The 115,343-nt window shown below is 44.3% G+C and carries 92 protein-coding genes, 1 tRNA gene and 1 riboswitch (2 of these 94 cut by a window edge); of the genes, 36 read left to right on the forward strand and 57 right to left on the reverse strand.

Annotated features, from left to right (window positions below; translation table 11 throughout):
* The 3 genes from RH86_RS12765 to RH86_RS20565 all read left to right on the forward strand — a co-directional run.
* Positions 1 to 747, forward strand: partial view of a VWA domain-containing protein gene (locus RH86_RS12765; protein ID WP_009386483.1) — the end only. 1,284 nt of this gene lie to the left of the window's left edge; the window shows 747 of its 2,031 coding nt (coding positions 1,285-2,031); its start codon lies beyond the left edge, outside the window; it ends in the stop codon at positions 745 to 747.
* Between the two features lie 32 nt (positions 748 to 779).
* Positions 780 to 2,414 (forward strand): BatD family protein, encoded by a 1,635-nt coding sequence (locus RH86_RS12770; RefSeq protein ID WP_223296351.1) that lies wholly within the window; start codon positions 780 to 782, stop codon positions 2,412 to 2,414.
* A gap of 129 nt (positions 2,415 to 2,543) precedes the next feature.
* Complete coding sequence (locus RH86_RS20565) at positions 2,544 to 2,711, forward strand: hypothetical protein (RefSeq protein ID WP_005596353.1); 168 nt, start codon at positions 2,544 to 2,546, stop codon at positions 2,709 to 2,711.
* Positions 2,712 to 2,738: 27 nt separating this feature from the next.
* On the opposite strand, the gene RH86_RS12775 is transcribed toward RH86_RS20565, so the two are convergent.
* A complete protein-coding gene (locus tag RH86_RS12775) occupies positions 2,739 to 4,862 on the reverse strand; it encodes a GGDEF domain-containing protein (RefSeq protein ID WP_009386488.1) in 2,124 nt (707 codons plus the stop codon).
* Positions 4,863 to 5,218: 356 nt separating this feature from the next.
* Here RH86_RS12775 and RH86_RS12780 point away from each other — a divergent pair, with 356 nt between their 5' ends.
* On the forward strand, positions 5,219 to 5,764 hold the full coding sequence (locus RH86_RS12780) for a murein L,D-transpeptidase family protein (protein WP_009386490.1): 546 nt from the start codon (positions 5,219 to 5,221) through the stop codon (positions 5,762 to 5,764).
* Positions 5,765 to 5,882: 118 nt separating this feature from the next.
* Here RH86_RS12780 and RH86_RS12785 read toward each other — a convergent pair whose 3' ends face one another.
* The 5 genes from RH86_RS12785 to RH86_RS12805 all read right to left on the reverse strand — a co-directional run bounded on the left by RH86_RS12785 (position 5,883) and on the right by RH86_RS12805 (position 9,391).
* Complete coding sequence (locus RH86_RS12785) at positions 5,883 to 6,281, reverse strand: OsmC family protein (protein WP_009386492.1); 399 nt, start codon at positions 6,279 to 6,281, stop codon at positions 5,883 to 5,885.
* 12 nt (positions 6,282 to 6,293) lie between these two features.
* Positions 6,294 to 7,274 (reverse strand): Gfo/Idh/MocA family protein, encoded by a 981-nt coding sequence (locus RH86_RS12790; protein ID WP_009386494.1) that lies wholly within the window; start codon positions 7,272 to 7,274, stop codon positions 6,294 to 6,296.
* Between the two features lie 47 nt (positions 7,275 to 7,321).
* Entirely contained in the window at positions 7,322 to 7,939 is a 618-nt protein-coding gene (locus RH86_RS12795) for a LysE family translocator (RefSeq protein ID WP_009386496.1), read from the reverse strand.
* An 89-nt stretch (positions 7,940 to 8,028) separates the two neighbouring features.
* A complete protein-coding gene (locus RH86_RS12800) occupies positions 8,029 to 8,949 on the reverse strand; it encodes a LysR family transcriptional regulator (protein ID WP_009386497.1) in 921 nt (306 codons plus the stop codon).
* Positions 8,942 to 9,391 carry an Lrp/AsnC family transcriptional regulator gene (locus RH86_RS12805; RefSeq protein ID WP_009386499.1) on the reverse strand — a complete coding sequence of 150 codons (450 nt, stop codon included), beginning with the start codon at positions 9,389 to 9,391 and terminating at the stop codon, positions 8,942 to 8,944. Before RH86_RS12805 ends, RH86_RS12800 begins: the two co-directional genes overlap by 8 nt.
* A gap of 251 nt (positions 9,392 to 9,642) precedes the next feature.
* Here RH86_RS12805 and yjeH point away from each other — a divergent pair, with 251 nt between their 5' ends.
* Positions 9,643 to 10,908, forward strand: coding sequence for an L-methionine/branched-chain amino acid transporter (yjeH, locus tag RH86_RS12810; RefSeq protein WP_009386501.1), 1,266 nt, complete (start codon positions 9,643 to 9,645; stop codon positions 10,906 to 10,908).
* Between the two features lie 3 nt (positions 10,909 to 10,911).
* Here yjeH and RH86_RS12815 read toward each other — a convergent pair whose 3' ends face one another.
* The gene (locus tag RH86_RS12815) at positions 10,912 to 11,922 is read right to left on the reverse strand and encodes an AraC family transcriptional regulator (RefSeq protein WP_009386503.1); all 1,011 of its coding nucleotides are present in this window, start codon (positions 11,920 to 11,922) and stop codon (positions 10,912 to 10,914) included.
* 107 nt (positions 11,923 to 12,029) lie between these two features.
* On the opposite strand from RH86_RS12815, the gene RH86_RS12820 reads away from it, so the two are divergent.
* Both RH86_RS12820 and RH86_RS12825 read left to right on the forward strand, forming a co-directional pair.
* On the forward strand, positions 12,030 to 12,359 hold the full coding sequence (locus RH86_RS12820) for a hypothetical protein (protein WP_009386505.1): 330 nt from the start codon (positions 12,030 to 12,032) through the stop codon (positions 12,357 to 12,359).
* Complete coding sequence (locus RH86_RS12825; RefSeq protein WP_009386507.1) at positions 12,353 to 13,576, forward strand: HlyD family secretion protein; 1,224 nt, start codon at positions 12,353 to 12,355, stop codon at positions 13,574 to 13,576. Before RH86_RS12820 ends, RH86_RS12825 begins: the two co-directional genes overlap by 7 nt.
* Before the next feature lie 318 nt (positions 13,577 to 13,894).
* Here the strand turns inward: RH86_RS12825 and RH86_RS12830 are convergent, their stop codons facing one another.
* Both RH86_RS12830 and RH86_RS12835 read right to left on the reverse strand, forming a co-directional pair.
* Positions 13,895 to 14,299 carry an NUDIX hydrolase gene (locus RH86_RS12830; protein WP_009386509.1) on the reverse strand — a complete coding sequence of 135 codons (405 nt, stop codon included), beginning with the start codon at positions 14,297 to 14,299 and terminating at the stop codon, positions 13,895 to 13,897.
* A 272-nt stretch (positions 14,300 to 14,571) separates the two neighbouring features.
* The gene (locus RH86_RS12835; protein WP_009386511.1) at positions 14,572 to 16,041 is read right to left on the reverse strand and encodes an NAD-dependent succinate-semialdehyde dehydrogenase; all 1,470 of its coding nucleotides are present in this window, start codon (positions 16,039 to 16,041) and stop codon (positions 14,572 to 14,574) included.
* A 344-nt stretch (positions 16,042 to 16,385) separates the two neighbouring features.
* On the opposite strand from RH86_RS12835, the gene yddG reads away from it, so the two are divergent.
* The 5 genes from yddG to RH86_RS12860 all read left to right on the forward strand — a co-directional run bounded on the left by yddG (position 16,386) and on the right by RH86_RS12860 (position 26,521).
* Positions 16,386 to 17,297 (forward strand): aromatic amino acid DMT transporter YddG, encoded by a 912-nt coding sequence (gene yddG / locus RH86_RS12840; RefSeq protein WP_009386513.1) that lies wholly within the window; start codon positions 16,386 to 16,388, stop codon positions 17,295 to 17,297.
* A gap of 313 nt (positions 17,298 to 17,610) precedes the next feature.
* Positions 17,611 to 22,734: a diguanylate cyclase gene (locus RH86_RS12845; RefSeq protein WP_009386515.1), complete on the forward strand. Its 5,124-nt coding sequence runs from the start codon at positions 17,611 to 17,613 to the stop codon at positions 22,732 to 22,734.
* A gap of 23 nt (positions 22,735 to 22,757) precedes the next feature.
* A complete protein-coding gene (locus RH86_RS12850) occupies positions 22,758 to 24,965 on the forward strand; it encodes a nucleoside hydrolase (RefSeq protein WP_009386516.1) in 2,208 nt (735 codons plus the stop codon).
* A 1-nt stretch (position 24,966) separates the two neighbouring features.
* Positions 24,967 to 25,434: a DUF3574 domain-containing protein gene (locus tag RH86_RS12855; protein ID WP_009386518.1), complete on the forward strand. Its 468-nt coding sequence runs from the start codon at positions 24,967 to 24,969 to the stop codon at positions 25,432 to 25,434.
* Positions 25,435 to 25,732: 298 nt separating this feature from the next.
* Positions 25,733 to 26,521, forward strand: a complete 789-nt coding sequence (locus RH86_RS12860) for a glycosyl transferase family 90 (RefSeq protein ID WP_009386519.1) — start codon at positions 25,733 to 25,735, stop codon at positions 26,519 to 26,521.
* 177 nt (positions 26,522 to 26,698) lie between these two features.
* Here RH86_RS12860 and RH86_RS12865 read toward each other — a convergent pair whose 3' ends face one another.
* Positions 26,699 to 27,559 (reverse strand): LysR family transcriptional regulator, encoded by an 861-nt coding sequence (locus RH86_RS12865; RefSeq protein WP_009386521.1) that lies wholly within the window; start codon positions 27,557 to 27,559, stop codon positions 26,699 to 26,701.
* Positions 27,560 to 27,658: 99 nt separating this feature from the next.
* Here RH86_RS12865 and RH86_RS12870 point away from each other — a divergent pair, with 99 nt between their 5' ends.
* On the forward strand, positions 27,659 to 28,723 hold the full coding sequence (locus tag RH86_RS12870; protein ID WP_009386523.1) for an HlyD family secretion protein: 1,065 nt from the start codon (positions 27,659 to 27,661) through the stop codon (positions 28,721 to 28,723).
* A gap of 18 nt (positions 28,724 to 28,741) precedes the next feature.
* A complete protein-coding gene (locus RH86_RS12875) occupies positions 28,742 to 29,749 on the forward strand; it encodes a DUF2955 domain-containing protein (RefSeq protein WP_009386525.1) in 1,008 nt (335 codons plus the stop codon).
* An 89-nt stretch (positions 29,750 to 29,838) separates the two neighbouring features.
* On the opposite strand, the gene RH86_RS12880 is transcribed toward RH86_RS12875, so the two are convergent.
* The 5 genes from RH86_RS12880 to RH86_RS12900 form a co-directional block, all read right to left on the reverse strand.
* Complete coding sequence (locus RH86_RS12880; RefSeq protein WP_009386527.1) at positions 29,839 to 30,618, reverse strand: hypothetical protein; 780 nt, start codon at positions 30,616 to 30,618, stop codon at positions 29,839 to 29,841.
* Positions 30,619 to 30,852: 234 nt separating this feature from the next.
* Positions 30,853 to 31,800 (reverse strand): AraC family transcriptional regulator, encoded by a 948-nt coding sequence (locus RH86_RS12885; protein ID WP_009386529.1) that lies wholly within the window; start codon positions 31,798 to 31,800, stop codon positions 30,853 to 30,855.
* Between the two features lie 27 nt (positions 31,801 to 31,827).
* A complete protein-coding gene (locus RH86_RS12890; RefSeq protein ID WP_009386531.1) occupies positions 31,828 to 32,436 on the reverse strand; it encodes a hypothetical protein in 609 nt (202 codons plus the stop codon).
* Between the two features lie 13 nt (positions 32,437 to 32,449).
* Positions 32,450 to 33,172, reverse strand: a complete 723-nt coding sequence (locus RH86_RS12895) for an SDR family NAD(P)-dependent oxidoreductase (RefSeq protein WP_009386532.1) — start codon at positions 33,170 to 33,172, stop codon at positions 32,450 to 32,452.
* Positions 33,165 to 33,797: a hypothetical protein gene (locus RH86_RS12900; RefSeq protein WP_009386533.1), complete on the reverse strand. Its 633-nt coding sequence runs from the start codon at positions 33,795 to 33,797 to the stop codon at positions 33,165 to 33,167. The genes RH86_RS12895 and RH86_RS12900 overlap by 8 nt, the downstream gene beginning before the upstream one ends.
* Before the next feature lie 359 nt (positions 33,798 to 34,156).
* Positions 34,157 to 34,329: riboswitch (Lysine riboswitch) on the forward strand.
* Between the two features lie 87 nt (positions 34,330 to 34,416).
* Between RH86_RS12900 and RH86_RS12905 the strand changes: the two genes are divergently transcribed.
* Complete coding sequence (locus RH86_RS12905) at positions 34,417 to 35,997, forward strand: Na+/H+ antiporter NhaC family protein (protein ID WP_009386535.1); 1,581 nt, start codon at positions 34,417 to 34,419, stop codon at positions 35,995 to 35,997.
* A 133-nt stretch (positions 35,998 to 36,130) separates the two neighbouring features.
* On the opposite strand, the gene RH86_RS12910 is transcribed toward RH86_RS12905, so the two are convergent.
* From RH86_RS12910 to RH86_RS12920, 3 genes are read right to left on the reverse strand one after another with little or no spacing between them, the layout of a single operon-like run.
* Positions 36,131 to 37,132, reverse strand: coding sequence for a toxin-antitoxin system YwqK family antitoxin (locus tag RH86_RS12910; protein ID WP_223296346.1), 1,002 nt, complete (start codon positions 37,130 to 37,132; stop codon positions 36,131 to 36,133).
* Positions 37,133 to 37,134: 2 nt separating this feature from the next.
* On the reverse strand, positions 37,135 to 38,523 hold the full coding sequence (locus tag RH86_RS12915; RefSeq protein ID WP_009386539.1) for a toxin-antitoxin system YwqK family antitoxin: 1,389 nt from the start codon (positions 38,521 to 38,523) through the stop codon (positions 37,135 to 37,137).
* On the reverse strand, positions 38,523 to 39,710 hold the full coding sequence (locus RH86_RS12920) for a tetratricopeptide repeat protein (RefSeq protein WP_009386540.1): 1,188 nt from the start codon (positions 39,708 to 39,710) through the stop codon (positions 38,523 to 38,525). Before RH86_RS12920 ends, RH86_RS12915 begins: the two co-directional genes overlap by 1 nt.
* 543 nt (positions 39,711 to 40,253) lie before the next feature.
* Between RH86_RS12920 and RH86_RS12925 the strand changes: the two genes are divergently transcribed.
* From RH86_RS12925 to RH86_RS12940, 4 genes are all read left to right on the forward strand, one after another.
* Entirely contained in the window at positions 40,254 to 40,793 is a 540-nt protein-coding gene (locus tag RH86_RS12925) for an NUDIX domain-containing protein (RefSeq protein ID WP_009386542.1), read from the forward strand.
* A gap of 150 nt (positions 40,794 to 40,943) precedes the next feature.
* Positions 40,944 to 41,972: a metal-dependent hydrolase gene (locus RH86_RS12930; RefSeq protein ID WP_009386544.1), complete on the forward strand. Its 1,029-nt coding sequence runs from the start codon at positions 40,944 to 40,946 to the stop codon at positions 41,970 to 41,972.
* 265 nt (positions 41,973 to 42,237) lie between these two features.
* Positions 42,238 to 42,792: a hypothetical protein gene (locus RH86_RS12935; RefSeq protein WP_009386546.1), complete on the forward strand. Its 555-nt coding sequence runs from the start codon at positions 42,238 to 42,240 to the stop codon at positions 42,790 to 42,792.
* Positions 42,789 to 43,139: a hypothetical protein gene (locus tag RH86_RS12940; RefSeq protein WP_009386548.1), complete on the forward strand. Its 351-nt coding sequence runs from the start codon at positions 42,789 to 42,791 to the stop codon at positions 43,137 to 43,139. Before RH86_RS12935 ends, RH86_RS12940 begins: the two co-directional genes overlap by 4 nt.
* Before the next feature lie 316 nt (positions 43,140 to 43,455).
* Here the strand turns inward: RH86_RS12940 and RH86_RS12945 are convergent.
* Positions 43,456 to 43,546: transfer RNA gene (locus RH86_RS12945), tRNA-Ser, on the reverse strand.
* A gap of 334 nt (positions 43,547 to 43,880) precedes the next feature.
* Here RH86_RS12945 and RH86_RS12950 point away from each other — a divergent pair.
* The 3 genes from RH86_RS12950 to RH86_RS12960 all read left to right on the forward strand — a co-directional run bounded on the left by RH86_RS12950 (position 43,881) and on the right by RH86_RS12960 (position 47,629).
* Complete coding sequence (locus RH86_RS12950; RefSeq protein ID WP_009386550.1) at positions 43,881 to 44,558, forward strand: MaoC family dehydratase; 678 nt, start codon at positions 43,881 to 43,883, stop codon at positions 44,556 to 44,558.
* A gap of 362 nt (positions 44,559 to 44,920) precedes the next feature.
* The gene (locus RH86_RS12955) at positions 44,921 to 46,006 is read left to right on the forward strand and encodes an anaerobic sulfatase maturase (RefSeq protein WP_009386552.1); all 1,086 of its coding nucleotides are present in this window, start codon (positions 44,921 to 44,923) and stop codon (positions 46,004 to 46,006) included.
* A 123-nt stretch (positions 46,007 to 46,129) separates the two neighbouring features.
* The gene (locus RH86_RS12960) at positions 46,130 to 47,629 is read left to right on the forward strand and encodes a sulfatase (RefSeq protein WP_009386554.1); all 1,500 of its coding nucleotides are present in this window, start codon (positions 46,130 to 46,132) and stop codon (positions 47,627 to 47,629) included.
* A 77-nt stretch (positions 47,630 to 47,706) separates the two neighbouring features.
* Here RH86_RS12960 and RH86_RS12965 read toward each other — a convergent pair whose 3' ends face one another.
* Entirely contained in the window at positions 47,707 to 48,522 is an 816-nt protein-coding gene (locus RH86_RS12965; RefSeq protein ID WP_009386555.1) for a phosphate ABC transporter substrate-binding protein, read from the reverse strand.
* A 233-nt stretch (positions 48,523 to 48,755) separates the two neighbouring features.
* Here RH86_RS12965 and RH86_RS12970 point away from each other — a divergent pair, with 233 nt between their 5' ends.
* Entirely contained in the window at positions 48,756 to 49,103 is a 348-nt protein-coding gene (locus RH86_RS12970; RefSeq protein WP_009386557.1) for a DUF3024 domain-containing protein, read from the forward strand.
* Positions 49,104 to 49,152: 49 nt separating this feature from the next.
* On the opposite strand, the gene RH86_RS12975 is transcribed toward RH86_RS12970, so the two are convergent.
* Positions 49,153 to 49,794: a TetR/AcrR family transcriptional regulator gene (locus tag RH86_RS12975; protein ID WP_038219693.1), complete on the reverse strand. Its 642-nt coding sequence runs from the start codon at positions 49,792 to 49,794 to the stop codon at positions 49,153 to 49,155.
* Positions 49,795 to 49,968: 174 nt separating this feature from the next.
* Positions 49,969 to 63,360: a retention module-containing protein gene (locus RH86_RS12980; RefSeq protein ID WP_009386561.1), complete on the reverse strand. Its 13,392-nt coding sequence runs from the start codon at positions 63,358 to 63,360 to the stop codon at positions 49,969 to 49,971.
* A gap of 366 nt (positions 63,361 to 63,726) precedes the next feature.
* Between RH86_RS12980 and RH86_RS12985 the strand changes: the two genes are divergently transcribed.
* Positions 63,727 to 65,319 (forward strand): EAL domain-containing protein, encoded by a 1,593-nt coding sequence (locus RH86_RS12985; RefSeq protein WP_009386563.1) that lies wholly within the window; start codon positions 63,727 to 63,729, stop codon positions 65,317 to 65,319.
* A gap of 66 nt (positions 65,320 to 65,385) precedes the next feature.
* On the opposite strand, the gene RH86_RS12990 is transcribed toward RH86_RS12985, so the two are convergent.
* The 7 genes from RH86_RS12990 to RH86_RS13020 form a co-directional block, all read right to left on the reverse strand.
* Positions 65,386 to 66,294 (reverse strand): aldo/keto reductase family oxidoreductase, encoded by a 909-nt coding sequence (locus RH86_RS12990; protein ID WP_009386565.1) that lies wholly within the window; start codon positions 66,292 to 66,294, stop codon positions 65,386 to 65,388.
* Positions 66,295 to 66,591: 297 nt separating this feature from the next.
* Positions 66,592 to 67,644 carry a 3-deoxy-7-phosphoheptulonate synthase AroG gene (gene aroG, locus RH86_RS12995; RefSeq protein WP_009386567.1) on the reverse strand — a complete coding sequence of 351 codons (1,053 nt, stop codon included), beginning with the start codon at positions 67,642 to 67,644 and terminating at the stop codon, positions 66,592 to 66,594.
* A gap of 393 nt (positions 67,645 to 68,037) precedes the next feature.
* A complete protein-coding gene (locus RH86_RS13000) occupies positions 68,038 to 68,439 on the reverse strand; it encodes a VanZ family protein (protein WP_009386569.1) in 402 nt (133 codons plus the stop codon).
* A gap of 113 nt (positions 68,440 to 68,552) precedes the next feature.
* The gene (gene cyoE, locus RH86_RS13005; RefSeq protein ID WP_009386571.1) at positions 68,553 to 69,449 is read right to left on the reverse strand and encodes a heme o synthase; all 897 of its coding nucleotides are present in this window, start codon (positions 69,447 to 69,449) and stop codon (positions 68,553 to 68,555) included.
* Positions 69,442 to 70,536: a COX15/CtaA family protein gene (locus RH86_RS13010; protein WP_009386625.1), complete on the reverse strand. Its 1,095-nt coding sequence runs from the start codon at positions 70,534 to 70,536 to the stop codon at positions 69,442 to 69,444. The genes cyoE and RH86_RS13010 overlap by 8 nt, the downstream gene beginning before the upstream one ends.
* Before the next feature lie 9 nt (positions 70,537 to 70,545).
* Entirely contained in the window at positions 70,546 to 71,094 is a 549-nt protein-coding gene (locus RH86_RS13015) for a hypothetical protein (RefSeq protein WP_009386626.1), read from the reverse strand.
* 24 nt (positions 71,095 to 71,118) lie between these two features.
* Positions 71,119 to 71,886, reverse strand: coding sequence for an SURF1 family protein (locus tag RH86_RS13020; RefSeq protein WP_009386628.1), 768 nt, complete (start codon positions 71,884 to 71,886; stop codon positions 71,119 to 71,121).
* Between RH86_RS13020 and RH86_RS13025 the strand changes: the two genes are divergently transcribed.
* Entirely contained in the window at positions 71,876 to 72,112 is a 237-nt protein-coding gene (locus RH86_RS13025) for a DUF2909 domain-containing protein (protein ID WP_009386630.1), read from the forward strand. The two genes, RH86_RS13020 and RH86_RS13025, sit on opposite strands and share 11 nt — an antisense overlap.
* Positions 72,113 to 72,191: 79 nt before the next feature.
* On the opposite strand, the gene RH86_RS13030 is transcribed toward RH86_RS13025, so the two are convergent.
* From RH86_RS13030 to coxB, 4 genes are all read right to left on the reverse strand, one after another.
* Complete coding sequence (locus RH86_RS13030) at positions 72,192 to 73,076, reverse strand: cytochrome c oxidase subunit 3 (protein WP_009386631.1); 885 nt, start codon at positions 73,074 to 73,076, stop codon at positions 72,192 to 72,194.
* A gap of 65 nt (positions 73,077 to 73,141) precedes the next feature.
* On the reverse strand, positions 73,142 to 73,783 hold the full coding sequence (locus tag RH86_RS13035; RefSeq protein ID WP_009386632.1) for a cytochrome c oxidase assembly protein: 642 nt from the start codon (positions 73,781 to 73,783) through the stop codon (positions 73,142 to 73,144).
* A 10-nt stretch (positions 73,784 to 73,793) separates the two neighbouring features.
* A complete protein-coding gene (gene ctaD / locus RH86_RS13040) occupies positions 73,794 to 75,434 on the reverse strand; it encodes a cytochrome c oxidase subunit I (RefSeq protein WP_009386633.1) in 1,641 nt (546 codons plus the stop codon).
* On the reverse strand, positions 75,431 to 76,594 hold the full coding sequence (gene coxB / locus RH86_RS13045) for a cytochrome c oxidase subunit II (protein ID WP_083823373.1): 1,164 nt from the start codon (positions 76,592 to 76,594) through the stop codon (positions 75,431 to 75,433). The genes ctaD and coxB overlap by 4 nt, the downstream gene beginning before the upstream one ends.
* 337 nt (positions 76,595 to 76,931) lie before the next feature.
* On the opposite strand from coxB, the gene RH86_RS13050 reads away from it, so the two are divergent.
* Positions 76,932 to 78,635 carry a phospho-sugar mutase gene (locus RH86_RS13050; protein WP_009386637.1) on the forward strand — a complete coding sequence of 568 codons (1,704 nt, stop codon included), beginning with the start codon at positions 76,932 to 76,934 and terminating at the stop codon, positions 78,633 to 78,635.
* An 89-nt stretch (positions 78,636 to 78,724) separates the two neighbouring features.
* Here RH86_RS13050 and RH86_RS13055 read toward each other — a convergent pair whose 3' ends face one another.
* Together RH86_RS13055 and RH86_RS13060 are read right to left on the reverse strand one after the other, a co-directional pair.
* Positions 78,725 to 79,144: a GNAT family N-acetyltransferase gene (locus RH86_RS13055; RefSeq protein WP_009386639.1), complete on the reverse strand. Its 420-nt coding sequence runs from the start codon at positions 79,142 to 79,144 to the stop codon at positions 78,725 to 78,727.
* A 180-nt stretch (positions 79,145 to 79,324) separates the two neighbouring features.
* Complete coding sequence (locus tag RH86_RS13060; RefSeq protein ID WP_009386640.1) at positions 79,325 to 79,960, reverse strand: LysE family translocator; 636 nt, start codon at positions 79,958 to 79,960, stop codon at positions 79,325 to 79,327.
* Positions 79,961 to 80,235: 275 nt separating this feature from the next.
* Between RH86_RS13060 and RH86_RS13065 the strand changes: the two genes are divergently transcribed.
* The 3 genes from RH86_RS13065 to RH86_RS13075 all read left to right on the forward strand — a co-directional run bounded on the left by RH86_RS13065 (position 80,236) and on the right by RH86_RS13075 (position 82,245).
* Positions 80,236 to 81,063, forward strand: a complete 828-nt coding sequence (locus RH86_RS13065; RefSeq protein WP_009386641.1) for an AraC family transcriptional regulator — start codon at positions 80,236 to 80,238, stop codon at positions 81,061 to 81,063.
* Between the two features lie 73 nt (positions 81,064 to 81,136).
* Positions 81,137 to 81,934: an AzlC family ABC transporter permease gene (locus RH86_RS13070; protein ID WP_009386642.1), complete on the forward strand. Its 798-nt coding sequence runs from the start codon at positions 81,137 to 81,139 to the stop codon at positions 81,932 to 81,934.
* The gene (locus RH86_RS13075; RefSeq protein WP_009386643.1) at positions 81,931 to 82,245 is read left to right on the forward strand and encodes an AzlD domain-containing protein; all 315 of its coding nucleotides are present in this window, start codon (positions 81,931 to 81,933) and stop codon (positions 82,243 to 82,245) included. Before RH86_RS13070 ends, RH86_RS13075 begins: the two co-directional genes overlap by 4 nt.
* 98 nt (positions 82,246 to 82,343) lie before the next feature.
* Here RH86_RS13075 and RH86_RS13080 read toward each other — a convergent pair whose 3' ends face one another.
* The 3 genes from RH86_RS13080 to RH86_RS13090 form a co-directional block, all read right to left on the reverse strand.
* Entirely contained in the window at positions 82,344 to 82,958 is a 615-nt protein-coding gene (locus RH86_RS13080) for a fumarylacetoacetate hydrolase family protein (RefSeq protein WP_009386644.1), read from the reverse strand.
* Between the two features lie 152 nt (positions 82,959 to 83,110).
* On the reverse strand, positions 83,111 to 84,115 hold the full coding sequence (locus RH86_RS13085) for a porin (protein ID WP_009386645.1): 1,005 nt from the start codon (positions 84,113 to 84,115) through the stop codon (positions 83,111 to 83,113).
* Between the two features lie 486 nt (positions 84,116 to 84,601).
* Positions 84,602 to 85,261, reverse strand: coding sequence for a pyridoxamine 5'-phosphate oxidase family protein (locus tag RH86_RS13090; RefSeq protein WP_009386646.1), 660 nt, complete (start codon positions 85,259 to 85,261; stop codon positions 84,602 to 84,604).
* A gap of 111 nt (positions 85,262 to 85,372) precedes the next feature.
* On the opposite strand from RH86_RS13090, the gene RH86_RS13095 reads away from it, so the two are divergent.
* Together RH86_RS13095 and RH86_RS13100 are read left to right on the forward strand one after the other, a co-directional pair.
* Entirely contained in the window at positions 85,373 to 86,815 is a 1,443-nt protein-coding gene (locus RH86_RS13095; protein WP_009386647.1) for a PLP-dependent aminotransferase family protein, read from the forward strand.
* A gap of 258 nt (positions 86,816 to 87,073) precedes the next feature.
* The gene (locus RH86_RS13100; protein WP_005598240.1) at positions 87,074 to 87,286 is read left to right on the forward strand and encodes a cold-shock protein; all 213 of its coding nucleotides are present in this window, start codon (positions 87,074 to 87,076) and stop codon (positions 87,284 to 87,286) included.
* 64 nt (positions 87,287 to 87,350) lie between these two features.
* Here the strand turns inward: RH86_RS13100 and RH86_RS13105 are convergent, their stop codons facing one another.
* From RH86_RS13105 to RH86_RS13140, 8 genes are all read right to left on the reverse strand, one after another.
* The gene (locus RH86_RS13105) at positions 87,351 to 87,986 is read right to left on the reverse strand and encodes a DsbA family protein (RefSeq protein ID WP_009386648.1); all 636 of its coding nucleotides are present in this window, start codon (positions 87,984 to 87,986) and stop codon (positions 87,351 to 87,353) included.
* A gap of 27 nt (positions 87,987 to 88,013) precedes the next feature.
* Positions 88,014 to 88,883 carry a patatin family protein gene (locus RH86_RS13110; RefSeq protein WP_009386649.1) on the reverse strand — a complete coding sequence of 290 codons (870 nt, stop codon included), beginning with the start codon at positions 88,881 to 88,883 and terminating at the stop codon, positions 88,014 to 88,016.
* Positions 88,884 to 89,059: 176 nt separating this feature from the next.
* Positions 89,060 to 89,698, reverse strand: a complete 639-nt coding sequence (gene pcp / locus RH86_RS13115; RefSeq protein WP_009386650.1) for a pyroglutamyl-peptidase I — start codon at positions 89,696 to 89,698, stop codon at positions 89,060 to 89,062.
* 8 nt (positions 89,699 to 89,706) lie between these two features.
* Positions 89,707 to 90,612 carry a DUF979 domain-containing protein gene (locus RH86_RS13120; RefSeq protein ID WP_009386651.1) on the reverse strand — a complete coding sequence of 302 codons (906 nt, stop codon included), beginning with the start codon at positions 90,610 to 90,612 and terminating at the stop codon, positions 89,707 to 89,709.
* A gap of 2 nt (positions 90,613 to 90,614) precedes the next feature.
* Complete coding sequence (locus tag RH86_RS13125) at positions 90,615 to 91,337, reverse strand: DUF969 domain-containing protein (RefSeq protein WP_009386652.1); 723 nt, start codon at positions 91,335 to 91,337, stop codon at positions 90,615 to 90,617.
* A 595-nt stretch (positions 91,338 to 91,932) separates the two neighbouring features.
* Positions 91,933 to 93,030: a methyl-accepting chemotaxis protein gene (locus RH86_RS13130; protein WP_009386653.1), complete on the reverse strand. Its 1,098-nt coding sequence runs from the start codon at positions 93,028 to 93,030 to the stop codon at positions 91,933 to 91,935.
* Positions 93,031 to 93,373: 343 nt separating this feature from the next.
* Positions 93,374 to 94,216 (reverse strand): hypothetical protein, encoded by an 843-nt coding sequence (locus RH86_RS13135; protein WP_009386654.1) that lies wholly within the window; start codon positions 94,214 to 94,216, stop codon positions 93,374 to 93,376.
* 383 nt (positions 94,217 to 94,599) lie between these two features.
* Positions 94,600 to 95,490, reverse strand: coding sequence for a LysR family transcriptional regulator (locus RH86_RS13140; RefSeq protein ID WP_005595309.1), 891 nt, complete (start codon positions 95,488 to 95,490; stop codon positions 94,600 to 94,602).
* Positions 95,491 to 95,606: 116 nt separating this feature from the next.
* Between RH86_RS13140 and RH86_RS13145 the strand changes: the two genes are divergently transcribed.
* Positions 95,607 to 97,640, forward strand: a complete 2,034-nt coding sequence (locus tag RH86_RS13145; protein ID WP_009386655.1) for an alkyl/aryl-sulfatase — start codon at positions 95,607 to 95,609, stop codon at positions 97,638 to 97,640.
* A gap of 168 nt (positions 97,641 to 97,808) precedes the next feature.
* Here the strand turns inward: RH86_RS13145 and RH86_RS13150 are convergent, their stop codons facing one another.
* On the reverse strand, positions 97,809 to 98,930 hold the full coding sequence (locus RH86_RS13150; RefSeq protein ID WP_009386656.1) for a multidrug effflux MFS transporter: 1,122 nt from the start codon (positions 98,928 to 98,930) through the stop codon (positions 97,809 to 97,811).
* A gap of 99 nt (positions 98,931 to 99,029) precedes the next feature.
* Here RH86_RS13150 and RH86_RS13155 point away from each other — a divergent pair, with 99 nt between their 5' ends.
* A complete protein-coding gene (locus RH86_RS13155) occupies positions 99,030 to 99,827 on the forward strand; it encodes an AraC family transcriptional regulator (protein WP_009386657.1) in 798 nt (265 codons plus the stop codon).
* Positions 99,828 to 99,976: 149 nt separating this feature from the next.
* Here the strand turns inward: RH86_RS13155 and RH86_RS13160 are convergent, their stop codons facing one another.
* From RH86_RS13160 to RH86_RS13205, 10 genes are all read right to left on the reverse strand, one after another.
* The gene (locus RH86_RS13160) at positions 99,977 to 100,993 is read right to left on the reverse strand and encodes a CNNM domain-containing protein (RefSeq protein WP_005595306.1); all 1,017 of its coding nucleotides are present in this window, start codon (positions 100,991 to 100,993) and stop codon (positions 99,977 to 99,979) included.
* The gene (locus RH86_RS13165) at positions 100,990 to 102,366 is read right to left on the reverse strand and encodes a hemolysin family protein (protein ID WP_009386658.1); all 1,377 of its coding nucleotides are present in this window, start codon (positions 102,364 to 102,366) and stop codon (positions 100,990 to 100,992) included. The genes RH86_RS13160 and RH86_RS13165 overlap by 4 nt, the downstream gene beginning before the upstream one ends.
* A 337-nt stretch (positions 102,367 to 102,703) precedes the next feature.
* Positions 102,704 to 102,973, reverse strand: a complete 270-nt coding sequence (locus RH86_RS13170) for a DksA/TraR family C4-type zinc finger protein (RefSeq protein WP_005595302.1) — start codon at positions 102,971 to 102,973, stop codon at positions 102,704 to 102,706.
* 372 nt (positions 102,974 to 103,345) lie between these two features.
* Positions 103,346 to 104,488, reverse strand: coding sequence for a mandelate racemase/muconate lactonizing enzyme family protein (locus RH86_RS13175; RefSeq protein ID WP_005595300.1), 1,143 nt, complete (start codon positions 104,486 to 104,488; stop codon positions 103,346 to 103,348).
* A 110-nt stretch (positions 104,489 to 104,598) separates the two neighbouring features.
* Entirely contained in the window at positions 104,599 to 105,570 is a 972-nt protein-coding gene (locus RH86_RS13180; RefSeq protein WP_009386659.1) for a DMT family transporter, read from the reverse strand.
* A gap of 113 nt (positions 105,571 to 105,683) precedes the next feature.
* Positions 105,684 to 106,859, reverse strand: a complete 1,176-nt coding sequence (locus RH86_RS13185) for a UxaA family hydrolase (RefSeq protein ID WP_009386660.1) — start codon at positions 106,857 to 106,859, stop codon at positions 105,684 to 105,686.
* Entirely contained in the window at positions 106,859 to 107,188 is a 330-nt protein-coding gene (locus tag RH86_RS13190; RefSeq protein ID WP_009386661.1) for a UxaA family hydrolase, read from the reverse strand. The genes RH86_RS13185 and RH86_RS13190 overlap by 1 nt, the downstream gene beginning before the upstream one ends.
* Before the next feature lie 691 nt (positions 107,189 to 107,879).
* Positions 107,880 to 109,130, reverse strand: coding sequence for a BspA family leucine-rich repeat surface protein (locus RH86_RS13195; protein ID WP_009386662.1), 1,251 nt, complete (start codon positions 109,128 to 109,130; stop codon positions 107,880 to 107,882).
* A 209-nt stretch (positions 109,131 to 109,339) separates the two neighbouring features.
* Complete coding sequence (guaD, locus tag RH86_RS13200; RefSeq protein WP_009386663.1) at positions 109,340 to 110,719, reverse strand: guanine deaminase; 1,380 nt, start codon at positions 110,717 to 110,719, stop codon at positions 109,340 to 109,342.
* A 2-nt stretch (positions 110,720 to 110,721) separates the two neighbouring features.
* Positions 110,722 to 112,053, reverse strand: a complete 1,332-nt coding sequence (locus tag RH86_RS13205) for a solute carrier family 23 protein (protein WP_009386664.1) — start codon at positions 112,051 to 112,053, stop codon at positions 110,722 to 110,724.
* Between the two features lie 474 nt (positions 112,054 to 112,527).
* On the opposite strand from RH86_RS13205, the gene RH86_RS13210 reads away from it, so the two are divergent.
* The 3 genes in view from RH86_RS13210 to RH86_RS13220 are tightly spaced (at most 2 nt apart) and all read left to right on the forward strand, a layout consistent with a single transcriptional unit that may run on beyond the window.
* Positions 112,528 to 113,784: a tetratricopeptide repeat protein gene (locus RH86_RS13210; RefSeq protein WP_009386665.1), complete on the forward strand. Its 1,257-nt coding sequence runs from the start codon at positions 112,528 to 112,530 to the stop codon at positions 113,782 to 113,784.
* Positions 113,781 to 115,130 carry a toxin-antitoxin system YwqK family antitoxin gene (locus RH86_RS13215; RefSeq protein ID WP_009386666.1) on the forward strand — a complete coding sequence of 450 codons (1,350 nt, stop codon included), beginning with the start codon at positions 113,781 to 113,783 and terminating at the stop codon, positions 115,128 to 115,130. The genes RH86_RS13210 and RH86_RS13215 overlap by 4 nt, the downstream gene beginning before the upstream one ends.
* Before the next feature lie 2 nt (positions 115,131 to 115,132).
* Positions 115,133 to 115,343 carry the 5' portion of a toxin-antitoxin system YwqK family antitoxin gene (locus RH86_RS13220; protein WP_009386667.1) on the forward strand. Its footprint extends 785 nt past the window's final position, so 211 of the gene's 996 nt are visible here — the first part of the coding sequence; its start codon is at positions 115,133 to 115,135; its stop codon lies beyond the right edge, outside the window.

The raw sequence follows: 115,343 nt of genomic DNA on the forward strand, positions 1-115,343 counted from the left end.
AATCAAGACGCATTACGCAACTTAGAGACAGTGAAAAAAGTGCTCGAACAGCAACAGCAACAGCAACAGCAACAGCAACAGCAACAGCAACAGCAACAGCAACAGCAACAGCAACAGCAACAGCAACAGCAACAGCAACAGCAACAGCAACAGCAACAGCAACAGCAACAGCAACAGCAACAGCAACAGCAACAGCAACAGCAACAGCAACAGCAACAGCAACAGCAACAAAATGGTCAAGAATCACAACCATCGAGTCAAGAACAATCAGAGAATGAGCAGTCTCAGCAGTCTCAGCAGTCTCAGCAGTCTCAGCAGTCTCAGCAGTCTCAGCAGTCTCAGCAGTCTCAGCAGTCTCAGCAGTCTCAGCAGTCTCAGCAGTCTCAGCAGTCTCAGCAGTCTCAGCAGTCTCAGCAAGCCGAGAATGGCGATCAAACTCAGGGCAAGCAAGCGGAAAAACAATCTAAACCAAAGGCATCGCACTCCCAAGACAATGCCAATAACAGTAATGAAAAAGATCCGCAGCTTAATTCGGAAAACGATTTGCTAAAGCAAAAGCAGAATGAAAGTGAAGGCATGGCACAAGCCCATTCATCAACACCAAATCAGAGCCCTCGCGAAGACGCCGCCTTTCGGAAACTGGAACAAGTAGAAGCCGCTAGAGATCCTAGCCAACTGATTCGTGCTCAGCTTCAGCTACAAGCACAACAAAAACAACCACCTAAAGAGTCGAACAAACAATGGTAATATTCAAACATCGCACTCTCTTGGCATTGATGATGACTCTCGTGAGTCTCCTAGCCTTTACCAGTAACGCTTTTGCTGCAAACCTTTGGGCGGTGGTTAAAAGCAATCAAGTGACTCAAGCCGAAGTCTTTCAGTTGCGCCTTATTTTTGATGAGAAAGTAGATGCTGACGCTATTGATTTCAAACCACTAGAAGCGAATTTTTTTCTTGGGCAACCAAGCTTTGCAAGCTCATTGAACTTTACTAACGGCAAACGCAGTAGTTCAAGCGAATGGACGATCGCCCTAAAGGCCAAATCGCTCGGTCAATTGACGATTCCAGCCTTCGAAATAGAGGGTAGCTATTCACAGCCGATAGAGATGACGGTAAATGCTGATACGGACTTGCCAAAGCAAAATGATCTCGTTGAGATTCAAAGCCAGTTATCTCGCTCAACGCTTTATCCTGATCAAAGCGCAGAGTTGACCACTCGCCTAATCTTTAAAGCTGACCTACGTCGATTACAAAATCCAAACTTTATCGCCCCCGCTGCGCTCAATAACAGCCCGGGCCTATCTGTTACTGAACAGGGAAAAGCCAAGCAGACAACACAAGTTATTAACGGTGTTGAAGTGACGGTCTTTGAACAACGATTTTTGATCACAGCCGAACAAGCTGGTCACTACACTTTAAATAGCCTTGGTTTTTCAGCCACTCTGGTACACGGCAGTAACCGTACTGGCAGTACCAAACTCATTCCTATCAACATTGCACCAGAAGCCTTCCCATTGGAGGTCAAAGCAAAACCTCAAGGTTTTGGTAAACAGTGGATCCCGACCCCGTCGCTTGATTTAACACAACGTTGGTTAGATGCCGATGGCAATGTGCTCTCGACAGTCTCAAAAGATAAAAGCAACAGCGAACTCAAGGTTACAGTGGGTGACTCGATTACTCGCGAATTGACTTTGACTGTAGAGGGTTTAGCGCCAGAACGATTCCCACAATTTATCGTCAATTACCCTAGTGCAATTCGTCAATACGCTGAAAAGCCTCAGTATACTCAACTCTCTGATGGCAATATTAAGATGACGGTAAAACAAGTATTGATTGCCCAAAAAACTGGCCAGTATGTCTTACCAAACATTGATCTTGAATGGTGGAATACCGCAAGTGACCGTAAAGTCGTCACTTCGCTTAATGCACTATCCCTGACAATAGAACCGAATGAGTTAAGCGCGGCTCCTGCCGTGGTCACCCCTCCTTCTCTGCCTACGCACAGCGTCGTGGTTGAGTATAATCGCGGTTATTGGCCTTACCTAACTGCGCTCTTTGCCCTTTTATGGATAAGTACTCTTGCTTGGCATATCAAAACGCGATTAGGCCGACACAGCGAGGCACCCCACCTTTCGAGTGTCGAGCACGACACAACTAAAGCCATACTCATTGCCATTGAGCAACAAGATGCGCCTCGTATTCAGCACCTAATTGGAGTCTGGCTAACGGAGCAAGAATGTCAGGACTCCCCTCTCATCGACAAAATAAAAACGGAGCTTGAAGCGATGAACAACCATATCTATGGGGGAGGCGATTCGGTGTGGGGCCATACTCAACTCATCAAACTGATCAAACAATTGGCGAAACAAACATCAATGAAAAAGCGGCAACCGCCTCAATTGGCCAAACTTTAGACAAACAAAAGCTCTGCAACAGATTGATTATTGCATCATCTTTCAGACCAGTATAGTTTTGCCGCTTATCGCAGTATCCATCTACACTATAGGGGATTAGTATTAGGCGGTAATTCAATGAGGGGTAGTATGTCTGCAGTAAAAAAAGAGTATTTAAGCCAGCAATATCGAATTCTCTATTTTGATGGCGACAAAATAGCGGAATTATTAGTTTCTGCTGAAAATAGAGATGAAGCGATCGCCGTACTGAAACAGAATGGATTTGCACCAAGCGATATCTTTTCAATCATTCCATAAAAAAGCAGCCATACGGCTGCTTTTTTATTATTCAACGACTTCTAATGCCATTTTGTAACCTCGAATGATGTTACGTCCACTGCCTTTGGCTTGATAAAGCGCTTGGTCAGCCTGCCCATAGAGTGCATCAAAGTTAAACTCATCACCCGCCACACTTGTGACGGTGTAACCAACAGAGACTGTTAACACGCTGCGTCCCTCGTTATCAGCATGAGGTATAGCTTCTTCTTCTATGCTGGCACGAATTCGTTCTGCCAGTGCAACAACCTGCTGTTCATTCTGATTAACGACTAATAATGCAAACTCTTCGCCACCAATGCGACAAAACACTTCATTGGAGAGTTGTGCGTGGTACTGCAAAATACTACCAACGCGCATTAGAGCGATATCACCCTGCATATGACCATAATAATTGTTGTACAAACCGAAATGATCAATATCCACTAGAATTAGGCCATAAGTTGCACCACGACCTTTATCATCAACACAGATATCCTCTAGCAATGATTCAAGCATACGACGATTACCAAGGCGAGTAAGAGGATCCATCTTCGCCATCAGTTCAAGTTGCTCATTGGCTTTTTGTAGTTCTTTCGTCCGTTCTTTAACCTCTTGCTCCAATGTTTCATTGAGCACATGCACCGCTTCTTGAGCGCGAGTTCGTGACAATACTTCAGTCAGATTCGAGGCAAACATCCGTATCATTTCACGTTGCTGATGGGTCAAAGGAATACGTCGGATCAAGTTATCAGCGGCAATAAAAGCAACTGGCTCACCGCTGCTACTAGTCAACATCGTCATTGCCGTCCAGCCGAAACCAACGATGTGATAATCATGATAAATCGGCACCGACTCTTCAAACACGACTTCATTCGGATTCGACCGCGCATTGTTCACGATAGAACGATCAACTAATTCAGAGCGGTAATAAGATTCATCGACCACGTTACCTTGGATGTCTGTTCCCCAAGTACCTTGCATGTAAGAACAATTTTCATCGGTCAAGAAGACCGCTAGGCGATCGATGCCTAAACGATTAATACCAAATGTTACCGCAGATTTACAGACATCACGCACCGTCATGCAACGTGAAAGCTCAACCATACTAGCGTGCAACATTCTCACATTCTGTTCCTGACGCTTGCGAATGTAGATTTGCGCTAACAGCGAGCCAAATGACTCCAGCATCTGTTTTTGGTAGGAGGTAATAGGCGAACGATTAATGTAGTTATCAAGAGCAACCCAGCCGATGATGTCATCGCCATCGCGTAAGATCAGCATACCGTTCCAACCTTGGCCAATCACTGCACCATCGTTGTAAAGAGGAGCATCTTCAAGCACAACTAACCCATCTTGCCCTTCAAAGAGTGCATTGATATAAGCTTCTTCTAGCTGATGAAGATCATATTGGGTATGTTGTAATTCAACTGTTTTTCCATTCTCATCCGTACCAAAAGTACCACTAAAACAGCGCTTCTTAATATCAAGTAGCATAAATGCTGCACGGTCAAAACCCAATTGTTCGCGAATCGCCTCAACCGCAATACGGTGCAAATCATCAATGGTTTCTGGGTTGGATATCTCAACCGAAATGCGCTGTACTAACTTCATATCTTCAATGAATTTTTCGCGCTGCTGAATCACATCGAGATACTTGGCTTCTTTAATGTCCCGCTGCTTGTATTCACTCGCGGCTTCTAATTCGGCACGGACACATTGCCAACGAGATGCAATGACTTGTAATAAATCAAGTGAGTTTTCCAGACTGGCTTGCTGCATTTTATCTGCTTCGACATTTTCCAAAATCAGATAGGTGCGCGCTTCTGAGAAATTGTCGATCATGAAAATGTAGCTATCATGATTGATGATACTATTTCCTTCCCACTGGCAGGTTGCCATCGCTAAAGGAATAAGACCATCAGAGGTATCAAATTGAGCGACCCAAGACCAAAAAGTATCAGGATAGTTATTAAGTGTAGTGGGATCACCTTGCTCGTATAAACTTTGCGGTTGCTCGCTCGAATGGGGTTCAGAAACAATACTAGCCGACTGCGGTTCGAGCAGCTCATCAATATACTGAAACAGTGAATGCGCAAGAAAGCGATGATTTCTTGCTGACATGATGTTTTTTAGCAATGCGCGCGCAAACATTGAGATCCTTTCTTTCGCTTGAATGGTAATTTCGCATTACAAAATTAGCACTGACCTCACGATGATCAAATAGAATTCGAGACGTCGTGTTAACTACCTCGCACTTAGTTGCGTATAAATATCATATACATGATTCTAATTGCATTTTTTTGATCTTCTGTCCATTTTTTACATTAGTTTCATGCTTCGTCTAAAACTCGTGCGGGAACATTAAGCTGCTATTTCATTCTTAATGCTTAGAAAAGGATAGCGATAAAAACCACTCTTTCACCCATCCCTCGACCAAGATATTGTAGACAGTGAACCTATAACGGCTAAACTCCATGTATTGACCTCAACTGGAATTATGCTTTTCAATGAAACGATGGATTCTCTTACTCGCTTTCGTTGCTTCAACGCCATCACTAGCACAACTTACGCTCATCATTGATGCGCCGGCAAATGAACTGACGGCCGATCAAGTCGCTGCCGATAATGTCAGTGTCGATAAAGTCAGCGTTGATAAATCAAAACGTCGCTTATACCTATTCAAAGATGGCGAAGTTATCCGCGAATTTCGTATCGCACTCGGAAAACAGCCAATTGGTCATAAAAGAGAAGAAGGCGACCAACGTACACCTGAAGGCAACTATAGCCTTGGCCATGTGATGGAGAACTCGCAGTTTTACCGTTCAATACACATCGACTACCCAAATCTAAACGATATGGCTGTCGCCAATAGCCTGAGTCTTAATCCCGGCGGTGACATTAAAATTCACGGTCAAAAGAATGGTGAGGCCCGCTCGAGTGCATTTGTGCAGAGCTTTGATTGGACAGATGGTTGCATTGCACTAACTAATGAAGAAATGGATGAATTACTACGACTGGTAAAACAAGGTACCCCAATAGAAATTTTGCCGTGAGTTTAGCGACAACTCATTGCCGTATCCAATTAGCCAGTCATGCTTTAGTAAAATCACTAAACAAGATAAAGAGCCGAGCGTAGTACTCGACTCAATGATAATCGGTAAAAGAAATGGGTTAGATAATTTCCCAGCTATGGCTCATTTCAACCCCTTTACCTAGCATCAGACAAACCGAGCAATATTTCTCTAGTGAGTCGGCGGCAACTTTAGCGGCAATCTGAGGGTCGATGTTATCGCCTGAAATTTCGAAATGTATATTAACCTGTATAAATATACGCGGTGCCGTTTCACGACGTTCTGTTGTTAATTTTGCAGTGCATGCCGTCACCTTTTGGCCTGCTTCTTTTAAACCATCGACAACATCGACTGAACTACAGCCACCAGCAGCCATCAATACCATTTCCATTGGGCTTGGCGCTGTCGCACCACCATTACCATCCATAACGACCGAGTGGCCTGACTGCGATTGACCTAGGAACTTAAAATCTTCAACCCACTTTACTTCAGCTTGCATTTCTATCTCTCATCAATCTTGGGGAAAAACCACCCCGGTTTGGCGACGAATTTCCGTTAATAACTTAGCAACCACCAGCGAGCGTTGTTTCGCCTCTGGGTCGATGTGATTATTGACGATCTTCTCAGCAAAATCGAGCGCTTCATAGATCATCGGGTTACTATGTTGCTCTACAGAAAGGTCTTCTATTGCTTGGCCACGAAGCGTTTTGGTGATTTGTTTGCCAACCGATATCATCGACATGTGCAACACGCCATCTTCGCCTTGGAATTCGCTCGGCAATAGCGAGTCACTGGTTTTCGAATGCTGTAGCACCACTTCAAACCCATCATAAGCCAAAATAACACTACCGCTGCCATCCACTCCGGAAGGTAGCAATTGCGCTTGAGCACTCACTTGGCGCGGTTCACCAAATAGCGTGACCGCCGAAGCAAGACAATAAAATCCAATATCAACCATCGAGCCATTTGCGAAAGCGGGATTAAAGGTATTGGGATTCTCACCGGCTAGATATTTCGGATAACGTGACGAGTATTGGCAATAACTAATAAACGCCTTGGTTAATCGACCTATGCGAGGTAACTCGGCCTCTAGTGTTTTAAAGTTTGGCGTGTGAGGGGACATAAACGCTTCACACAAGACAACTTGGTTCTGTTCGGCAGTCTCAAACATACGTTGTGCCAGTGCATAGTTCGCCGCTAATGGCTTTTCACAAATCACATGCTTGCCCGAATGCAACAATTGAATCGCTTGCTCGGCATGAAACGAGTTAGGGCTGGCGATATAGACCGCATCGATTGAAGAACTCGCAGCAAGAGCAGACAAATCATCAAACAGTAAGGGGGCAGCTGTTGGAAACTGTTGCGCGAAAGAGCGCGCCGAATCCATAGAACGTGAGTAAATCGCGCTTAATTGATACTTCTCAGTAAACAGTGCTGCTTCGATAAATTGTTTGGTAATCCAATTGGTACCTATAACGGCAAGTCTAATCATAATAAGCCTAATTTCGTGCTTAATCTTTATCGCGAGGTAATATGTCTTTAGTTAAGGGTAAAGACCACTCGCACGGCTAACAAAATCAGGATGATGCCAGAAAGACGATCGATCAACTGTGCCTTAGTCCTTATTTTGTCAATAAAGCGAGAGCTAGAGAGCAAACACGTCACTAGGGTGTACCACAAACCATCCACGACGAGAGGGGTAATCACAATCACGGCTTTACTGGTAAGATCACTGCCAACCGCGATAAATTGGCTAAATAGAGCAATGAAGAACAGCGAAATCTTAGGGCTTAAGATGGAAATCAAGAAACCCTCTTTCGCCGATTGCCATAAGCTTGTTTGCTCACCTGACTGCAGTTTAGCAGCAACACCGCCTTTAGAACGAAGCGCATTGACGCCTAAATAGGCTAAGTAAGCCGCTCCCGCATAACTAATGGTTTTGAACAGCAGTGGGGATTGTTGCAATACTACTGCCAAGCCAATCAAGGTAATAAACGCATAAATACCAATACCAAACGCATGCGCCCATGCGGTGGCAAGGCCGTTACTACGGCCTCCAGCAAGGCTATGTTTTGCGACCATCGCTAAACTTGGCCCTGGTGACATGGCTCCTAATAGGCAGACAGTAAAAAGCGAAAGCCAGATTGTTAATGTCATCGAATTATCTTAGATAAGTTTAAAGTTCAGCTACACTACGCCCAATTCATCATGCAATGAAATCAAACTTTATCATATTCAATATGATTTCAGATCATACCTATCGAAAACGGCGAATGCTGCATCACTTGCAATACATTATTACGCATCCACGTATGGGCTTTATCCTGATCAAACTTAGGATGCCACATTAGCCAATAAAGATGAGCTATCGTTTCAAAAGGTAAAGAGCGGTAAGACAATGGAGCTTGCTTAGCCAGATTAATCGCAATGTGCTCAGGCACAATCATCAATAGATCGCTACTTTGCAGTGCATTAACCGCCGCGGAGAAAAAAGGCACTTTCACGGCGATACGACGTTTAAGCCCCAATGCAGATAAAGCGAAATCGGCGTGGCTATCTTTATCCCCTCCCCCAGTGACCTTGAGATGGGGAAAGCCAACAATATCGTCGCTGCACCAAAGCGATTTTGCCATTAAAGGGTGATGCTCGCGCATTAAGCAAACTGAGTTGTCCTGACCAATCAGGATACTTGAAAGCTGTTCCGGTGGTTGTGCTAGCATCGTCGATGCCAGATCAATGCCCGTCGATTGTATTTGTGTCAGATAATCAGGCTGCCATAGTCGATAAGTCAAATCGACAAGCGGGGCTTGTTGGCTCAGCAAGGAAACCACTTCAGGGACGATAAACTGCGCCACATAATCACTAGAGGAAAACACAAACTCTTGCTGCCAAATATCAGGTACAAACGGTATGTCACTAAACAACTCATCCGCCTGCGTTAATAGTGAATTAACGCGACTCAATAATACTTGAGCTCTTGGTGTCGCAACCAATACATTACCATTTCGGACCAATAGAGGATCATCACATAAGGTGCGTAATTGAGCGAGCTGCCGACTGACTGCCGATTGAGTGATATTAAGTCGCTGCGCAGCGCGACTAACATGACACTCTTCAAGTAGGACTTGCAATGAGCGCAGCAGGTTTAAGTTAATATGATTAATCATGGCGTAAAGTATTGAAGAACTCGGTTAATACAGTGTGAGTCGTCAAATGACGTAATTCAGGAATGGCGTGCAGTTGATTGCGAATATTGTTTAGACTTTCCATCGTTTCGGTTTCAACATAAAGCATCATATCCGTCTCCCCACTGATCGCGTGGCTCCATTTTATCCCATCAATCTGATAAAACTGCGCCGCGTAAGATTCACAGTGTTTGGTCGAACTCGACGTGTCAAACTTCAATGCCAAATAGGCTTTAATCTTCGGCTGATTATCCACCTTTCTAATATTGGCATGGTAACCCAATATCATACCGTCCTTTTCGAGCTTTTGGATTCTCGCCGTCACCGCCGAACGCGACAGGTTCACTTGTCTCGCCAGTTCACTAATCGGTGAACGTGCATTCGATTTCAGCAGGGTAAGAATTTTTTCGTCAAACTGATCCATATGATTCCTAGTAATAGCCCAACTAATCCGTGTTGAATTCAAATGATAATACCCGATCTTTCTGTGTAATCTAACGGTCATTGTGGCTTTTTTTATCGAAAAATACGTCAAAGTGACACCAAAGACGAACAGTTTGCGCAGTGATCTTAGTGGTAATACCGCGTAAGCTATTTCATCATCTTCAAATAACCTTTCTATCCCAAGATTATCTGTTTCTGCTTTGCCCACGACAAGGAGTCAATGAACAAGCGATGGCACAATTGAAAAAGGAAATAACCCTTATCTCCGGCATAGGGCAGTTATCAACCACATTACTTGGCACAGGTCTTTTCATGGTGCCAGCGCTGGCTGCAGGGATCGCAGGCTCACTATCATTGTGGTCATGGCTACTCTTACTGATTGGTATCTGCCCCATCGCCCTCACCTTTGCTCAATTAGGTAAGCGATATCCCAGCGCAGGAGGTACTGCTTTTTTCGTCCGTCAGGCGTTTAATCGCCGCCTAGAAAAAAGCATTGCTTGGTTGTTTCTGAGTGTTATTCCGGTCGGTGTCCCAGCGGCGATTGCACTGGCCGCAGGTTTTCTACAACCATTGTTACCCACACAACTCAATAGCCCCCTTTTGGCTCAAACCTTCACCGTGTTCTTACTCGTCGTCGTCAATTTGTCCGGCGCAAAGTCTTCAGGCCAACTACAAACTCTCATTGCTCTGGGTATTTTTATGCTTGTCGCCACATTATGGTGGTTTGGCACTATTTCCCCACAAGATCTTGTTATGCCAACAATCTCGCCGTCAGACTTGCCAATGATTGGTAGTGCGCTAGCGGTGATGTTTTGGTGTTTTGTTGGGATTGAAGCATTTGCTCATATGGGAGAAGAATTTAAAAACCCTCAGCGTGACTTTCCAATCGCTATCTTGGTCGGTTGTGGCATCGCAGGTGCTGCTTATTGGGCTTGTTCTGTGGTCGTTATAAAATACCATGCTTACGGCAGTAACGAGTTTGATACGGGGTCAATTCCCTACCTTGCACAACTGCTGTTTAATGACACATTCAAACCGTGGATCAGTGCATTAGGTTTTGTCGCGTGCTTTGCCAGCATCAACTTATACACGCAAAGTCTCGCCCGTATGGTTTGGGCGCAAGCGCGAGAGTACACACCAAGTAGTCGTCTTGCCAATCTGTCGACTAAAGGCGTACCGGCTAATGCAACGTTCGCGGTCGGAGGTGTACTACTGCTCTCATGCATCGTTGGTGAACTAACCCAATTAGACTTAGAGTTTTTTGTTAAGCTCGCCAATGGTGTGTTTATTCTGGTCTATCTCATGGCGATGCTCGCCGCGGTAAAACTGCTGCAAGGGTTCGCGCGATTACTGGCGATAATTGCCCTAATTACGTGTGCCATCATGCTCGCGTTATTAGGTTGGTCAATGTTGTATGCGGTTGGCTTATTTGCGCTATTGATGTACAAAATCAATCCCAACGAAATATCCCAACCCGAGCCTATTGCCAATAAGTAATGTTTAGTTTAGCTCTTGTAAACGTTGAATAAACTGCTTAGGGGTTAATGCTCGCTGCTTTTTGAACATACGATTAAAGCTCGCGACATTTAGGTATCCAAGACGTGCGGCAACCTCATCAACTGTCGCACCTTTCACCATCATATCAACCGCAATGTTGCTCATCACATAGCCCATCACATTGGTAAAGTTCATTCCCAATGCATGCAAGCGTCGTTGGAACTGCTGTGATGACAAACCAACTAATTTTGATACCTTCTCTACGGTTGGAAAACCGTAATGGCAGCTATAATTAATCACCTCATAGATAACCTTTATCTCATCATCCGGTTCTGGCATGTTTAGAAATTCATCGAGGTCGGTAAAATTCATCGCTAACGATTGATTGCTGCGATATGGGCGCATCGATTGCGTAGCCATACGCAGATCGGAATGAAACCACACTTCTGTTTTTGAGTGATTCCAACCAATATCACAGCCAAAATATTGCTTATATTTAGCGTCATTTTGTCGTATGCCTGGCATCATGATTCGCATTGGCGAAAACTGCTCTCCGACATAATGACGAATTAATTTAGTCATAAATATCGCAGCTCGCATACCATCATGAACTTTATTATGAGGATCAATAAACGGATTTTGATAAACCCATTTAATAATGTGGCCGCTTTGCGTACCGGAAAGGAAAGCCCCTGATTGCAGACTACCGATGCCGTAATTTAAACGACGAATAGCGGAAGCAAGATCGATTCCTGATAGAAGCCAACGAGAAACCGCACCCAGCTCATCAGGTTTAATATCACTTGCCACTTCGAGTACGATATCGACGTTACCCGTTACTTTCTCTAACGCTTGATACCATAAATTAACTTCAGATATTGGGATCAGTGTCATTGGGTTATTGAGCGCCGATTCTGGAATTGCCAGAGCATTAGGCTCTAGCCCATAACGTCGTCGCACTTGATTATGCACACTTTTCAAGCCGAGTGCGCGTATGAACCTTACTTTATTCATCTCAGATTTAGTCAATAACCAACGACAATTGATTAAATCTGTCACATTTTAAGGAATTAATCAAATATAGATCACAATCCTTTCTGAGAAATAACAGAGAGGTAAAAATGAGTTTATTAAGTGTGCCATTTGTTGGCTCCGGCGCTGATACTGCATTGCATGTTGTCGCTACCATTGTACTTGTCGGCACCGTTGCCGCCGCCGCTTATGGTTTTTGGCGCTTTCATGAACTCCCAATAAGCAAAGCTCACAGTAAAGAACATCATCAAATTGGCTTAATTACTGCACTCACGTGGATTGGGTTTATTTGGCATTGGGTATGGGTCGTTGCGGTCATTTTAGCATTTGTCGATATGGAAAAAGCGATCATCAATTTGCGCGATACATGGCGTCATGCACCATCACATACAACCAATAATGAGGATAAAACATGCTAGAAGGTTTAGCTGTCTGGGCTCTTTTCATCTATTTATTGCGTTTTATCGGCATGCCTTGGAACACCTACACCAAATCTTTTGCTTATTTAGGTGGTGGTGGGTGGCTGATGTTCGTTTGGGTTGGGCTGATTAACTACGCACCGATGGACCTTTCCGGAGGTTCGCTGGTGCAGTCACCACACATCCAATTGCGTCCTGACTCCCCGAATGTCAAAGGCAAAGTCACTCAAATTTATATTCAACCTAATCAAACCATTGAAAAAGGACAGTTGATCTATGAAATTGATGATACCCAATACCAAATCGCCTACAGCCAAGCGCAAGTCGCTGAACAAGCAGCCCAAGTAGCTCTCAACGTGGCTAAGCAAGACGTTAAAACAGCGCAAGCAAGCTATCAGTCGATTAAACAAGATCTACACACCAGTGAAGCCCAACTGGCAACGGCAAGAGCAGATTACCAACTGCAAAAAAATACTCTCTCTCGTTACCAGAAACAAAATAGCGTTGTGCAGAACACCATTACCGAGAGTGATATCGATAAGCAAAACACTGCGGTAATCAAAGCGGGTCATTATATTGAAACCATTAAGTCACAAATATTGACCAAACAGGTCGAACTAGAAAAAGCACAAGTCGCCATCGTCAAAAGTGAGTTATCGATTGAAAGCCGCACTGCTGATTGGCACTCAGCACAACAGAATGTCGCGAAAGCCAAATGGGATTTAGATAGTACCAAAGTGCATGCTCCGACGGATGGATTTGTCACTAACTTCATTTTACGCGAAGGTCAGCGAGTCTCGATGGTGCCCCGTCTACAAATGTACACGAACGAAAAATACGTACTCATGCGTGTTAATCATCAAGCGATTCGTAACATTAAACCAGGCCAAGCAGCGGAGTATTCCTCATCTGTTTACCCAGGCAAAATCTTTTCCGCGCATGTTGAAGGTATCGTTGAAGCAACTGGTGAAGCACAAAGTAATCTACTCGGGCTGGACCAATCGGTTCGTGCAACGACAGGTAATAATCTGCAAAACAAGCATCACTTTGTTCGTTTAAAAATTGAAGAACCGCAAGATTATGATATTCCTGTCGGTTCTGTTGGATTAGCATGGGTCAGTGCTGATAAACCAATCGGTTTTCTTAACTTTCTCGATGCAATACGTGGCATCATTATCCGTATGAAGTCCCAATTGTATTTTTTCTACTCAATTTAGTTCGATGAAAGACCAGTTAATATCTGGATTATCAATAGCATTTTTGCTTAATTAGCAAAATGCATTTGCAATATGCAAAAATAGCAATGGTAATTGATGGAAAAACGCGAGCATATGAACAAAAAGGCACATTAAAAAGTGGCACGCATCATGCATTAATAAAAATGACCCTTTTTAAGCCGAGGGTCACCTAGCCAACTGACGTTGTTAGTGAACCTAATTTGTTCACACTAAATTTAGCCAATCACACCTATTGTGATTGGCTTTTTTCTTTTCAAGGCCTCTCAAAAACACTGACCCACGAAGCAATAATCACATTTAGACTAATGTTGGCGACAACGCATATTGCTTGAGCTGTGACGTGATAAACTCAACATCGGCTTGATAGAAATCATCCAACGGGATTTTGGCCGGTTCAAACCACATGAATTGTTGTTGACGAGCAGGCTCGATAACTTGGGGCTCATCATTTGGATTAGCACGAAATACCACGAAGTAGATACGACCACCATAATCATTGACTTTGGTGTAAGTGGCGGCATGCTTGAGATCCGACAATCCGGTTTCTTCGGCAAGTTCTCGCGCTGCAGCATTAGTGCCACTTTCCTCTTCCCCAACTTCTCCGCCTGGAAATTCCAACACCATACCTTTTTCAACGCGGTAGCGTTTTTGCACCAAGACTTTCCCTTGTTTGACGACAACCGCCATTGCCAAATGTTTCATGTCCATATCCTTGTAATGCTGCTTAATCGCAATTCCATTGGTCAGTATTTATATTTTACTTACGAATAAGCACAAGCACTGAATATGGCGAAACGTATTGTTGTATTCGACCAATTCAATGCTTGAAACCCAAAAGATCATTGCATCAACGATGCCTCACCTAGCCATAGTAGGTAATGGTGTTTTATTTTACTCGTGCACTGCTAACAATTTCACCAATTTGCTAAACAAATAAACAACAAATCATCACTATAGTAAATAAGCTGGGCATATCATTGATGGAGCCCACCCATTAAGCGGTACTTCATTTCCAAAAACTCTTCCATGCCATGACGAGAACCTTCTCGACCCAAGCCCGACTCTTTCACTCCACCAAAAGGGGCGGCAGCTGTTGAGATCAATCCTTCATTAATCCCAACCATTCCAACCTCTAGCGCATCCGAGACTCGCCATGAGCGACCTAATGATTGTGTATATACGTAAGCAGCAAGACCTGATTCCGTTTGATTAGCACGATTTATGACTTCAGCCTCATCAGTAAAGCGAAACAGTGGGGCTAGTGGGCCAAATGTTTCTTCGCTCGCGACCAACATTGCATCAGACACATCGCTTAAAACAAAAGGCTCAACCAACAAAGAATCGTCTGCAGGCAACCGACCACAAAGCAATTTTGCACCTAACCCGAGCGCATTATCGACATGGCGTTTAACCTTCTCCACGGCTGCTGCATTTATCAACGGACCAATAGAGACGTTTTCACCAAAACCATCTCCGACTTTCAATGTTTGTACTCTTTCGACCAGTTTTGCTGCCAACTGATCATAGACCGAATCTTGCACAAAAATGCGGTTAGCGCACACACAAGTTTGCCCCGCATTGCGGAATTTCGCCACCATGATACCGTCAACGGCCGCATCAAGATCAGCATCATCGAATACGATGAATGGCGCATTACCACCAAGCTCAAGCGCCATCTTTTTGATCGTCGAGGCCGATTGATTCATCAAAATTTTACCGACGTGAGTTGATCCAGTAAACGATACCTTACGCACACGCTTATCGCTGGTTAATACCGAGCCAATCGCGATTGCATCACCGGTAATGACATTCAACAATCCAGCTGGGAATCCAGCTTCCTCGGCAAGCTTCGCCAATGCCAACGCCGTAAATGGCGTTTCTGGTGCAGGCTTCAACACAACCGAGCAACCCGCGGCAAATGCGGGTGCGCATTTACGCGTGATCATTGCGGCTGGAAAATTCCATGGTGTAATCGCCGCGACCACACCTATCGGTTCTTTGGTTACAATGATTTTTCCATCACTGCGATGACTTGGGATCACTTCACCATAAGCACGGCGAGCTTCTTCGCTATACCAAAGCACAAAGCTGGCCGCATAAGCGATCTCTCCTTGAGCCTCTGTGTAAGGTTTGCCTTGCTCAAGGGTTAAAATCATCGCCAATGCATTGCTGTGTTTGATAATCAAGTCATACCAATGGCGTAATAACAGCGCGCGCTGATCAGCCGTGGTCAGTTTCCATTGGCTAAACGCCTGCTGGGCTGCATCAATACACTGCTTGGCGTACTTTTCACCCAAATTAGGAACATGACCTATCACTTGCCCTGACGATGGGTTCAATACCGCACAATCTCCATCATCGCTCTCTACCCACTGACCATTGATGTAACACTTTTGTTCAAATAGATGATGTGGAAAATCTGCAGGTAATTGAGTTGATTGCATACTAGGCCTATCTTTTCACTGTTATGAAGGTTGCCGCGTTCAGCTTGTGACAAACAAGCATCAAACGTTCACTATAAAACGTTCACTATAAATCGTTTAACCACCCCATTGTGATGCGGTTATCCTGTTTAATATATTAGCTCAACGACAAAAGCTTAGTTTAGCGACATTCCATACCCGATGTCGGCTGGATTCTTATATTTCATTCAAGCTCGTTATTGACGCCACTCCATAAACACCAGTCAAGAGGATATTGTCTTGATGAATGCAATTTATATTGAGCCTCTCAAATTTTACGTTACTCTATGCGCTATCCAACGATTACTCGCTATTAGGCTCTAACATTGAAGGCTTCATCTCAAATCCGTTTCACCATCTACGGCTGTCTTGCCATTTTATTTTGGAGCTGCTTACTTGCCAGTACGCGACTTGTCACGGAAAGCTTCGGCCCAATTGGTGGCAGTGCACTACTTTACTCTCTTAGTTCGCTATTTCTGCTCTGCGTAGTGGGAATTCCAAAACTCTCGTACTTTTCCACTCGCTATCTACTGATGGGCGGCGCACTTTTTGTCTGCTATGAAATATTCCTAGCACTGTCACTGGGTTATTCAAACTCTCGAGCCCAAGCAATCGAAGTTTCCATCGTCAACTATCTATGGCCTGCTTTAACGGTATTATTTGCAGTTCTAGGGAGCAACAAAAAACCAAACTGGCTACTTTATCCAGCCATTACCCTCGCCTTTATTGGCGTGGCTTGGACCGTCAGTGGTGATAATGGTTTATCGCTTAAGCAGCTTAGTGCCAATATCGGTACTAACCCATTGGTCTACCTAATGGCCTTTAGCGGCGCCATTATTTGGGCCTGCTATTGCAACCTAACCAAAAGACAGCAATCAAAACACAATGCCATTACGGTGTTTTTTATTGCGACGGCGCTATCGCTATGGGTGAAGTATGCAGCCAGTGATGAGCCCGCAATCAGCTTTTCTTGGCAAGGCCTTAGCTATCTTGCCTCAGCGGCCTTTCTTATGGCCGGCGGATACGGGTTGTGGAATATTGCCATCGTGGGTGGGAACATGGTCTTTCTCGCAACCCTCTCTTACTTCACCCCTATTTTTTCAGCTCTGTTTTCATCCATATTGCTCGGTGTCGCTTTAAGCCAAAGCTTTTGGCAAGGTGTGGCTATGGTCACTCTCGGCTCACTGCTTTGTTGGTGGGTAACAAGAGAAAGATCACCAAAAAACATGCATAATTAGGCTGCAAAAATAACACCAATAGTCTAAATATTTCCTCTATTTGCAGTGAGCATCTCATTAGCTTGCGTTCACTGCAAATGCCCGCGATTTATCCCACGCATAACAGATTTTCTTCTCGAACTGACAAGCCGTCATTCCTAAGCAGCGACAAATAATAAATCACAAAAATGCGATCGATTAGATAAATACTTGTTAATGGAATGTCGATTATTGATGATATTAAACATATCGATTAAGGTGGTAGATCAAAATAATAACAAACAAAATTTATCGGTCTTTGGAATTAGAAGCAAACTGTCAAGGATGAGAAAGCATGCTGTTAGAGGGATTCTCACAGATAGAGCTCGTTTATCGAGGTCATCAAAATTACGTCTACTGGGCGAAAAGAACGGCAGATCAGGTTGGCGTTGCGCTTAAAACACCCGCCAGTGCCTTTCCAACCCCCCATCAACTCGCGGCATTAAAGCGCGAATACCTGATTCTCTCGGCACTCGACGGTAATGGATTACCATTGGCACTCGACTATATTGAAGCTAAAAATAGCGCTTTTCTGGTCAGAGAATGGGTCGAAGGAGAATCTTTACGTGATTATATTAAGCACAACACCATCTCTTTCTCGGCCGCGCTCAAAATCAGCACCAAAGTCACCAAACTGATTGCCTTATTACATCAACAAGGCTTTTGCCATCGGGATATTTCAGCAGGCAATGTGCTCATTAACCGTGATAGCGGTAATGTCACCCTCATCGATTTTTGCTCTTCACTTGAGTTTCCAAATAGGTCTCGAACTGTAATCAACCCTAAGTTCATCGAAGGTTCAAGAGCTTACATGTCTCCTGAACAAACAGGACGCATGAATCGCGGGCTTGATTTTCGCACCGATTTTTATTCATTAGGCGTCTTACTGTATGAACTCTTTACCGGACGTTTACCGTTTGAGACAAAAGATAACAATGAACTTATTCATAGTCATATTGCTTTAGAACCGACACCCATTTATCAAGTTCAACCAAGCGTTCCCCGCGTTGTGTCAAAAATAGTCAATAAACTGATGAAGAAATCTCCCGATGCTCGCTACCAAAGCGCCAAAGGGGTTGATGCAGATTTAGAGCGTTGCTTGAATAATTGGATGCAAGGCGGCGACATTGATGATTTTGAACTCGCTAGCCAAGAACAACATGACTGGTTCTTAATTCCAGAAAAGCTATATGGGCGAGAAAAAGAAACCAAACAGCTTCTCGATGCATTCCACCAAACTAGCCTTGGTAATGGACAACTCTTATTTGTTTCCGGTCATTCCGGCATTGGCAAAACCTCACTAATTCGTGAACTCTACCGTCCACTCTCCGCACAAGGCGGCTATATCACCAGCGGAAAATATGACCAAGTTCTACGTCACCAACCCTACTCTGCAATCTTGCAAGCGCTGTCAGGTTTTATCAAACAAGTCATGGCGGAAGATGGCGAAACCGTGCAATTTTGGAGGCAAAAGATCCTTAGTGGTATAGGGGCCAACGCACAAGTCGTGATCGATGCTCTGCCTGAGCTAGCTTGGTTAATTGGAGAACAGCCATCCCCGCAAGAACTCTCTATGGAAGCTGCATCGATTCGCTTCAATACTGCCTTTCAAAATCTACTGACCAGTCTTGGAGCGGCTGGTAAACCTATCGTCCTGTTTATTGATGATCTGCAATGGATTGATCCTCCAAGCCTTACACTGCTAGAAGCAATGGCACCGACACTCAGCCACTCTTCCCTGATGATTATCGGCGCGTATCGCAACAATGAAGTTGCAGAGACTCATCCTCTCGCAATCGCAATGCCGGGGATCAAAGCAAGTTGTCCGAACATAAGCAGTATTGAATTGTCTGCACTTTCTGCATCGACTCTGCACAACATACTCAATGATGCGGTCGAGTTACCCCCATCAGATGCAAAGCAACTCAACCAGATGTTATTTGAACGAACCAATGGTAATCCATTGATTTTTAAAACCATGCTGTCAACTATTCATCATAAGGGGCACTTGTATTTTGACTACAAGCAGAAGAGCTGGAACTGGCATAAAGAGCAAGTTGCCAAATTAGCTAAGGCGGAAAACTCCGTTTCGATGCTACAAAGTTATATGAACAAATTGGAGATGAGCACGTTTGAACTGCTGCAACTAGCCAGTTGTATCGGCAATACTTTTAGCCTCAAACTATTGGCGAATTTAGCCCAATTGCCAACAAATTCGGTCGCGACGGCTCTATTACCAATCGTAACTCAAGGGCTATTGCTGCCTTTAGACGATGATTTTGAGCTCCATACCATTGCAACAAACGGTCAATTACCCGATATCACACTTCGCTTCGCTCACGACCGAATTCAACAAGCCGCCTACACCAGCGTTTCTGACCAACAACAAGTCAATTTGCACTGGAAAATCGGTCAATGTTTACTTAGCCAAATTGAACAGCAACACTGTGACTATAAACTGTTTGATGCTGTTGAACATCTCAATCAAGGATGCAGTAATGCTAATAGTGAGCAACAATTAACACTGATAAAACTGAATCTAAGAGCGGGCAAAAAAGCCAATCAGTCAGCGGCGTATAGCGTGGCATACTCCTGTTTAGATAATGCATATCAATTAGTCGCGATTAACCGCGAAAACGTCGCTGATGACATTTCTGTTGAAGTGAATTTAGCTTATGCCCAAGCGTGTTATTTAGTGGCGAAATTTGAGAAAGCTGAAACGTTGTACATGCAGCTTAGAGAGACGTTAAAAAACAAAAGAGATAAACTGCGCCTCGCGACAATTCAAGCAAAACAGTACCATCACCAAGGCTTATATCAAAAATCTGTCGAGTTTGAATGCGAAGCTCTTTCACTGCTTGGCATTCATTTACCAGACAATGATGAAGCGCTACTGGCACTGTTTGCAAGTGAAAAACAGCAAATAGAAGCTCAACTCCTACAAACCGAACTAGACACGCTATTTATACAGCCCGAAATCGATGACGCAGAATTCATGCTCACTCAAGAATTGCTGTTTGACCTATTCGGTGACGCCTATCTACTTGGGAAAGGACCACTCATTGCCGTTGCGGCTGCCATTAGCGCTCGGATTTCAATTGAACGAGGAAACTGCCCTATTACATCTGTTGGTTACATCAACTACGCGACCGTTTTATGCTCTAGTGGTGAGTATCAACAAGGCCACGCGATTGGCAGCTTAGCGATAAAATTAGCAGATAAGTATCAAAATCCAGCATTCAAAAACTACACTTATCATGTCTTTTCGTTGGGAATTAATCACTGGTTGGCGCCACTAAATTCGAGCTATCACTATTGGTTTGAAGCGTCAAAATTGTCACAGGAATCGGGTTCTCCCTATGCTGGCTGGGTGTTTCTACAACTTCCTCACTTATTATTGGCATCAGGCGCGCACTTAAAGGCTGTCGAATCACAAGCTGAAGATAGTTTAAGCTACCTTTCTTCAAACCGATTGAATGACATGGCTGATTTACTCAACATCATTGTCAATCAGCCTCTACGCCATCTAAAAGGAGAAACCCACCGATTCTCCTCTCTTGACGATGACCAGTTTTCGACCTCTGACACCTTGGCTGCTTTTAAAGACGCCCCTTTCTTTTTTGGTCACACTGTCTACTCGGTTTTACGAGCCACACTACTTGCTCGGGAAATTCAACCAACAAGTCAGTTGCTTGAATGGCTTCCCGTCATAGAGAATACCGTACAAGCACAGATTATTTTGGTCGATAGTTATCTCTATACTGGGCTACACCTGACTGCCAATTGCAGTTCGTTAATCGGTCAAGAACGGGAAGATTTGCTAACGTCGATAAGAGGCATTTTAGCTAGATTTGAACTTTGGGCCGATCTCTGCCCTACTAACTATCGACACAAGTACCTATTGTTAAAAGCTGAAATCGCAAGGCTTAATAATCAGCCGATGTTAGCCATTGACTACTTTGAACAGGCAAGAGATAACGCCCTCGAATCACGATTTCTTCTCGATGCGGCTTTAGCCGACGAACTCACGGGACTATTTTGGCAACAGCAGAACAAAACGTATCAAGCCAATACCTATTTTAGCCGCGCCTTAGCAGGCTACGAGCAATGGGGAGCGACCGGTAAAGTTAATTCACTCATTGAGCACTATCCTGATCTTCAATCTGCAAGAGATAAGCAACCCCAACCACTAAGTACCGCGATTAGTTCAACATTAGGGACAGAAGACTTCTCAGCCACTCTTGATATGGCTTCCGTCGTGAAAGCTTCACAAGCCGTTTCGCAACATATCCATATTGAGAAACTCGCGGAAGAACTGCTTAGTTTAGCGGTTGAAAATGCAGGAGCAACGCGTGGGTTACTGCTTTTGGAGAAAAACGGCGAGTTTCTTGTGACCCATCAAATTGAATCCTCATACGACTATGACGAATTGATCGTAGAAGACTTAACCTTTGGGAATAACGTCGGTAGCAGAGTAAGTTGCTCTGAAGATTCGCCTCTGCACTCAAATTCAAATTCAAATTCTCCCTCACCAGGTATTACGGATGTCATATTTTCACATGCCGTCATTCGTTATGTGGTAAATATTGGTGAAGCCGTGGTTTACACCCCAACCAATCACGACGAACAATTTGACCGCTGCCCATACTTAGCAGCAAAAGAAGGTATTTCGGTATTATGCGTACCGATTCTACGCGGCAAAAAAATGTCGGGCATGCTCTATCTGGAGAATCATCACATGGCCGATGCTTTCCACGCCGACAGAGTACAGACATTGAAAATCATCGCCTCTCAAGCGGCCATCTCGCTCGAAAATGCCACTATTTATCAAGATCTTGCCCGTTTAAACCAAAATCTAGAAGCCATTGTTCAAGAGCGTACTCAAGCGCTGCATGACGCAAACGACACATTAACAGAGCAAAATGCTTCTCTCTACAAGCTTTCCACGACAGACCAACTTACCGGCCTTTATAACCGACGCTATGTGGAAGAACATATAGATCAAGCTATCGATTCTCTGACAGAAAGCAGCCAGACCATTTGCGTTCTGATGTTGGATGTCGACCACTTTAAAGCCATTAATGACACCTATGGTCATAACATGGGCGACAAGGTACTTGTTAATGTTGCCGATACCATCATTAATTCAACCCAACCGGGTGATATCCAAGGACGCTGGGGAGGTGAAGAGTTCATCGTTCTGTGCTCAACCAATATTGAACTCGCCGCCGAGCGCGCTGAACGAATCCGACGCAATATGGCAAAAATTGACTTATTGGAAGCAGGTAACGTCAGCGTGAGTGTAGGGGTGACATCTTGTCAGCTTAAAGACTCTATAGACACGGTTTTAAATCGGGTCGATCAGGCGTTATATGAAGCCAAACACAATGGACGAAACCAAGTCATCATTAAAATATAATAAGCATTAAAGGAAGTATCCCAATGTATTCTACTCAAGGAGTGAGTAATAACCGTCACGCAAAAAAAGCGCTATTAATTGTCACAAGCCACACTGAACTGGGTGATACAGGAAAGAAAACTGGATTTTGGTTTGATGAGCTCGCCACCCCTTTTTGGGGGTTTTATGATGCCGGCTACGAGATAACTATTGCCTCAATTCAAGGTGGTGGTGCCCTTCCCGATCCACTGAGTAAACAAGGTGAATTTGTTAGCCCAGAGGTGGCTCGATTCATTCAATCCAAGGTTGCAATGAGTCTGCTGGAAAATACCCCTTGCGTTGAAACCATTCGCACTGGTGGATATACCACTCTATTTCTGTGTGGTGGTCACGGAACACTATGGGATTTTAAGGAGAGTAAAGGACTGGCGAGAATCGTCAGTGAGTTTTATGCCGACAACAAACTGATTGGTTCAGTTTGCCATGGCCCAACGGGTTTACTTTCAGCGAAAAAGCCAAATGGTTCACCACTCGTTGAGGGACTCAAATTAACCTCATTTACCGATGCAGAAGAGCAACTCACCCCGCCACAATATATCCAAGCACTTCCTTACCATATCGAAGATGAATTGGTAAAAAGTGGCGCTCGATTCGATGCTGAGCAACCAAATGCGTCTTTTGTGGTCTGTGAAAAGGGACTTATCACTGGACAAAACCCAGCGTCAGTTAAGCTAGTAACAAAAACGATCCTCGATGCTCTAGACAAGAAACGCGTTTGGATTGATACCGATATCTCGATTGGTCTTGCCTCTGAAACGGGTACACCTTGTGATGTTGACGATGCTTACGCCATGCTCAGTCTGTTTAATGCGCCAAATTTAAAAGTGGTTGGGGTCAGTAGCGTGTTCGGTAACACCGATACCGATAGCGCATTCAAATTAGCCAAAATCGTCTCCAATCGATTTGGTCCAATCGCTCTCCCTGTGACCAAAGGCGCACATCAGCCTCTTAATATCAATGACGTACAACCCAACGAGGCGACCAACGCACTCGCCAAAGCTCTACAAACAGGCTCTGTAACGATCGCGGCAATTGGCCCTGCCACTAACATTGCTTCTTTTGTTTTGCTGCATCCTGAGCTCATCGAACGTATTGAACAAGTCGTGCTGGTTGCTAGTCGCAGTAGTGCCAACTGTCACTTTATAGCTGGGTCAAAACAAACCACTCCATTTCGCGACCTTAACTTCGAGCTGGACCCAGATGCGCTTCGTATTCTGTTAGAAAATGATATTCCACTTGTCTTCATTCCTTTTGAGCTAGCCAATAAATTTTGGTTAACGGGCAAGGATCTCGATGCACTGAAGGCGAATCCGAATGTGGGGCGCTATCTAAACCAACATAGCCAACCGTGGTTAAACATGTGGTGCGAGGATTTTGGTGCGCAGGGATTTAACCCATTCGATGCGCTTGCAGCTAGCTATATTATTAACCCAAATCAATTCCAATCTCAGCAAGTCAGCGTAGAAATTACCATTGCTGAAGATGATACGAAATCACACCAATTTGGACAGAGCAATAGTTACAAGCCCTATTTAATCGCCAGTGACAATGTAGAAAGCCGCTTTACCGCTATGGTGTGCACCGACCTTGTAGAGGAGGCTAAACAGAGTTTTTCACAATCGCTGATCAATAATATCATTAGCCCAAATGACCCCTCCAAGTACGTCACGTCGGTCTCCCATCTTAATATTGTGGTTGATGATGTCGAAAAGGCGACCGCGTTTTACAAACGAACACTCGGCTTCGAACAAGCTTTCGACTCTGATGGCACCATCATGGACTACCCTCACCTCACACTCGCCTCATTTGCTAAAGACGCCGGCTTTTTGGATGGCAAAGTCGAGGTGGATATTCGCTTCCTACACCACCCAAACGCAGGCTTGTATTTAGAGTTAATGTGTTACCACACTCCAAAAGGTGAACAATCAATAACGATCAAAAACACCAACGATATGGGAGGTATCCGTCATACCGCACTCGAAGTGAGCGATATTATGGCTGCGTTCAATTATTTAAAAGACCAACCTGGTGTTGAAATTGTGCGCTACCCAGACGGACATAGCGATGATGAAACAACACCACCTATGCTTCTGTCACCATTTCCGATGTCATTCTTCTATTGGCGCGATCAATACGGCGTGCAATGGGAAATGGAATGTGGACGTCAACGTGGCAATTTGAGGGGTATCTAGCTTGAGCCTGCAACTCAAAAACTCACTAAAACGAATCGAAAGCACTGCGTTTCCTATTGAGAAGCAAGCGTCTACAACACGAAAAGGGCTGAATCGCTTATGGTATAAACTGGCGAACCTTGTTGTAGAGAGTCGGCAGAAAACACAGATATTCCATGCTCAACTCTTCTTTGGCATGTCGATCCCCAGTGGCCACGCTATTTCATTAAGTGAATGGAACAACTTTATAGATAATCACATCACGCCCCGTTTTGATGGTTATAATATCGCCGATTCAATGGGATTTTGGCAGGGGCAACCAGAGCGTGCCAAGATCGTTACCATTGTATTATCCGAGCAACAAATCACAGACGTTGAAGCCATCGCTTCCGACTATGCCACTCTATTCCATCAAGACTCCGTGATGCTTATCTTACGCCCCGTAGCAAAATGGGAATTTGTGCCCGGTGAGAATGCATCAAAACTCTAGTAAAATTACCCAAAATAAGTTCACACTTTCAGAATGATAAATTACGAGATAATTCGACAAACCTGTAGTACACTTGCGCTAATTTCTGTGATCAACCACACATTATGGGTTTAGCTAATTAGCTTAAGTATTTATGGTATTTTCATCTTCATACTCTAGTTCTTCAAAACACATTTTCTATATACAAGCCATTTTAAGGGAGTTAATACCATCTTATTTTTTCACGAAAAGGAAGGAGAACATACTTAAGTCTATTGATGAATCACTCATTAGAAAAAGAGTCGATTATTACTTCAATATGAATCACGAATTCTCTGTCGAAAAGAATGCAAAGAAAATTGGAGAATTTAAGAATGAAAAACCTAGTGCTTATTACTACGATCTAAAACAGTATCTCAAATACTTCCCTTCGCACTTCAAGTTTAATCACCGTTTTGGTGACGAAACTTATTTAGAACCTTATCCATATTTTGTTAAGGCTCGCCCTATCGAAGGTGATAATCGCAATGCTGTTCTTATAAACCTAGATAAAAATCGACACTTCAATTTTATAAACGATCCCTACACATATCGCCAAAAGAAAGATTTACTTGTTTGGCGAGGGGCTGCTTATCAAGAGCATCGCAAGCGTTTTATTCAAGAGTACTATCTAAATTCTCTATGTAATGTTGGGCAGACTAACAAGCCTATTGAAAACGTACCATGGCAAAAAGGCAAATTGTCGATTGAGGAGCAATTGCAATATAAATTCATTTTGTCAATTGAAGGCAATGATGTAGCAACAAGTTTAAAATGGACATTATCATCTAATTCGCTTTGCTTTATGGTCAAACCAAAATTTGAAACTTGGTTCATGGAAGGTACGTTAATACCCGGCATTCACTATGTTGAACTAAAAGAAGACTACTCGGATCTTGAAGAAAAAATACAACATTATTTGAAAAATCCTCAAGAAGCAGAATCAATCATTCAAAATGCACATAAGTATATTGATCAATTTAAAAACCCATTAGTTGAAGATGCTATTTCAATTTCCGTCATGCAACGTTACTTTGAGTTGTCTAACCAAATTTCTTCATCTAAATAACCACACTAGACAATCATTAGAGACCTTTCTATTTATTCGATGAAGGTCTCTAAACTCTGAAATGTAGTCTCACTACAGACTGGGAATATCAACGGTAGTCAGTTATATGATTTAGTTGTCAAACAAAACCAATCATATATAAGCTACCGTTTTCATTTAGAATCACATACTATCAAATCACCCAAACTTCTCCCGAAAAAGCTCAATCAGAACTTTGACCTTGTTGGGTAAGAACATCGCTGAAGGGTAAATCAAGGTTAAGTGCTGTTGTGGATGACGGTAACTAGGCAGAACTTCCATCAGCAGCCCTTCAGCTAAGGCTGGCTTGGCGTGTACATGGGGAAGAAAAGCGATGCCGTTACCTGCTATCGCCATCGAACGCAATAAATTGAGATCATCAGAACGCAATGCGATGGGTAGCGACGGATCGAGTAAATCGGCGTTATATCGATTGGTCAGTAAACGATGGCCGGCTAAGTCCTCGATCGAGTTAATCGCAGGGTGATGATCAAAATAGCTTTTAGCCACAACAAAGTGGCTTCGATAAGGCAGTAAGCTGAACTGTACATAGCTATCATCATTGACCTTCACCATGCTTGGTAATAGCTGAATATCAAACGCCTGCCGCTTTAAATCGACACTTTCTTGATGGCTTTCAATTTCAACACTGATATCAGGAAAACTTGACGTATATTCATCGATGATCGCGGTAAGCGTTGGTGATGCCATCAATGCCGCAGGAATCGCCAAGCGTACCTTACCGCCCAACTTATGTTGATATTGGCTCATCAAGCGAACCCCTTGCTGAATATGCTCAATTGGCTGCGCCATCAGTTCGAACAACCGCTTACCATGTTCGGTTAATTCAATGGTACGAGTGGTCCGAATCAACAACTGACATCCCATTGCTTTTTCCAATTCTTGTAAGCGTCGGCTCACTTTTGAGCGCTGTAGCTGATTTTTTTCAGCAGCCGCGCTGATCCCACCATGGAAAACCGTTTGGGTAAATAGGTAGATATCATCAATACTGGCTTTCATTGTCCTACTTTTAGCTCACTCATGTGGTATTTATGATTCTACCGAAATGTGACGCCGATCTCTATAATTCCACCCCACCTCCCTAAACACTGAAATATCATGACGGCTGATCAGAAATTCAAGCATTGGATGCGCACACTAATTGTCCTATTTATTGTTCTATTTTTATACATCATCGCTGCTGATCGGTATGTCCCACTCACTACAGAAGCACGCGTACAAGGCTACGTTGTTCAGATTGCACCAGAAGTATCAGGGAAAGTCACCTCAGTAACGGTCACCAACAACCAAATGGTTATGAAAGGTGAAACGCTGTTTACCATCGATCCTCGCAAATATGAAATTGCACTCGAGCGAGCTCAGTTATCCCTACAATCTGCTTATGAAAAAGAAGCCAGTTTGTATTCTCAACGTGATGCGGCACTGGCCAATATTGCTCGCGCCAGCGCAACCTTTAATAACGCTCATCATGAGTACTTACGCTTACAAACTCTATCGAAGAAAAACATCATCTCACAATCCAGTCTCGATGGCGCTTTCGCCCAAGATCAAGTAACACGGGCCGTTTTAAAAGCAGAACAACAAGCCTTAAAAGTGATCGAAACTCAATTAGGCAATGGCAAAGGACAAAGCACTCCGGTACGACTTGCCTTAAATGAGGTCGCTAAAGCGCAGCTTGATCTTGCCAACACGTCAATCGTCGCACCAAGCGATGGTGTGGTGACCAACGTACAGTTGGAAGAAGGAACGACCGCTAATACCAATATGCCGCTACTGACCTTTATTCCAACCGCTTCAATGTGGGTAGCTGCAGATTTTCGCGAAAAATCGGTGGCCCAAGTGACAGAGCAATATGCAGCATTGATTGCCTTTGATGCACTACCTAGCCAAGTGTACGACTTTGCACTCACCAGCCGAGATTATGGCGTCGCTGCGGCACAACAAACACCAAATGGGGCATTAACCAAAGTGGAAGTAAATAACCGCTGGGTACGCGATGCACAACGAACTCGCGTGAATTTAACCAGCGAACAACCACTGCCTACAGCCCTCTTTATTGGCTCTCGCGCTACCGTGGTCTTGTATCCGAGCAATAGCATTTTTTGGCAAACAATGGCAGAGGCACAAGTTCATCTAGCTAGTTGGCTTCATTATGTTTACTAAGCAGGTAAAGACGAACAAATGAAAGTGTTACGTATTTGGTTTGGTTGCTCAGCAGGCCTTGCTCTGAGCATGTTATTCAATTGGTCTTATGGCTTTTTTGCCATCATGCTGCCCCTGTTTGTACTTGGCCGCATGGACAAATTCCATCTACCGATGGTGCTCAGCATCTTATTTTCAGCAGTATGGACAACACTGCAAGCCACCTTCATTTTAGAGTATTTGCAGTTTCACCCATTGATCATGACTGTGGCAGTTGGGATCATGATGCTATTCAAATGCATCGCCATGATGAAGCCGCAAACCTATTTATTTGGTTATATGGGGCTGCTGGTCGGATCGATTGTGCTCAATTTTGCCAGCTATGGCTTTATTGATATTGAAGAGTTTAACGTCAATCTTTGGGTTATCGCAGCCAGCAACATCATTGTTTGTGCCTGGGCATATTGGTTGTTTCCCGAAAAGACAAACTCCCCATCCCAAGAGGAAGTCACAACCCCGATTAAAAGTGATATTGATTACATCAGCCAAGTCGCCATGGGTTGGGTGGTTGCGATGGTCGCCTTTGTATTATTTCAAGTGGCGGATTTATATGATTCTCTCTCAGCTCAGGCTTCCATCTTAATTATTCTCACGCCGATGACGTTAGCGGGAGCGGTGGGCATGGCGAAAATTCGTATCATAGGCACGGCGCTTGGCTGCATCGCAGGCTTAGGGGTTCAACTTATTTTGGGGTATTGGTTTAGCAATGGCTTATTGTTCTGGCTCGCCTTTACCATCGCGATGGGGCCATTCTGCCTTTGGCTAACCAAAGGGCAAGTGAAAGCCGCCATTGCGTTTTCAGCTATGTCGGCACTCTCAGTCCCTTTAACAACCTCTTTGGTTCCCGAGCAAAAAGATGCCCTATTCTCGATCCTATATCGCTTCAGTTCTATTTTTGTTGCGGTAACATTAACCGCAATGGTGGTCTGGCTCGTTCACCACTGCTTGCGCATCGCACTGTTGAAAAAGCACCTTCAGCTGAATTAATCCTACTAAGCTCACACGCCTAAACTTACCTTTCTTAGAGCATAAAAAAGCACTCAACAATGAGTGCTTTTTAATTTCATTTCACCATTTTAGTGCTGAATTGGTGTACTGATATATAAGGTTTTGTTCAACGTTGTCGTGCTTGGCTCCAGTTCGAAGTTCCAGTTACCAACGATCGGTGTGTGGTAGCCGCCTTCAACCACAAATTCAACCATCTTGTTGGTCTTCTTCCAGATTCGGACCATACCTTCAACATTGCTGGTTCGAATAATGCTATGAGCAATAGGATCTGCACAACCCGGTAAAAACTCCCCCTCATTCAAAGTAATCTTATACAAAGTGCGATTAGAATCGATAAGGAAGTCTTCCGCTTTAACGCTATCGACATTAAGAGTCGCGACTTTATTGGCTAGAAGATGCGGGGTATCTGGTGGCGTCACATCGATCTCAACAGGAATACGAATACTGAGATCATGATCAGTGGAAAGTACACTCTTATCCAAAGTGAAATCGATAAAGTTCACCGCTCGGTGATCTAATTCACCGGAGATACGATAGCTGATTTTGTTTTCACTAACACGATACGGACGAACAATATTGTGGGTTGAAAGGCGAGTCGCGTCACGCAACGTGTTTACGTTAGTCGTGTTTAATGTTGCACCGTCTAATTCCACATGCAGTTGGAATCCGTACAAAATATGCTGGTACGGTAAAAGATCATAATTCACTTTAATCGTAGGTACGTTAATCCCGTAGCGGGCAGCATCTTCTGCTGACAGCGTGTATTCATGAGCCAACGCGGATGAGGCTAAACCTAGAGACAGAGCAGAAGCAATAAACAGAGCCGAAACTGACATTTTTGTTTTCATAATCACACCTTTACCTGATATTGATTAGTTTTGTGAATAGTTCAAATCAGTAAATAGCTTGAAAACAATCAATCCCGCAACTGTTTCGCGCAAAGTGTAATCAACATTGAGAGACTAGTGCAAAATATGAATATAGCGTCGATTTTTAGATTAATATATCTGATGAACTTAGCGAGATTTCCGCAAAGTCGCCTCGATTATTGCGACTCATTAGTACGCAACAAAAGACAAACGTTAGTCACTCTTAAACTGACAATACTGCTTTGGCGACATTCCCGTCCACTTCTTAAACAACCTGTTAAAGTGTGCTTGATCAGAAAAACCACAAACAAACCCGATCTCAGCAAAGCTCAAACTATTTTCCAGAAGTAAATGACTCGCACGATGTACTCTCACCTTCTGCAAAACGGAAGCAAACTTTGCATTATGTGTGTTGAGATAACGCTGCAAACTGCGCGTTGAGAGCCCCATCAATGTCGCCGTGTTACGGATATTTGCTTCCAATAGTCCAACACCCTCAATAGCTTTTTTGGTCTGAGCAACAATACCAATACTGGATAACTCATTTGTCTCAGCAATATCCAACAAAGGTGGGAGATCAGATGATGGTATATGTCTGGACCAATGTACATACCACACTTCGTTATGTTCTATAGGCTTATCTGTGACAATACCAGGGTAGTGAAATACAGGATGTTGCCCCCTCTCGTCTAGAGTAAGCGTAACGGAAGAATCGGTGATGTAATGAATCAGCCCACAAATCACACCTAATACCGCTAAGTCTTCTTCAATAGTGGGGGAAGAATCCCCTCTAGATTGATGTGATATTTGTGCATAAGTAGAGCCGAATGTGCACACAATATAGTGATTGCTGTGAATATACTTCTCAAGTCTTTGCCACTTATTAAGCAAAGAATGAGGTGTACTTCTAGAGAGTAGAGCTTTCCCTATTGGCGTATCAACAAAGTCACAAACCCCTGTACCCGCCTTCAATAGAATGGGAAGACCATAGCGACGACCGACAAAAGAAACAAACTCACGTTTTGTCTCGAGGGGAATGTGTGCTTTATCGTGAGAATAACAAGTAGATAAATCACGAAGTGACAGTTTATTTAAACCCGCTGACAAAATATCCAGCATTATACTGCTCGCAAAACTTGCGCTGCGTTTCTTTTCAGACATTCTTTCGTAGCTTCCTGACCAAAGATTCTAGCTATCTCCATGTAAGCCCGTCGCTGTTTGCTGTAACTTCGCTTGCTTTTGAGAAATAGAATGAGCCATTTTACTGCCAATCCATGGCAGTTTGATTAACCAATTTGGCGAACGAGAAACAAGGAAGACTACGCTGCCAAACCAAAGCAGCTTACCTAAAAATACCGTCGTGACCACAACGTAACCAGAAATTCCCGACAGCAAACTCAATATAACCATGCTTCTAGGCGGAGTCGGCAACAAAGACATGGCAGCCAGTGCATACAATCCATAAAGATTCACGTAATCCTTTAATTTTACCCAACTTAGGTATTGGTTCGACTCCTCGGTTGGAATAGCACTTTGTAGATAGCTATCAAAAAACACAGCAAGAGCAACTAAAATACTCGCCCCCACAGTTGCGGATATAGCAAACATCAATGCGATGACCAGTGCCTTTTGAGGCTGAAGGCAAGCGAGTAGCATCACCGACGTTTGCGTAGGAAGGGCTGGGACAAAAAAATCCCCCACTGAAACGCCAGCCAGAACATAGACTGATTTTGGATCGCGTCCATTTCTTATCATCCAACGGAGTACTCGTTGAGCGATTGTTGGCTTTCCGTTCATATCATTCCCTCTTCTACGCTTTGAGCATAATATTTTCGATCAAATTAGGGAAAAAACGCCTTGCTTGCATTACCAGTTTCATTTTCCCGATATGGATTTCTTTCTTACCAGCCAATGCTCCTTTGAGGATTTCCGCTGCGGCTTGCTCTGCAGATATTTTGCCTTTCCCTCGCCCTCTAGTCATATCGGTATCCACTAACGGCAATATTGCCTCACATACTTTTACATCGCTGCCTGTGCTCTGTATCTGACCATTGAACGATTTGCAAAATGCGCGCAAACCTGGCTTATTGGCACAGTAAATTGGCGAGCTTTGTTTGGGGGCAATAGCCAAACCAGAAGTAACGTAAACCCAGGTTCCTTTCACTCGTTCAACGTGACTAAATAGCAGTTGCGTCAATTCTATCGGCGCGTTGAAGTTAATTTGTGTTTCCATTGCAACGCTGAGAGCTGCTTCTTCAGGGGTAAATAAATCTCTCGTTTGCTGTACTCCAGCGTTGTGAATCACCATATCTAACGTTTCAGCCCGAATTTCCTCAGCCAGTTTCACTATGCTTTCTGAATCAGATAAATTACACTTAATCCAGCGAACATTAGGATAACTAAGTTTTGCCACCGCAACGGTTTCCTCACTGCTCCCTGTTGAAATAACGGAATATCCTAGAGAAGTACATTGCGAAACTAGGGCTTTGCCGATCCCTCGAGTTCCCCCTGTAATCAATACAGTTTTAGACATTGTTATCCCCTCTGATGATTGATAAATCCATTGCAGTATCGAATTGCGCCAGACCTAAATATTCGACGTATTTCCCTTTACGATTTCGATCCCGAGGCTCTAACAAACCCTCTATTTTCTCTAGGCCGTAAGTTTCGCTGTTAAAGTGAAAATCTGTTGATCCAAATAGCACTTTCCAAAACCAGTTTTTTGGCGTCACACTCATCACTATTTTGTCTTGGATGTTTCGTTTCTGTAAGGTAATCCCTGTGTGGGCTTGCACTTTCATAACGGTGTAATCCAACTCAATTTTTTTTCCATTCATCAATGCATTCCAATGCTTGGAAATTTCAAAAGGTACGCTGAGCAATGTACAGGGAGATGCAACGAAGTTTAGGCTTTTTCTATGTTCTTCATAGTGAGTTTTATAATTGCTCAAAATTGTATTACCTTGGCTTTTCAGTATCTCCAAATGCCCGTATTCATTCAGTTCAGGATGCTCCATAGAAGCACTCTGCAGACCGTTCTGGGGGCACCACAATACCTCTTCAATCGCGATTTCTCGTTTTCCTACACCCAACCACACCCGTCTGGCTTTAAGTTCACCACTATCTAACTTCTCAACGATTAAGTTGTAATTAAACATCAGCCTTGAGTTTATGTGGCGATTGTTGGTGACATCTGCTCTGAGTTGTTCTTTTCCATGCTCCCTCCTCATATTGGTCAGAGAGACTGTAGCCAGAATAGAGAGAAAACTATTGAATATTTACGCCAATCATTCTTAACGGCTTATCGTTGAAGCAAAAAAACACGTGTCAGAAGGAAGAGTAAAAAACTGATAAATAAGGACTTTTTAATCAACTCCCAATCATAAACCGTGTTTTTTTGTGTCTTGCTTACGTATGCAAAAATATATAGATAGTTGATTATATAAACAACTTCTCTATCTGTAATACATAATGCTTGTGTTGCTCTGCTTGGCTGCTATTATGTCGCGGTAAACCCTTAATCAGTAGAGGCGCGCTGCCTATCAGTACCCGTGCGGAGGATGATCCCGATGATGCCGGAGAAAGGAGTCAGCGCCGAAGTGACTGCAGTTATCACGCTCAGTTGCTGGGTCTGTGTCGAATAGGCACAGAACTGCCATAGTATTTTTCCTATGGAGCGCTACCTGAAGGGGTAACAAGTCTTTGTCATTCCTTCTGACGTCTTCGTTACACCTCTTTTCGGTAGATCTCCACCTTGTTGTTGTAGGTGTTGAGATTATGAACCTCATAAATTATTCAGACTCTTTATTGTCTATCGTCCCGCCAGTTTTAGCGGTCATTTTGGCGGTGACCACACGTCGCGTATTGCTGTCACTCGGAGCTGGCATCACGGCGGGTGCACTGATGTTAAACCAGTATTCCCCACTTGAAACCGCGCATTACTTGTTCGATAAAGTGCTCAACCTCGTTTGGGCCGACGGGGCATTAAACGGCGAAAACGCCAACATGATCATATTCATGTTGTTGTTAGGGGCATTGATCAGCTTGATGAGCGTATCTGGCGCGACTCAAGCCTTCGCAGACTGGGCGGCGGTTCGCTGTAAAGATCGCCGCAGTGCAAAATCCCTAACCGGTTTGATGGTGTTCATCTTCTTCATCGATGACTTTTTTCACAGCCTTTCTGTGGGTGCGATTTGCCGCCCAGTTACTGACCGTTTCCAAATCTCACGAGCCAAACTGGCTTACCTGCTTGACTCAACTGCCGCGCCAGTATGTGTATTGATGCCAATTTCTTCATGGGGCGCTTACATCATCGCGCTGATCGGCGGCATCATGGCGGCACATAGCGTGACAGACCAAAGCCCAATTTCAGCCTTCGTAGAAATGATCCCAATGAACCTCTACGCCGTGTTTACTTTAGTGATGGTGCTGTGCGTAATTGCATTTCAGCTCGACATCGGCCCAATGCGCAAGCATGAAGAATGGGCATTAGAAGGTAAATTGTGGGATGAATCTCGTGGTCGCCCAACCGGTCTAGACATTGAAACACCTGAAAACAGCAACGGCGGCATGATCGATATGGTTCTGCCTATCCTAACGCTCACATTAGCGACCATGTACTTCATGATCGACTCAGGAGCGGCAATACTGACAGAGAAAGGCCTGCCATTTAGCGTAATCGGCTCATTTGAGAACACCAATGTCGGTTCTTCTCTGGTTTATGGTGCGATGTGTAGCTTAGTCGTTTCTATCGCTCTGGCATTGCGCTTGAAACTCAGTGCAAAAACGTGGCTACAAGCTGCACCTCAAGGCATCAGTGCCATGATGCCGGCGATTGTGATTCTGTTCTTTGCATGGACTATCGGTGCGGTGGTACGTGACATGAAAACGGGTATGTACCTTGCTTCTATGGCAAACGGCAATATCCCAGTTGAGATGCTACCAGCCGTCGTATTTGTCCTATCTTGTGCAATGGCTTTTGCAACAGGCACCAGTTGGGGCACATTTGGCATCATGCTGCCATTGGCAGGTGATATTGCCGCTGCCAGTGACATCCAAATGCTCTTGCCTATGCTCGCTGCGGTATTAGCCGGCGCGGTCTTTGGTGACCACAGCTCACCTATCTCAAGCACCAGTATTTTGTCAGCCACCGGCGCAGGCTGCCACCATATGGACCACGTCCTGACTCAGCTACCATACGCGACTTCAGTGGCCTTCGGCGCTCTGCTGGGTTACATCGCGATTGGCTACACACATTCTGCATGGATTGGGGTTGCGGTGAGTGGCGCTTGGTTCTTGCTATTCTGCTTGTATGCGATGCGTAAGAATCAACCTGTTATGACAGCCGCCAAAGCGTAATCGCTTAACACTGCAAACCGTTTGTTTTGAATATAATGACTCTAGAGATCGTTGCTTTAGAGATAATTGCTTTAGAGATAAAAAACATCAAGCGCCTAGCGGCGCTTGATGTCTATCTGAGAGATATTACACATTACGGCATTTCAAAATTAATGACTTGCCCGTTGTTATACTCAAACCGTGTTTTTAACCCAGCCTCCGTCCACAGTAATTCTTCACCATGTAGCTGATTTTGATTAAAGTGGCTAACAGACTGTGGTTTACCATTTTGATACCACGTTTCTTGCTTTCCTTGTTTTCGACCTGCTTGGTATTCTGCTGTATGCATCAAGGTTCCATCCTCATACCAAAATTGCTCTTGGCCCTGCTTAGCTCCCAATAGGTAATTAACTTGGCTTTTAAGCTGACCATTTTTATACCAATAGCGAGCCTCACCATTCAATAGGCCTTTAGCATAAGTCACATCAATGGCTTGCTTGCCATCTTGATACCACCGTTGATAAATGCCATCGTATTGGCCATCAGTAAATTGAGTGCGCTGTTGCTTTGCTCCCTGATTGTCGTACCACCAATGTTCACCTTGTTGTTGGTTATCGGCGAACTCACCTTGGTAGATCAACACCCCGGTATCACTCCAACCTTGTGACAGACCATGACGTAATCCTTGCTTCATGTTCATCGCCCATAGTTTGGCGCCATTCGCATCCCAGTAAGTTGATAACCCTTCTTCTTTACCGTTAACGTAAAATTGCTCCATCGCCATGGTGGTAGCAGAGTGGGTGTGAAAAGAGGCAACTCGGCCATGGAGCACACCGTTATCGTAAGTGCGCAGCATGTGGGGGCTACCATCGTAGGCCCAATACTTTGCAGGGCCGTGCATCTTGCCATTCACATAAGTAATCTCACTGAGCTTTTGGGTACTCACTTCTAGCTTGTCTTTATCAAAATAGTATTGAATATCCGTCCCTGAATAAGGTAGCGATGCCCCAACTTCGTACGCTAGATATTCCTCGCCTTTGAACTCCAATAATGCACTGTTCACAGTAAGTGGTAATGCAGTTAGAAACAGAACCATAAGGGCAGACAACCATGTATTAGTCACAGAGTACGATATTGAAGATGTATTTTTCGTCATGATTACATGTCCATTTCTTTTTCTGAATATAATGTGCCATCGTCTAACCAAGTACGTCGGGTTCCCACCGCGTGGTCTTTATAGTAGGTCATCTCTATTTTAAGTTGCCCATTGCTATACCATTGGGTTTCTTTTCCGTGCTTTACGCTATAAAGAGAACGCCCTTGTTTTACTAAGCTATATTCTATTTCGCTTTTTAGCTGACCTGATTTATACCACGCTTTGTGCGTACCTAATTTGCCACGATCACCTTTTATCCCCTGCTGCCGTAATTGACCGTTGTCATACCATTCACTTTCTAAATACTCATCCGGTTGTTCACCGTAACTTATCTGGAATTTCTTACGCCCATTTTCATACCATTCAGTCATGGGTTCAGACAATTTTCCAGCTTCATACTGTCTTACAGTCTGCAATGAGCCTGATTTAAACCAGTAATATTGAAGCTTATCGCTATAGCCTTGAATTTTATTCTCTTCTGAGCTGCGAATATTTGTGTCCTCATTATAGAGAATATCTTTACCCGTTCCGGTAACAGACAACATGAGCAGCACACCTTTTTTTGCAAGCTGATGTACAAAGCCGAACGATTTATCATTGCGATAAGTGCGAATAACTAGCGCGCCATTTTTAGAATACTTTAGACTTGTACTCAAACGATCGCCATCTAGCCTAAACTGTATATAGCTTAGATATGCTGACCCAGCATCATTAAGGTCATACTCAATATCGAGACCATTTTTAGAACCATTATCGAAAAAAGCTTCTTGCTTAAGTCTACCATCATAAAAATAATCACGACTTAGCCCAATCTTTTTTCCGTCTAGATAATGCTCTGACTTTTCTAAATAATTTTGCTCATTTTTGTCTTGCGCCCAACGTATTTTCATCCCGTTTTCTTGGCCGTTAATCATCGTAATTTCATCATAACGATGCCCATATCTCCAGCTCACTTGCTCACCAGTCTCTGCACCATATTGGTAATCAAAACGACCTTTAGGGTAATAAAGTGCCTGTCCATTACTGTCTTTTTCATAACGATCTTGATCAAACGTTTGTTCCACACCATGCTGTTTGCCATCCAGCCAATGGGTTTGTTCTTCTAGGCGACCATCTTCGAACCAACGATAACTGGGACCATGTCTATTACCATTTAAATAATACGATTCAGCGCGTTTTTTACCGTTCTCATGATAAGACGTAGCCACACCTGTATAAGGCGCATTCGTCGATTTTACTAATGCGATAGAATCACGTCCTTGCCGTTTAAACGCCAAATCTGAAAATGGAACAGCCAGCGAAGGGGGCGAGAGAAATAAAGTACAGCCAAATAAAACAAGAGCGGCGTATTGTAAGCCAATGGAGTGACTAGGCGACCATGCGAACTTCATTATAATCCTTCCTCGTTTTCACACACTTCCGGGCTACGCTTACAAATGGCATATTTTCTATCCCATTGAAAATTGTGGTTTTCCACCATCATTTTCACCCAAGGATATACTTCTGCATCCATCTCTTTCGGTTCGTCTTGGTATGTATTTAACAAAATACTGAGCGCTGAAGGATTGGTATCAGCCACTCGTTTTAAATACTCACGGCCACGTTGAATATCTTTTTCAACCACCATCCCAACGATGTACATGTAGCCTAAATTGAAATCAGCGCATTGCGATCCTTTGGCTTGTGCTTTTTCCAACAGTGTCAGCCCTTTCACTCCGTTTGCGCTGTCTTTATCGTCAAGCCTGACATAGTCAACGCCTAACGAACACATCGCTTCCGCGTAACCTTGTTTAGCCCCTAATGCTTTGGCTTGATGAGTTAAATCCATGCGGTTATCAGTATCGGTATGGTATTGGAAATAATTACTAAGTAGTAAACTGGCTTCACCATCCCCTTGCTGGGAGGCTTTTTTGAGCAAATTTGCGGCCTCATCGTAATATTCGGTATTCCATAACTGCTTAGCTTTCACAGTCAGACGCTGAGGCTCGCTAAGCGATGCCATATCTATTTCAGGGGCAGTCTGTGGGCAATGATTCATAACTCGCGTGATCATTTCTGCAAAGCCATTCATGGGCAGTAAATCTTCAGCATCATATTCCATCTCATTCAAACGACCTTCTGTTTCGATCTTCACTTGCACGCTCTTGGTTTGTTTAAGTGCATCAATGAATGAGGCCGTAGGATGGAAAAAAAATCTGTTTTGAATCGATTCTGGGAAATAAAGCGATGTATTTTCTTCTATGGTTGGCTCATAAAAGAAGCGTGTATTCTCATCGAGGGTAAATAAAAATTTAGTATATACATCCCTAAATTCAAGCTCATGGTACGTTACCCCGAGCTTAACTTTTTGATTATCACAAAAAGCATAAAAGCCATCACTCACCCACCAATCAAATTCTGGGTCGCCTCGGAAAGTCACGCCATGAACGTACTTTACTCCCTCTTTGTTTTCGACTTCAGATGCATAGTACACTGTACTGTCAGGGTTATAACCATGGGTAACGATACCAATACGCTCGGGGATAACTCGATTTGCTTTAACGGTGGTATATACAGCATCTTCATCATTGGCAAACACGGGAGGTAAGCTCCCGAATACAATAACGCAGAGAGAACAGAGGGGTATTATTTTCAATTTTCGATCCAGAATATAAATGCAACCAGTGAGAAAAACACATAAAAACCAGTTGGTTGCGACGTTTATTTCGCCAGACTATATCATGCAGATTATGGCAATAATACTGAAGCGAAGATTTATATATGGTTAAGTCAATATCAGATTCTTTTATTTTGATGAACCCCTCATTATGCAAGTGTGTCTAGCACATTAGCTGATGTATCGGACCTACAGAATCTCTCCTGAACGAATTGAAAATATCGAATAACTAGCATGATAAAATTTAAAAGGATACACACCTAAACCTTCTGGATAGTGAGGTGGTAGTAAATCAAGCAGCACATCCGCAATACCTCGATACCTCGATACCTCGACTCTATGCAGCTTTACTACTACAGCAAAACAAGATCACAAATTATCACTCAGATTGAAAATAGCCTTTATCCCCAAATTGAATAATATGTTTTACTACCAAGCCCATTAAAAATAACCGCTGGACGCTTTATGCCACCGATTAAACAGCTTTCATCCACCGTCGTTTACCAAAATAACTGGATGTCAGTGAGAGAAGATAAAATTGAACGAGCGAGTGGCAAGCAAGGCATTTATGGCGTAGTCGACAAACCTGATTGCGCTGCCATTATCGCCATTGATAATGGCAAGATTCATCTGGTGAACCAGTATCGCTATACTGTGCAAGGCAACTACTGGGAACTGCCTCAAGGTGCATGGGAAACAAACCCAAATGCCGATCATCTTGAACTCGCCAAGGGCGAACTTAGAGAAGAGACCGGCCTAATCGCCAGAACGATGGTGTACCTAGGATCGCAATTCATCGCCTATGGCTTTCTTAATCAAACCTGTCATATTTACCTCGCCACTGAACTGACCCAATCTAACACTCTACTTGATCAAGAAGAGGAAGATCTCATCAGCCAAGCATTTGAGATTAATCAGTTCGAGCAGATGCTAATTAACAGCGAAATCAAAGACTGCGTCACGAGCGCCGCTTACGGTTTAGCAAAATTGAAAAGACTGGTTTAGCACCATTTCAATACGATTGAATTGGTTCATTGTTATCCCAACGTAAAATCAGGTAAAGATAACGGACTTCTTTGCTCGATAGATTGACGAGCACAAGCTGCCACCTTATTTTTACTTTTTGTGTAGAAAACAATTAAGAGAAGACCACGCATGGACTCGATAACCCAAGCCGCACTTGGCGCAACCGTTGCTGGCGCGATTGCAGGCAAAAAATGCAATGCAAAAGTATTACTTGCGGGCGCAGCGCTTGGCACATTGCCAGATTTAGACGTACTACTCGATTACGGCGATGCGATCAGCAATACCATTAAACATCGTGGTTTTAGCCATTCACTGCTGCTACTTCCCCCTTTTGGATTGCTACTTGCGTGGATCTACACTCGCCTACGCCCCGACCTTTTTTGGACCTTCACTCGAGTCTCAATACTAACCATCTGTGTGCTGGTAACCCATACAATGCTTGATGCGATGACAACCTACGGCACACAACTACTATGGCCAATCGAAGGCTATTTTGAAGTCAGCAATATCTTTATTATTGACCCTATTTATACCTTGCCATTAATTACCGCGATTATCGTTGCCCTACTAACAAAAACTCAAGGTGGCAAATGGTGCCAAGCCGTTGTGTTGATCTCTACTCTTTATCTGGGTTGGGGTTATGTCGCCCAGCAAAATATTAACGATCGAGTAGAACAAAACCTATCCGCACAAAACATTCCCGCCGATCATGTTCTGGTAATGCCTACACCGTTTAATACCGTGTTATGGCGAGTGATTGTGCGAGACGGTGACCAGTACTGGGAAGGCTTAGCCTCGCTGTTGGATCACAACCAACATATCGATTTTATCTCTCGACCTCTGGGAGTTTGGCCATTGGAAGGAAAGCCACCAACGCTACAAGGCCTAAAAGCGTTTTCGCATAATTTCCTCAACTATCGAGAAGAAAATGGCAAACTGATCGTGACAGATTTACGCCTTGGTATGGCGAATAACCTCGCGTTCCAATTTGTTTTAGCGACAATGGATGATGAGGGGCAATGGCAATTGCTCGAATCCCCTACCCGTCATCCAAGCGAAAGAGGTTTACAGCAGTTAGAAACTCTGTGGCAGCGCCTTAAAGGCGATCAAAACATTGATGCGAACCTGCAACGCATTGATCTTAGTTACAGTCGGTAATATCGCTGAGGGTTATTTATCGTTTCCAGAAGCTCGCTGGGAAATAACGAGTACACCTACGTTGATTGGATTGTTCTAGTAACGAAAACGACAACTTTCCGTATTGATAGATTCGCGCAACAAAAGACCAGAGTTCAGAAATGAGAAAACCCCAGCATTTCTGCACGGTCAGATAACAATAAACATCATGTTTTTAAAACGAAACAACAAGGCCAGCCTAAACCGTAATTTACCGCGGCCCGGTTATCCCTGCATTGGAGACAAAATGAATTATTATTTAATTTTCGGGCGCTTGCAGAAAAATGAAGCTTCTTTTAAAGAACTAGAGCCTAAAAAACTTAATTTTCCTCATCCGGCCTATGCATTGCATCAGAAGCGTTCATTAATTCAAGTAAAGGAGAATTATGATGAGCGTGGTATGTCTGATTTTCTAAAGAAAGGAATAGGCTTACTCGCGAGTTCTAAAGTGCAGCAAATATTCTTTAAGCATGGCTTTACAGGGTTACAATTTTTACCTGTGTATGTGAAGAATGAAAAGGATTTCATAGATTATGCCTTTATAAACCCTATTGCCCATTATGATCTTCTAGACCCAATAGCATCAGAAGCAGAGGATTTCACTGATTCCCTTGGTGGGTTTTCTTTTGTATTTGACCAAATCATCGATCGTAGGAAATTTGACGCCACTAAAATCGAGCACGACTGCTTCACACTATCAACCTACAAGTCTAATTACTATGTGAGTGAGCCAGTCAAACTCGCCCTTGAAGCCGCTGGCATCACAGGCATAACCTTTATACCAATGGAGTTTTCATCATGATCCAGCAAATCTATAAACAACATGGATTATTGGCTAGCAAACCCAACACGTCCATTTTCCCGATGATGAGTGACTTAGTATTGGTGTTTTTCCCTACTCCGGGGATATTTGTGCGTGACAACCTTGTGGTTCCTGAGCCATTTAATGCCCAGCCTGTAAACTATTACAATGAAAAGAGCGCCATATTTGACAACATGTACGTCTTCATTCCTGCTGTTAAGCTAGAGCACTATAAAGGTACTGGCTTAGCTTACTCTGACAGTACGCTGCATTTTGAACCTGAGTTTATTGAAGCGCTGGCTCAACAATCCCCAAGCATTATCGAGCACTCTCACAGTTTGAAATAAGTCGCCCCATTACATCCGGCATCATTCTATTGCCGGATGTTTTACAGAGTCATTGAATTTTCAAATGCCATTGGCTTCACTGCTTAGTGGCGCTGAGTCAATACGTCATAACGACGTCTGTAGCCATTAGAGAGCGTCTCTAGTAACGCTCTACACACGTTCTTCGCTTGCGCTGCCACCTTGGCTACCCATTGATAAGGCTGACAACGTTTTTTCGCGTGGCTCTAATGAGCCCTTACTAGGGCTCTGTACCCTATTTTTCTCAAAATCCAAATAGCAAAAAGCCCGCTAATTTCTTAGCAGGCTTCTTTAAATGTGGCGGAGAGATAGGGATTTGAACCCTAGGTGGGCTATAAACCCACGCCGGTTTTCAAGACCGGTGCTTTAAACCACTCAGCCATCTCTCCGTTGGGACGCATATTAGGTTCAGGTGCTGATGTTGTAAAGCACTATTTCACTCTAATACGTTTAAGTGCTTAAAAAGCATTCAGGCTCGATTTTTGCTAGCTTTTATTTAGCGCTATATTGGCAGCCGACTAATGCTTGCCTCTCGTTTTTATGAAGCAAAAGCTCTAACCATTGACATGGCAATAAAATAGTGTTTTATTGCTATATCGATGAAAAATAAAGATTTAATCACTTTGAGGCAACAGTTGTACGCCCGAAAGTAATTGCAGATATTTGTGAAGTGCTTCAAAATTACCAAATTAGCCTAGCCTATAGTCTGTTTCTGAGGTTTTTATGAAAGTCGCTGACTTGTTCAAACATCGTAGTGAGTCAAACTCGAAGCATCATTCTGAGTTTATGCAATGGATGTCACCTGCAGTACGTGAGTACTGGGGCGAGTTCATGCACAAAGCGAATAATCGTCATCTTTTTTCACGCTTGCGTGATTTACAGCAAACTGCCGTAAATGAAGAACACCCTCAGCCAAAACCGATTGAGCTTAAGGCCGACGCACAAGTTTTATTTGATGAGTTAGAGACGAAACTCAACACTGTGATCCACACGGGTGAGTGGATTGATGTCTCTCAAGAGCGTATCAATCAATTCGGTCAAATCACCGAAGATATGCAATGGATTCATACCGATCCAGAGCGTGCAGCACAAGAGTCTCCATTTAAAACCACGATTGCTCATGGCTTTTTGACACTCGCGTTACTACCAAAGATGACTGATAGCGTTGATCCTGAGAACAACTTGTTCCCTACCGCAAAAATGGTGGTTAACCTTGGTTTGAACCAAGTTCGTTTTCCTTACCCTGTTAAAGCGGGCAATCGTATTCGCGCAGTGAGCACACTTTCTAAAGTCACACCAATTAAGAAAGGCTTAGAAGTTGAGCGTGAAATCAAAGTTGAAATTGAAGGTATTCGCCGCCCTGGCGCTGTTGTTGTATCGGTGATTCAACTGCACTTCTAACCTTATCCCGATTTTCTTTAAAAAGGCCATGTATTTGGCCTTTTTACATTTTTGCGATCTACGAATTCTCTTCCCACCTTTAATTTACGCTCTACTATTTACACTTTTATTACAAGCATGTGGATGTCGTTATTTATTACCAAACTTTCTTAAATACCCATTATCTTTAGCTACACAAGCAATCGTTTGCGCGCTCAATTTTAAAAACGAAATTTTAAACTTAAAGACTTACTATTCTTTTGCCGCTATAAGAATCACCCATCTAATGACGAATGTATCATTTGTCGCAAATTTCATTAGTTAACATTCATAACTGATTGCACTGAAACAAAACCATTCAAATATAACCACAGAGAATATATATGGCTTTATCCGCATTCACCATTATGGCGAAGCCTGTCAGCGATAAGTGTAATCTCAAGTGTGAGTACTGCTTTTATCTTGGTACTGCTGAGTCGCTAAACAACAAGCCCACCGAATGTATGAGTGATGAGACGCTCGAAATTTTTATTCGTCAATACATTGCGGAATCCTCTACACCACAAGTTAACTTTGTGTGGCAAGGAGGAGAACCGACTCTTGCCGGGTTAGCTTTTTTTGAAAAAGCGGTGGCACTACAAAAGCAATACGCCAACGGCAAGCAAATCACTAACTCGATTCAGACCAATGGCATTGCCATTAATAAAGCTTGGGCACAATTTTTCCACCAGCATCAGTTTCTTGTGGGCATTTCACTGGATGGCACGCAATCGGCACATGATAAGTACCGAATTACGCTTTCAGGTGGCGATACCTTTGCTAAGGTGAAACAAACTGTCGCACTGTTTAACGAATTACAGGTGGAATACAACGTCCTATGCACTGTGAACAATGCCAATTGGAATAAAGGTAAATCAGTTTATAACAATCTCAAGTCTATTGGTGCTCGGTATATTCAGTTTATTCCTGTCGTTGCCTTTAACCGCGGTAAGGCTTTGCCATTTAACGTTCCCGAGAAAGGTTTCGGCTCATTTTTAACTGATGTATTTAAAGAATGGGTAAAGGCTGATATTGGTTATATGTTCGTAATGAACTTTGAAAGTGCCCTCTCATCTTATGCCAATGGACACGCGTTAATTTGTTTTCACAATAAAGAATGTGGCGCTCCATTAGTGATTGAATCAAATGGTGATCTTTATTCATGTGACCACTTTGTGGAAGATAAATACCGTTTAGCCAACATACATTCAGCAGCGATAGAGTCAGCAATAGATAGCCAACAGCATCAACAATTTTTAGCGCTCCGTAACACCTCAAATTGTAAAAAATGCGAGTTTATTGAGATGTGCAATGGTGGTTGCCCTAACCATAGTAAAGCCAATGGTGAAAACTATTTATGCGCGTCCTATAAAGCCTTTTTTAAAAGCACTCAAAATGACATGCGTTTTATCGTCAATAACATTCTTTAGCTAATCGCTCACATTAAAATTTTCTATTTACGCTGACTTTTCAGCGTTTTAACCAACTGAACACGCAAACGTTATCGTGTTGTGTGGACGGTTAATAATGATGTCAAATAGGAATAAAATGACATGAAAAAAACTGTTCTTGCTAGTCTTATCGCAATGACTGCGATGTCGAGTAATGTTCTAGCTGCCGATGCAAACATCACCAACAACGTTAACAAGCCGAATGTTGTGATCTTTTATGTGGATGATTTAGGTTATGGTGATCTCGCCTCTTACGGCCATCAAATTGTAAAAACACCACATATTGACCAACTGGCAGAGGAAGGGATCAAGTTTACGCAATATTACTCTCCTGCTCCTCTTTGTTCTCCTTCACGAGCTGGTATGTTAACAGGCCGGACGCCTTATCGTACGGGTATTCGTTCATGGATCCCAGATAGCCAAAATGTTCATATTGGCTGGGGTGAGCGAACGCTGGCACACATGCTCCAAGATGAAGGCTACAACACGGCGTTGATGGGGAAAGTCCACCTGAATGGCGGTGGTCACATGACGGATCACCCTCAAGCAAAAGACTTAGGTTTTGATTACTCTTTTGCCATGTACGCAGGTTGGCAAAAAAACAAGAAAGTAGAAGCGCCACGCGCAGATGGCAGCCTACGTCACGGTAAGATTTACCCAGACAACTTCATTCGTAATGGTAAGCCTGTAGGTGAAACAAATGACTACGCTGGCGGTGTCGTGGCTGATGAGTCTATCCAGTGGTTAGACACGATCAATAAACGAGATCCATTCTTCTTATACGTCCCATTCCCTGAAGTTCATACACCGATTGCGTCACCGAAGAAGTATCTTGATATGTATTCTGATTACATCACGGACTTCGCTAAACAAAACCCAGATTTATACCATTGGGATTGGAAAGGTCAGCCATACCGAGGTCAAGGCGAGTACTACGCCAACATATCATACATGGATGAGCAAGTTGGTCGTATCGTGAGTAAGCTGAAAGAGATTGGTGAATACGATAACACCATTATTTTGTTCTCTTCTGATAATGGTCCGGTCACTCGTGAAGCTCGTAAACCATGGGAACTCAACATGGCGGGCGAAACTGGCGGTCTGCGTGGTCGTAAAGACAACCTATTTGAAGGTGGTATCCGTGTTCCTTTGATCATGAAAGGTTCAGGCATCACACAAAACACTCAATCTCATGAGCCTGTATATGGCCTAGATATCGTACCAACTTTGTCAGAGATGATCGGTTTCGAATTACCAACCGATCGCGTGATTGATGGTGTGTCGTTTACTTCAGCGTTTAAAGAAGGTGGCGAAGTAGAACGTACTAAACCAATGATTTGGACAATTGATATGCCTTATCAAGACGACCCTATCAATGAATATGCGGTGCGTATTGATGATTACAAGTTAATCCTAGATCGTGAAGGGAAAGCCAAATACCTATTCAATATCGAACTTGACCCATATGAAGTCTTTAACCTTGTAGGTAAAGCTGAATACAAAGCAAAAGTTGAAGAGCTAAGCGCTGCGTATAAAGTTTACCGCGCGGAAATTGAACAGGATGATATTTTGCTTAACCACAATGTAAAGCCTAAGGCTTAAGCTAGCGTTAAAGCATCAATCGTGCAAAAAATAAGGAGAGCAATATGGCTCTCCTTTTTGATTTCAAAGCAGTTAACTTATTTCGCTGGCGTGTAGCCATATTCAACTATTTTTTGTTTTGCTTCTTGGCTTGCCAAATACGTCACAAACGATTGTGTTTGTGGGTCTATCTTATCTGTTATGTAAAAAACAAGAAAAGGGCGCGCAAGTTCATACTTCCCTTCTGCCATATTTTTATTGCTTGGCTCTACCCCTTCAAATTGAATCGCTTTAACTGAATTATCCACCGATCCCATCGAGATAAATCCAATCGCTTGTGGATTGTGATTTACTAAGGTTTTCACCATGCTGTTGCTATTGGCGACCAGATTATCTTGGCTCATGTCTGATACCAGCTTGTCATCAACCACTTTGCTCAATCCAAGTAAGCTTTCAAAGCTCGATTGAGAACCTGAAGAGGCTTCACGAGTGACCACTGCAATCGTCTGATCAACCCCACCAAGCTGTTTCCAGTTGGTAATTTTGCCTTTGTAGACATCAAACAGTTGCTCACGGCTAATGTTGCTCACCGAATTTTCAGGGTTAACAATGATTGCCAGCCCGTCCATTGCGATGGTAGCAACCGTTAAGCTGTCGTTTTGCTCACCATCGGTTAGGTAGCGAGAGCTCATACCGAGTTCCGCCACACCATTTTTAACTAACGTAACCCCGGCAGTAGAGCCAATACCTTGTACCGCTACATATGAGTCAGGGTGAGTTTGATTAAAGCCTTCAGCCAGCACATCCATAACACGTGCTACCGAAGTAGAGCCTGAAATATTGATTTCGCTGGCGTGCGCAGAAAAAGTGACAGCAGAAATGGAACATAGCGCAGCAAACGCGAGTCGGATCATAGTGTTCTCCATAAAATAGTGCCGAGCCGATGCATCAACACGATGCGCAATCACGGCAGATCATAATCGAGCATAGAATAGACTGATTTGATGACAATTTTGTGAAAGATGGAGCAGACGTGAGCAATAGTAAGCCATACTATATCAACATGACTTCAAGATACGTTATAAACGGTTTTGAGGTGATAGGCCTAGAGCCAATGATTGTGGAATTTATTCGCTTCGGAGTAACTATGAGCTTAGTCAGTTTGTTGCAAAAACAAGTGGAAACTCGTGCAGAGGCGATATGTCGTCATCGCAACCAAAGTATGCCAACTGAATTAGGTAAAGCAGATTTTGAATCGATCCTTAATGGGGTGATTTTTTTCAATCAGCATTACTTACTCGACTCATCACATTTTGACTATACCTCACCCGTGGCGAAGGTATATTGGGATGAAAAAGCACAATCTTGGCTACTGTTTATGATTGATGACCAAAATGATGAACAGTGGCTCGCCTACCCTTATCTAAGTCAAAGTCAGGATCTAACCGCTATTATGCGTGAGATCGATAAAGACCCAAAAAATCTGTTTTGGTAGCGAACCGGTGGCCATTTGCCACGATATAAGCATTTATGCGATTGAATTCTTAGGCGTTAGAAACTAAAAAACCACTCGTCATCAGTTTGATATTGTGTTCTAACAGCTGCTCTAAAAACTGGTCATTGAGTTCAATGCCGTGGATTGCCAACATCGATGGTGGTGCTATGAAAGGAAACACCATCAGTGATAGATATGAGATACGGCACAAGTTTGGATCCATTTCTGGTTTGATAACGCCATTGGCAAGTAGCTTATCAAATATGATGCTTTGCATTGGCTGAGTGATTTCCATCATCACCTTTTCCATTAACTTACGCTGTACACCTGACTCCGGCATGTGCATGACTTGGGCAAGCAAACGAGGAAATTGCGGAACTTTACGCATTTGCTGATAGTAAGTTCGCATGATATCGATGAAATTGGCTTGGCTGCTGTCGCGCCCTAACCGAATCAATTGCTGCTTCATTGGTTCTAAGGTTTCCCTTAGCATGGTTTCAAACAGTCCCTCTTTACTGCCAAAGTAATAACGAATCAAAGCGCTATCTACACCGGCTTTCTGTGCAACTAATCGAATTGAGACTTTGTCGTAAGCCATGACAAGAAATAGCTCTCTTGCACTGGCGACCAATTTGTCCCGCGCGTCTATTTTCTGATGGGGTCGCCCTGCTTTGCGCTGACTCATACTAATTCCTTGGTCAAGTAACACTACAATGTCGCAGCTTTATTGAAGAGTGAGCCTAGCGTAACTTAGGGCTTTTTTCTCTGCGCTACAGCTCGATTTGTTGAGTGGTTATTATTGATGTGAGAACAAATAAAAAAGGAAGTGCAGTCTCCTACACTTCCTTTTAGTTATTCGCTCATTCTAGCTATCATGCAAAAAGATGTTCTGATCAATCAAGGTATTAAGTATTTGCCCTTGATCTAATCCACCGAGCGTTAAATCTTGTGCCAAATTTTCGACCAAGATGGTTTGCTCTTCACCTGAACCGACACCATCGGGGTGAATCGTCATGGCGAGATCTTCATTTTGTACTGTCACTTGGATATGAGCGAGCAAGTCATCAACACCGACCGTAGCCGACTTAAGCTCTGGCAATACATCGCGCAAGTCAATTTTGTCTTCTGATATGGTGAAATCGGTAATGGTATCTGTCGCTCCATCAGAGATTTCGTGCCAAACAAAGATATCGTTACCAGTGCCACCGGTTAGGATGTCAGATCCCAGTCCGCCGTCGATGGTATCCGCACCCGCACCACCTATGATTTCATCATTACCAGCGCCACCGGTAAGAATATCGCCCCCATCGCCACCAACAATGCGATCATCTCCCGCTCCCGCAGTAAGGTTGACACCAGTGTTATCACCCAACAGCTCAACATCTTGTGTTTGCGCCGATTGATCGATATCCACGCCGTCAGGCGAGATATTTAACACAATATCAATCGGTGCTGATTGGGCGGTCTGGCCATCATCGGTTGAAACGGCGGTAACTTTAACGGTATGGCTACCCACTCCTGCACCAACAATCTCAATGCTATCGATATCAGCAGCGGGAACGGAATAAATTCCGCCATCCGCTGTGATCGGGCCCGATGCCGTTTCAACACTCGCGCCCGCCGGCAAGTCACTCAGCTCAACTGATAGTACTTCGTTTACATCCGTTAGTGCCGCAACCAAACCAACAATTGCGATACCATTGCCACTAACGCTTAGATTAGCCGACACATTTCGGATGTAGTCAAAGCCCGGTTGAATGGAGAGCGTTGGCGCATCCGCCACTGGGTTGACGGTAATGTCATGCGTTTTACTGGTGGTAATACTCATTCCTGATGGATTACCTGAATCGGTTGCAGAAACCGTTAACGCAATCTCAGCCGCCGTCGCAAAGCTGGCGTCTAGCATCACGCCTTCACCTGTCGCTGGTAAGTTCAATAGTGCATTCAACTCGGCCAGTGTCCCTTCTAAAGTAATCGAACTGCCTGATGCCGGTGTCACTGTGACCGTTGAACCAGCCGGCAGGTTGACACTTAGAGACCCGTAACTAACGCTCAATTCAACACTCATTGGATCATTGGCAAAAGCATCAACATAATCGACATCAGCGATAGTAATACCGCTGATTTGCTGGCCTGCACTTTCATCAATGGTTGATGTCGCCGAGGTCACATCGACTTCTGGTGCATCATTCACCCCAACAACCGTCACGGAGATCGTCCCTTGATCGGTAAGGAAATCCGGATTGCCATCGGTTGTGCCGTCGTCTTCAATGACATAGCTAATGGTCACATCACCCGAGAAATCCAGTTTTGGTGTGAATGTCCACGATACCCCGTCAGGGTTTGCGGTAATTTCACCTTGTTCTGCTGGTACCGAAATCGATTTTACAATCAGATTGTGCCCTTCCGGATCAGTACTTAGACCTGGGCCTATCAGCTGAGATACGTTAATTTGCAGCGAGGTATCCTCATTAATTGATCCCAAATCCACATCCGCTGCGATGGGTTTGTCGTTCACTTCGGAAACGTTAATCACGAACTCGGTGCTGTTTTGGTTAAGGGTATTATCGTTACCTGGCTCAACTAAACCTAAATTACCGTTATCATCAACCGTTGCCGTCACTTTCACGCCATCTGGATCGACTAAGTCATTGCTGTCGGGCGCAGGGGTGAAGCTCACTAAGTTTTGCGCGAGCGCTTGGTTGATCTCACTGACCGTACCACTGATGGTAATGGTGTTCCCACCCGTTATATTAACGGTAAGGTTGTTGTTACTCGCCACCGTGGTATCTTGCGCCAACGTACCGCTATCAATGTTCAATGTTAACGTGTAGCTCGCATTCGGATCATCCAATGTGGCATCGATATCATTAATCGTGAATCCTTTAACGAACACCGAGGTATCTTCTGCAGTTTGAAGGTTATTGATATCTTCAAAATAAGGACGGTCGTTAACAGCCTCTACAACCACTCCCACTTCAAACTGGCTGATAGGGCCAAGGTGTTTAACGCCATCATAACCCGTATCAACGGACTGCACTTTGATCGTCAGTTGGTCTGGGTCCCACGTGCCTTGGTTTTGATCACCAGAATTAAACACCACTTTATCGATCGATTGCGCATTCACCTCTAGTTGCCATACTCCACCACCTAGATCGGTCGCGAGCGTAATGCCATCATCAAAGAAGATCTGACCACCAGCAGGGACATTCTCCACCGTAATCAACAAGGTTTCTGGCTGATCTTGAGCGCTATCTGCTGGCAATAAATCTATCTTATCAATCACACTGGCGTTTATGGTGATGTCAATGTTCTGCCCTTCATCACCCGTCACCGAATCAACTGGATCGGTATCGACAGGATCTCCTACCGGAGTTACATCTATCGTAAATTGACCAGTATGTTCCACAGGAACACCCAGCAGTTGTTCTTGGGTAAAGACAACAATATTAATATCAGCCTTACCACTGAAGTTTTTGGCCGGTGTGATCGTTACTTGTGATAAATCGATGGAGGTAACACTTGGATTGGTTAATTGAATCGTCCATTCACCGCCACCATTGTTTTTCACCACAAAATCACTCGAAGTACTATCAACAATAAAGTCGTCTGGTACGCCAGTGAGTTTGGCAGATAAGAACTGCTCTGAACCATCAGTATCGGTGAGAGAGATCTGCAAGCCACTACCGTTACTTTCTAGGTGAATATCGGTATCTTCATCGCCAACCACGACAATGTTGTCAGACGCTTCAGGCATCGTCACTGGGTCAACAACCGGTGTAATATCGAAAGACATCTCGGCACTAAACGTCTTGTCGGCCTGTTCATCTGGTGTTTGTGTGGTCCCCGTTTGATCAAAGATGGTTTTATCACTAACGGTTCCCGTGACTCGTACTTCAACGGTATTGTTATTATTACCCGTTGGGTAATTGTGTTTTGGAACAAAATAGATTGCTTGCAATGCCGCTTCTATCACCGCAGGATCACTCGATTCAATCACCAGCACACCCGGTGTTGTGGTTGTAATTGGATCGCCATTAATATCAGCAAAGAAACCTAAGTCACTATCAACCAGTTCAATCTCTACTTTACTTAACGTTTCACGCCCTTGTGTTGGTGCGTCACGTTCGTCTGCGAGCGCAATATCGAGCTCTAGTTTGATTAAGTTATCTTCTAGAGCGTCAGCGGAGAGCTCTGCGCCTGTGCCCGCTTCAACAGAGCTTGCATCAATCGTGAAACTTGGCGTGACGTCGGTATCTTCCGGTTGTGGACTACCGCCCGATGAGACTGGCACATCAACCAATGGCGTGACGGCAAACTTCACATCAACCGGTAACACGTTCTCATCACCGGAGATGGTATCAGTGGTCACAACCGACATTGGAATAATGAAATCACCAGCGTAATCTTCCGGAGTTATAAACTCCCAACCAGCCGGAATAATCAGATCGCCACCCGCTGTTACTTGCGCTTCAAAAATATACATTTCATTGGCGAAATCATACGTACCGCCACTGATCACCAGCCCCGACACTTCCGCCGGAATGTCACTTTGCGCAATGACGATGGTGACTTGGTCTGCGATACCATCCGCCGTGCCCGCTTTCAGTTTGATCACGTTCGATAATTGGCTACTAACATCAAACTGATTGTCTTCTTGGCCTAAGATAATGGCGGTAGGCGCCGTGATTTCCTCAACCTCTGCAGCTTCACTGGTTAGGGTGGATACATCACTTGGGAATACTAAGTCGACGATGGTTTTCACTTCACGTGGCGCGCTGCCTTCGCCTTCATCACCGGCGTCTCGCACTTCAGCAACGAACTCGACTTTTATGCTATTTTCAGCCGCCCCAGCATTGGGATAAGTAAGGCCTTTTGGCGCTGAAATGGTGAAGTTTTCTTCATCCAAAATCGTCCACGAACCATCACCATTATTGACGGCGCCAAACACGATCAATTGATCCATTACCGCTTCGAGATCGGCATCTGGAATGCCACCAGTAAAACCAGCAAAACGCACCACCACTTGATCGACATCTTCCGTTGAGCTTGGGTCGAGATCTTGGAACTTAACGATGTTGGCATCACCATTTTGATCATTAATGGTAAAGTCAATTCGACCGTTACTGTTACCATCATCGGCATCATTAATTGACGTGACGACGTTACCATTGCTGTCTTCAATGCTCAGAGTACCATCAGGTTCCACAACAGGACGCACGACAATACTTAGTTGCCCCGTGACATCTGCTTCCACCGTCAGCGATGGATCATCTTCATCGATCTCTTTGACTTTTAATACGCTGGTTAGGGTAAAGTCCTTACTGGAATCCTCCCCTGGGCGCACAAAGATTTTCGGTGGTGTTGAGCTCTGATCCAGCCCGGTAATATTCAATACGCCATTAGCGTAAGAAATATTACTAAAACCGGATTGCAGAACACCGTCAATCACGACATCGTTGCCATCAACTCGGATATCGACCCCTTCACCGGCAATAGTAGGAAAACCAGAGATAGTTATTTCAGTGACAAACTCGTAATCACGTCCATTAGTGGTTGCAGTACTATCTGGCGAAGCGCCATTGGTTTCGATAGTCCAAGGCACCCGAATAAAGGTATCTTCATTACCTGCCGAGGTGTTGCTGTAGCTATTCGTCGCGCCCCCCATTTCAATCACAGGCTCGATATTGACCTTTAGGACACCATTCACTTCACGCACGTGGCCATCATTTTCTGTCACCACCACTTTCGCATCGATAGTGATGTCATCCGTCGAGTACTTAGGAGGACGGATGGTGATGCCTGATTGATAGTTCTCCTGCGTAATGTTGGCTTGATAGATTGGCTTACCCCCTTCTTGGCCTACGTAGACCAAGTCAATCGCACCGCCATTAGCATCAAACAGTTCAACACCATCTGGAATATTAGACAACAGAACAGACAAACTCTCTGATCCGTCAAAGACGCTATCATCTTCCTCGCCCGATAACACCGCGAAACTAATATCAGCCTCGGTACTTTCATTGATGGTCACTTGCGCACCGACCAAGCCAGACGGTGGATCATATTCGTACCATGTTCCCAGCACGCCGCCCGTTGCAGGTTCTTCTGGTACATCCGGCAAAAACGGGATATCAGCGACGCCCTTCACTGTCACGTTAACGGTTTTGGCCGCGCCCATCGGCTTAGTATCCACCACTTGTGAACCATCGGCTAAGGTGGCGGTATCTTTTACAATACCGACAACGTCAAAGCTGAAATCTTTATTACTATGCAATGGCGGTTGGATTTCAACAAACGGCAATGCCGCTTCGGGGATCTCAAACACACCCGGCGAGAGTTCCACTATTGGGTTATCACCAGTACCGATCCAACGCACTTCATAGCCAACCAGTACAGAGCCATCTTCTGATTTAAAATTATCAAGCTGAACAAATTGCGCTTCTGAGTCATCGTCAGGTGTATCGATATCATCTGTCGAACCGAGCGTAATGACTTTATTGAGCGTGAACGCTTCGTGATCGGTTTCTGGATCGATGGTGTCTTGTGTTTTCGCGTTATCTTCAAAGATGGTGATTCGACTGACACTGAAAGAGCCTTGGTCAGCAATCGGATTAACATTGATCACCAACTCTTGCACGACGGATTCGGCCTGCTCTTTGCCTGCGAGTGCATTGTCGGTCTCTTCAGTTAGAGCGGTAGCGTTAAACTTAATGAAACCTGAGAAGTGATCAATCGGATTCACTTGTACCGAATTAATATCGCCCGAGGTAATTTCATACACGCCCGGAGAGACTTCATTGATCACTTGGTCATTGCCATCCAGCAGTTCGAATTTACCTTGCCCTGCGGTGACTTCTAAGCGATAAGTGATCGTTTCTGGGTTACTGCCATCTTGCGTTACGGCTTGTAAGGCAAGGTTGGCATTTTCACCATCTTCAAACAGCGAATACGTATAAAGGCTATTTGCATCATTCCACTCTGCGATATCAGCAACCGCCTCAACCTCGATATTCAAATTACCGCCAATGGCATGATCGGGGGTTACACCATTGAGTATTTCAACCGTTATCGGCACCGAGAAACCGCCATCACCTGACGAATAATTTCGATCGGGCACAAAGTAAAGATTATCAATGCTGGCAATCGTTGTGGTGGGATCGATAGTTTGTTGTACATCATCCGCATTTAACACCACACGGCCATCTGGTTGCGTGGTTAATTCGGTGTAAGTCGTGCCATCTAAGAAGTAGAACTTACCATTATGCGTGCCCGCTTCAATGATAATGGTGCCGACTTTCTCATCGTTATCTAAGTCGAACAACTTAACGGTTAAGTCGACCTTGCTTGGCGTTATCGCTAACGAACCTTGATTGTCTTCGACATTACTATTGGTAATAGGCGGATTGAAAGTAAGTGAACTGTCGCGGCCTGAATCCTCAAAGCTAACCACACTTGATGACTCAATCGTCGCATCTCTATCTAAGATATTCACGGTATAGGTTTTCACCGAGGTATCTTGATCACCATCAGTGGCCGTTACCGTCATACTAAAAGTGAATTGGCCACTTTCATGCTCTAGGTTATCAACTGGCGTAAAGCGGAATTGGCCTCGATCGCCCGACGTAGGGCGAACTTGCAATGTCCCTTGTACAATGTTGTCGGTGATAGTACCGCCAGAATCACGGATGGTTTCAACAACCGTCACTGTTGTGCGCGCTCCGGCTGGATCTAAAGCATCCACATAGGTTCCGTCGGCAAGCAGAAAACGAATCTCCCCATTTGGAGTATCGTTACCTTCCACTAGGGTGATTTCCGCACCATCAGCGCCCGGTTTACCAAAAAGATTTGTTCGAGTGCTATTCGTCTCGCCTTCAATCACTGTGATTGTACGATTGTTGATGGTTGGAATGTCATCTCGTACCACAATATCCAGTGGCAGGGTGGCGGTTGGATCTTTGTCGAAATCCAAGCCACGAATATCAAAACCAATCGTAATATCGTTTTGACCTTGTCCGGCAGGATGGTCAAAAGGTTGCTCAATAGTAAAGGCATAGCTGTTATCTGCAGTATCAAAAATCAAGGTGAAGACCGTATCGCCATCCGTTGCGGTTTGCGCGGTATGAGTCACCTTAGTGCCATCGGTTTGTACTGCAGCCCATACCAAGTCTTGCTCATCTGATTTTAATCCATCTAATGCGCTATCAAGATTAACGATCTCATACTCTGTGATGCCATCAGCACCCTCTTCTACGATAAAATTACCCGCCGTAGTGGTGCTCTCTTTGTTACCATCAGAGCCGATGCGCGCAAGATCATCCTCATCAACCAACTTATTACCGCTTATCTCGGTCATTGTGGGTAAATCATCACTGATATCAACCAAGATACTTTTCGCGCTGGTATCGCCATCGAAATCAGTGGCAATGACGGGGAACGTTAATGTAGTAAGATCTGAGCCTTGCGCGTGATCAATTGGCGCTTTGAGTTCAAAGCTATAGTCACCATTAGCTTTCAGAGTTAAAACAAACACCTCAACGCCGCCAGCACTGCCTGTGTAAGTATGTTGGTTAGTCGTGGGATCAATAACAGGGCCAGACATCGCCACATCGATGCCTCCGGACTGCAAGCCCGTAACCGGAGAAGTGGTCGATTCTAAACTGTATTTAACCACTGAATCGGCACCTTGTACCGTCGTAAAGCTGCCATCGACTGTAAGATCTGTCGCGCTAGGACTAGAGCCATCACTGAGATCATTTTCGTTAACCTTCAAACGCTCAACGCCCTCTACGGTTGGCACGTCATCAATGACCGTGATAGGCAGCGCGATCGCTGAACTTTCATCGTTATCAAAATCAATTACGCTGATTTGGAAATTGATATCAAGCTGATTCTCACCTTGACCCGTTGGGTGATCGAGTGCTTTTAACAAGGTAAAATCATAGCGCTGCGTCTGGGTGTTAAACACCATGGTAAACACCGCTTCGTTACCCGTTTCCGTTTGCGCGGTGTAGGTAATGACGTCGCCCACTGTGGTTGTGGTTGCCCACTCTAAGTTTTCGCCACCGGATTTTAAGCCATTGAGTACCGATGCTTCATTGGCAATGGTGATGGCTTTAAGCGCATCTGCCCCTTCCGTAATATCAAATGTACCGCCGATGGTAATGGGTTCTTTATCTGGATCAGAGCCGACGATAGCAATGTCGTCTTCATTAACGATTTGATCGCCAGTGAAGCTATTAATTTCCGGCGCGTCATCAACTAAATTAACAATCAGTGGTTTAGTGCTGGTATCACCATCTTGGTCAGTGGCGACCACGGAGAAAGTAATATCTTTGTCGTCTTCTGTGTCGGCGTGATCAATCGGCGCTTTAAGCTCAAATTCATAGCTACCAGCATTGCCATTCAAGGTAAGAATGAATACCTCACCATTCTCAGTAGAGCCAGTATATGTATAGGTCTGAGTTGCTTGATCAAACACTTCGCTAATCGTGATCGCCTTACCTTGTGATTGCAGACCAGCAACCGGATCAGTCAATGAAGCAAGGTGATAAGTGATCACTTGATCCGCGCCTTGCGTCACATCGAAGACACCAGAATCTTTGAGCGAATCATTGCCTTGATCAGAGCCGCCGACTAAATCATCTTCATCCACGCTCAGCGGCAGAATCGTATTAATCAGTGGAATGTCATCAACCACTGTAATCGTTAAGGGTTTCGCTGCGGTTGTATCGCCATCAAAATCGGTAGCGCTCAACATGAAGTCAAGCGCGAGACTATTCTCACCTTGAGCCGTTGGGTGATCCAAAGGCTCAGATAAGGTGAAGTGATAACTGTTGTCGCTGGTATCGAGAACTAAGGTAAAAACAATCGCCCCTGAAGTGGTCTGAGCGGTATAGGTAAACTGTGTACCATTTTGTACCGGACTCCCCGCTTGCCATTCCACCGCTTCAGTGCCCGATTTTAACCCAGTGAGTACGCTATCAATATTGGTCACTTGGAAGCTTTTTAGCCCATCAGCTCCAGCATCAATATCAAAGTTACCGCTGATTTCATTGCTGCCATCAAGAGCTGAACCGATGGTAGGAATATCGTCTTCATCAACACTGGTTTCACCCGTAAAGCCATTCAGTATCGGTGCATCGTCAACCAATTTGACCACTAATGGTTTTATGCTGGTATCGCCATCTCTGTCGGTGGCGACAATTGAGAAGGTGAGATCTTTGTCGTCTTCATTCTCAGCATGATCAATCGGTGCTTTTAGTTCAAACTGATAGTTACCGTCGCCTTTTAGCGTCAGCACAAACACATCACCATCATCGCTTGAACCGGTATAGGTGTAGGTTTTTGTCGCTGAATCAAACGATTCGTTGATGCTCACTTCCTTACCCTGTGACATCAAGCCGCTGACAGGAACGGTCAATGATTCAAGGTGGTATGTGATCACTTGATCAGCGCCTTGTGTGGTATCAAACACACCAGTATCGATCAGTGAATCGCTACCTGCATCGGTGCCATTGGCTAAATCATCTTCATCAACACTCAGTGGCGCAATGGTGTCTATTTGCGGCACATCATCAACGACCGTAATCACTAACGGCTTAGCCGCTGTGGTGTCGTTATCAAAGTCCGTTGCTGTTACTTCAAAGGTCAGTTCAAGCGTGTTCTGCCCTTGCGCATCAACATGGTTAAGCGGCTTATCGAGCGTAAAGCTGTAGCTATTGTCACTGGTGTCAAACACCAAGCTAAACACGGTTTCACCCGAGGTTGTTTGCGCTGTATAGGTGAACTGAGTGCCAACTTGTTCAGGGCTACCCGCTTTCCACTCTAACGTATCATCGCCAGAGCTTAGGCCATTAAGCAAAGTGCCGATATTAGTCACCTGATAGCTTTTAACGCCATCGGCGCCTTCGCTGATATCAACGGTGCCGCCAATAATATTGCTGCCAACTTGCCCAGGCCCAATATCCGAACCAATGGTTGGGATATCATCCTCATCTACGCTGGTCTGGCCGCTAAAGCCATTTAGGATCGGCGCATCATCTTCTAGAGTGACGACGAGTGGTTTCGTACTGGTATCACCATCTTGGTCAGTGGCGACAATCGAGAACGTCAGATCTTGGTTAGATTCACTGTCGGGGTGATCAATCGGGGCTTTTAGCTCAAATTGATAGTTACCATTGCCACTCAAGGTCAACACAAACACAGGGCCATCGGCCGTTTCACCGGTGTAGGTGTAGGTTTTTGTCACCGTGTCGAATGACTCACTGATGGTGACCGGTTTGCCTTGTGATAACAGACCAGAAACAGGGCTAGTTAATGATTCGAGTTGGTAAGTAACGACCCCATCAGCACCTTGCGTGGTATCAAACACGCCAGAGGCGGTCAGCGAATCATTGCCCTCATCGGTACCACCGACCAAATCGTCTTCATCAACACTCAATGGTGCGATGGTATTAATCAGCGGAATATCATCCACCACAGTGATCGTCAGCGGTTGCTCGCCAGTGGTGTCATTATCAAAGTCCGTCGCGGAGACTTGGAAGGCTAACTCTAGGTTATTTTCACCTTGCGCATCAGCATGATCGAGAGGTTTGAGCAAGATAAATTGATAACTGTTATTGCTGGTATCAAATACCAAGGTAAAAACTGTCGCTCCAGACGGGGTTTGCGCCGTATAGGTAAACTTGCCGCTATCTTGTTCAGGACTGCCCGCTTTCCACTCCAACGCTTCATCGCCAGAGGTTAAACCATTAAGTAGCGTAGCGGTGTTGGTCACTTGATAGCTTTTAACACCATCAGCGCCTTCTTCAACATCAATGGTGCCACCAATCACGTTACTGCCGTCGAGCGCAGATCCTATCGCTGGAATGTCGTCTTCATCAACCGTAGTCGTGCCAGTAAAGCCGTTTAAAATAGGCGCATCATCCACTAATTTCACCACCAACGGTTTGGTGCTGGTGTCACCATCTTGATCAGTAGCGACGATGGCAAAGGTGAGATCTTTATCATCTTCACTCACTGCATGATCAATCGGCGCTTTGAGTTCAAATTGATACGCGCCGGTACCACTGAGGGTTAAAATAAATACCTCACCATCGTCAGTCGAGCCGGTATACGTATAAGTTTGCGTATTAGGATCATACGACTCGGCAATCGTGATTGCTTTACCTTGCGATTCAAGACCCGACACCGGAACGGTAAGCGATTCAAGACTGTACGTCACAACACGGTCAGCACCTTGAGTGGTATCAAAAACACCAGAATCAATCAGAGGATCATTACCGGCATCGATACCACCGGGCAGGTCATCTTCATCGATTGATAGGGGGGCAATCTCGTTAATCAACGGGATGTCATCGACCACAACGATATCGAGCGATTTGGCTGCAGTCGTATCGTTATCAAAATCCGTTGCGCTGATCATCACATTCAATGTGATGATGTTTTCACCTTGAACATCGGGATGGTCTAATGGCTTATCTAAGGTAAATCGGTAGCTGTTATCACTGGTATCAAATACAAGAGTAAAGACAGTGTCACCTGCGGTGGTTTGCGCAGTATAAGTAAACTCAGTGCCGCTCTGCTCTGGGCTTCCCGACTTCCATTCCAGTGCTAGCTCACCAGAGGTTAAGCCAAACAGTAACGTATCGACGTTGGTGATCTGATAGCTTTTGATCCCATCAGCACCTTCGCCAATATCAAAGTTACCGCGGATTTGATTGCTGCCATCAAGAGCTGAACCAATGGTTGGAATGTCATCTTCATCAACACTGGTTTCGCCAGTAAAGCCATTCAGTACCGGTTTATCGTCAAGAATGGTGATCGGCAATGTGCCTTGGGCTGTATCGTCGTCGTAATCGGTGGCCGTTAATGGAAAATCGATAGTGGTACTATCGCTGCCCACTTGATGATCGATTGGCTGTTTCAATGAAAACTCATAATCACCTGCGGTATTAATCGTCAGAACAAATACATCACCAGCACTGGTTGAAGCGGTATAAGTAAAACTACCATCACTGTTTGCAACTTCATTAATCGCCAGTGGTTCACCTTGTGAAGTTAAACCGCCATCGGCGTTAAAGTTAGCAATATCCAAACGATATTGCTCTATGGTGTCACTGCCTAAATTAATCTCCACCACATTGCCAGCCACTGTGGCTGAGGGATCCGTCGCCGTACCATCCGTTAAGTTTGCCTCATTCAGGGTGATATTTGGCACATCGACGATTTGTGGATCTATACCATCGCCGATGGTGACGCTGGCACTGATTGGCGCCTGAATCAAATTGCCACCGCTATCGGTGCCCGTAATATCAAAATTCACCACGATTTGATCATTTACCAAGGCCACATTACCACCACCAACAGAAGGTAGATGGTCAATAGGCTGCGATAATGTCGTGGTAATCGTGAGTGTGAGATCTTTTCCTATAGGGGTCACATCCAAATCGATGCGTATTACCTCACCAGCCGCAGATACACCAATAATGGCATTTTCATTCGCGTCATAACTAAATGTGACGTCTTGGTTTGCCGATTTAATATCGTTGTTTAATTCAGCCAGCAGGGTGGCAAGAGAGATGGGGTCAGGGACAAAACTGGTTGGGTCAAGCGGCAAATCGCCAGCTTCAATCAATACGGAGGCAGTGACAATAGAAGGATAAGTATCAGGGTCTAGATCCCCTTCTACTACTAGCTCTGCTATGCCTTCTCCTCCGGCAGCAAAGACCGTTGAGCGGCCATCCTCTTCAGGATCATCAAATACATCACGTGGAGGAGCACTGGTTTCAAAGAAGGTTTGAGCGAGCGTTTGAGCATTGGTGTAATCAATCGTAACAAACCCTGCATTGGCAGAACCTAACACTCCGCCCGCAGCCGCGGCTTCCAAAATAGCCGTCGGGTCTTCTCCTGCTAAGATAGCCGCTTGCAGAGCCTCTATCTCATCTATAGCAAACGTTGTATCTTCAATATTCGACAAATCAACGTTAATTTTTCCACTTACAGGAGCATCTGCGATGATTTGCTGAGGGGCTGCATGATGGTCGAAGCAAGCAACGCAGTTTTGCGTGATAACGGCTACCTCGTTTCCAGACTTAAGCTCGACCTCTGCGCCATTAACAACAATGACTGTATCTTTGTTCGTGACAACATCGCCGACTTTGAGATCTCGCGCATTCCCTTTTTCGTCGATGACAATTGCATCTCCGGTCAGTTTAGCAACCTTGAATCCACCGTCGCCCACTTTAATGTCCATGTCATCCCCCGAAATTTCTTAAATCTTGCAAGTAACTAGTAATTCTTATCATTTTATTTACTATTTTATCACCAGAAACTTACCAAATAAGAAACGATTTTGCATTGATTTTCACTCATTTAGTGACTTTCGTTGTTCAAATGTAAGTATAGTCATTGAACACAAAATTGGTTGTATGGAATCAAATAACGCATAAATGAAAATACACGCATATTAAAATCTGACTAAAGAACAGACTTTTCAAGGTTAGAGCGGGACAAATCGAGATGTATTAGTATTGAGACATGCTAAAAAAAACTGAAGTAATTCATAAACTCTCAGTTAAATTTATTTATAGTTGCATAAAGCAATGACAAGCAGGTTCTAATGTACTCAGTAAAGTTTAACTTACGCAAAATCTACACACTCACTCGAGAGATGTGTTCCCATTTGCCAAACTTAATCCCTGTCCTCGTCATTTTCTTCCTTGCCTTCTCATTTTCTATCTTAGGCAATTACTACCATACAAAAAAAGCGGCCTATCAAGATGGGAAAGAGCTCATTCTCGCATTGGAACGTTATATCGAAAAAACGGCTAGTGAACTCTATGTTTTGAATAAACAAATAGGTAAAACATGCAGCGAAGAAGATAAGTTGGCATTACGTAGTCATGTCTTCCATTCTGAATTCATTAAGGAAGTAGGAATATATAGTAACGGTCGAATAATCTGCACCAGCAATGAAGGTCTAACTGATATTGATCTTCCCAATGCGATTGTAGAAAGAATTAATGCTTCTAAAACACATATTACAATTGAAGTCAGTCGCTCCAACAGTGCGTTAAACACCTTTTTCATTTATGCCTCAATCAATGATCACTATGGCCTAAATGCCCTGATGCCCCCGCAACGCTTTATCAATCTCATTGCGCAAAATTTAGATAACAAACAATACAAATATCGACTCAGTATATTAGGTAGAGATCTCAACGGAGAAAGACCAAGTAACCAAAAACAAAAAGACCAATTTATTTTCGACTCTGAACTCTACCCACTAAAAATAGAACTGCGCCCGACTGCCGGCACATACCAATATCATTACTTTAATCACATTTGGCAGACCATTTTAGTCGCCTCTCTGTTTTCTCTGATTTACTTGATTATTGGCTATCAACTGCTGGCAAAACGCTCTATCGAATTCAATTTACTCAGTGCGATCGAGGACAATCAGATTGAGTTGTACCTTCAACCTATTGTCGATATCAATAGCAATGAAGTGGTTGGCAGTGAAGCTCTTGTGCGCTGGAATCACCCGACACAAGGTCAAATCTCACCTGAAATTTTCATTCCATTGGCGGAGAGCCTCGGCATAATTGACTTGCTAACCAAAAAAACACTATCAAATGTAGCCAGATTTCTCACCAATAATCCCAGCTATCAAGCCAAAAACTATGTCAGCGTCAATCTCAGTCGTGTGTGTTTGGTTGACGATGATTTTATTACTCACTTGCTGCTGTTTACCAAACGGCATCCTGAACTTGTAGGATGCTTGCTGCTAGAAGTGACCGAAAATTTGGATTTTGACCAACAACAGCTACAAATAGCATTACGCAATCTCCAGCGGATTCAAAAAATGGGTTTTCAGCTCGCGATTGATGATTTTGGTACTGGTTATTCAGGTCTTAACTTCATCCGTTTGCACCGCTTTCAAGTCATGAAAATCGATCAAGTGTTTATTAAAAGCCTACAGAACGATTCAAGTATTACACCGGTGTTGATTTCGATGATTCAACTCGCGAAAGAGTTGGAAATGAAAGTAATAGCTGAAGGGGTGGAAACCAAACAGCAAATCGATTTGCTAAAAGAGCTCGATGTTAGCTTTATACAAGGGTTCTATTACTCACGGCCGATCAAACCAGCAGCGCTAATCGAATTAGGTAGCGAAATCAAGTTCGACCAAGTTAGCCGACTTCCCGCTTAATCACAAACATGGCGCCAAAAAAGCCAACCTTATGGTTGGCTTATCCGTTTTTCTATTCCATCAGGCTTAGGCAACACCATGACCTTTAGAAGCCACCCAAATGCGATACCATTGTTCACGAGTCAATTCGATTGACAGGGAGCTCACGGCGCTTTCTACGCGCTCAATCTTACCCGAACCAATGATTGCCAGTGGCTTTGATGGTAGGCGTCGTACCCATGCATAAATCACTTGTTCAATCGACTGCGCACCAACTTCTACACGAATCGCTTCGAGCTCTGCACGAACACGTTTTGCTTGTTCGGATTGGCCTGTAAACAACTCACCACCAGCAAGACATGACCACGCCATCGGTCTTACGCGCTTCATTTGTAGTTGATCTAGCGTACCATCATGTGCAACATCAAAATTCAGTGGATTAATTTCTACTTGGTTCGTCACTAGTGGCTTGTGCGTTCGCGACTCAAGCAGATCAAACTGACTTGGCGTAAAATTAGATACACCGAAGTATTTTACCTTACCAACTTTATGCAGTTCAGAAAAAACCTCAGCAACTTCATCCGCATCCATCAATACATCTGGACGATGAATCAATAATAAATCGATGTGATCAACATTGAGGCGAGACAACGAATTATTCACCGACTCATGAATATGCGCCGAGCTGGTATCATAATGATTCACTTTACGTTGCGGATGTTTTGCACCACACAACTGAATGTCGCACTTAGTGACAATTTGAATTTGCTCGCGAACAGACGGATCCAACTTCATCGCTTCGCCAAACAACTGCTCACACTCATAGCCACCATAAATATCTGCATGGTCAACAGTCGTGATCCCTAAATCTATGTGCTGCTTTAAAAACGTCAAACGTTGTTGAGGCGTCATGCCCCACTCCGTTAGTCGCCAGTAACCTTGTACCAGTTCTGAAAGCTCAGGACCTTGTGGGCCAACTACCACTTTAGACACCATCTCTATTACTCCTAAATTATCCTGCCACTAGGCTAAGCTGCTTTGAATAAATGCTCAATGCGAACCCGAGTAGAGCGCCTGATAATTACCAGTTTTGGGTCAACCGCCACACTTTTCTTACTCCAACGCTATGCCTACATCAAATAGACACATCGCTTGAAAGCTACCGATAAGTGTAGAGGATGAAATCAGAAGCACTGAAACTAAATATTTGCCGAAATCTAGCTTCTACCTGAACAAACAGACAGCATAAAAAAAGCTCCTACAGATAGGAGCTTTTTCATTTAAAATGAGCCGCTAGGCGTTACGACGCTGTTTCACTGCCTGAGCGAGCTGACGCAGCACTTGCTCAGTGTCATCCCAGTTAATACAACCATCGGTAATCGATTGGCCATAAGTCGCTGCTTTACCATCAATAAGATCTTGGCGACCCTCAACCAAATGAGATTCAATCATCACACCAAAAATAGCGTCTTCACCTGCCGCTAGCTGGCCTGCCACATCTTCAGCAACTACCATCTGGCGCTTATACTCTTTTGAGCTGTTGGCATGGCTAAAGTCAATCATCACTTTCTGCGGCAAACCTGATGCTTCAAGCTCTTGCTTAATTGCACTCACATGCTCAGCGCTGTAATTTGGCTCTTTACCGCCACGTAAAATGATGTGGCAATCTGGGTTTCCACTGGTCTCAATAATCGCCGAGTGACCGAACTTCGTCACAGATAGGAAATGGTGAGAAGCGCCAGCAGAGCGAATCGCATCTGAGGCGATTTTGATGTTGCCATCAGTACCATTCTTAAAGCCAACTGGGCATGATAGGCCCGATGATAACTCACGGTGAACCTGAGATTCCGTGGTACGAGCACCTATTGCACCCCAGCTGATCAAATCGCCAACGTATTGCGGCGTGATCATGTCTAGGAACTCACTTGCCGTCGGAATACCAAGATCAGTTAAATCGAGTAGCAACTTACGGCCAATACGCAGTCCATCGTTAATTTTGAAGGTGTCGTTCAAGTAAGGGTCGTTAATCAAACCTTTCCAGCCCACGGTAGTACGCGGTTTCTCAAAGTAAACTCGCATGACCACTTCAAGGTCTTCACTCAGCTCATCACGCAGTACTTTCAGCTTCTTGCCGTACTCTAGCGCCGCTTCAGTATCGTGAATCGAACATGGACCGACAATGACTAATAGACGATCGTCAGTGCCCTTTAAGATATTTGAAATTGATTCGCGTGAACGAAATGTTGTAGAAGAAGCGGTTTCTGTTGCCGGAAATTTTTCTAATACAGCTACCGGTGGTAATAACTCTTTTACTTTGTGGATTCGTACATCATCTGTTTGAAACATCGCTACTTCTTCCTGTTTATTTCGAGTGATTGGCATTATTACGTGCTTGCCGATTCGACCCTTTACGTTCCTGTTCCTTGTAACTTATCTATCAAAAACAAACCTTGCAACCATTATTTTATTTAAAAGGCAATATTTCTGCATATTTTAAACTTTACAGCTAGTGTAAATAAAAAATTACACCCATTATCAAAGATAAGAAACTAACGAAAATCTAATCAAAAATTAATTAAATTCAAAGAATTATAAAAATAACTTTTTAAGCTTCTCGCAAGATTCAGAGCAGATTCAACAAAAACCACTAGATACGTCATCCTAAAGCAGATTCAATCTGAAAGGGATTATGAGATCTGTGAACGCGGTAAGGTCACAAATTCTCGACTGAATAGGCGCTCAATTAGACTGATTTGCCAAATAGAGGCGATAGACAGCACTACCCAATAAAAGCCCGGAAATATTGATCAAAAAATCTTGCCATGAGAATTCTCTCAACGGGCTAACGGCTTGAAAAGCCTCATCTGCTGAGACGAGACAGAGCATTAGGATCAACAGCGGGGGGAAGCGAAATAAGGCGTTACGAAAATAGTATTTTGGGGTCGCCCAACAGGCTATAAATCCCAATAAAAATGAGAGGATACTGTGCAGGGCCCAGTCACCACCAAGCAATACTTCAACTTCTCGTACGCTGTTGCCATGCACATTAAACGTCTTCGCCATTGACGCTAAACCGCCAAGCAATACGACAACCATGAGCAGAAGCACTCGGCGATTAAAATATAAAGGACATTTATTCATGCTTGCTGTTCTAAGGGGTCATGCTGTCTGGATGATGAAAATACGACCAGCATACGTGAACCCCTCGTGATATCAAAGGTCATTTTGTTGATTTTTGGTTATTTTTTATATCGTTAAGTAATGTAGTGATCGACCAACAGTAAAACAAAAAGCAGCATCAGATGGTAAATAGAGAACTTAAACGTCTCGATGGCTGTCTTCTCTGTTGGCTGGTATTTCAACTTCCAAGCATAACCAATAAAGCCTGCACTCAACACAATGGAGCCTATCCAATAAAGTGGACCACTCATCCCAACCAAAGCGGGTAATAAACACACTAAGGCCAATAAAATGGTGTAAAGCAAGATAGAGGTTTTAGTGTACTCAATCCCATGAGTCACTGGCAGCATAGGAATATCGGCTTTGGCATAATCATCTCGGCGATGGATGGCGAGCGCCCAAAAATGTGGTGGCGTCCAGATAAAAATGATCATCACAAGCAGCCAAGCATGGCTGTGTAGCTCCCCCGTCACCGCGCTCCAACCCAACAACGGCGGCATTGCCCCGGCAATCCCAGCGATGACAATATTTTGTGGCGTCGCACGTTTCAAATACATGGTGTAAACCACTGCATAGCCCAAAAGACTGGCAAACGTCAGCCAAGCCGTTAGCGGATTAACGGTAAACAGCAATATCATAAACCCCGCAACACCGAGGGTGGTGGCAAATCCCGCCACACGCATTGGCGACATCTCCCCTTGTGGTAAAGGGCGGCGGTGTGTTCGAGCCATCACGGCATCAATACGACGATCAATTAAATGATTGAAAGCTGCCGCCGAAGAAGCCATTAAGCCAATGCCCAGCATTCCCAATACACTTTGCTGCAAAGGCAGAGAACCCGGCATAGCCAAACACATCCCAACTAGCGCCGTGAGTAGCATCAACATCACCACTTTTGGCTTGGTTAATGCAAGGTAACTACGCCACACGGCTTTGCTCTGGCTGTATTCATAACTTAGAGATTTACTCATGGTAGGCCTCCTTGCCAACACGCGTACCTAGTGCAGAAGTTTTAGGGATTGATTGCCACAATAAATGATTAATATACAGTACATTAAGTAAAAGCAATGCGGCTCCGAGATTGTGAGCAACCGCAACCACGATGGGTAAGCTAAAGACAACATTACTGATCCCCAACATGATCTGTAGCGCCAGCAATACTGTTAACCATCTAGCTTGGCGCTGATAGTAAGAATTTTCTTGTTTGAATAACTGCCAAATCAAACTAATCAATACAAGACTCACTGCCATTGCGCCAAAGCGATGCATGACATGAATCGTCATTCTTGCACCATAGTCTAACGTGCCAAACTCATAGCTCTCTTGTGGTGGTTGGATGAACTGAAAAGCGGTGTTGAAGTCCAAATAATCACGCCATTGTCCTTGGCATATCGGCAGTTCGGTACACATTAAGGCGGCATAATTGGAGGATGTCCAACCACCAAGCGCAATTTGCATTACCAGCAGTATTAAAGCCAACACGGCAATGATTTTTATCACACTAGAATTAGGCGATATCCGTTGCTTGGTATTATGCACAAGAAGGGCGACATTGGGCTCAGGCTCTTGTTCGAGTGCGGTATGTGAGCATTCACTTGCTCGAACCTGCCAATACAACAAAGCCAATAAGCTAAACAGTGTAAAGCCGCCAAGTAAGTGTCCCATCACCACTAAAGGCATCAACTTCATCGTGACTGTCCACATTCCGAGTAGAGCTTGGAATACGACCACGACACTGATCAAAACAGGCAACACTCGGCCCACTTGTTTTTGAACAATAGCGATAACTGAAATGGCAAAGACCAATAAACCAAGCGAGCCTGCAAAATATCGATGGATCATTTCCAGCCATGCTTTATCCGTCTCGACAGTTAAAGCAGGAAAAAGATGGTTGGCTTGAGCAATTTCCAGCTCACTATTGGGTACGCTAAGCTGACCATAACAACCGGGCCAATCTGGGCAGCCTAGTCCGGCATCCGCTAGACGAGTATAAGCACCTAAAAGAATGACGATAAACGTCAGCAGCAAACTCAGTTGTAACATGCGTTTTAATAGCATAGAGCCTCCTTAACCCACCCGAGATAACTTGAGTAGTTTTCTCAGATCAGCCAGTAATCCTTTACTTTGAGCCACTAAATGGTCTTGCGAATCCACCTTTGGGTAGCGCATGACTAGCTGACCTCTTGGGTCAACAATCACATATTCAAAACTGTCCACCACTTGCCCAAATGCGCTGTTGATCGTAAGTGTTGACAAACCAATGTCCTGAAGCGCTTGTTGATCACTACGCTCGCGAACTAGCACGACAGGTTCAACCCGCTGTTGATACTTTCCTAAGGCAGTATGGCTTTGTTTCAGTAGATAGAGTTGTTCTAGGCAGAGCGAGTCGCATACTTCTGGCATCACATAGGCCAATTGCCAACGCTGACCAAGATAAGGATTCTCAACACCAAGGCTCGCATAACTGGTGGAAGGTTCAATTAACGTACCTTTATTGGTCACGCCAGCCGTGTACCACTGCTGCTGTAGAATCAACTTGGCTAATAGTGCAGGCGAAGCAAACACGAAAATAAGTGCCAATAACATGATGCGACCGCGAGTAACTGATGCTTTCATTTGCTCTCCTTAGCTCAATGACAATCAAGGTAAATCGTTGACCACTTTTTGCTTTGACTTCACTGCCAACGACAGCCAAATAAGCGCTAATATTGCCAATGCTACTGCCATGGCAAACCACTGCACCGCATAACCAATATGTTTTCCTGCGCTCATTGGCAGTGGGTTCCACGGTTGTGGGTAATCCCACTGCTGAACAATCGATTGTGGTTGAACGACAAACCTCTCAATTGGGTATTGCCAAAGGCGACTTAACGCAGCGATGTTCAAATTTTGAATACGCACTGGCCAGGTATCCTCAGCCATCAATGCGTCACTGAGCGGGTTGTTTGAACGTACATACAATCGCCCTTCCCCTTGATACCTCTCATCCAACCAATTGACCTCAGGTAGAATTGAACGATTCACACCCGCAGGAATAAAGCCTCGTTCAAGTAATACATAACGCCCTTGTGCCGTTTTCATCAACTGAATCGCCAAATAGCCCACATTGCCCTCAAATACTTGGTTATCTAGCAATAAGTATTTTCCATGTATTGGCGTCACAACAACGTCCACTCGTTGCCCGGTCAAATGGCTCTCTTGGCTAGGCTGTACATCATCTAATGGCAGAAGGGTTTGCCGCTGCTTGCTATCAAGCTCTTGCTGTATCGCCTGTTTCTGCTCAGCCCGATTTAATTGCCATAATCCCAAGTTGACCAATATCGATATCGCAACCACAGTTAAGATTAGCGCCAACCAAAACGACGGTTGTTTAATTAACTCACTTAAGGACAACGCTATGGTTTTCATCTTCAAATTACTGCTTGTGGTACTACTGCTTTTTATCATCGCCAACCTCGCCAAAGCCTTAATTGAGATGGTTAAATCGCCCGATGAAGACGAAGCAAACGAATCTGATCAGCCTCCTATGAGTCACTATTTAGGTCAACGTCTTGTTCTCTCCGCCCTCGCGGTGGTGTTACTCATTGTGGCTTTACTTACCGGCGTCATCGAAGCCAATGTCCGCCCTTATTAGCAATACCCATTGATTAAACACACTCTCAATCCAGCTCTATTCACCCATCGTTTTGATATTTGAGAACGATGGGTTCTGGCTAAAGCACGTAGACAAAGATGAACAAACACAACCACACCACATCAACAAAGTGCCAATACCAACTCCCGGCCTGAAACGCGAAATGATCTTTCGGAGTAAAGTGATCTTTCGCAACCCGAGCCAACAAGATGATCAAGAAGATGGTGCCTAAACAGACATGTAAACCATGAAAGCCTGTTAATAAGAAAAAGGTATTGCCGTAAATACCTGCATCTAACGTCAAGCCCAGCTCTTCATATGCATGAATGTATTCCGCCGCCTGAAAATAAAGAAAGAAGAATGCCAATACGATGGTAATTTCGAGCCACACAATCAACGCCATGCGCTTGTTACGCTCTAAACTGACGTGCGCCATATGCAAAGTGACGGAAGATAACAGCAGGATCAGCGTATTTTTTAGCGGAATGCCTGCCCAGCCCATTGCCATGGTTGTCGTACCATCAGGTGTCGTGGTCAGCGGCCATATTGCCTCAAACGCCGGCCACAGCACTTCATGAGTCATCGCATTATTACTTGCTCCAGCAAGCCAAGGAACCGAGATCAAACGTGCATAAAACAGCGCCCCGAAAAATGCACCAAAAAACATGATTTCCGAGAATATAAACCAGCTCATTCCCTGACGAAACGAACGTGATATTTGCGCAGAATAGAGACCGGTCATCGACTCAGTAATCACGTTACTGAACCACCTTGCTAAGACGTAGAGCAGAAAAAGAAAGCCAAAACCCAATATAATTTTTGAAAAGAGACTCGCACTGCCACCTTCAGCCATGGTTTGCACCGTCAACCCGGCCCCTAGCGCAATCAAAAACAAGGCGATGGCTGCCACGATCGGCCAGGTACTTTGTGCTGGTACATAATATGATTGAGGTTTAGAGCTCATGCTGTTTCTCCTTGTAAGCCACGAGTTTCGTGGTTGTGGCATGCTTCTGGCCAAGCAGTTGTGGTTCAGTTGCCCTGCAAATTATTGTCGCGCATTGTCTGTTTAGTCATATCGCGTGATGCCGGAGCCTCAATTTTCGCCACTTGCTTGCTCTTCTTATTTTGTGCAGCCGTGATGTCATACAGCGTGTAAGAGAGCGTTAAGGTATGAATCGATTGAGGTATATCTCGTTCTATGTAAAAAATTAGCGGCATATCCACGCCACTTCGGCCATCAAGTGGCTGTTTGTTAAAACAAAAACACTCCACTTTGTTAAAGTAGCTTGCCCCCATTCCGGGAGAAACCGAGGGGACGGCTTGGCCAATCACCGTTTGATCGGAACGGTTAAATGCGTAGTAAGAGGTCTGAATTACCTCCCCAGGATGTACATCCATGCTCATAACTTGAGGTTTAAACTCCCACGGCATAGTCGGATTAGGGTGAGCAATAAACTCAACTCGAATCGTGCGCGACGTATCAGGTGTTAACGCAGCGGGTTGCTCCACAGCCTCACGATTAGTTTTGCCATTGATGCCAAGTGCATCGCACATAATGTCGTACAACGGCACCAGCGCGAAACCAAAGCCAAACATCGCTATCGTGGCGACCAACAACTTAGCCGTTAAGGTTTTGTTCGCTTTGCGTTGAATATGCTCTTGTTCATCCATGATCATCACCTCAATCTATTTTAGGTGGCGTCGAAAAGGTATGGTGCGGTGCAGGGCTTGGAACGGTCCATTCCAATCCTTCCGCCCGTTCCCATGGCTTCGCAGGGGCTTTTTCTCCACCACGAATGCATTTAATGACAACCCACAAGAACAACAACTGTGATAAACCAAATGCAAAGCCACCAATGGAGACAATTTGGTTCACATCGGCAAACTGAATCGCATAATCTGGGATCCGTCTTGGCATCCCCGCCAACCCCAGAAAGTGCATCGGGAAGAACAACACGTTGACCGAGATAATCGAAGTCCAAAAATGCCATAAACTTAATTTTTGGTCGTACATATACCCAGTCCATTTAGGCAGCCAATAATAGGCCGCCGCCATGATAGAGAAGACCGCACCAGACACCAGCACATAATGAAAATGCGCCACCACAAAATAGGTATCGTGATATTGGAAGTCGGCAGGCACTATCGCCAACATCAATCCTGAAAAACCACCGATTGTGAACAATACAATAAAGGCGATCGCGAACAGCATCGGCGTTTCAAATGTCATTGCTCCTCGCCACATGGTCGCCACCCAGTTAAAAACTTTCACCCCAGTTGGTACGGCGATCAACATGGTGCAATACATAAAGAACAGTTCGGCAAATACTGGCATCCCAGTGGTAAACATGTGGTGCGCCCAAACAAGGAACGACAACAACGCAATACTGCAAGTGGCGTACACCATAGAGTGATAACCAAAAAGCTTTTTGCCGCTAAATGCTGGGATAATCGCCGAAATAATGCCAAATGAAGGCAAAATCATAATGTACACTTCTGGGTGACCGAAGAACCAGAAAATATGCTGGAACATCACTGGATCACCGCCCCCCGCCGCATCAAAGAACGAAGTACCAAAGTACTTATCCGTCAACACCATGGTGACGGCCCCCGCCAGCACCGGCATAACGGCAATCAATAGAAAAGCAGTGATCAACCATGTCCAGACAAACAACGGCATTTTGAACCATGTCATTCCTGGTGCACGCATATTGACGATGGTCACGATGACGTTTATCGCCCCCATGATCGAGCTGATCCCCATAATGTGCACCGAAAAAACGAACAACGCGGTGCTATCTGGCCCGTAAGTTGTCGACAGTGGCGCATAAAAAGTCCAGCCAAAATCAGGCCCACCACCCGCTGTGAACAGTGAACCAATTAAAATTGCAAACGCAAAAGGCAAGATCCAAAAGCTGAGGTTATTCATACGGGGCAATGCCATATCTGGCGCACCAATCATTAATGGAATCATCCAGTTTGCCAGCCCCGTGAAAGCAGGCATCACAGCACCAAACACCATCACTAAGCCATGCACCGTGGTCATCTGATTAAAAAATTGTGGATCAACAAGTTGTAACCCCGGCTGAAAGAGCTCTGCACGAATGATCATTGCCATTGCGCCGCCGGTGAAAAACATGATCAAACTAAACCATAAATAGAGCGTACCGATGTCTTTGTGGTTAGTAGAGTAAATCCAGCGAGCCAACCCTTTGGGTGCGTGATGCTCTTCATGATCGAGTGCCGCAGTTGAATTCGCGCGACTCAAATCAGCATCGGCGACTGGCGATGACTTGGTTGGGTGAGGAGTCTGGGTTTTCATTGTGCCTCCTTGCCTTGGCTTTGCATCTTAAAGGCATTGATGTCCGCGGCTTGGACCACATCGCCGGTATTATTCTCAAATCCATTACGTTGATAAGTGATTACGGCGGCGATCTCTTGTTCGGTCAGTTGGTTACTAAATGATTGCATCGCGGTACCCGCCACCCCATTTACGATAGTACTGATGTGTGCATCCAAATCGCCCGTTACCACTGCACTGCCCTTAATCGCAGGGAATGCACCAGGAATCCCCTCGCCATTGGCTTGGTGACAAACCGCACAGCGCTCAACATAAATCTGTTCGCCTTCCAGCATTAACTCTTCGAGGGTTAATACACTGCCTAGCGCTTGTGCCGCCTGCTCTTTGGCTAACGCTAACTGAACTTTCTGATCGGCAAGCCATGCATCGTAATCATCCTCTTCCATTGCGTGTACCACGATGGGCATAAAACCATGGGCTCGTCCGCACAACTCGGCACATTGACCGCGATACACCCCAGGTTTATCAATGCGTGTCCAAGCTTCGTTGATAAAACCAGGGATAGTGTCTTTTTTCACCGCAAAATCCGGTACCCACCAAGAATGAATCACATCATCAGAGGTCATTAAAAAGCGAATTTTACGATTGATAGGCAACACCAACGGGTTATCGACTTCCAGTAGATAATGCGCTCCTTTCGCTTCAAGACCATCGATTTGCTTCTGGCTAGTCGCCAACAAACTAAAGAACTCCACCTCTTCACCAAAGTAACTGTAATGCCACTTCCACTGAGAGCCGGTGATTTTGACGGTAAGATCTGATTGGGTGGTATCTTCCATTGCCACTAGGGTTTTAGTGGCTGGTATCGCCATGGCGATCAAGATAATGATGGGGATGACAGTCCAAATAATTTCAACTTTGGTGCTTTCATGAAAATGTGCAGCCACCGCGCCCTTCGACTTGCGATGTTTAAAAATGGAATAAAACATCGCGCCAAAAACAATCAAGGCGATTGCGCAGCATATGTAAAAAATCAGCATATGCAGCTCATAAACCTGCCCACTGATTTGTGTCACGCCTTGCGTCATGTTTAGTACTGGCTCTTCAGCGCTTGCTGAAAATGCCGATATTGCAGCCCCGACTTTCAATGTTAGCCATAGCCATGCTGGTATTCTCTTCAAAAGAGCTCTCCTCTGCTTCTGCCCAGTCGAGCGCGAAAACGAAAGGTTCAATCACTTTTACGTAGAACATCAGAAACTCTGCTCAACGTCCATTTGCGCTTTATTCGTGCTTTCCATGCGTAATACCTAGATTACATCTCAAATGAAATTGGAAAATTAATTCATTTGAGTTCACCTAAAACTGACGCAATTTGTTATATTTATGTTAATTAATGCTAGTTATCGATTTTAAAATGTGCAAGAAAGTGCAGTGACAAAATGGTTTAGCGATTGCGCTCTCGCAAATGATAAGCAATATCACCTAAGATAAATGAAACGTCTCAAATAGGTAATCACGATGACAGAACAAATGACACAATGGCTGGCACTCGATCCAGACCCAAAAACACGTGAAGAATTGCAACGTTTGATTGCTGAAAATCAACAACACGAATTAACGGACCGATTTCGTAGCCGCTTAGAGTTTGGTACCGCGGGGTTACGTGGCAAAGTGGGTTGTGGTCCTAACCGAATGAATAGATTGGTTATTCAGCAAACTGCGTGTGGACTTGGTCACTACTTACAAAGCCAATTTAGCGATGCTAATCAACGAGGAGTTGTGATTGGTTATGATGGCCGCACCGATTCAAAGCAATTTGCTCATGATACAGCCGCCGTGCTGGCACAGTTGGGTATCAAGGTCTACTTAACTCACGATGTCGCGGCAACGCCTATCGTTGCTTTTGGGGTTAATTACCTCAACACCGTCGCTGCTGTCGTTGTAACGGCTAGCCATAACCCTCCGGAATATAACGGTTTTAAGGTTTACTGGCAAAATGGTGCGCAGATCATTCCACCACACGATTCCGGCATCGCTGCTTGTATCGACGCCGTCGCTAATCAGCCAATTTCATTACTGTCACTTGAAGAGGCTCAGCAACAAGGCAAACTCGAGTGGCTTAATGATGACTACTACCAAACCTATCGCCAAACCATGAATAGCAATACTCTGCTAACTAATCATAGCCAGCCAGATGCGATTGGTATTGCTTACACAGCAATGCACGGTGTTGGCGCAAGAATGGCAGAAACCCTGCTTGCGGATGCCGGCTTTAGTAAAGTTTACAGTGTAAAAGAGCAACGCGAACCTGATGGTTCCTTCCCGACAGTTAACTTCCCTAATCCCGAAGAAGCCGGTGCTATGGATATGGTGATCGCCCTTGCCAAACAACACAACGCGCAATTAGCCTGCGCCAATGATCCCGACGCTGATCGTTTTGCCGTAGCGGTTCAAAAACCCGACGGCGACTACCAAATGTTAACCGGCGATCAAGTTGGTGCGCTATTTGGTCATTACTTACTCAGCAAAACAGAATCGTCCAAGCAGCTGGTGGGCAACACCATCGTTTCATCGAGTCTACTCAGTAAAATTGCCGCAGCTCATGGCGCAGAGTACTTCCAAACCTTAACTGGATTTAAATGGCTCACCAACGTCGCGATGCAAAAGCAATCTGCAGAACATCAATTCTTATTCGCTTATGAGGAAGCGCTTGGTTATACCGTCGGAAGCAAGGTGTGGGATAAAGATGGCTTATCGGCACTCGTCGCTTTCGCTCAGTTGAGTGCAGAACTTTACAGCCAAGGAAAAACGATTTGGGATCAGTTAGAAAGCCTCTATCGCCAGCATGGTATATTTGTTAATGCTCAAAGAAGCATCGCCCTAGCACCCAACACGCCACCCGTCGGTGATAAACTGCGCACGGAACCGCCAGTCGCGATTGCCGGACGTAACGTAGAGATCACCGAAGATCTTAAACACCAGCGTCGCCACTATGCTGATGGCCGTATTGAAACGATTGATTTACCGAGTAGTGATGTACTGATTTATCACCTTTCTGGAGGTGCTCGCGTTATCGTGCGACCATCAGGCACGGAGCCGAAATTGAAGTGCTACTATGAAGTGGTTGAACCCATTTCGAGCAATGATGACTATTCTTCAGCACTTGAAAAAGCTCAATTATCGATGGATATGCTCATTGCAGAGCATCAACATATGATTTAAATTGACGCGAATATCGCCGAAAAAGCCAAAAAGCATGGGGAACCATGCTTTTTTGTTTACATTATTAAACAGACTTAGAAGTTTGCTCGCTAACCAATTCGCTTTTGCAAAAAGATTTTATCGACACCCGCCATCGGATAACCACTATAACGGCCTACTTCTTCAAAGCCGAGCTTAAGATAGAAACCTCTTGCTTGAAATGAAAAGGTATCGAGATAAATGTCCGTCACGCCCATTTCTCGCACCTGCTGCTCCGCGATGCTAAACACCTGTCGGCCAAGACCAGAAGTGCGCTTAGTTTCATCAAGCCAAAAATAATCAATGAATAGCGTATTTGTGTATACCTCTCCAAATAAGCCTCCACAAAAGGTTCCTTGCTCATCATTTGCAACACAAGCCACTTTGTGGCTAGGAAAATCGGGTAAATTGTGGCTATTGAAGGTACGTAATCCCCCCAAGATTGCTTGTTTAACCGACTCGTCCGGGTCGACGATAAACTCTACCTGCATACACTACTCCTTATTGTGCCCATTGCTGGCTGATGGCAGTAGATTACCCTATTTACGTTTATAGATAAAAATATACAAACATAGAGTTATGACATAAAAAAACCAGCAATAAAGCTGGCTTAAAAATCAGTTAAATTTGAGGATAATAAACACGTTACCTCGTCGTGTTCATCACCAATACTAGGCTTGGAAAAAGCTATTCAGCATCCATAACGCCAGCACTAAAAAGATCGCGCCCATAAACTTATGTTGATACATTCTAAATTTGGCATTCTCGAGCAATCCTTTCCCCATCGTTCCCACCAGCGCGACCAGAAGAAAGTTAAAGATCAAACCAAGAACGTTCAATACTAAACCGAGCACCAACATTTGTTCACCTGAGGTTGCCGCCACTTTAGTCGAGACAAACTGCGGTAAAAACATCACAAAGAACACCAATGCTTTCGGATTAAGTAGATTACTCACCAATGCTCGCTGGTAGAATTTACTTGCCATCTTACTTTGGCCATCGAGTTCTGGCGCATCGATGCCTTGAGTGCGAATACAATCCCAGCCCATTTTTAGTAGATACGCTCCACCAAGTAAGTGCAATGCTTTTAATGCCATTGGGCTCATCGCGATCAGAGCTGACACGCCTAAAGCGGCAAGCAAAGTAAGAATAATGCCCGATGTAGCATTGCCTAAACTGGCAAAAATACCCACGCGACGACCATAGCTAATACTTGAACTAGCTATCAGTAACATGTCTGGTCCGGGAAGAAGCAAAAGTGCCACCACTGCCGTCAAATAGACAGGCAAAATAGAGATATCAATCATAATTATTATTTGCAGCTTAGCGAAAGGACAGGGATTTTATATTGCCCTAATTTTAATATCTAGATTTTATCGCTGAAATAACAAATATTTTAGGAATTAGCTATCAATGCAGAGTTTTAACTAATACCAAAAATGCTATTTTTCAATAGCCTAGAGTTTAAGTGACTAAAATTCGTGCCGATCATATAGTAAGTAAAGAGCAAGTTTGTACAAAAACTTCTGTTAGAGATCATCTATCCTGACAGCAACCCATTTGGCAAGGAGCGCTGTTCACTATGGACGACAATCATTTTAAAGAGAGTGCGAAGTTTCAACTGGCGCAAGAGCTCGGTGGCTTAGAGTTGATCGACGCTAAATATAAGCACCAAAATTTTTCTCGCCATAGTCATGAGGGTTATACCGTTGGAGTGATTCAAAAAGGCGCGCAACGCTTTTTTCGCAACGGTGGTAATCATATTGCACCAGAAGATAGCATTATATTGGTCAATGCCGAACAAGTGCATAATGGCCAAAGTGCCAGTGAAAATGGTTGGGAATATAAGGCAATGTATCCCCTGCCTAAGCAGTTTTCATCGCTCACTGACGGCATCAGCCGCGAGGCCATGGTCCCCTATTTCGCTGAACCTGTTGTTTACGATCCTGAAATGGCACAACAGCTACGTTTGGTATTCGATGTCTTAGAAAACTCGGATAACCGTTTACTAAGGGAAACCTTAGTCTATGGCACGTTAGTTAAGCTGATGGCTCGCCATGCAAAGAAATACATCGTCAATGAAGAAATAAGCCGCAATCAACGTCAGTTAATGGTGGCGAAAGAGTTCATTGATGACTTTCCACAAGCGGATGTCTCTTTGGAAGAGTTAGCGAAGCTGGCCAACCTCAGCCCTTATCACTTTGCGCGTTCCTTCCAAAAAGAATTTGGCCTTCCACCACACGGCTATCAAATCCAAGCTCGTTTGCGCTATGCCATGACGTTAATGAAACAAGGACACCGCCTAAGTGATGTGGCCCAAGAATCCGGCTTCCATGATCAAAGCCATCTGCATCGACATTTTAAACGCGCAATGGGCGTCACTCCAAAACAATATAAACAATCACTTTAACGGCAATTTTGTACAAGGTTTGTTTATCGCACATGGCGTAATGTGGACAGACAACATCAATAAGGAAGTATGTATGGGCAAGCCGCACCGCAGTCAAAAGTATGATTCAACCCAGAGTAATTCGATAGAGCGTACTTCTATAGAAAACGTCTCAACCAACGATAGAACTACTGACCAATTAGCCCAAAGCAACCGAGAACTTTTTTTACAGGGCTGCATCGCCATGATTCCGCTTAGCATTGCGGTTGTTCCATGGGGATTATTAGCAGGATCCTATGCAATTGATTCAGGCTTGAACCCCATCGAAAGCCAAGCATTGTCAGCAATTTTGTTTGCGGGCTCCGCCCAGCTTGTCGCAACAGGGATGATGAAAGCTGGCGCTGGCATCGCAACGCTATTACTGACGACCTTGTTCATAACTTCAAGACACTTTCTTTATAGCGTATCGATGCGCAGTACGATTGGTAAACTTCCACTACGCTGGCGGCTAGCGTTAGGTTTTTTGCTCACCGATGAGCTATTTGCTATCTGTGGCAATCAAACCACTCAACGTTTTGAGCCTTGGTACGCTCTCGGGGCTGGGCTAAGCTTCTACCTATGTTGGAATTTAGCTACCTTTGTGGGCATTGTCGCTGGCAGCTATATACCCGCGATGAACGAGCTAGGACTTGAATTTGCCGTCGCAGCCACATTTATCGCCTTAGTTATCCCCAATGTAAAAAACTCGCCAACTTTGGCAGCCGTTATCGCGGCTTTGATCTTTTCGGTGGCACTTAACCTTTTTCACGTCGAAGGAGCATTAATGATCGCCAGCCTAGGCGGCATGTTAACAGGTTATTTGGTTGAAACTTTGCGCGGAGAGCAAGCATGATCATACTTTCAATTTTCGCCATGGCTGGGTTAGTATTTTTCAGCCGCTATGTCTTTCTTGAGCCTAAGTTACCTTTGCGCCTCGCGCCTCAAGTGCAGCGCATTCTGAGCTATTCAGGCCCAGCAGTACTGACTGCCATTCTAGCGCCTATCGTTTTTCTACCCGAGGGGGAATTATGGCTAGCCCCGACGAACCCATACTTACTTTGTGCGGTATTAGCGGCCATATTGATCTATAAGAGTGCTAATGTGCTATTAACAACGGTGGTCAGTATGGTGGTGTTTTTACTGCTGAATAACTTGCTGCTGTAAGCAACTCCAATCCACATCCATAGTCATTCAACAAGCGGCATAGGGCCAAAACAACAACGCCAGCAATAATTGCTGGCGTTGTTTTTAATCTTAGTTGCCTAGTTTGCTAGCCATTCTATTTCAATTAACGTTTTTCCTGCGTGGATCAAGCGGCCGAGAAATACATCCCCTTGCTGTACTTCACCCACGCCTTGCGGGGTGCCACTCATGATGACATCACCATCGCACAAGGTCGTGTAACTTTGTAGCTCAGCGACGATCATTTGTGGTGAATAAATCATCTGTTTTACTCCCCCACGCTGTACTCGAACGCAGTTGATGAATAGTTCAATCTCAAGCTCGTCAATCGTTAGACCGGCTAAAGGAATAAAGCGACTAAACACAGCAGAACCATCGAATGCTTTGGCTCGCTCCCAAGGTAGGCCTTTCTGTTTTAGCTCCGATTGAAGTTGACGCTTGGTTAGATCCAGACCAATGCCCACGGCTGACAATTGTCCTTGAGTGACCACAAAGCAAATCTCACCTTCATAGTGCAGAGTCTCTTGATGGTAAGCATTAAGTTGGGTGGCAATCGCGGTTGAAGGCTTATTAAACACTACCATTTGTTGCGGAATTACATTATTCAGTTCTTTTATGTGATCTAAGTAATTACGGCCAACACAAAGAACTTTGGTTGGTGAAAGTGCTTTTCCGTCAACAATAATCGAGTGCATGGCTTCGTCCTTGGGAAACTAATGAAGGCACATTTTAGCCAAACTCATTCGACGGAAAACAAAAATTGATTTTAGAAATGAAAAACTCAGAGCTTGCGCCCATTATGAGCCAAACTCCGAGTTCGTATTAATCAACTATCGAGCAGATTAAGTTAGAAGAAGTAACGCACACCCGCGGTGTAGAAGTCTTCTTCTTTGATACCAATATCATTACCTAAATCAAACTGATAACCAGCAAACGTAACTAAGCCAGATGTAATGGTGTATTCAACTTGCAGTGCGCTTTGACTGTATTGTGTTTTACTCGTCTTATCGTCTTCAACCGATTCATAGTTAACACTAACATTCACGCCATTATCTAGGCCAAATGCCGCTAACGCTTCGTATTGATAAGACTCGGCAAGTAATTGCTTCTTAGCGTTAGTGAAAAAATGTTCATTTTTACCGTAAACGCCCGCAACATAAATTCCTTTACCATACGACCCATAGTTGACTGATACAAGGTGTGATTCAGCCTTACCACTATCTACATCACCGCCATTATAAGTATAGCCAACGCCAAAACCGGCAAAGTCACCACTAATAGCAATCTGTCCTCGAGTATCATAGTTACTCTTTTGTTTACCCTGCCAGCCCAAACCGATGTTTAAAGAAATATCATTACTAACGACCAATGTATTTCTATAGCTCACCATTTTTTCTGCACGCGCTGACCCGAGATTATATTGGTCTGAATATAGGAAGTCGTTGGCAAACGCAATCGGTAAATCAGCCACACCGCCTACGTCATAATAAGGTGACCATTGTGTACCAACTACCGCACGCCCGGCTTGCTCATGGCTCGCCCCAATATAGCCAAGTCGTGTATTAAACGAGGTATCGCCTCCATCTAAATAATTGAGGGACCATTCGCCTTTTGCGTCAACCGTAACGCCGTTACCAATTTCTTTTTTACCTTCAATATTGATTCGAGGTGACACCTGATGAACTTGTACTTCGGGATCGTCACCATAAGAACCATATTTACCAACCCCCACATCAACGTAGCCACCGACGGCTAAACTGGTTCCATCTCCACTGTAAATTTGTGCAGCAGACGCACTGGTTGAAGCGATTAAAGTTGATGCCACTGCAATGGCTAAGCTATTTAATTTCATCATTATTTCCCTATCTATGTGATAGTTGCTTTTTATTAACGTGCTAAATAAAACACGCGCTACCCATTCAAATTTAGTAATGAAACTGTAACTTTCAAATGTGAAACGTTGCTTATTTTCACTTGTAGCACCAAAAAACCACCATTAGTGTCAATGTTCGTTTTTTAACCGCATAAATTTAAAGACAATATTCTTTGGGATGGATGAAGTACGGTATTTAGTGACGTCAATCACAATTTAACCAAGTTATTTAAGTTATGTGATGCTGAGCACACTAATACCAAGTGCTTATGGCAATTGGCCTGTGGAAGGTTTTTTACACAAATAAATGCGTGAATGTTTTTTACACGGTAAAGAATAAAGACCCCATCAGCGGCTATCTAATATTGAAATTGAAACACACCGATAACGCAGTCGATTTTCACACCCGGTTCACTGAGGCTGATTGTCAACCTCAGTATCCTAAATACTCTCCATTAAATGGCACTATGCATCTTGCCATCGCTCGCCATACGCCATGGAATAATCCGGTGCTTTAGGTTCGTCAATCATAGTGCCACTTACTACTAGAGGACCAACTACTGTTTTATAAGGTACAAAACCTGCCCAAACGGGGATTGACAGATCTTGTTCATCATCGGCAACGTCATTCTCACTGACTTTGACAGAAGCTTCGGTTAACGGTATCGCCAATAACATAGTCGCATCTAATTCTTTATCACTACTCAAGCGAATCTCTTCACATCGACCAGGGGCGATTTGCTCAATAAAGTGATTCAATAGCCTATCTTTCTCATCTCGTTCTTCAATCGCGGTAAACTGACCAAACACCACCGCAGAACGATAATGCGCACTGTGATGAAAGGCAGAACGTGCCAATACCCACCCGTCGAACAAAGTAAAGGTTAAACAGGTTGAATGACCTTTTTTGAGATTACACATCAAACGGCTGTTATTTGCCCCGTGAATATAGACATGGTCGCCTACTCGCCAAGCCAACATCGGGATCACCACTGGCCCCGACTCTTCACTGATGGCAATGTGTGCAATCAACGACTCATCAATAATACTGTGCAGCAGTCCTAATTGAGTGCGTGCTTTATGTGCGCCTTTTTTTATCGTACTTCGAGAGGTAGCAGATAACATAAACTTCCCTATTCACATTTGTGTGGTTAACTAACATTGCTTTATCACTACTATATTGACAAACTGGTTAGAATTTTAGGGCCAGTTTTAAGCAATTTGTGGATCCAGTTTATGTCTCGAGTTTCACCTCATATTGATATTGGCGACCTCTGTTTACCAGAGAGTGACGCCACTTTACAAGCGCGCTTATTTCATGCGGTTCGCGATAAGATCGTGCACGGGTTATGGCCATTAGCCGGAAAACTCCCCTCAACGCGAAAACTGGCTTTAGAGCTGAATCTTAGCCGCAACACCGTTATTGCCACCTACGAACAATTGCTGTGTGAAGGGTACATAGAGAGCCAACGAGGCAGTGGATTTTACGTGTCACTCGAACTGCCAGAACATTATTTGAATCCTAACAACACCGCCGAAACTCCTGCATCTCATCGCGAGCTGAAGCAAGATATTAATCGATCGTTTGCGCCTGGCATTCCAGATCTCGCCCAATTCCCATTGAAAAAATGGCAACGTTATCTACAACGTCACAGCTCTCGCACGCACATTTTAGGTAATAGTGATTTACAAGGCGTACTTGAATTGCGCAGTGCTTTATCAAGTTATTTAGCCTCTAGCCGTTCAGTAGTCTGCCGGCCAGAACAGATCATTATAACTTCTGGCGCGCAGCAGGGGCTTGCCATTGCTGCACTAGCCATTCTCCAACGAGACGAAAAAATTTTGCTTGAGCAGCCCGGCTATGTCCAAGCCGATAAAGTGATGAGTTTGGTTGATGCACAGAAATGCTATGTTAATGTCTCCCCGTTTAAAGGCGTGAATATTGAGCAAATCATTACAAGCGAAGCCAAGGCGCTTTACATCACCCCCAGCAATCAATATCCGATGGGCACCACGATCAACAGTGAACAACGATTAAAACTGATTGATTGGGCAAGCCAAAGAAAGCGTTGGATTATCGAGGATGACTACGATAGCGAGTTTCAGTTTGCTCACCGGCCACACACCAGCTTGCAAGGGCTCGCAGCACAAATTGGTCTAGATAATTGTGTTATCTACATTGGCTCATTCAGCAAAGTAATGTTCAATGGTTTACGGTTAGGTTATATGGTGGTACCCGATTCTTTAGTTGAACAGTGCCTCGTAATGAAAGACGCATTAAGCGGTGATTCACCTGTCCATACTCAGTACGCTCTCGCCGATTTCATTGCTGAAGGAGAATTGCTGCGCCACATTCGGAAAATGCGTCGGTTATATAAAGCCAAACACCAAGCAATGCTAAGTGCTATCACGCTGTATTTTGGTCACCATGTTGAAGTCATCAGCCAAGCGGCCGGGCTGCATATTACATTACGTTGGCAAGGGAAGATCGATGAAGAGACCTTACGTCAACGCGCGCTGAACATTAACCTCATTCTTCGTACATTGAGCTACTATCAACCACACGCTAAATCAGGCCGTGACTGGCATGGAGTGGTGCTTGGCTTTGGTAACACCCCGCTCGAGCAAATTCCCGTCTTAGTCGAACAATTGGCCAATGAATTCTTTAAAAATAATTAGCATTTATCGGCGACGGTTTTTTGCTTTATCAAGTGGATTTACTAGACTTATTAAATAGTTCTCGTGATGACGCATGGATAGTGCGTGACGGTTACGTGAACTAGACACAAAGCTATTAATGTAAAATGTACAGTTTTTTCACAGAAACCTTTCGAACTTCTTCGTTTAAGCACTGCGACAACTTTACCTTACAAAACCATCTAATAGCTTTTGTTAACCGCTAATGTTTAGCAATCTAATACGATATTTGAGGTATGTATGTCTGGTAAAATGACAGGTTCTGTAAAATGGTTTAATGAAACTAAAGGCTTTGGTTTCATCTCACAAGATGATGGTGGCGCAGATGTCTTCGTTCACTTCCGCGAAATTGTTTCAGATGGTTTTAAAACGCTGACGGAGGGACAGAAAGTGTCTTTCAACGTCGAGCAAGGTCCTAAAGGCCCTCAAGCGACTCAAGTCACTCCGATCTAATAGGTTGTCCGAATCATCATGGTGGCGTGATACTTCATCACGCCACTCGTCCAAATTCAAACGGTTATTCTCTCTTATCTAATAGCAAACGGATCTCTCTAAGCGTTTGCTCTGCATCTTGGTAATCAACCGCCACCTCTTTCACTACGCCCTGGTGTTGAAAAAACAAGGAAGGGAAGCTGCATCCCCCTATCGAACGAGCCAAAGCAATTTCACTATGGAGCAGCTGATTAAGCGCCTTTGATGCAAATAATTGTCGAAACTGAAAGACATCAAGCTGCAACTCTTCTGCGAGTTGAATTAATACCGCATTGTCACTTGGGTTAAGCGCACGAAGATAATAGCCTTGTTGAATAGCGGTGATCATCGCCTTTTCTGCCCCTAAATGGCGAGCAGCCAAGACGGCACGACAAGCGGGATAAGTTGAGCGTCGAGGCGTATTATCACGCCAAAAATCATAGTTGAACTGGGTGCCTAAATAGCGCTCAATTTTCTTCCAATAGGAAGCAATTTGCTGCTGCATTTCCATCGGCATTACTTGGTCGTTATCTTCCGCCAATCCTCCAACTAAATAGACGACCTCAAGTCGATGAGCTTCATTGTGGATCAATGCTTGTTCGATTCGGTTCCATGTAGGTTTATAACCCCAACACCATGCACACATTGGATCGTGCACATAATATAGCTTGCTTTGCTCCATTCCCTGATCCCTTCGCGCTTGCTACTTCTATTCACTAAAAAGATGCTTCTCGTGAGTAAAATAGAAAATCCCCTCACCACGAGCAATATGCATTTGTCCGGCATTGATTCCCATTTGATATCCGTCTTCAAGTACCGCTTGGTTCATGGTTAAACGTTTAACTGAAAACTCTTCGGGTGGGGCAATGACACGAATGGTCGCATCATCAGGTGGAGAATGAATAAATTCTAATGATTGATTGTAATTTTCCGCACGTACAAGCATAGACTCTGCAATACGTGGGTACTGAGCAAGTAATCGCTTCATCAACCATGCTGCGCGCATCGGCTTCATGTGATAGCTGAGTGGGTGTGATAATACGACCGTAATATCTCGCGCACCACGTCGGTATGCCTCTTTAACCGGAATAGAGTCAGCCACTCCACCATCGGTGTAGCAGCCGCCAGAGAAGCAAGGAGGTGTGCGATAGGCAATTGGCAATGCTGTGGTAGCTTCAATAACAGTTTCAAGATTTGACGGTGTTAATTGAAAGTAGTCCGCATGCCCGGTCTCAATATTAGTTGCCGCTGCAATCATCGGTGTTTTGAATAATGTCTCATTATCCAAAGGAAAGCGACGATTGGATTCTTTAATTAACCATTTAACATCGACTAAATCGCCACCTCGGGCGAAACGAGCACGATTAAAGAAATGTTTATTTGTGGCAAGCTTAGTTATCACATGATGACTTCTACCTGGCGCATGAGAAAGGTAACCCAATAAATTTGACGCGCCTGCAGAAACACCGATCGCAAAATCATAAGGTTTATAATTCTGCGCCATAAATGAATCTAAAACACCACAGGCGAAAATGCCACGCATTGCTCCGCCTTCCACTACCAAAGCTGTTTTGCTCATCTGTTTTCTCAATTATTTCATTCTAGCAATAGCTTACTTAATGGCGTGCTACTGCTCTAATTGTTTATTGGTATCAGTTTAATGTGTCAAACCTATCAATAAGATTAGCATAAGCAAAATGAAGGATAAAAAATACCCGCACTAAGCGGGTATTATGTTTTCAATAAATGAGCGGTTTAGCAGATTTGCCCCGCACCAATCGCCACATCGTGCGGGTTATCGATCGTCGCTTGTGCAACTAATCTCAAACCTTCAGCAATCACGTCCAACGACATGGTCGCTTGATTTCCTAGCGTATCTTGCTCTGGCAATAGTGGAATATGCACAAAACCATGACCAATATCTTTGTCACGTAGGTAGTGCTGAACACCGTAGAACAAGTGGTTACACACAAACGTGCCTGCCGTGTTAGAGACTTGGCAAGGAATACCATTCTCTTGTAGCGTACGGGTAATCGCTTTGATTGGCAGAGTGGTAAAGTAAGCGTCAGGACCATCCGCAACAACTGGCTCATCGATCGGTTGATTGCCACCGTTGTCAGGAATACGGAAGTCATCGACGTTGATCGCAACACGCTCCGGCGTAATCGCTGCGCGACCACCAGCTTGACCTACAGTGATTACGTAATCAGGTTGATACTTTTCAATCGCAGCAATCACGGTATCAACTGCTTCATAGCGTGTCACTGGCACATCACAAATGACAATTTCACCACCGTTTAAGGTTGCGTTTTGCAGTTTTTTTACTGCTTCTAATGCAGGGTTAATCGCTGCGCCACCAAAAGGTTCAAAACCGGTAATCAGTACTTTTTTCATAAATGCTCTCAAAAAGCGAAGGTGTACATAACAAAGATGTTAAAAGCCAAGATCGCCAAACCAGGGACAATCTGAATAAGGATAACGTGGTGTTTGTTTTTTAACTCTAACAAGGCTGCAGGCACGATGTTGAAGTTTGCTGCCATTGGAGTCATCAAGGTACCGCAGTAGCCTGATAACATACCAAGCACACCAATGATCGCCGCATTACCACCATTTTCAAGAATTAGCAGTGGGATACCAATACCAGTCGTAATCACAGCAAATGCCGCAAATGCATTACCCATAACAACAGTAAACAGCATCATACCCACACAGTAAGCAATCACTTTCACCAATAGCATGTTTTCAGGGATCATCATCTTAACCAAGCCCGCGACGGTTTCACCAACACCAGCTTGATTGAATAGATAACCTAACGCGGCCAAAAATTGCGATAAAATTGCCGCCCAACCAATCGAATCAATTAGACGTCGCCCTTCGTTGAGGCTGTGCATTGGGCGGCTTTTCGTCACAATAAGGGCAACGATAATCGCCGCAATAGAGCTCACGCCCAAGCCAACTAAAGCACCCAAAGAGGTCAGTTGGCTAATTGCGACTGTCCCAACTGGCACCACAATCGCAGGGTAAAACAGTCTGTTTTTCAGTACAGAAGCACTGTCTCGACGTTCTTCATCCGAGGTTGTACCGTAATTACCAATGCCCATGAAGCCGCCCGCAGCCAATGCAGTAAGCATCAATACCATCACACCCGTAATCCAATGGGGGATCATCGCACCAAAAATAAAAGTAACGCCATAAATCAACCAAAATAGACCGCTGCCGACACGTTTTGGATTTTTCTTATCTAAAAAACTTTGTAGTGAGAATGCCAACAGCAAAAGACCGGTGGCTTGATATACATACTCAAGCATGCTTAATGCCCTTCTTTTTCTAGTTGAGATTCCGTCGAGATCTGCACCTCGTTCGTGGTGGTGTTTTTATTCATACGAGCACTAATAAACTTGGTATAAATAGCAAACACTACAAAAGACATAATGGCAGTTGGGACGGCCCAAAGTGCCATCGTTTCGAGTTTAACATCCAGTTGGTTGTCACTCATCACGCCTTTGATTAATAGCAAACTGCCCGTACCAATAAAGAGGTTTTGGCTAAAGAAGTTACCAAAGTTCTCACTCGCGGCAGATAGAGCACGAATCGTCTGACGTTTTTCATCACTGAATTCTGGTGTCGATTTTTCAGCCGCCGCTTCTGACATTGGCGCAATAAGAGGACGAATCATTGAAGGGTGACCACCAATGTTTAAACCCATACCGTTAGTAATCTTACGTAATGCTAGGTAAGTCATTAATATTTTACCTACCGAGGCTTTTTTCATCGAACCAATCAGCGCTTCTGCACGTTGACGCAGACCGTAACGCTCAAGCACGCCAATCATTGGTAAAACCAAGATAAATAGCGACATATAACGGTTCTGTGTAAAAGACTGACCCAAAGTCGATAAAATGTCTTTCACCGCAAGATCGGCAACTAAACCAGTCGTCACACCAGCAACCAAAATAACCAATAGCGTATTTTGTTTTAACGCCAACCCCACGGTTATTATTACAATGCCAATCAATGGCCATAAATCGATCATAATTCTCTTTCTTCCTGTCATAATTATTTTGACAACAGAAAACACACATCCCAAGCGACGTTTTGATTCAGGAATCTGAGTTGTACCACTCATTTCAGATAGGAAAATATTCGCGCCTTGTAAGCACTTATTTCCAAGCCTTTGACACTAGAATCCAACAGCAAGAGCGCTCCGTTGACGCTCGAGTATATGCAGCAAAAAAGACGTGCTTCAATCGATATTTATTGTGATATCCATTACGATTTTTTCTTACAAACAGCAACAGATCAGAGCTCTTATTATAAATGTCGATATAACGAACAAAATACACATTCACCAGAGTGTTATTGCTTAATATTCAATCGCTGTCGTGTTCAAAATCAGCAAAACATTGATAATCGATGTTCACCAGACAAAATTTTAAGGCTTTTATTTATCCCAATAATCGCAAAATCATCATCTTTTAACTCATTGAGAGCATGACGATTTAAATTTTGGGGCAACGAAGGTAAATAAGATGCTTAGAGAACAATCAAACTAGGCAGGCATTCCGTAGGTAAGGATTTTTAACGAATAGATAAAAAGAATAAAGGGCGATAATTCGCCCTTTAGGTAGTTAACCGATTTTTCGTTCAATCGATTCTTCTAATAATCGATCAATGTTGTGTACCACCCCTTCACTTGCTATTTCCATGCTTTGAAGGTGTTGCATCATAGACGTTAGGTTATCGCTTTGACCACAAAGCAAAGCATCTCGGCCAGAATTGTGCACCGCTTCATGAGGAGAGTTAATCGCATTAAAGCTTGGTAATTGACTGAAATACTCAGCACCAGCGCCTTCAAAATACCATTTACCCAGTCGGCATTCTTTATGGCTGTTAACCGCATAGCCATATTCGCGCTTACTGACTAACTGATAAACATTGTTCTTCCACACCACATGGTCCAACTTAACCGTGTTTAAGAAAGCGCGTGATGATGCGGATCGAATGATCTCTTGCATGTGCTTAGATTTGCCTAATACATCATTGACCACACTACTGATTTGTTCGGTTGAACTGGACACATCAATCGCACAATCTTGGCTAACTTGAATCGATTCTTTAATCGATTCAACCTGGGAAAGTATCTGTTTTACAAGGTTTTCGATCTGGCCACTAGCATCCTGCGCCTTGCTGGCCAGTTTACGCACTTCATCGGCAACCACAGCAAAACCTCTGCCCGCTTCCCCTGCTCGCGCCGCTTCGATCGCCGCATTGAGTGCCAATAAATTAGTTTGCTCAGAAATGTCTTTAATCGAGCCGACTAATTTGCCGATTGAAAGGGCTGTTTCATCCAAAATTACAGATGAAGATTGACTTGTCTGCGTTTGTTGATTGATACGTTCAGTACGCTGAATCAAGCGTTCAAGTGCTTGGTTGGTTTGACTAAACATTTCACTCATTACACTGAGCGTTTGATTTTCACTAACCAAAATCTCTGCACTTTCGGCCATGCTATTGCGTATTACATCCAGTAGCTCTCCTCCTGAAAGCACATTGGACATGATATTGGCATCTAAATCTTGGGTATTATTGGTTTCCTTGAGCAAGCAATTGGTTTGATCTAGCTGAGCGGTTAAATCTTCTACTTCTTCTTTATACTGTTTCTTTAACTGTTCGATTTCTTGTCTCAGCTGGTGATTTTCTTGTTTTAATTTTTTGTAGAACCACACTTAAATGTAACTCCTTATTTTTAATAGACAGTAGGCTGTCACCAATAAGTTACAATTTGTATTGATTTATATCAAAAAATGATCAGCAAGTTTTCTCGCCTAGCGAGAATATCATTTCGACATAGTATAAATCTGAGTGGTCAGTGATATTTTACACATCACATTGGTGTCTTTACTCTAACAGTAAGTAACTCTCTCATTAAATAAAGTTATCCTACATCCATTTTATTTATCAAAAGAGCGGGCAGTAAATTAGCCTCACGCGATTGCTATTTTATGGCAACAAAAAAGCCCAGACACTGTCTGAGCTTTTGCATACTACTGTCTATTTACACATTCTAATTTACAACGCCGTCGAATCACACTTCTCAAGTTCAGTGTTAATACGATCGATAAACTTGCCTGTTTCAGCATATTTGGTAAAAACCATATATTCGTCACCGATATAGAACTCTAAAGCATTGCCCTTGATGTTTAGCGGTAAATCACTATTTAATGACGCATCTAACAGCACGCCATAAAGTACTGTCGATGGTGTCATATTGAGTAGGTTATCTTTTATCTGTGGGTTTAGCGCATTCTCGTAGGCTAATTGAAGCGCTGCGGAATCCACGCCTTTTTCGACATACAATACTCGTAAGCCATCTTTCTCTTTTAACACCATCGATGGTGTGCCAAATTGCTGAGTAATCGCATCCAGTGTTTTACGTTTATCACCCTGTTTTAAAGGCTCCAATCCAGAAAAGTTCATCACTGACTGGTCTTTATATAGACGAAAACCAATCCGTTGAATGCCATCTTTATCTGCAGAGTCAGCTTTATTATAAGAAACTAAACCAAAGGTAGGAAAAGGGTTTTCACTTTGAGGAAAAGCCGAAAAATCCGCTAGAGAAGTAATCCGAGTCGCCGGTTCTGAACACGTCACAATGCTTTGAGACTGAAAGTACCCCGCAGGCCCGACGTAACCATCATCATAGCCACGTTCAAAAACAAATCCGGCTTGAGTTAACTCGCCGGCTTTTGTCGCTTGAGAAAAATCCGCAATTTTAAAGCTTAGATTGTTAATCGTTGCGGATTGCAGGTCACTCCCCATTAAATCAATCTCACCACTCGGCATTTGTGTCGCATAAATTTGGCTTGACGCGAGTCCCGCCATCAAACCCATAATCAGCGTTACTTTTTTCATCACTTAATTCCTTTACTTGTTATGCGGAACACTAACAAGATAGTAAGTAAGTCAGATAATTACTATATAGCATATGCTCAAACTAACTTTGTGTAATGAAAGCTATTGATTTAAAAGAAATTCTGATTTAGTCAAACAGACCTAAGAAAACCGATCATTCATTTCTAACTGAGCAATAGTAGAAATGCCCCTATCTTTAAACGACCACTGCCAACAAATTTACAAAGCATCGACAATTCTAAGATTGCTCGACACCTCAATATCGCTATTTCCTTTATTATGTCTGTCCTCGTTAAAAAGTGCCTGTCCTTGATAAAGGTTGAAAAGTGTTCGTCATTCTTGATAACTCCGTAAACTCTATAGCGTGTGTCCTTAGTAAAAGGTTAAAAATAGGACTTAATTTTTTCTCGCAACCACATGTTGGCGGGGCTTCGTCTCTCGCGATTATGGGCTAATAAGCGGTATTTGACGGGCTTAAGAGTAAACGGGCAATCCAACACTTGGATGCCTAACTTATCAGCAAATGCAGTTGCGATACTTTCCGTCACAATCGCAATGCAATCACTCGTCGAAACCATCGTCATCAACGACACCAGAGAGGTGCATTCCGCAGCGACTTGTCGCTCGCTTAAGCTCTCCTCAGTGAAATAATCCGCCATATAAGTATCTTCGCGGCGTAATTTCAACGTGATGTGCTTTTCGGCATAGAACTGTTCGCGAGTTATTGCACTTTCGACTCTAGGGTGCCCTTTTCTCGCAATAACAAGTACTCGATCTTCAAACAGCTCTTCAATAAAAAAAGAACCTGTCGAGTAGTTAGACAATTCAATCGCAAGGTCAGCCTGATATTGATTGAGGGCCTGAATCAGCGCTTCTTCATTAGAATGTGTTGGCAGCAATTCAATGGTGACATTACCTAAGCTGTCATCAGCTTCTAGCTTCGGCAGCAGCATTAGCATCACCGGTTCTGAGGTATAAAGCACAAACTTACGTGGATTCTGGGTTGAAAAGCCCTCTAACCCTTCCAGCGCATTACTAATTTGAACCAATGCAGGCTCAACATGGCGCATTAACTCTTGTGCATGCTGTGTCGGTGCGATCCCTCTACCGGAGCGAACAAATAACTGACTGCCCACCTGCTGCTGCAAACGCTTGAGTAAGCCGCTCACTCCCGGTTGAGTTAACCCCATCTCTTCCGCCGCCAAAGTAATCGATTGATGGCGATAGACCACCACAAAGACTTTGAGCAAATTTAGATCGATGTTCGTCAGCATCCTTCCTCCAAACATAACATCTCATGATGTGTTAAATACAGTTTCATGGATGTATTGCGATGTGTCAATCCGCTAAATTACATCCATACCCGATACGCATCCCAAAGAGGTTCCCTATGAAAACTCGTTTTACTCCATCCGTTCTTTCTCTGGCAGTCATTGTCTCATTTGGTGCAACCGCCAACGACTATGCCTCTATTGATACTTACGAGGGAAAACCCGCTTCTAAGTTCACGGAAAATGCCAATACCGCCACCGCGAAAATACTTCCTTGGGATGACACCTCTGCGTTTGAACGCACAAGCCGTGGACTGATTGCTGAATTTGGTACACATGAAGCCGGCGAGCTAAAAAACCGTTTTGAATACATGGCTGATATGTCTGTTAACGATTTACCAGCAACCGTTAACCCATCAATTTGGCGTCAAGGCATGTTGAATTACGCCGCTGGAGGCTTATACCAAGTGACTGATGGCGTCTATCAAATTCGTGGCGCAGACTTATCCAACATGACCATCTACCGCACTGATAACGGCTATGTGATTCACGATCCACTACTGTCTCGTGAAGCAGCAGCGGCTTCTTGGGAATTTGCCAAACAGCACCTACCTGCAATCAATGGCGAGCATAAAATTACTGGCATGATCTACTCACACATGCATGCTGACCATTTTGGTGGCTCTCGTGGCGTATATGAATCTGGCGATTTCGCAAAAGATGCCGAAATCTATGCGCCAAAAGACTTTATTAAAGAGCTAGCAGACGAAAATGTGATTGCAGGCTCCGCAATGGGACGCCGCGCAAACTACCAGTACGGGACAACATTGGATAACAACACGAAAGGCATCGTGGATAACGCGCTTGGCCTTGGCACATCACGAGGTGAAGTAACACTAGTGGCACCAACAAAAGAGATTCAAGAACGTGAAAAAGTGATCACCATTGATGGACTCGATTTCCACGCGATCAACATGCCCGGAGCAGAAGCGCCTGCTGAAATCATACTCTACGTACCACAATATCGCTCACTCAATACCGCTGAACTGACTTACGACGGGATGCACAATATTTATACTTTCCGTGGTGCTAAAGTTCGTGATGCGCTGGTTTGGACAAAATACCTGACTGAGCTAAAAATGCGCTTTGTCGATTCAGGTTTAGTCGACAATATTCACGCCGCGCACTCAGCGCCGGTATGGGATAAGGCCAATACTAACGTCAACGAAATTTCTGAGTACATGGCACTACAGCGTGATAACTATGGCTTTATTCACAACCAATCCATGCGCCTTGCCAATCACGGTGTCACCATCCACGATGTGGGCCGCCAAATCGAAGAGATCGTTCCGCAATCTCAAATCGACACATGGCATACGAACGGTTATCACGGCTCCTATAGCCACAACGCTCGTGCGGTCGTAAACCTCTACCTCGGTTATCATGATATGAATCCGGTAAACACAAACCCGTTGCAAACAAAAGATCAGTCATGTGTGTATGTCAATGCGGCAGGCGCAGACGTAATGTACAAAGCCGGTATGACGCATTTCAATGCAGGGGAATATCAGCAAGCATCGCAACTGTTTAACGACCTAGTGCAATGTCTGCCGAATAATATTGATTACCGTTTTGCGCTCGCAGACAGTTTTGAGCAGCAAGGTTACCAATCTGAAACCATGGCGTGGCGCAATAGTTACTTGCAAGGTGCTGTTGAATTGCGTACTGGTGAAATCCAAGAGTCTATCAAGATTGCCTCACCAGATGTCATTGCCAACACGCCAACGGGAATGTTCTTAGACTTTATTGCCGTTAGCCTGAACGCACCAAAAGCAGAAGCGGCGGATCTCAACTTCAACTTTGGTGTTTACCACCCCGATCTAGAAGAGCGTTACTACGGTGAAGTGTCTAATGCCAACATGGCAAATATTGAGGTCGATAAGCTGCCAAACGTTGACTTTGAACTGATCATCAACAAAGGTGACTTCACTAAAGTGGTACTCGGTGAAACAACACTAGAAGCACTCTTTAAATCAGGTCAAGCAGGTGTGAAAGGCGATACAGCACTACTAGCACAACTTGCTGGCACCTTAGATAAATTTGATGGCATGTTTGAAGTTCTGCCAATGCCCAACAGGTCAACAAGTAAGTAAACGACACTTGATAACAACCTGCCCATAGTGGGTGTAGGTTAAGATTCACTAACCTTATCTAAAAAGCCTTGCCACATAGCGGCAAGGCTTGTTTTTATATTCAACGACTAGCAAAAAGCAAAACCGTTTCTAGCAAATAACGGCGAAGAGCGCTTCTTGGTTAGGTCATCACGCTTTATGACATGCTGTCGCTAAAATAGCGATTGTGCTGCACCCAATGAGCACAAACCCTAGATGCTGCACAGTACCGGCAAGTGCTAAGCCGCCACCAATCATCAGGTAGTAAATCAACCCAAACAAAGCGCCGGCACTGCCCGCTTGCTGTTTGTATTTCACTAACGCAACACTGAGTACATTTGGGATCGCAATGCCAAACGAAATCACCACAAACACCATCGGGATAATAAACCAAATTGACCCTAAGGTAAGATAGACACCCACCGCACCGATAGTTAGCAAAGAAGCAGATACCCACAACAGAAAGCTCTGAGAGATTTTTTCCGACAGCAACGTCTTATTCAAATAGCTTCCAAGCAACGTACCAATACCTAATGCAATGCCGCTGTAGCCAAATTGTTGGGAGCCAAAACCAAGGTCGACAAAAATAAAGGCGCCAAGTTGGTAATAGGAAAATATCGCAATGTTGTACAAAGCCACCAACAAAGCAGATAGCCATATCTGGTTATCTTTTAGCATCTTAACGCTCAAGCCCACCAATTGTATTGGTCGTTTTTCTCGCTGAGTTTCAGGAAGCTTCAGTAAGTTATAAACCAATAACACCACAGCCATAACAAAAAGGGCTAAAAACACATAGTGGTGGCCACCAGCCGCAGTCAGTTGGCCGCCTAATAGCATGCCGATTAAAGGGCTCATCGAAAGCCCCATTCCCATTAGGCTAAATACTTTTCCTAACTCTTTACCACTAAACGCATCACGCAGCATCGTTTGTGTAACGACAGAACCCACCGAGATACCAAATGCACTCAGTGCTCTTGCGAACATTAAGATAGAAAAGTGGCTGGTTTGCATAGCAACTAAAGTGGCGCAGCCATAAATAGATAGACCCATAATCATCGTCGGCCGTCTGCCCAACTTATCTGCCAACAGCCCCCAAACCACAACCCCGATAGCAAAAGCCAAAAAGTAAATGGATAACGTTTGAGCAGCTTGAGAATCGCTGACCGAGAATGATTGAGCAATGGAGCTTAATGCTGGGCTATAGATGGTCTCAACCACTTGTGGAAACATCAGCATGACGACCATCAGCCATAAAGAAGGTTTGGTATTCATCTCGAATCCTCACTATGAATTAACTTGGCGCACAGTATAAATGGGGCTAAGCTTTACCCATTAACAACATAAAAACCAAAAACATCAAAATTCGGACATATGGCAATTATTGATCAGCAAATCCAATTCGACCCTGATAAATTAAATACCAGCGTGGTTGGAATAGCCGCCGAGATAGGTCAGCATGATTCAGGCATGCATCAGCATAAGAAAGGCCAATTACTTTTTGCTCCTCAAGGATGCATGAGCTTTGCTCTAGATAACGCCATCTGTATTTTACCGCCCACAAAAGCGGTGTGGATTCCTCCTTCAACCCAACATCGCGCAATGATGACAAATGTCGTTGCCTACCGCTCCCTGTACTTTGATTGCAGTGTTTTTAATTGCCCAAAAGACATAATAACCATTGACGTAAACGCGCTACTAAAGGCACTGATTGATAAAATGGCGCTATGGCAATGGGATAAACCAGAAGATGAAATGTGCAACACCACCGCTCTTTTTTGGGAAGAGTTTTATGCCGCGACGCGTCATTCTTTCCAGCTCCCCCTCCCCTCAAATCGGCGATTTAAACCATTTCGGGAGCAACTCATGCAAGATTGTTTTTTAGTGCCTGATCTAACATCCGTTGCCAATTCAGTAGGAGCTAGCACCAAAACTGTCACTCGGCTATTCAAAGCCGAAACCGGAATGTCCTATCAAGACTGGAGACATCAATGGCGTCTATTAAAAGCGATAGAGTTACTGTCGAGAGAAATGCAAGTGAGTAATGTCGCCCATTGGCTAGGGTTCTCTTCTGACAGTGCATTTATCGCTTTCTTTAAGAAGCAAACGGGGCTTACCCCATTAAACTTTATGAAAAATAATGCGGTTACATTAAATATACTGAGCAAATAGGCTTTTGTTAGTTAGAAAGCAGACAATAAAAAGGACCGAACATTTTCATGCTCGGTCCTTTTTGTGCCAGCCAAATAGCATTATGCTGATTGATGGCATCGTTACGTGTTATGTATTAAGCGCCAATGCTAACGCTCATCAACAATGCATTAGTTAGCAGCGGTCGTTGGTAGAACACGTTTTAAAATGTCAGCCAGTGTCACTACACCAACCATTTTTCCGTCTTTACTTACGACAGCTAACTGCACACTCGCTTTACGCATACGCGCTAGAGCTTCATAAATTGGCGTTTTTGAATCAAGCACATACGCATTACGAGCCACTTCTCGTGCTGGCTTTTCCGCCGGCTCTAAAAGCGTATCACGCACGTGAACCACTAACGGTTTTAGACCTGACTTGCCACAGACTAGAATACGTAAGTGGCCCGATGCCATCGCCGCAGCACGCACTTCAGCAACCGTTGCATTCTTATCAACATGCGCCATCACCTGGCCTTCTGTTACTAAGGTTTCAACAGGTATTGAGCTTAGATCAATCAAGCCAGACAGTTGCTTTTGAATATTTGGTTTCAGCGTACCCACTTTGCCTGAGTGCTCTACCAATTGGCGAATTGTATCGACATCTTGCCCACCAACTGCCGCGCTTTCTACTGGCTCAACACCAGACGCTTTCACCAAACGGTTAGCAATGCTATTGATCCAATTTAACAATGGACGTAGTGGCCAAACGTAGGCTCTTGCCACAATACCGATGGCTAATGCTGACTTTTCTGGGTGTGCGATAGACCATGATTTTGGCGCCATCTCACCGACAACTAGGTGTAAGAATGTCACCACAAATAGTGCGAAACCAAACGCGGCGGCATCTGCGGCCCAATATGGTAAACCCATTGCTAGAAATACCGGACCAACCCATTGATCAACGGCGGGTTTGGTCACTGCACCCAATGCAAATGTACAGAAGGTGATACCCAATTGAGCACCCGCCAACATCAGCGTTAGATCATTCATACCGCGTAATGCTGCACGCGCTGAAGCGCTTTCAACGGCGATTTCTTCTAAACGGTGACGACGAGCACCCATCAAAGCAAATTCGATGATAACGAAAAAGCCACTCAATATAATCAGAGCGGTCGTCACTAGGGTGACAATCAAAGGATCGGTCATGCGTCATCCTCCACGATTGGTTGCTCTACCAGTTTTACACGAACCTCAGTTGGTACATGTCGCTCAATACGTAGCACATCCACCTCTAGATGGCGTGCAATCGGCTCACCAGAAGCCAGCTCTGAAGGATCAATTGGCAGCTCAATAGTGACGGTATCACCTTCCGCAGGCAATGCACCGCGTGCCGCAATCAACATACCCGCAATAGTCTCTACATCGCCGCGTGGTAAGTCATAACCAATCGCACGTTCAACTTCATCGATATGGACATCGCCTTCCATTAACCACACGTTACCACTTTCAGACACAACTGCATCACCATTATCTTCATCATGCTCATCGGTGATTTCACCCACGATCTCCATCGCCAGATCTTCGATCGTCAACACGCCCGCAAAGCCGCCGTATTCATCGATGACACATGCCAACTGATTTGTTGACGTTACTAGGTGCTCTAGTGCATCGGGCAATCGCATCAAGGTTGGGAGTACCGTTGCTGGTCGCATCACCTCAGCAACCGTGTCATCCGCATTACCCGAGTCGATTCGCGCCAGTACATCCGATAGATGAACCACACCTACCGGTGCATCATCGTCATTGATCACTGGGTAACGAGTGTGTGCTTGCGCCATCAATGACAGCAGTTCAGTCAATGTGGTTTCAGGTTCAACCCAATCCACTTGCGAACGAGGCACCATTGCATGTTCCACATCGCGCTCAGGGAAGTCGAGGATACGATCCATCATCAGTGACAATTCCACAGGCAGATCTCCGCTTTCGCGTGAGTTAGCGATGATATGATGTAAATCTTCTTCCGATGCACTGACATCAAGGTCATGCACAGGTTCGATACGAACCGCTCGCAGCAGTAAGTTAGCCGATTTGTCGAAGAAGCTAATGATCCAGCCAAACGCAGACATGTAAATCAAAGTCGAACGAGACATCATGCGTGACATCGGCTCTGCGTTAGCAATCGCAAGGTTCTTAGGGTAAAGCTCACCCATGATCATCTGCACAACCATCGCAACACCAAGGGTAACGACAGTACCAATCGCAATCCCTGACTCAAGCGATAATCCAAAACCTTGCAATAACACACCCATCGATTGACCGACGAGTGGCTCGGCAACAAAACCTAATACTAGGCCTGTGACTGTGATACCAAGCTGCGCGCCAGACAACATAAAGCTGGTTCGTTTGGTTACCGCGAGAGCGCGTTTTGCGGCTTCATCACCCGTTGCGGCTAAGGTCGCAAGTCTGGCTCTATCCACCGCCATATAAGCGAATTCTTGCGCAACAAAATAACCGTTTAGCGCAATAATGACCAAGATGAAGAAAATACCGAATAGAAGGGAAAGAAGGGGCTCAATCATTGCTGCGTCCTCCCTTGATAGTTAATACCAGTAAGGGGTGACACAATCGACTAGAGTTGGGGTCCACAAATTAATCCTAAGTAATAATAAGAAGCACAGTATATTCCCGCTGGCGTTAATTCGTCTAGTTAATAGTTACATAATACCCTGATAACAAAATTCGACAGAGTGAACCACTGGAAAAACCATCAGCTTAGGAAATACAACGCACTAAGAACAATTAGAGCGCCCCGACGAGCGCCCACCATTTACTGCGTTACCGCCTGTTACAATATAGAATGAGTGTAGACCGCATTTTTAATCTCGCCATCTCAATGAACGAGCATGTTGCTTTTGATTAACGTAGTTGGCTATCTTTACTCGCGCGGCGGTTAAACAAGCTGCTTGCTTTGAATAGAGCATCTTGCTTTTGCTGACACTCAACACACAACTCAACACCCGGCATGATTTTGCGGCGAGCGGCAGGGATCAACTCACCACACTCCAAACAATAGTCGGTCTCGTTGTACTCTTTATGCAGATTTGCTCGTGCACGGTTAATTGCATCGCTCACCGTCGCATCGATTTGATCTTGAACGCCACCATCTCTGGTGAATCCATTAGCCATAATGATCTCCAAATTTAATGAATGACTAGGAGAGTATTATCAAACAACTTACTCACGTTGATAATCCACCGCGAAAGGGAATCACTATTACACAACTGTAATAATCGTATATGACTAAACCCGTGGTGCTCATTGCGGCATTTTTCTTCTTCACATCCACAATCACAGAGACAGCTTAACCTTGCGTTAAACTCCATTTTTCCTGGCTTAAAATAAAAAAAGAGACAAACCTAAGTTTGTCTCTTTGCCTGTTCCACTCTATGACGTCAGCCTAACCCATGACTTAACGACTTACCTTGCTCCCAAACGCTTGGTACGAGTGAGCTTTAATTAGAGGCGCAGATTGCGCCCCTACTTAAACGGACAACTTGATTAGTTAACGCGGTACTTCGCGATGATTTCTTCATCAAGCTCAACACCCAATCCTGGGGTGTTTGGTACGGCTACGTAACCATCTTCAAATGCAATTTGGTTTTTCACTAGTGACGTAAACAATGGGCTGGTACTTTGAGAGTACTCAATCAGATCGCCGTGTTCACGAGATGCAAGGAAGTGAACCGTTGCTGCAATCAGGATACCGGTTGAGAAACCGTGTGGTACAAGCTTCATGCCAGCCATGTGCGCCATATCGTAGATCTTCACCATCTCAGTAATACCACCACAACGTGTTACGTCTGGTTGTACAAAGTCAGCACCTGATTTTTCGATAAAGTTCGCGAACTCGTAGCGAGTCGTTAGTGTTTCACCACCAGCCAGCTTTTGCGAAGTCGATTGAGAAACCTTACGGTAACCTGCTAGTACATCATCGGTGATTGGCTCTTCAATCCATAATAGATTGAACTCTTCTAGCTTCTTCGCCATTTCAATCGTGTGACCCGCAGTGCGCCATGCGCTTGCTAGGTCGATTGCAATTTCAACGTCTTTATTGATGCCACGTGCTGTCTCACACACGGTTTTAATGATTTCGTAGTCAGTTTCCGCGTTTTTACCTAGCGGACCACCACCAAATTTTAGCGAAGTGAAACCTTGAGCAAGTAGCTCAGTCGTTCGAGCAACGTTTTCTTCTTTGATAGCAGACGGGATAAACGTACCGTAAGCACGGATCTTCTCGCGGAACTTACCACCCAGTAGTTGCCATACTGGTACTTTGTAGAACTGACCAGCAATATCCCACAATGCCATATCGATCGCAGAGATTGCGTGGATCATGGTTGAACGACGACCAGCATAATGAGTGCCGTTATACATTTTGGTGTAAAGACGCTCGATCTCTAGTGGGTTTTCACCAACAAGAAGACGCTCTAGACCTTGTGAAGAACCGTGGCTTTGAGACGCTTTGATGCACGCTTCGATCATCATCGGTGAGCTGTCAGACTCGCCCACACCAGTGATACCTGCGTTGGTATGAACGCGAATTAATACGCCATCTTCACCCCATTCACAGGCTTCATCAAAAGCAGGTACGCGCAGGTGGATAACTTCTACTTCAGTGATTTTCAATTCGTTAAATAGCATTTTGTTTCTCTGATATTTTAAAATGTCTTTCCTGCAGATTAAATCGTGGAGCTATCTAACGAGCAGGAAAGAGACTGCCAGTACCGAAACTGGCAGATAATTAGACGGAATTACGCTGCCGCTTTTTCATCAACAACAGGTTCAATAACGGCTTTCTTAGTGAAACGGTCACCTACGGTGTAGATACATAGGGCGATAACTACGGTCACAACACCAGCCAATTTTTGTAGAGTCATCAACTCACCAAGTAGGAAGTAAGCGACGATCATTGCAAATAGTGGTAGAACGTTCAGCGCCATCGTGGTGATAACCGCATCCTGAGTTTTCAGCGTTGCCACTTCCCACAGCGCGTATGCAATACCTGAACATAGCAAGCCAAGCGCTAGGATACTTCCGATGTGTTTACCATTTTCAACGAGTACTACAGCTGAAGAGAAATCTGCACCGGTTACTAGGCCAACAACAAGCAATGCACCTGTCGCTGCAGCGAATTGGTAGAAACAGCTTGAGAACGTGTCGTAACGAGAGTTTAGGTCTGAACCAAATTTACCCAGGATGTAGTTGTAAGTCACAAAGCCAAGCACGCCAAATAGTGCAAACAGGTGACCTAGGTTTAGACCTTGGATTTTGTTTGATGGGTCATAAGCGATAACACCCGCGCCCACAAGAGATAGCACAACAGCAAATACTTTTGGCGCTGATGGCTTGATCTTATCAATCACAAATACCGCAAGCATAGTTAGGAACGGTGCCATACCGTTGATAACACCGATCTCACCCGATGAAGTGTATTCGTACGCTAGGATAGTGAAGTAAAAGAACACCGCTTGAGCAGATACACCTGCTGCAGCCAACAGAAAACCGTCTTTTTTGTTTTGAATTTTCTTTAGCGTATGCTTTTTAGAAAACATGAATAGAACAACAAAACCTAGCGTCGCAATTGCGTAGCGAGCAATGGCTAGTACAACTGGATCCAGTTTACCGGCCAGCACGCCACCAAGTGGGAACGATGCACCCCAAAGGGCAGCACAAACAAGAGCAATGGTTAGACCAAGTGATTTATTTGGAGCAGGTTTACTCATTTTTTTATTCTCATATAAAGGCGTTGCAATAACGTCTTTTGGATATCTCCAAGCAACATCAAGATGTAGGATTCAGTATTTGCTTGGGGGACAATTATTATTTTTGGTAAATATTATTGTGGGCAAATACCGATAACGTGTTCTAAACGTTGATCTTTCTGGTACAGAGAAGCGTAAGCAAAACCAACACCTTCTAGGTTGGTCGGCTCACCATTGGCAACATCAAACACACGGTCAACGATCTTATTTGAAACGTTGTCGATAGTGTCTGTTGCGTCCATGATTCCACAAGCGTTGATATCCATATCAGCCGTAATGAGAGAGCTGTTACCAGACACTCGAATTACCGGAACGATTGAGTTGTTAAAGCCTGCAGCACCTGCAGTCCATAGAATGAGTTGGCAACCCAGTGATGCAAAATGCATCGCTGCACCACCACACAACATGGTTGTTTCCGTTAAGTAGAAACCTGGAGTAGTTGGTTTTTCACGATGAATATGGTTGATGCGCAGGCAGTCTTGAATAGGACGCGTACCTGTTTTGTGCATCGCACCTTGTGATTTTTCATCAATCGTTGTTAGACCACCCACACTGTTACCGATAGACATGGTTTCAGTGCCTTCGATTACGTGCCAACGTTTTAGATCTTCAGCGATCAGACGTTCAATTTTCTCACCCACTGCCGGTGTAACTGAACGCTCTTTTAAGATCTCTTCACAACCGAGAAGCTCAAGCAGTTCACCTGCCATTGTCGTTGCGCCCATGTCGATCAATTTGTCTGATGCCGCACCCACTGATGGGTTAGATGCAAGACCACTTGAAGTATCAGAACCGCCACACTTGATGCCGATGCGTAATGCCGATACCGGAGCATCCACTCGCTCTACGCTATCCGCGTATGCTTTTAGCTCTTTTGCTAGCTCAACACCATCTTTAATTGTTTCGATGGTACCTTTGTTTTTGATAACCGTCAGAGCGTGAACAGGTAAACCTTCTTTGCGTACTGGTTCTGCAATCATTTGCGGGTCGATAGAACCACAACCCATCGCGATAACAAGCACACCCGCAATGTTCGGGTTGGTTGCGGTGTGGATGATAGTGTCGATCATCTCTTCGTTGCCACCGTACATACAGGTGTAGTGGTTAGTTACAACAACTGAGTCATCGATTTCTTTGCTAATGTTGCGCGCAATGCCTTCACAGCATTCATCGATCGCAACAATCATTACGCTATTACGAATACCAAATGTGCCGTTTGGGCGCGGGTAGCCTTTAAATGTCGTCGTCATTATTGCTCAATCCCCATTTGTTTGATGATTTCTTCGATGATCGCTTCAGGAATGTCTAAACGCTCGCTGCGAACGTTTTGTACATGGACAAGTTGACCCAATGGAATTTCAACAATCGACTTACCGATTGAGTGACCGCATTTCAAAATATGCTCACCCGTCGCCATGTCGCAAAGCGCGATCTTATTGCCGAAGGTAATTTTCTGCAGCGCGTTGATTTCTGCGATCACTTCATTGTCAGCGGAAATAATTTCTACTCGTTCGTTTTTTTCCACGTCACCCAGTAGCGTCGCTACGTTGTCTGTAGGAGAAAGTTTTATTGCTTTCATTGTTATATTCTCTGTTTGCGATTAACAGTTAACTGTCTATTGTTCGACAATCGGCAGTATACAGATCAACAAAAGACAGAATATGACAAAAGTCACAAAATGATGTAATAACTTTCAACATATGAAAATGTGATGTTCTAAATGTGCGCTAATCAGATAGAGAAATGCGGAATATAATAAGATAAGAAATTGAATTTTATAAAAAATAAACAAAATCTCACAAAGGCAAAATTCGTCAAAAAACAGCAGAAACTTGGTACAAAATCACCTATTTTGGCCAGTTTTACCTCCTGACGCACCAACAAGTATTCAGCAAAACAATCGATTTTGTTTCAATAGCCCACTAAACAAGCGACACAAACTAACAACAGCTCAAATTTTGCTACCAACTACAACGCAGCCAAATAAGCACAAATCGATGAGATACACAGAGCGGCACTGAACTTTAACGGGGGTATTTTGGGGTCAGGACAGTGTTAACGCCGGAATGCTTAAAACAGACCAGTCTAAAGCACAACACCGCAAAGAAAAGTGCATATTCCAACTCATAATCGGTTCATTAGAAAAAGGCGTGATTAACAAGAAGCGCAAAAGATAGATTGAGCAAAAAAAAGAGACAAACCGATGTTTGTCTCTTTTAGATATTATTTGGGCCTTCGTTCATCTAGCGAGCAATCGGCTCGGCCAATGATCAATTTAGTAGTTTATTACCAAATAGCTCTTTGGGATAAAGCGCAAGGCTACTGCGAGCAATTCCCCATGCACTGAGATCTTGATTGAACGCATCTGCTCCAGCGAACATCGAAAGATAATAAGCATCAGGATTAATCTTCCACTGGCTAATATCTTGATTGAAAGCCTTTGTGTCGCTAAACATAAAATCCATTTCGGTCACTTGAGATACGTCCCATTGACTGAGATCTTGATCAAACGCTTTCGTGCTACGGAACATAAAGCTCATGTTTTTTACATTAGAAGTATCCCATTGACCAATAGGTTGGTTGAAAGCGGCAGCCTCCCAAAACATATATTTCATGTCGACCACTTTGGATGTATCCCACCCCCCAATTGGTTGATTGAAAATGGGGTTTTCCATAAACATCGCATTCATATCGACAACATTTGCTGTATCCCATTGGTCGATATTTTGATTAAAACGTGATGCGCCATCAAACATAGAATCCATTTTGGTCACCTTGGCGGTATCCCACTCACCAATAGGTTGGTCAAATTGCTTCGTTTGGGAGAACATCCCTGACAAAAATTGCACGCGAGACGTATTCCAATTACCAATGGGCTGGTTAAATGCCGCGGCACTATCGAACATGTAGCTCATGTCGGTCACATTTTGCGTGTCCCAACGACTAATGTCTTGGTTGAATGTTCGTGTATCGGAAAACATGACTGACATGTTCTGTACTTGAGAGGTATTCCAACGACTAATATCTTGATTAAATGACGTATCTGAAAACATGCCACTCATATCGGTCACTTGTGCGGTATTCCAGTCACCAATAGGTTGGTTAAACGCAGAGCGAGTAAACATGCTTGTCATATTTTTTACCTTGCTCACGTCCCACAAACCAATCGGTTGGTTAAAGGCATGGGCAAAGTGAAACATCCACCCCATATCGGTCACTTGAGACGTATCCCAGTTACTAATATTTTGATTAAAGGTCTTATTGGTAAAAAACAGATCCTGCATGTTCGTTACGTGACTCGTACAATATTTCAACGAGCCCGCCGCTAACTGAGCAAGATTTGAAGGTTCTCGAACGCTAACATCATCAACCACAAGATAGCGACTTCCGGCGACTTCGACGTAACTCCCTACCGCTTGTTCATTACAGGTAACCGTTGATGGTGGTGGGACTTTTTCACCAAAACAACCCGATAATAAGAGAGACGAAGCGAGAAACGTGATCTTGTAACTATGATTCATGAGCGTTTTATAATCCATTTTAACAGTAACTTAGCGGTGCAGATTTTATACTGCTCTTGCTTGGACATTCTGCGGGTTCTATCGCAACATAGGCATCAACATGAGTAAAATGTTTGCTTTTAGATCGAACTTGGCGACGTAAACATTATTCAAAAAAAAAGACAAGCCCTCGCTTGTCTCTTTTTTCTTCCAATAGTTAGCACTCGTGGCTAAATGACTTGCTTACCTTGTACCCAAACTTGTTGGATATTTTCTTTTTGCGCTAAGCAGACCATTTTTTCTAAGATGTCCCGTGGCGTATCAAATTCAGGCCAAATGCGTAAATTACCAATCAATGGGCTTGCTTCAAGCACAAGGGCATCAAAATGATGCTTGGCACTTAGCACGCCCGTTCTAGCATCGAGTACTTGAGCGCCACCTGCGGTTGCCATCCAAAACGCTTCAACAAAACTGATGCGGGCGTTAGCCGTACCACGCTCACCAGCCGCCACCATCACGTCAACGCCTTCTTCACGCACTCGCGAGTGAGCAACCGCATCAAAGGCAGCTCGGAATATAGAAGGCGATGGCGCACCTGCAATATCACTACCCAAACCAATTTGTACTCCGCTATCCAGCAGCTCTCGAGTTTGCATTGCCGCATTGGCAAAGAACATATTGGAGAGTGGGCAGTGGGCAATCCCCGCATTGAACTGCTTAATCAGCTCAACATCGTGCTCAGTTAAAAAGATAGAGTGTGCCAACACTGATTTATTATTTAACAAGCCTGCATCCGCGTAGATCTGCACATCGCTCTTACCATAATGCTGCAAAGCATAATCGCGTGCCCAATCGCTTTCAGAGCAATGAGTTTGCATGTGCAGATCGTATTTTTGCACTAAGGAGCCGAGCTTATTGAGCATTTCAGGTGTGCAGCTTGGCACAAAACGAGGTGTAATAACCGGGCTGACCAAACCGCTATCGTTGCCAGGTAACGCAAAAACATTGCTAACGAACGCTTCGGTTTCTGCAAACGCTTGAGCTATATCATTTTCACGATAGAAATCTGGGCATTGTTCAACGTTATCCATGTTGATCTTGCCCACATAAGCACGTTGACCAAAATCCAAACAGGTTTGCGCCAACAGCTCGGTAGATTCGCGATGAATCGACGCAAAATAAACCGCGCTGGTTGTGCCGTTTGCCAGCAGCGTTTTCGTCACGTCTTGATAGATCGCTTGCGCGAACTCGACATCTTGATAGCGATTTTCCAATGGGAAGGTGTAGTTTTGCAGCCAATCATAGAGAGGCAAGTCCAAACCTTTACCGGCTTGCGGCCATTGCGGAGCGTGACAATGCAAATCCACCAAGCCCGGCATCAAGTACTGACCTTGGCGTAAAGTTTGCAGTTTTCCTTGCTCTGCTAATGCCGTCAGTAATGCTTGATACGAAGGATGCTCCGGAGTAAAGGTGGCATCAATATCACCATCAAGGTTAACCAGAATTAAGTAATCGCGGATGAATTCAAATTCACCTTTAATCGGCGTATGAAAGGTGTCGCCGACGATCGCAAATTGGACATGATGAGTATTATAGATTGGGCTATTCATTGTTATGCCTCACTCTCAACAGATGTTTCATCTGAAACGCGATCTTGAGGAAGAATAAAGTTAAGAATGACCGCCGCTAAGGCGCCAATTGCGATACCAGAATTAACGAGGTAACCCACTAACTCTGGCAAGGCATAAACCAGTTCGCGTGGCATTAAAACCGCCCCCAGTGACAGCATAATCGGTAAGCCTACCACCAGCATATTGCGCTCAGATAGTTGAATATGTTGGATAACACGGAAGCCATTCATTGCAATCACTACACAGATCACAGAGAAAATGCCTGAGATAACCGCGTGAGGAATCGATGCGATTAAGCTGGTTAGTTTTGGCATTAAGCCCAGCAACAATAGGATAAAACCACCGGCGATAATCGCGCGACGTGAAGCAACACCGGTTACGGCAATAATACCCGCATTAGTTGAGTACCCCGTCACTGGGCTACCGCCAAGCAGCGAGCAAAGGAAATGACCCGCAGCTTCGCCCGTTGCACCACGATTAAGGCGCTCATCTTCAAGCTCAACACCCGTTACAGCACTAACCGCGCACCACGTACCGGTTGTCTCAACCAGAACAATCATTGAGATGAATAGCATGGTCATGATCGCAACAGGATCAAAGGTCAATTCACCAAATGGCAATAAGCTTGGTAGTTGTACCCACGCAGCGGTTGTTACTGATGAGAAGTCACTCATACCATAGAAGGTCGCGGAAATCGTGCCCAGAATGATCGCGCCAAGTACCGATGTTAGACGCAGCCAATGCAAACGCTTATGCATACAACCGAGTAAAATAAAACTGCACAGTGAAACGATGCTTACTAAAGCAATGACGATGTTTTGACTAGCAGTTTCACCGGTGTAAATACCATTAAAAGCGACCGGTAGAAGTGAAATTCCCACCACGATAATCACCGTACCGCCAACAATCGGCGGAACAAACTTGCGTACAAGTTTGCTAAATATATTCAGTGGCTTACCCAATAGAGCAACGAAAATCGCTACCGGAATCAATGCACCATACACCGCACCCATTCCCATCGTTTTACCAATCGCTGCGACCGCTCCGATTGGAATATAGGACGGCCCTTGCATTACTGGTAACTTCAATAAACAACGCGATTGAATAATGGTCGCAAGGCCCGCTACGACAAACGTCATCTGAATCAAAGAGGAAGTATCTGCCACGGTTAACGATAGCAAACTCGCGAGGATAATCGGCACAATATACAAATCCATCGCCAATACGTGCTGGGCACCTAAAGAAAGCGAACGCGGGATCGATATTTTTTCATCAATGTTAGTGGTTGAGTGATTAGCTTGGTGAGTATTCATAGCAACTTGAGTACTTAGCGATTGGCAACTTTTCAATTAACGAAGTTATCAACGGCAAATTTAGGTTGTACAAAGCCTGCATACGCTAATAAGCGACGCAAACCGTGAGTTCGTATTTCTAGTTATATATTTCTGATTTTGGCGTTTCAAAAAACTGAATCGATGGGATGCAAATGAAGAGAAAAGTGTTATCGGCATCACCATTTTTGATGTGCGGCTGATTCTAACTCAATAATCGAGTTGCGCAAACGTTTGCTCAATTAAATGTTTTTATCGTGATGAGTGGGGTTCGTAATAAAGATCAGTCGCCGCGTTCACTCTTCAGCTGTTTTGAAAATTTATCATCGATTCAATAAGATAGCCTTGCTACTATAGCGCGGTCATAAATTGCACTAGCCAATACGCCTGACGTAACAGCACGTATTGGTTATCGATTACCGTTAAGCCATTACTCCCCTTTTATTGGAGTTTCACTTGAAAACCAAACCTCTCTTTTTATTATCTTTAATGGCTATTTTTAGCTCTTACACCACTACAGCCAAACCACTGGAGAGATCTTTCAATACGGTTGATGAAAAACGTACTGCTGTCGAATTGAATGGCGTGGTGACTCATGGTTATATACCTGATAGCCCTGTCTATTTCGCCTCAAACGTGACAGAAGATGATGATGGTAAACAACAGATCCAAGGGGCGACTTATCGTGGTGAACCTCAGTTTGATTGGTGGGTTGCTGACGGTTTTTACGCCTTTTGTGATAACAATAAAATCAAGATGGGCGTCACTGATTCTGCGATGGATTTTTATGACTTCTTTGATATCGACGCAGAGTTTTTATTCACGCTCGATAACGGCTCTCGTTATTTCTACCAGCCGAAGATCGCCGAAAACAAACACCTTTACTCGCCAGAAATCGGCTACCGCCAGTTATTTTTCCAACCAACCGCCTCGTTTATCACCGCGCTAAAACAGGCCAAAACCGTTCGAGTAAACATCGAGGCTGAGTATCAACTAAGGCCAGATACCCTTGATTTTGAAAGCCGTCTACCTATGTATGGCTTTGCTGAAATGATTACGCGAGTCATGAATCATTGTCCTGAGACAGCACCAGAACAAGATCTAACCTTACTGAGCAAATCTCAGCGTTTAGTGGCTAATGCCAAAAATCTGCTGAATACCAAAAATTATGATGATGCGGCTAAATTACTCAAACAGGCATCCAAAATGGGCGAAGGCGAGGCAAGCTACTTATTGGGTGAGTATTACGTTCAACACACCGAGGGCGATGAGCGCTGGGCGAGAGCAGACAAAGCCATGGCTCTCGGGGTTAAGCAAGGTAGCGCTGATGCTATGTGTTATGTCGGCATTAACTTGATACGAGCGCGTGAAGAGAATGCAGAAAATGGTGCGAAAGGTTTGGCACTATTAGAAAAAGCACAGGCAAAAGCGGCGACGTGCGCAGCACAAAATTTGGGCTACATGTACAGCGCTGGCCTACTAGTCGAAAAAGACCAACAAAAAGCGCGTGAGTACTTTAAACCGATTGCGAAGCTTGAACCGAAAGCTCTGCATTTGCTTGTGGCAACCTATGTTCGTGCACCACAAGAACTCGATGCAGAAGCCTACCCTTGGGTTCAATTGATGATAGAAAATCACGACTCCGATCTGGGGCTGAAGGCGACGATTTGTCAACGTAGCCCTGACGTATGTAATCAAGGAAGCATGTTATGAGACCATTATCTCAGCTTATTCTTTTAACGAGTTTATTCTCTTCTGTAACTGCCTACGCAGTTCCTTTTTCTGATCTGAAATTTAAGCGACAAGGAAGAGAATCCATTGCTCTTGTTAAGGCGACCAATCAACCTTATAGCGGGATAGCGACTGCCAATTTTGACAATGGCAACCGAGATGCTGAAGCCCACTATGTGAATGGGCATTTACACGGCGTGCGTTATTTCTGGTTTGAAAACGGCCAACTAGAACGCGAAGAGTACTTCCTAAACGGTAAAAAACATGGCCCGAGTTACCTCTGGTTTGAAGATGGACGCCTAAAAGAACAACACCACTGGCTTAATGGTGAAGAACACGGCACAACGCAAACTTGGGCGCTGAATTCCAGAAATATAGATGCCGATGGCAACCCGAGTTACCAACCAAGTTATCGTACTGACTATCAATTTGGGCGACAGAGTGGTGAGAGCCTCCGATGGGAAAATGGCGAAACCGCGATGAAAACACGTTACGTTAATGGCAACCGAAATGGGGAATTCATTAGCTATCGAGTCGAAAACAAAAAACCTTACTTGGAAACCGAGGAAAAATACCTCAATCGTGAAGAGCAAGGATTAACACGTAAATACTTTCCCAATGGCACGCTCAAACAAGAATATTTTGAGACAGCAGGTGACCTTGAAGGCCTAAGTCTTGTTTATCTGTTGAATGACAACAATGAATCGATACTCGATCTACGCGGTTTCTATCACGATGACGAACGTCGAGGAATGGCTCAAGAGTTTAAGGACGGCACGCTGATCGCTGAACGCAGTTACCGAGACGGTATCACCTATGGCTTATTCCACCTCTTTAGTCCACAGGGGAACTTGAATCGTTTCTATGCAACCGAAACCGGTAAACAAATTGAGATACAGCCTAATACCAATCAACGTACTTCTGAAAGCTATCAAGTTAAACGCCGCTTTGATGGCTGGCAATTGCAATGGTTTAGCAACGGCAAGATCGCGAGCCGAACCGACTTCGAGCAAGGCAGCCAAACGCCATTTCAAAATGAATGGTATGACAATGGACAACAAAAATATCAAGTGATTCAGGGCAATCAAGACGACCTTTTCATTGAAAATCAGTGGTACGAGAATGGCCAAATCAAAAGTAACGTCACGTTTCGTATGAGCAGTGATGGTTACGGTTTTGTTCAACATGGTGAGGAAAAACAGTGGTACAGCAATGGCCAGTTAAAGCTTGCTACTTCTTATAAAAATGGCGAGCAAGTGGGGAATCGCCGTACCTGGCTTGACGATGGCACGCTATATTCAGAATCAGAACAAGAGATGGGTAATTAATAATGACAACACAACCGATCTTTCAATCCGCGAAATTGCCTCAATGGGCAACTCGAATTCTATTGGCCGGATGCCTTCTTCCTTTAAGTGCTTACAGTGCTCAACTGGAATTTAAAGGCTCTCCCCTATTAGCACACGAAGTTGGGTCATCTACGCCTTATTCTGGCACCGACATTCAATATTATTACGACAAAGACAGTGGCGAGTTGAGTA

The organism is Vibrio sp. N418 (assembly GCF_000222565.1).
In the GTDB taxonomy this organism is placed as follows: Bacteria; Pseudomonadota; Gammaproteobacteria; order Enterobacterales; family Vibrionaceae; genus Vibrio; species Vibrio scophthalmi.

Bases quoted from the DNA above. Each gene is read 5' to 3' on its own strand.
- RH86_RS12770 (WP_223296351.1), top strand. From the start codon at position 780: ATGACTCTCGTGAGTCTCCTAGCCTTTACCAGTAACGCTTTTGCTGCA.
- RH86_RS20565 (WP_005596353.1), top strand. From the start codon at position 2,544: ATGTCTGCAGTAAAAAAAGAGTATTTAAGCCAGCAATATCGAATTCTC.
- RH86_RS12775 (WP_009386488.1), bottom strand. From the start codon at position 4,862: ATGTTTGCGCGCGCATTGCTAAAAAACATCATGTCAGCAAGAAATCAT.
- RH86_RS12780 (WP_009386490.1), top strand. From the start codon at position 5,219: ATGAAACGATGGATTCTCTTACTCGCTTTCGTTGCTTCAACGCCATCA.
- RH86_RS12785 (WP_009386492.1), bottom strand. From the start codon at position 6,281: ATGCAAGCTGAAGTAAAGTGGGTTGAAGATTTTAAGTTCCTAGGTCAA.
- RH86_RS12790 (WP_009386494.1), bottom strand. From the start codon at position 7,274: ATGATTAGACTTGCCGTTATAGGTACCAATTGGATTACCAAACAATTT.
- RH86_RS12795 (WP_009386496.1), bottom strand. From the start codon at position 7,939: ATGACATTAACAATCTGGCTTTCGCTTTTTACTGTCTGCCTATTAGGA.
- RH86_RS12800 (WP_009386497.1), bottom strand. From the start codon at position 8,949: ATGATTAATCATATTAACTTAAACCTGCTGCGCTCATTGCAAGTCCTA.
- RH86_RS12805 (WP_009386499.1), bottom strand. From the start codon at position 9,391: ATGGATCAGTTTGACGAAAAAATTCTTACCCTGCTGAAATCGAATGCA.
- yjeH (WP_009386501.1), top strand. From the start codon at position 9,643: ATGGCACAATTGAAAAAGGAAATAACCCTTATCTCCGGCATAGGGCAG.
- RH86_RS12815 (WP_009386503.1), bottom strand. From the start codon at position 11,922: ATGAATAAAGTAAGGTTCATACGCGCACTCGGCTTGAAAAGTGTGCAT.
- RH86_RS12820 (WP_009386505.1), top strand. From the start codon at position 12,030: ATGAGTTTATTAAGTGTGCCATTTGTTGGCTCCGGCGCTGATACTGCA.
- RH86_RS12825 (WP_009386507.1), top strand. From the start codon at position 12,353: ATGCTAGAAGGTTTAGCTGTCTGGGCTCTTTTCATCTATTTATTGCGT.
- RH86_RS12830 (WP_009386509.1), bottom strand. From the start codon at position 14,299: ATGAAACATTTGGCAATGGCGGTTGTCGTCAAACAAGGGAAAGTCTTG.
- RH86_RS12835 (WP_009386511.1), bottom strand. From the start codon at position 16,041: ATGCAATCAACTCAATTACCTGCAGATTTTCCACATCATCTATTTGAA.
- RH86_RS12845 (WP_009386515.1), top strand. From the start codon at position 17,611: ATGCTGTTAGAGGGATTCTCACAGATAGAGCTCGTTTATCGAGGTCAT.
- RH86_RS12850 (WP_009386516.1), top strand. From the start codon at position 22,758: ATGTATTCTACTCAAGGAGTGAGTAATAACCGTCACGCAAAAAAAGCG.
- RH86_RS12860 (WP_009386519.1), top strand. From the start codon at position 25,733: ATGAATCACGAATTCTCTGTCGAAAAGAATGCAAAGAAAATTGGAGAA.
- RH86_RS12865 (WP_009386521.1), bottom strand. From the start codon at position 27,559: ATGAAAGCCAGTATTGATGATATCTACCTATTTACCCAAACGGTTTTC.
- RH86_RS12870 (WP_009386523.1), top strand. From the start codon at position 27,659: ATGACGGCTGATCAGAAATTCAAGCATTGGATGCGCACACTAATTGTC.
- RH86_RS12875 (WP_009386525.1), top strand. From the start codon at position 28,742: ATGAAAGTGTTACGTATTTGGTTTGGTTGCTCAGCAGGCCTTGCTCTG.
- RH86_RS12880 (WP_009386527.1), bottom strand. From the start codon at position 30,618: ATGAAAACAAAAATGTCAGTTTCGGCTCTGTTTATTGCTTCTGCTCTG.
- RH86_RS12885 (WP_009386529.1), bottom strand. From the start codon at position 31,800: ATGTCTGAAAAGAAACGCAGCGCAAGTTTTGCGAGCAGTATAATGCTG.
- RH86_RS12890 (WP_009386531.1), bottom strand. From the start codon at position 32,436: ATGAACGGAAAGCCAACAATCGCTCAACGAGTACTCCGTTGGATGATA.
- RH86_RS12895 (WP_009386532.1), bottom strand. From the start codon at position 33,172: ATGTCTAAAACTGTATTGATTACAGGGGGAACTCGAGGGATCGGCAAA.
- RH86_RS12900 (WP_009386533.1), bottom strand. From the start codon at position 33,797: ATGTTTAATTACAACTTAATCGTTGAGAAGTTAGATAGTGGTGAACTT.
- RH86_RS12905 (WP_009386535.1), top strand. From the start codon at position 34,417: ATGAACCTCATAAATTATTCAGACTCTTTATTGTCTATCGTCCCGCCA.
- RH86_RS12910 (WP_223296346.1), bottom strand. From the start codon at position 37,132: ATGACGAAAAATACATCTTCAATATCGTACTCTGTGACTAATACATGG.
- RH86_RS12915 (WP_009386539.1), bottom strand. From the start codon at position 38,523: ATGAAGTTCGCATGGTCGCCTAGTCACTCCATTGGCTTACAATACGCC.
- RH86_RS12925 (WP_009386542.1), top strand. From the start codon at position 40,254: ATGCCACCGATTAAACAGCTTTCATCCACCGTCGTTTACCAAAATAAC.
- RH86_RS12930 (WP_009386544.1), top strand. From the start codon at position 40,944: ATGGACTCGATAACCCAAGCCGCACTTGGCGCAACCGTTGCTGGCGCG.
- RH86_RS12935 (WP_009386546.1), top strand. From the start codon at position 42,238: ATGAATTATTATTTAATTTTCGGGCGCTTGCAGAAAAATGAAGCTTCT.
- RH86_RS12940 (WP_009386548.1), top strand. From the start codon at position 42,789: ATGATCCAGCAAATCTATAAACAACATGGATTATTGGCTAGCAAACCC.
- RH86_RS12950 (WP_009386550.1), top strand. From the start codon at position 43,881: ATGAAAGTCGCTGACTTGTTCAAACATCGTAGTGAGTCAAACTCGAAG.
- RH86_RS12955 (WP_009386552.1), top strand. From the start codon at position 44,921: ATGGCTTTATCCGCATTCACCATTATGGCGAAGCCTGTCAGCGATAAG.
- RH86_RS12960 (WP_009386554.1), top strand. From the start codon at position 46,130: ATGAAAAAAACTGTTCTTGCTAGTCTTATCGCAATGACTGCGATGTCG.
- RH86_RS12965 (WP_009386555.1), bottom strand. From the start codon at position 48,522: ATGATCCGACTCGCGTTTGCTGCGCTATGTTCCATTTCTGCTGTCACT.
- RH86_RS12970 (WP_009386557.1), top strand. From the start codon at position 48,756: ATGAGCTTAGTCAGTTTGTTGCAAAAACAAGTGGAAACTCGTGCAGAG.
- RH86_RS12980 (WP_009386561.1), bottom strand. From the start codon at position 63,360: ATGGACATTAAAGTGGGCGACGGTGGATTCAAGGTTGCTAAACTGACC.
- RH86_RS12985 (WP_009386563.1), top strand. From the start codon at position 63,727: ATGTACTCAGTAAAGTTTAACTTACGCAAAATCTACACACTCACTCGA.
- RH86_RS12990 (WP_009386565.1), bottom strand. From the start codon at position 66,294: ATGGTGTCTAAAGTGGTAGTTGGCCCACAAGGTCCTGAGCTTTCAGAA.
- aroG (WP_009386567.1), bottom strand. From the start codon at position 67,644: ATGTTTCAAACAGATGATGTACGAATCCACAAAGTAAAAGAGTTATTA.
- RH86_RS13000 (WP_009386569.1), bottom strand. From the start codon at position 68,439: ATGAATAAATGTCCTTTATATTTTAATCGCCGAGTGCTTCTGCTCATG.
- cyoE (WP_009386571.1), bottom strand. From the start codon at position 69,449: ATGAGTAAATCTCTAAGTTATGAATACAGCCAGAGCAAAGCCGTGTGG.
- RH86_RS13010 (WP_009386625.1), bottom strand. From the start codon at position 70,536: ATGCTATTAAAACGCATGTTACAACTGAGTTTGCTGCTGACGTTTATC.
- RH86_RS13015 (WP_009386626.1), bottom strand. From the start codon at position 71,094: ATGAAAGCATCAGTTACTCGCGGTCGCATCATGTTATTGGCACTTATT.
- RH86_RS13025 (WP_009386630.1), top strand. From the start codon at position 71,876: ATGGTTTTCATCTTCAAATTACTGCTTGTGGTACTACTGCTTTTTATC.
- RH86_RS13020 (WP_009386628.1), bottom strand. From the start codon at position 71,886: ATGAAAACCATAGCGTTGTCCTTAAGTGAGTTAATTAAACAACCGTCG.
- RH86_RS13030 (WP_009386631.1), bottom strand. From the start codon at position 73,076: ATGAGCTCTAAACCTCAATCATATTATGTACCAGCACAAAGTACCTGG.
- RH86_RS13035 (WP_009386632.1), bottom strand. From the start codon at position 73,783: ATGGATGAACAAGAGCATATTCAACGCAAAGCGAACAAAACCTTAACG.
- ctaD (WP_009386633.1), bottom strand. From the start codon at position 75,434: ATGAAAACCCAGACTCCTCACCCAACCAAGTCATCGCCAGTCGCCGAT.
- RH86_RS13050 (WP_009386637.1), top strand. From the start codon at position 76,932: ATGACAGAACAAATGACACAATGGCTGGCACTCGATCCAGACCCAAAA.
- RH86_RS13055 (WP_009386639.1), bottom strand. From the start codon at position 79,144: ATGCAGGTAGAGTTTATCGTCGACCCGGACGAGTCGGTTAAACAAGCA.
- RH86_RS13060 (WP_009386640.1), bottom strand. From the start codon at position 79,960: ATGATTGATATCTCTATTTTGCCTGTCTATTTGACGGCAGTGGTGGCA.
- RH86_RS13065 (WP_009386641.1), top strand. From the start codon at position 80,236: ATGGACGACAATCATTTTAAAGAGAGTGCGAAGTTTCAACTGGCGCAA.
- RH86_RS13070 (WP_009386642.1), top strand. From the start codon at position 81,137: ATGGGCAAGCCGCACCGCAGTCAAAAGTATGATTCAACCCAGAGTAAT.
- RH86_RS13075 (WP_009386643.1), top strand. From the start codon at position 81,931: ATGATCATACTTTCAATTTTCGCCATGGCTGGGTTAGTATTTTTCAGC.
- RH86_RS13080 (WP_009386644.1), bottom strand. From the start codon at position 82,958: ATGCACTCGATTATTGTTGACGGAAAAGCACTTTCACCAACCAAAGTT.
- RH86_RS13085 (WP_009386645.1), bottom strand. From the start codon at position 84,115: ATGAAATTAAATAGCTTAGCCATTGCAGTGGCATCAACTTTAATCGCT.
- RH86_RS13090 (WP_009386646.1), bottom strand. From the start codon at position 85,261: ATGTTATCTGCTACCTCTCGAAGTACGATAAAAAAAGGCGCACATAAA.
- RH86_RS13095 (WP_009386647.1), top strand. From the start codon at position 85,373: ATGTCTCGAGTTTCACCTCATATTGATATTGGCGACCTCTGTTTACCA.
- RH86_RS13100 (WP_005598240.1), top strand. From the start codon at position 87,074: ATGTCTGGTAAAATGACAGGTTCTGTAAAATGGTTTAATGAAACTAAA.
- RH86_RS13105 (WP_009386648.1), bottom strand. From the start codon at position 87,986: ATGGAGCAAAGCAAGCTATATTATGTGCACGATCCAATGTGTGCATGG.
- RH86_RS13110 (WP_009386649.1), bottom strand. From the start codon at position 88,883: ATGAGCAAAACAGCTTTGGTAGTGGAAGGCGGAGCAATGCGTGGCATT.
- pcp (WP_009386650.1), bottom strand. From the start codon at position 89,698: ATGAAAAAAGTACTGATTACCGGTTTTGAACCTTTTGGTGGCGCAGCG.
- RH86_RS13120 (WP_009386651.1), bottom strand. From the start codon at position 90,612: ATGCTTGAGTATGTATATCAAGCCACCGGTCTTTTGCTGTTGGCATTC.
- RH86_RS13125 (WP_009386652.1), bottom strand. From the start codon at position 91,337: ATGATCGATTTATGGCCATTGATTGGCATTGTAATAATAACCGTGGGG.
- RH86_RS13135 (WP_009386654.1), bottom strand. From the start codon at position 94,216: ATGAAAAAAGTAACGCTGATTATGGGTTTGATGGCGGGACTCGCGTCA.
- RH86_RS13140 (WP_005595309.1), bottom strand. From the start codon at position 95,490: ATGCTGACGAACATCGATCTAAATTTGCTCAAAGTCTTTGTGGTGGTC.
- RH86_RS13145 (WP_009386655.1), top strand. From the start codon at position 95,607: ATGAAAACTCGTTTTACTCCATCCGTTCTTTCTCTGGCAGTCATTGTC.
- RH86_RS13150 (WP_009386656.1), bottom strand. From the start codon at position 98,930: ATGAATACCAAACCTTCTTTATGGCTGATGGTCGTCATGCTGATGTTT.
- RH86_RS13155 (WP_009386657.1), top strand. From the start codon at position 99,030: ATGGCAATTATTGATCAGCAAATCCAATTCGACCCTGATAAATTAAAT.
- RH86_RS13160 (WP_005595306.1), bottom strand. From the start codon at position 100,993: ATGACCGATCCTTTGATTGTCACCCTAGTGACGACCGCTCTGATTATA.
- RH86_RS13165 (WP_009386658.1), bottom strand. From the start codon at position 102,366: ATGATTGAGCCCCTTCTTTCCCTTCTATTCGGTATTTTCTTCATCTTG.
- RH86_RS13170 (WP_005595302.1), bottom strand. From the start codon at position 102,973: ATGGCTAATGGATTCACCAGAGATGGTGGCGTTCAAGATCAAATCGAT.
- RH86_RS13175 (WP_005595300.1), bottom strand. From the start codon at position 104,488: ATGCTATTTAACGAATTGAAAATCACTGAAGTAGAAGTTATCCACCTG.
- RH86_RS13180 (WP_009386659.1), bottom strand. From the start codon at position 105,570: ATGAGTAAACCTGCTCCAAATAAATCACTTGGTCTAACCATTGCTCTT.
- RH86_RS13185 (WP_009386660.1), bottom strand. From the start codon at position 106,859: ATGACGACGACATTTAAAGGCTACCCGCGCCCAAACGGCACATTTGGT.
- RH86_RS13190 (WP_009386661.1), bottom strand. From the start codon at position 107,188: ATGAAAGCAATAAAACTTTCTCCTACAGACAACGTAGCGACGCTACTG.
- RH86_RS13195 (WP_009386662.1), bottom strand. From the start codon at position 109,130: ATGAATCATAGTTACAAGATCACGTTTCTCGCTTCGTCTCTCTTATTA.
- guaD (WP_009386663.1), bottom strand. From the start codon at position 110,719: ATGAATAGCCCAATCTATAATACTCATCATGTCCAATTTGCGATCGTC.
- RH86_RS13205 (WP_009386664.1), bottom strand. From the start codon at position 112,053: ATGAATACTCACCAAGCTAATCACTCAACCACTAACATTGATGAAAAA.
- RH86_RS13215 (WP_009386666.1), top strand. From the start codon at position 113,781: ATGAGACCATTATCTCAGCTTATTCTTTTAACGAGTTTATTCTCTTCT.